Origin of the sequence: Mesorhizobium sp. Z1-4, assembly GCF_004000235.1 — a bacterium.
Taxonomy (GTDB): Bacteria; Pseudomonadota; Alphaproteobacteria; order Rhizobiales; family Rhizobiaceae; genus RCIO01.
The window spans coordinates 220,179-322,500 of the sequence record NZ_RCIO01000002.1; the positions used below are offsets into that span (position 1 = coordinate 220,179).

Genomic DNA, 102,322 nt, shown 5'->3' on the forward strand with positions numbered 1-102,322 from the left:
ATCGTCGGCCTGTTGAAGACCGGCTCCGCCTATTACGCGCCGGCCGCCTCGGCCATCGCGATGGCGGAGAGCTACCTCAAGGACAAGAAGCGGGTGCTGCCCTGCGCGGCGCATCTCACCGGCCAGTACGGCGTTTCCGACATGTATGTCGGCGTGCCGACCGTGATCGGCGCGGGTGGCGTAGAGCGCATCATCGAACTCGACTTCTCCAAGGCCGAACAGAAGATGTTCGACAAGTCGGTGGCGGCAGTGCAGGGCCTTTGCGAAGCCTGCATGGGCATCGCGCCGAACCTGAAGAAAAAGTAGGGCGGACGCTTTATGAACATCCACGAATACCAGGCGAAGCAACTCCTCAAGGGTTTCGGTGCGCCGGTAGCCGACGGCGTCGCGATCATGAACGCGGCGGAGGCGGAAAAGGCAGCGAAGTCGCTGCCCGGCCCGCTTTATGTCGTCAAAAGCCAGATCCATGCCGGCGGACGCGGCAAGGGCAAGTTCAAGGAGCTTGGTGCGGACTCCAAAGGCGGTGTGCGGCTGGCGAGATCGGTCGAGGAGGTCGTGGCCAACGCCAGGGAGATGCTTGGCAACACGCTGGAGACCAAGCAGACGGGTCCGGCCGGCAAGCAGGTCAACCGCCTTTATATCGAGGACGGTGCAGACATTGCGCGCGAGCTCTACCTCTCCATTCTGGTCGACCGCACCGTCGGGCGCGTCGCCTTTGTGGTCTCGACCGAAGGCGGCATGGACATCGAGGCCGTCGCGGAAGAAACGCCGGAGAAGATCGTCACCGTTGCGATCGACCCCGAAGCCGGGGTGACGGCGGCTGACGTTGCCACTCTGAACAAGGCGCTGAAGCTTGACGGCGATGCGGCCAAGGACGGCGCCGGGCTCTTCCCGCTGCTTTACAAGGCGTTCGTGGAAAAGGACATGAGCCTGCTCGAGGTCAACCCGCTGATCGTTATGGAAAACGGCCGGCTCAGGGTGCTCGACGCGAAGGTCTCCTTCGACAACAACGCGCTGTTCCGCCACCCCGACGTGATGGAACTTCGCGACACGACCGAGGAAGACGAGAAGGAAATCGAGGCTTCGAAATACGACCTCGCCTATATCGCGCTCGACGGCGATATCGGCTGCATGGTCAACGGGGCCGGGCTGGCGATGGCCACGATGGACATCATCAAGCTCTACGGTGCTTCGCCGGCTAACTTTCTCGATGTCGGCGGCGGCGCTTCGAAAGAGAAGGTGACAGCGGCGTTCAAGATCATCACCGCCGACCCGAATGTTAAGGGCATCCTGATCAACATCTTCGGCGGCATCATGAAGTGCGATGTCATTGCCGAGGGCGTGGTGGCGGCCGTGAAGGAAGTGGGCCTGAAAGTGCCGCTGGTCGTGCGGCTCGAAGGCACCAATGTCGAGAAGGGCAAGAAGATCATCGACGAGAGCGGTCTCAACGTGATTTCGGCCGACGACCTCGACGATGCCGCACAGAAGATCGTCAAGGCGGTGAAGGGGTAGTGATCAAGTTTGCTACATTCCTGATTTGTTTTACCTTTGTTGGGGCGGCTGCAGCTTGGGTGATCGATCGGATTTTCTCTGTTCGCTGGTCGGTGCCACTAACATTTCTGGGGATTATTGCGCTCGCCATAACGCCGTTCGTTCTGATGTTTTTGCAGCCAGCGGACCCACTTGACGCTGACGTGTTCGGGAACGAGGCGTTTGGAGTACTGCTTATGATTCTGTGCTGGCCTGCAGCCTTGGGGATGCTTCTTTCGTTATTGTTTCTCGCGCCGAACGTGGCGCTGCGGGAGAACTGACTTCATGCCTCCGCGCAAAATCAGCCTTGTCGAGGCGGCGCAAAGCAAGATCGACAGGGTTTTCGATCCCCACATCGCCGGGGACGTGAATGAATCCCAGGTGAAGGTGGCCAAGTTTGGCGAAACCTTCGAATGGCATTCTCATGACAATGAGGACGAAGCCTTTCTGGTGCTTCAGGGGCGCATCGCGATCGACTTTCGCGATGGGCCTGTGGAGCTTGGCGAGGGCGAGTTCATCGTCGTGCCGAAGACGGTGGAGCACCGGCCGCGCTCTCTGACAGCGGAGCCGATCGTGCTGATGTTCGAACCGGCGACGACCGTCAACACAGGCAACAACCCGGGCGAACTGACCCGGACCGAACTTAAGCGATTGTAGGAAGCCGTATGTCCATACTCGTCAACAAAGACACCAGGGTTCTCGTGCAGGGCCTGACCGGCAACACCGGCACGTTCCACACCGAACAGGCGCTGGCCTACCACGGAACCAAGATGGTGGGCGGCATTCACCCCAAGAAGGGCGGTACGAGCTGGACCGGCGCGGGCGGCCAGGAACTGCCGATCTTCGCCTCCGTGGCCGAGGGCAAGGAAGCGACCGGTGCCACGGCTTCGGTGGTGTATGTTCCCCCCGCAGGGGCTGCCGGCGCCATCATCGAAGCGATCGAGGCCGAAATTCCACTGATCGTGTGCATCACCGAGGGCATTCCGGTTTCGGACATGGTGAAGGTGAAGGCGCGGCTCGACAGGTCGAGCTCCAGGCTGATCGGCCCCAACTGCCCCGGCGTTCTGACGCCCGACGAATGCAAGATCGGCATCATGCCCGGCAACATCTTCAAGAAGGGCTCGGTGGGCGTGGTCTCGCGTTCCGGAACGCTTACATATGAGGCCGTGTATCAGACGACGGTGGAAGGCCTTGGCCAGACGACGGCGGTCGGCATTGGCGGCGACCCGGTGAAGGGCACTGAGTTCATCGACGTGCTGGAGATGTTCCTGGCCGACGACGAAACGACCTCGATCATCATGATCGGCGAAATCGGCGGTTCGGCAGAGGAAGATGCGGCACAGTTCATCAAAGATGAGGCGAAGAAGGGTCGCGCCAAACCAATGGCCGGCTTCATCGCCGGGCGCACAGCGCCTCCCGGACGCACCATGGGCCATGCCGGCGCGGTGATTTCGGGCGGCAAGGGCGGCGCGGAAGACAAGATTGCGGCAATGGAAGCCGCCGGCATCAAGGTTTCGCCTTCACCGGCCCGGCTGGGCAAGACGCTGGTGGAAGCGATCAAGGGTTAAGGCAATAGGGGAGTAGGGCAGTAAGGCAGTAGGGGCAAAAAGCTGACAACCTACCTATTGCACTTCTGCCATATTCACCCACTGCCTTCATAAAAGGAGACGGCGCGCAAGGACGCCGAACACAAGATGGCACGCCAGGACCAGGCTAACGACCAATTTTCGCTGACCTCGTTTTTGTACGGCGGCAACGCCGCCTATATCGAGCAGCTCTATGCCGACTACCAGGACGACCCGAACAAGGTGGACGCCGCCTGGCGCGACTTTTTCAGCGCGCTGAAGGACGATGCCGGCGATGTGAGGAAGAATGCCCGGGGCGCTTCGTGGAAGGCCAAGGGCTGGCCGCTCGCCGCCAATGGCGAGCTGGTGTCGGCGCTCGACGGCGACTGGGGCCAGGTCGAGAAGCACATCTCGACCAAACTGAAGTCGAAAGCCGCGGCGAATGGCGCGGCGCCGACCGATGCCGATGTTATGCGGGCAACACGCGATTCGGTGCGCGCGATCATGATGATCCGCGCCTACCGCATGCGCGGTCACCTGCACGCCGATCTCGACCCGCTCGGCATCGCCAAGCCGCTCGAAGACTATAACGAGCTTTCGCCCGAGGCCTACGGTTTCGAAGCGGACGACTTCGACAGACCGATTTTCATCGACCATGTTCTGGGGCTCGAATTCGCGACCATCCGCGAGATGCTCGACATCCTGAAGCGGACCTATTGCTCGACCATCGGCGTGGAGTTCATGCACATCTCGAATCCGGCCGAGAAGGCATGGATTCAGGAGCGTATCGAAGGGCCGGACAAGGGCGTCGAATTCACCAAGAACGGCAAGCTGGCGATTCTGCACAAGCTGATCGAGTCGGAAGGCTTCGAGCAGTTTATCGACGTCAAATACAAGGGCACCAAGCGCTTCGGCCTGGATGGCGGCGAGTCGCTGATCCCCGCACTCGAGCAGATCATCAAGCGCGGCGGCGCGATGGGGCTGAAGGAGGTGGTGCTCGGCATGGCCCACCGCGGCCGTCTCAACGTGCTCAGCCAGGTGATGGCCAAGCCGCACCGCGCCATCTTCCACGAATTCAAGGGCGGTTCCTTTGCGCCCGACGACGTGGAGGGCTCGGGCGATGTGAAGTACCACCTTGGCGCCTCGTCGGACCGCGAGTTCGACGGCAACAAGGTGCATCTGTCGCTGACTGCAAACCCATCGCATCTGGAAATCGTGAACCCGGTGGTGATGGGCAAGGCGCGCGCCAAGCAGGACCAGATCAGCGGCCGCAAGCGCGAGGAAATCGTGCCGCTGGAAGAACGCGTGAAGGTTCTGCCGCTGCTTCTGCACGGCGATGCGGCCTTTGCCGGACAGGGCGTCGTGGCCGAATGCCTCGGGCTTTCGGGCCTGCGCGGCCACCGCGTGGCCGGCACGGTGCATTTCATCATCAACAACCAGATCGGTTTCACCACCAATCCGCGTTTCTCGCGCTCTTCGCCTTATCCCTCGGACGTGGCGAAGATGATCGAGGCGCCGATTTTCCATGTGAATGGCGACGACCCGGAAGCCGTGGTCTATGCCGCGAAGGTTGCGACCGAGTTCCGCATGACGTTCCACAAGCCGGTCGTCATCGACATGTTCTGCTACCGCCGCTTCGGGCACAATGAGGGCGACGAGCCGGCGTTCACGCAGCCGATCATGTACAAGGAGATCCGCAAGCATCCGACCGTGGTGGAGCTCTACGGCAAACGCCTGGTCGAGGAAGGGCTGATCGGCCAGGACGAACTCGACAAGATGCGTGCCGACTGGCGCGCCAATCTGGAAGCCGAATTCGAGGCGGGCCAGGCCTACAAGCCCAACAAGGCCGACTGGCTCGACGGCGCCTGGAGCGGCCTGCGCACGGCCGACAATGAGGACGAACAGCGCCGCGGCAAGACCGCGGTACCGCTGAAGACGCTGAAAGAAGTCGGCAAGAAGCTCTCCGACGTGCCGGACGATTTCGAGGTCCACCGCACGATCAAGCGGTTCATGGACAACCGCCGCAAGATGATCGAAAGCGGCGAGGGCATCGACTGGTCGATGGCCGAGGCGCTGGCCTTCGGCTCAATCCTGCTCGACGGCAATCCGATCCGGCTTTCCGGCCAGGATTCGGAGCGCGGCACCTTTTCGCAGCGGCACTCGGTGCTTTACGACCAGCGGGACGAGAACCGCTATATCCCGCTCAACCATCTCGGTCCGCAGCAGGCGCATTACGAGGTCATCAACTCGATGCTGTCGGAAGAGGCCGTGCTCGGTTTCGAATATGGCTACTCGCTCGCCGAGCCCAACGCACTGACCCTTTGGGAAGCGCAGTTCGGTGACTTCGTGAACGGCGCGCAGGTGGTGATCGACCAGTTCATCTCGTCGGGCGAGCGCAAATGGCTCCGAATGTCGGGCCTGGTGATGCTTCTGCCGCATGGCTACGAAGGCCAGGGACCGGAGCATTCCTCGGCGCGGCTTGAGCGCTTCCTGCAGCAATGCGCGGAAGACAATATGCAGGTGGCGAACATCACGACGCCGGCAAACTACTTCCATGCATTGAGGCGCCAGCTGAAGCGCGACTTCCGCAAGCCGCTGATCCTGATGTCGCCGAAATCGCTGCTGAGGCACAAGCGGGCGGTCTCGCAGCTTTCGGAAATGGCGGGCGAAAGCACGTTCCACCGGCTGTTGTGGGACGATGCCCAGATGCTGCCGGACCAGCCGATCAAGCTGGTCAAGGACTCAAAGATCAGGCGCGTGGTGCTGTGCTCGGGCAAGGTCTATTTCGACCTCTATGAGGAGCGGGAAAAGCGCGGCGTCAACGATGTCTATCTGCTGCGCGTCGAGCAGCTCTACCCGTTCCCCGCCAAGGCGCTGATCAATGAGTTGTCGCGTTTCCGCAACGCGGAGATGGTGTGGTGCCAGGAAGAGCCGAAGAATATGGGCGCCTGGGCCTTCATCGACCCCTATCTGGAATGGGTGCTGGCGCATATCGACGCCAAACATCAGCGGGTGCGTTATGCCGGACGGCCGGCAGCGGCTTCGCCGGCAACCGGACTGATGTCGAAACATCTGTCGCAGCTTGAATCATTCCTGGAAGACGCGCTCGGCTGAGCCGGGCAAACTAGAAAAGGCAACGGACCAGAACCATGGCTACCGAAATCCGCGTACCCGCACTGGGCGAATCCGTCACCGAAGCCACGATCGGCCAGTGGTTCAAGAAGGCAGGCGATGCTGTCGCCGCCGACGAGACACTGGTGGAACTCGAAACCGACAAGGTGACGCTTGAAGTTCCCGCGCCCGCCGCTGGAACGCTTTCCGAAATCACTGTCAAGGAAGGCGAGACCGTCGAGGTCGGCGCGCTGCTTGGCATGATCGCCGAAGGAGCAGGCGCACCTGCCGCCAAGGCCGAGGAAAAGCCCGCGGAGAAAAAGACCGAACCGGCACCGAAGGCCGAAGCGGCCGAGAAAGGCGACATGCCCGCCTCGCCCGCCGCGTCGAAGATGATGGCAGAGAAGGGTCTGTCGGACGGTCAGGTTGAAGGCAGCGGCAAGCGCGGCCAGGTGCTGAAGGAAGATGTACTCTCGGCGATCTCGAAGGGCGCTGCCTCTTCTCCGGCCGAGGCACCAGCAGCGGCGCGCGCGCCGTCGCCGGCCAGCGACGAAACGCGTGAGGAGCGGGTGAAGATGACCCGCCTGCGCCAGACCATCGCGCGACGCCTCAAGGATGCCCAGAACACCGCCGCGATGCTGACCACCTTCAACGAGGTGGACATGGGCGCAGTGATGGATCTGCGGTCCAAATACAAGGAGCTGTTCGAGAAGAAGCACGGCGTGAAGCTCGGCTTCATGGGCTTCTTCACCAAGGCGGTGTGTCACGCGCTGAAAGAGGTCCCGGCGGTGAATGCCGAGATCGACGGCACCGACATCATCTACAAGAACTTCTGCCACATCGGCGTGGCAGTGGGCACCGACAAGGGCCTTGTGGTGCCGGTGGTACGCGATGCCGACCAGATGGGAATAGCCGAGGTCGAGAAGGAAATCGGCCGGCTCGGCGTGGCCGCGCGCGACGGCAAGCTCTCCATGGCAGACATGCAGGGCGGCACCTTTACCATCTCCAATGGCGGCGTTTACGGCTCGCTGATGTCGACGCCGATCCTGAACGCACCGCAGTCCGGCATCCTGGGCATGCACAAGATCCAGGAACGGCCGATGGTGGTCGGTGGTCAGGTGGCGGTGCGGCCGATGATGTATCTGGCGCTCAGCTACGATCATCGTATCGTGGACGGCAAGGAGGCCGTGACTTTCCTCGTCCGCGTCAAGGAAAGCCTGGAAGACCCCGAGCGGCTGGTGCTGGATCTGTAGGCAAGGTAGGCTTCGCAACGCCAGCTCTTCGACGAGGTGCAAAATGCGTCAGCTGTTTCGAACACTATTGTGCGCCGCGTTGATCGCCGGCGGCTACCTTGTCCCTCTTGCCACGGGACCGGCGATTGCGCAGGTGCAGACCTCTGTCGGGATTGCCGACGTTACAGGCGTCTATGACGTTTTCGGGCGCAACACCGACGGTTCGGGCTATCGCGGCGTTCTGTCTATCGAGCAAGAGGGCGGGCAAGCGGTGCTCAGCTGGACAGTTGGCGCACAAAGCTATCAGGGACGCGGCGCATTCGCGGGCAATGTGCTTGTGGTGGAATGGGGCGCAAAGCACCCGGTCATCTATGTCGTTGGTTCAGATGGCACGCTGATGGGAACCTGGGACGACGGACTGGCGCTTGAACGCGCGGTGCGGCGTTGATCCGATGAGCATCGAATATCTGATCACCTCACTGATCATCGTCCTTATACCGGGTACCGGTGTGGTCTACACCGTGATGACTGGCCTTTCGGCCGGACGGCAGGCGAGCATCGCCGCGGCCTTCGGCTGCACGCTCGGCATCATACCCGCACTGCTTGCATCGGTGGCCGGGCTGGCGGCGATCCTGCACACCAGTGCGGTGCTTTTCCAGGTGCTCAAATATGCGGGCGCGGCCTATCTCATCTATCTGGCATGGAGGACGTTGCGGGAAACCGGCGCTGCAGATACCGGGCAGACGCAGCCGACCGGGCGGCGGCTGCTGCCGACGGTGCGGACCGCGTTCCTGATCAACATCCTCAATCCGAAACTTTCGGTGTTTTTTCTGGCCTTCCTGCCGCAGTTCATCGACCCTGCCGCCGGTTCGGCGGTGCCGCAGCTGCTGGTGCTTGGCAGCGTATTCATGGCGATGACCTTCGCTGTCTTCGTCGTCTATGGCAGCTTCGCGGCCATGATCGGGGCAAGGCTGATCAACAGCGAAGCCTTCATGCGCTGGATGCGGCGCGGCGTGGCGGCCGCCTTTGCCGCATTCGGCCTGCGACTGGCTCTCGGCGAGCGGTAGCTTTCGTGTTGAAGGGCGGGAACAGGCGCATGTCGAAGGCTCTCGCCGGCTTCCTGGGCGGAACCTGCCTGCTTGTCGCATCGCCTGCCGTTGCCGCCTGCCCGGTCGAACTTGCGACCTATGCAGGGCAGGGCGGAACGATGGCAATCGAGTTCCGGCCCACAAGTGCCTCGGTTACCGTGACCAACAGTTTCCGGTTTCTTGCCGGCGAGCGGGCGCTCGACGGTATCGTGATGTGGACGGCGGGGGCCGCGCGTTCCTGGGGCATCGTCATGGACGGCTGCCCCGAAGGCGACCTCACCGGCGCCGAGATATCCGAATGCACGCTTTGGGAAGGCGTCGTCTACGCCATCGATGCCGATGGCAAGGTCGGGCTTCTGCCCGCCGAGGGTCAGCCTGCGCCGCAGACGCTGATCCTCGCCGATCTCGGGCCCTGGCTCAGCCAGTCGGAGGCCTGGCGCGCAGCCGGCTCGCTCGCAGAGCCGTGGGATGTGTTCACGCTTTCGGGGTGCCAGGAATGAACAGCCAAGCGAAATCGCTGCTGGTAACGGGCGGTAGCCGCGGCATCGGCGCGGCCATATCGCGGCTGGCGGCACGCAAGGGCTGGCGCGTGGCGGTGAACTTCGTGCGTGACGAGGACGCAGCCGGCCGGATCGTGGCTGACATCGAACAGGCGGGCGGCGAGGCATTTGCCGTTCAGGGCGATGTGGGCAGCGAGGCAGACGTGCTTGCGATGTTCGACGCGGTCGACAGGCGCTTCGGCCGTCTCGACGGACTGGTGAACAATGCCGGCGTGGTGGATGTCGCGAGCCGCGTCGACGAGATGAGCCTGGAGAGGATCGAGCGCATGCTGCGCATCAACGTCACCGGCTCGATCCTGTGCGCTCGCGAGGCGGTGAAACGCATGTCGACGCGGTATGGCGGCAAAGGCGGTGCCATCGTCAACCTCTCCTCGGCGGCGGCAACGCTGGGGTCGCCAGGTATCTATGTCGATTATGCCGCCAGCAAGGGTGCGATCGACGTGTTCACTCTCGGTCTGGCGCGCGAGGTTGCTGCCGAGGGCATACGGGTGAACGCAGTCAGGCCTGGTATCATCGATACCGAAATCCATGCTTCCGGCGGCGACCCCGACCGGGTGGCGAAGATGCGCGACATGCTGCCGATGAAGCGCGAAGGCACGGCGGACGAGGTGGCCGAGGCGATCTGGTGGCTGTTGTCCGATGCGGCGTCCTATACGACAGGCGCCGTTGTCGATGTGACGGGCGGACGCTGAGAAATGGCCGTTCACGCAGCCAAATGGACCATTATGCACGCGGCATCAAAAGGAGTTGGCGGATGACTGCGCATCCGACGAATTTCGCCGGCCTTGCGGCGCAAGTTTCTTCGCTTCCCTTCGTGGCAGCACACGGCATCGAGATCATAGCCATGGAGCCGGGCCGTTCCACCGCCGCGATGGATTTCGACGAGCGTTTCGCGACGCCGCCCGATCTCTTTCCCGCGTCCATGGTCGGAATGCTGGGAGACGTCGCGGCAATTTCGGCCTGCATGGCGGCGGTCGCACCTGCCAGCTGTGCGACACTGGACTTTACAGTGAAGATGACGGCGCAGGCGCGAGGCTCGCGCCTTGAAGCCGAGGGCGTCGCGTTGCAGGCTGGCTCGACCATCGCGGTCGGCCGCGCCGACGTATTCGCAATTGCACCGAGCGGCGAGCGCGTGCTGTGCGCAACTGTTCTGGCCACCGGCCGTGTTATTCGCGGCAAAAGCTGAAAGCATCAAACCGAAAGGAACTTCCTTATGTCCACCACCTACGACGTTGTCGTGATCGGCGCCGGCCCTGGCGGCTATGTCTGCGCCATCAAGGCGGCTCAGCTCGGCCTGAAAACCGCATTGGTGGAAAAGCGCCCGACGCTTGGCGGAACCTGCGTGAATGTCGGCTGTATTCCTTCAAAGGCGATGCTGCATGCTTCCGAAATGCTGGTCGAGGCGCAGCACTCGTTCGAGGCGCTGGGCGTGGATGTCGGCAAGCCGAAGCTCAATCTGAAGCAGATGCTCGCCCACAAGACGACGACCGTGGAGCAGAACACCAAGGGTCTCGACTTCCTGATGAAGAAGAACAAGATCGACGTGCTGCGCGGCGCAGGCAAGATCGCGGGCAAAGGCAAAGTGTCGGTGACCGGCGAGGACGGCAAGGCGAACGAGTTCGAGGCCAAGAACATCGTGCTCGCCACCGGCTCGGACGTTGCCGGCATTCCCGGCGTGGATGTTAAGTTCGACGAGAAGGTGATCGTATCGTCCACCGGCGCGCTGGAATTTACCAAGGTGCCGAAGAAGCTCATCGTGGTCGGCGGCGGCGTGATCGGGCTCGAACTCGGCTCGGTCTGGGCGCGGCTCGGCGCCGAAGTCACCGTGGTCGAGTTCCTCGACACCATTCTGGGCGGCATGGACGGCGACGTCGCCAAGCAGTTCCAGCGCATGCTGGCCAAGCAGGGAATGACGTTCAAGCTCGGCGCCAAGGTGACCGCAGTCGAAAAGGCCGGTTCGGGCGCGAAAGTGACCTTCGAGCCGGTGAAGGGCGGCGACGCCGAGACGCTCGAGGCCGATGCCGTGCTGGTAGCGACGGGACGCAAGCCGTTCACCGAGGGGCTCGGGCTGGAAGAGGCCGGCGTAAAGCTGGACGATCGCGGCCGGGTGGCGACCGACGCGCATTACGCCACCAATGTCGAGGGCATTTACGCGATCGGCGACGTGATTGCCGGGCCGATGCTAGCCCACAAGGCCGAGGATGAAGGTGTGGCCGTGGCCGAAATTCTGGCCGGCCAGGCCGGCCATGTGAATTACGGCGTCATTCCTGGCGTGGTCTACACCAGCCCCGAAGTGGCCTCGGTTGGCAAGACCGAGGAAGAGCTGAAGAAGGACGGCGTTGCCTACAATGTCGGCAAATTCCCGTTCTCGGCCAATGGGCGCGCGCGTTCCATGCAGCAGACAGAAGGGTTCGTGAAGGTGCTGGCCGACAAGGAGACCGACCGGGTGCTCGGCGTGCACATTCTGGGCTTCGGAGCCGGCGAGATGATCCACGAGGCAGCGGTGCTGATGGAATTCGGCGGTTCAGCCGAAGACCTGGCGCGCACCTGTCACGCGCACCCGACCATGTCGGAATCGGTGAAGGAAGCCGCGCTTGGGGCGTGGCAGAAGTCGATCCATATGTGAGTGGAGAGCTGCTGCCACCAAACAAAAAAAGCCCCGCCGAAGCGGGGCTTTTTCGTAATGCTCTTCCAGCCGGATTAGATGCCGAGATTGGAGAACTTGCTCTTGAACTTCGACACGCGACCGCCGCGGTCGACCAGGTTCTGCTGGCCACCGGTCCATGCCGGGTGCGAGTTGGGGTCGATATCGAGGTTGAGGGTGTCGCCCTCGCTGCCCCAGGTCGACTTGGTCTCGTATTCGGTGCCGTCGGTCATCACGACCTTGATGGTGTGGTAGTCCGGATGAATTTCGCTTTTCATGTCTTTTGTCCCGGCTGGGGCGGCAGCGCGGCATGCAAGCCTGCGTCGATGTCGCCCGGTCTCAAAACTTGAAGCCGCGGCCAAGGATGGCTACGGCTTCCGAAACGGTCGGCGTGGCTCATACACGAGCTACGCCACATGCACAAGACCAACGTGCCCGCGGGCCGAAGGAAGGAACAGGAATGGCCGAAATTTTCGCCGAAGAGCCAAAGCGGCGTTCGCTTGGACCCTTGCGGCGCATCTTTCCCTATCTCGCCAACTACAAGGGCATGGTGGCGGCGGCGGTTGTCGCACTTATGCTGGCGGCGGCGATGACGCTGACCTTGCCGCTTGCGGTTCGCAGAATGATCGACCACGGCTTCGGCGGCGGCGATTCCGATTTCATCTCGCAATATTTCGGCATGCTGGTGGTAATCGGCGTCGTGCTCGCACTGGCCTCGGCGGCGCGGTATTTTTTCGTCATTACCGTTGGCGAACGCGTTGTGTCCGACCTCAGGCGCGACGTCTTTGCGCATGTGGCGGAGCTGTCGCCCGCATTCTTCGACCGTTCTCAGTCGGGCGAGATCGTGTCGCGGCTCGCGGCCGACGCAACGCAGATCAAATCCGCGGTCGGAGCGACCGCCTCAGTGGCGCTGCGCAACTCGATCATGGGCATCGGCGCGGTGATCATGATGGTGATCACCAGCCCGAAACTTTCCAGCCTCGTGCTCCTGGCGATCCCGGCGATCGTGTTGCCGCTCGTGGCGTTCGGACGCTCGGTGCGGCGGCGCTCGCGCATGGCGCAGGATACACTTGCCGCCGCGACCGCCTATGCAAGCGAGCAGATTGGGGCCGTGCGCACCATGCAGGCCAACACCGGCGAGGCGATGGTGACGGGCCGGTTTGCAAGCGCGGTGGAATCGGCTTTTCAGGCGGCGCGCGCGTCGATCCTGGCACGCTCCTTCCTGACCTTCTTCGCCATCTCGGCGGTGTTTGCCTCGGTGATCGGGGTTTTGTGGATCGGCTCGCGCGACGTTCTGGCCGGTACGCTCTCGGCGGGCACGCTAGGTCAGTTCCTGCTTTATTCGGTGCTTGCGGCCAGCGCGCTGGGCTCGCTGTCGGAGGTGTGGGGCGAACTCAACCAGGCGGCGGGTGCGGCCGAACGGCTTTCCGAACTGCTTGACGAGGAACCGGCCGTCAGGGCGCCGGCGAATCCTGCACTATTGCCGGAGCCGGAAGGCGCCGTCGCTTTCAAGGACGTGCATTTCGCCTACCCGACGCGGCGCGACGCTGCGGCGCTCGAAGGGCTGGACCTTGCGGTGAAGCCGGGCGAGACGGTGGCAATCGTCGGGCCATCGGGCGCGGGTAAAAGCACGATCATCTCGCTGCTGCTGCGGTTCTACGATCCCGACAGCGGCACGATCGAAATCGACGGCGTGGATATCGCCAAGGCGGATCCCAAGCAGGTGCGCTCGCGCATCGCGCTGGTGCCGCAGGATGTGACTGTGTTCGCGGCGACCGTGCGTGACAACATCGCCTTCGGCAAACCGCATGCAAGCACGGACGAGATCGAGGCCGCGGCGCGCGACGCGCTGGCCGAAGAGTTCATCAACGCCCTGCCGGAAGGCTACGACACCGAGCTCGGCGAGCGTGGGGTCACGCTTTCGGGCGGGCAGCGACAGCGCATCGCGATTGCGCGTGCGATCTTGCGCGATGCGCCGATCCTTTTGCTCGACGAGGCGACCTCGGCGCTCGATGCGCAAAGCGAGACGCTGGTGCAGACAGCGCTCGAGCGGCTGATGAAGGGGCGCACCACGATTGTGGTGGCACACCGGCTTGCAACCATTCTCAAGGCCGACCGCATCATCGTGATGGACAAGGGCCGGATCGTCGAACAAGGCACGCATAAGAGCCTTGTGGCAAAGGGCGGGGTCTATGCGCGGCTCGCCAAGCTGCAGTTCGAGACGGGGGCCGATGCGTTCCGCGGCGCGGCGGAGTAGGGTTTACCCCAGCAAATTCCGCACCGTGCGCATGAAGATGCGGGCGCCGATCGGGATCAGGTCGTCCGGGAAGTCGTAGTCGGGGTTATGGAGCTGCGGGTGGTTTTCGCCCGAGCCCAGAAAGAACATCGCCGATTTCGCGCCATGGCCGAAGCGACCGAAATCCTCCGACGCGCGCATAGGAAGCTCTGCCTCGTCATGCGCGACGCCTTCGGCATCGAGTGCATCACGCAGATGCGCTACCGCCTCCGCCTCGTTAAGGCTGGCAACGAAGACCTCGTGATAGTCGATCTCGCAGCCAAGGGCGTTGGCTGACGCGGTATCGCGCGCGAGTTTTTCCGCAGTAGCAACCAGCGCGTCCATGCGTTCGTCGAGCCGGGTGCGCAGTGTGACCCAAACCTCGGCGCGGCCGGGCGCGACGCCGAAGACGGCCTCGCCCATTTCGGCATGGGTGACGGTGGCGAGGCGGAAATTGTCGCTGTCGAATCCGGCCCGGGAGAGGCCTGTGAGGGCCGGCATCAATTGAGACACCGCCAGCATCGGCGACGCGCCGGTTTCCGGCATCGAGGAATGTGCGGTCTTGCCAGTGAGAGCGATGCGCATGCCGCGCGAGGCGCAATTGACGACACCCTCTTTCAGCCGGACATGGCCGAGCGGGCTGCCCGGCAGATTGTGCAGCGAAAAGGCGAAGTCGGGTGCGATATCGGCATAGCGCGGGTCTGCGGTAACGCCAGCCGCGCCGTCGCCAGTCTCTTCCGCCGGCTGGAACATGAGTACGACGCGTCCGCGCGCAGGGCGCTGGCGGCCGAGTTGGCGGCCGACGGCTGCGAGGATCGCCATATGACCGTCATGCCCGCACATGTGGCCCTTGCCGGGAATCGCGGAGCGGTGCGGCAGGTCTGAAATTTCGGCGATGGGCAGCGCATCGAGCTCGGCGCGCAGGAGGATCGTCGGGCCGGGCTGACCACTGTCGTAGATCGCCGCGAGGCCGGGACCGCCAAAGCCAGTTAGAATCTCGTCGGGCCCGGTCTGAGCAAGGAAGACTTCTACCGCATTCGCGGTTTCATATTCCTCGTTGGAGATTTCCGGCGCCTGATGCAGCTGGCGGCGGAAGGCGACCAGATCGACCAGGTCCTGGTTGGTGAGTGACATGTGAGATCCGTGTGCTAGCGGGCGGCGTGGCGGCCGGCATTGCGGCCGGAGAAGATGCAGCCGCCGAGAAATGTGCCTTCCAGCGCGTTGTGGCCGTGATAACCGCCGCCGCCGAAGCCCGAGGCCTCACCCGCTGCATATAGCCCGGGCACCGGCTCGCCCTTCGCGTTCAGCACCTGCCCGTCGAGATTGGTGTGGATGCCGCCCAGCGTCTTGCGGGTGAGAATGTTGAGCCGCACGGCGATCAGCGGACCGTTGGCCGGATCGAGTATCTTGTGCGGGGCAGCGGTGCGGATGAGCTTGTCGCCGAGATAATTGCGCGCGCCGCGAATGGCGGTCACTTGCGCGTCCTTGGAGAACGGATTGTCGATCTCGCGGTCGCGGGCGACGATCTGCGCCTCCAGCCGGTCATGGTCGATCAGGCTGCCGCCGGCAAGCTGGTTCATGCCGGCAACGAGATCACGGAGATCGCCGCGGACGACGAAGTCTTCGCCCTTTTCCTTAAAGGCCTCCACCGGCGGCGGCGCGCCGGAGCCGCGTCGGCTCTTCAGCACTTCAGCCCATTTCTTCGATGTGAAGTCGGGGTTCTGCTCCGAACCCGAAAGCGCAAATTCCTTCTTGATGATCTTCTGGGTGAGCACGAACCAGGAATATTCGTGGCCGGTTGAAAGAATGCGCTTCAGCGTCGACATGGTGTCGAAACCCGGCATGCATGGCGCTTCCAGCCGCTCGCCCAGCGCGTCGAACCACATGGAGGAAGGGCCGGGCAGGATGCGGATGCCGTGTTCGGGCCAGATCGGATCCCAGTTCTTCACGCCCTCGGTGTAGTGCCACATGCGGTCGGTGTTGATGAGCGCAGCGCCGGCTTTCTTGGTGATGTCGATCATGCGGCCGTCGACATGGTGCGGCACGCCGGCGACCATATTCTTCGGTGCGGGACCGAGACGGTCCGCCGGCCAGTTCTTGCGTACGAGATCGAAATTGCCGCCTATGCCGCCTGAGGCGACGATGACGGCGCCGGCCCTGAATTCGAAATCGCCGACGACATCGCGCCCGGATTTCTGGCCGCGCTGAACCTTGGAGGGTTCCAGGACTTCGCCGGCGACCCCGGCTGCCGCTCCCTTCGATTTCACTATGCGGCTGACGCGGTGGCGGAATTTGAGCGTGATGCGGCCGGCCTTCTCGTATTCCAGCACACGCTTCTCGAAGGGTTCGATGACGCCCGGGCCCGTGCCCCAGGTGATGTGAAAGCGCGGTACGGAGTTGCCGTGGCCATGCGCCATGGCGCCGCCGCGCTCCGCCCAACCGACGACGGGAAACCAGCGCATGCCAAGCGAGTGAAGCCAGGGGCGCATCTCGCCGGCGGCGAAGTCGATATAGGCTTCCGCGACCTTGCGCGGCCACGCGTCCTGCGGGCCGTCAAACTGCGCGGAGCCCAACCAGTCCTGCAGGGCGAGTTCACGGCTGTCCTTGATGCGTAGACGCCGCTGCTCGGGGCTGTCGACAAAAAAGAGGCCGCCCAGCGACCAGAAGGCCTGGCCGCCGAGCGAGTTGGCGCCCTCCTGCTCGACGATGATGACGCGCTTGCCCGCATCGGCCAGTTCGCAGGCTGCAACGAGCCCTGCGAGGCCCGCTCCGACTATGATGGCGTCCGCCTGTTCGGCCATTTCGTTCCTCCCGGTTGAAGGCACTGTCGGATGGAACGAAATGGAGAGCAAGGGCATCCCTGCTCGACGTCATCCTCGGGCTTGTCCCGAGGATCTACCGCCGCTGCAACGAAGAAAAGTGGTGCTTCCTCGTGTTAGGACAGCTTCCCGCTCAAGTTGGCAGGTCCTCGGGACAAGCCCGAGGATGACGGGCAACATACGGCTAGCCATACCTCTCTTCCAGATGCTTGCGGAAATGCTCGGCGTTGAGCGGTTCGCCGGTGGCGCGTTCGATCAGCTCCGGCGTCGAGAAGCGCGAGGCCTGCGTCCAGACATGTTCACGACGCCAGTCGTTCAGCGCATCGAAATGGCCCTTTTCCATCTGCGCCTCGGCGTCCGGGATCTTGCGTATGATCGCCGCCCATTGCTGCGCCGCGATCATGGCGCCGAGCGTATAGGACGGGAAGTAGCCGATGGCGCCGGAAGGCCAGTGCACGTCCTGCATCGGGCCATTTGCGGGGTCATCGATGGTGGAAAGGCCGAGATATTCGGTCATCTTCGCATCCCAGGCCTCCGGCAGGTCCGAGACTTCCAGCTTGCCTGCAATCAGGTCCTGCTCCAGTTCGAAGCGCAGGATGATGTGCAGCGGGTAAGTGACCTCGTCGGCGTCGACCCGGATCAGCCCGCGTTCGACATGATGGACATGCGGCAGGATATCCTCGATCGACCAGTCTTCTTCGAGATGCCGCTCGACGACGGGCAGAGCCCAACGCCAGAAAGCCGGGTTGCGGCCGATCTGCTTTTCCACGAACAGGCTCTGGCTTTCATGCATGGACATGCCGCGGGCTTTGCCCAGCGGCCAGTGCGCCCAGTCGCGGGGCAAGCCCTGCTCGTAAAGCGCGTGGCCGGTTTCGTGCAGCGTGCCCATTAGCGAGGACAGAAACTCGGACGTGCGATAGCGCGTGGTGATGCGCACGTCTGTGGGCACGCCGCCGCAGAAGGGATGATGCGAGACGGACAGGCTGCCATGGGTCAAGTCGAAGCCGACCGCCGCCATCATGGCGAGGCCCAGTTCGCGTTGCCGCTCGATCGGGTAGCTGCCCGACAGCGGCCTTTTCGGCCGCCTGGCCAGACGCTCCTCCTGAACGGCCAGCGCCTTCGGCACAAAATCAACCAGGAAGGTTTTGAGCTCGGCGAAAACCGGCGCAATGTCGGCTGAGCGGTTGCCGGGATCATACTGCTCCATCAGCGCATCATAGGGATCGAGACCGAAGGCCTCGGCGCGCATCGCGGCTTCCTCGCGGGTCAATTCCAGGACGCTCTCCAGCGCCGGTGCGAAGCCCGCCCAATCGTTCTTGGCGCGCAGGTCACGCCAGAGCTGTTCGCAGCGCATGCGGGTTTTCGTCTGCCGCTCCACGAATTCGGGCGGCAGGCAGGTCATGCCCGTCCACATGCGGCGGAACTCGGCGACCGCCTTGTGCTGGTCGGCGGAAAGATCTTCGGCCTCGGCGGCGGCGATCCAGTCACCGACTTCGGGTGCCGTTACCTGGCGGTGATACATGCCGGCGAGCACCGACATGGAATCGGCGCGGGCATCGCCGCCGCCGACCGGCATTACGGTTGCTTCATCGACGCCCAGAATGGCGGTGGCGTGTTCCAGCGCGTTCAGCCGGCGGCAGAGCGCATCGAGTTTTTCAAACGACATGAGGGTCCTCGGGCAATGATTGCCGGCAAGGGACACCATGTCGCGAACGCGCGCAAGTCATATGCTTTGAGCCAGCGCAGCTTGCGGGGCCGGCGAAAGCGGTGCTCTATGCGGCGGCTGCATTTTGCGAGGGAGGCACTCTTGATCGGCAATATTCTGACCGGCGTCGTCGCGGCGATCCATGTCTATATCGTGATCCTGGAGATGGTGCTTTGGGATACGCCACGCGGGCGCAAGGCGTTCGGCATGACGCCCGAGTTTTCCGCCTCGACCAAGGTGCTCGCCGCCAATCAGGGGCTCTATAACGGCTTCCTCGTTGCCGGGCTTGTCTGGGGGCTGTGGCTCGGCGACGCCGGCTTCGCGATCAAGGTGTTCTTCCTCGGCTGCGTCGCGGTGGCCGGCTTCTACGGAGCAGCGACAGTCAGCCGCCGCATCCTCTACATCCAGACCGTGCCGGCAGGTCTGGCGCTGCTGGCGCTGTGGGCGGGGATGTAGATGGACAACTCTACAAGATGTCACTATTTTGAGAAGTGGCAACGATAGTGGAGATGCCACATGAATGCACCGGTGGAACTAGACGGTAATGGACTGAGCGAAAAGGTGAAAATCGCCGCCAACGGACGGATGGTTCTACCGAAGTCCATGCGCAACGCAGTTGGTATCGAAGGAGAAACCGAACTCGTCCTGACGATAAAGGATGGTCAGATCCAGATATCGACGATTGCCGACCGGGTAAGAGAAGCGCGCGAGATATTCCGCAAGTCGGTCAAACGACCGTTCAGCTCGGACGATTTCCTCGCGACGCGTGAGCGCGACTGACCGGTGGTCGTGCTGGACAGCTCGGCTTTGATTGCCTTCTTCAGGGAAGAACCGGGTTCGGACCTGATAGAAAGCCATATCGCGGAGGCTTCAGTTTCGGCCGTCAACGTTCAGGAAGTGGCCAAGAAGATGATGGATGCTGGCGCTTCGGAAGGCGATATCCGTGCCTCTATCGACAAGCTTCAGCTGATGATTTGCCCACATGAAGCCGAGGATGCATTTCTGGCAGCTTCACTTTCGGCTGCCACACGACAACATGGAAGTGGCCTCGGCGATCGGTCATGCATGGCGCTTGCGATGCGGCTTGGCGTGCCGGCGCTGACGACTGACCGTGCGTGGGCCAAGCTCGATATCAAGGGACTGGAGGTAATTGTGGCCCGGTAAGCCGGGCTGCAACTACTTCTCCGTAAGCTTGAGCTCGATGCGGCGGTTCTTGGAACGCGCCTCGGCGGTGTCGGCATTGTCGAGCGGCTGGAACTCGCCGAAGCCGGCGGCGACAAGCCGCTCGGCCGGAACGCCTTCCTCGATCAGATATTTCACCACGGAAGTGGAACGGGCCGTCGAGAGTTCCCAGTTGTCGCGGTAACGCCCGGCGCCCGAGAGCGGGATGTTGTCGGTGTGGCCGTCGACGCGCAGCACCCAGTTGATCTCGGGCGGTATCTCGCGCTGGAGTTCGAGGATCGCTCCGGCGAGCTTGGCCATTTCCTCGCGGCCGGCATCGTTGATGATCTCGGAGCCCGACGGGAACAGCACTTCCGACTGGAAGACAAAACGGTCGCCGACGATGCGGATGTTTTCGCGGTCGGACAGGATTTCGCGCAAGCGGCCGAAGAAGTCTGACCGGTAGCGGTTGAGCTCCTGCACACGCTGGGCAAGCGCTACGTTCAACCGACGACCGAGGTCGGCAATCTTGGTGTTGGATTCGCGATCGCGCTGTTCCGAAACCTCAAGCGCTGCCTCCAGCGCGCCGATCTGTTTGCGCAGTGCGGCGATCTGCTGGTTGAGGAGCTCGACCTGGCTCAGCGCGCGCTGGCTTATCTGCTTTTCATCGTCGAGTTGTTCCGACAGCGCACCGACGCGCGCTTCGGCCTGCGCGCCGGCACCTGCGCCGGCCGAAAGGAGTTGCTGCAAACGGCTGCGCTCGGCCTCCGCGTCGGAAAGCGAGGCGGAGAGGGCGGCGAGCTGATCTTCTGCGTCCTGTGTGTTGGAGCGTTCCAGCGCCAGCAGCTGAGTGAGTTCGTTGATTTGCGCATTGAGGCGGGTCAGCACCTCGTCGCGTTCGGTGACCTCCTGGCTGAGCAGAAACTGCGCCAGCACGAACACCGACAGCAGGAACATGATTGCCAGAAGCAGCGTCGACAGGGCGTCGACGAAACCCGGCCAATAATCGACCCCGCGATTGCCGCGCCTTGCCCGCGCGAGCGCCATGCTATTTTTTCTCCTGCCGCGCCAGCGCCGCGGCTATCTTGTCGAGCGTCTCGCGCAGCGCGCGCTGATCTTTCGACTGCGCCTCCACCCAGTCACGCATCATCTGCTGCTCGGTGCGCATGTTTTTCACCAGCCCGGAAATGCCGTCGGCAAGGCTCGCCATCGAGGCGGCAATGCGCGGATTGGAGGCGCCGCCTTCCTGCATTGAGCGCAGCCGTTCGGCCAAGGCCTTCATCTCCTCGGAGGTTTCGGCCTTGGAGGAATCGATCACCGGAATGTCGGAATTGAGGTCGGTGACGCTGGAGAGCCAGTTTTCGAGCTCGGTGTAGAAGCGGTTCTGCGCGCGCCCGGCCTGCAGGTCGAGAAAGCCCAACACAAGCGAACCGGACAGGCCGAACAGTGACGACGAAAACGCCGTACCCATGCCGGCAAGCGGCGCGCTGAGGCCGGATTTCAGCGCCGCAAGCACGTCATTCGTGCTTCCGGAACCGGGATCGAGCGTGGCGATCGTGTCGCCGATCGACCCGATCGTCTGCAGCAAACCCCAGAACGTGCCCAGCAGCCCGAGGAAAACGAGAAGGCCGATGAGATAGCGCGAGATGTCGCGGCTTTCGTCGAGGCGGGTGGCGATGGAATCCAGTATCGAGCGCATGGAACTCGTCGACAGCGCCATTTTCGATGAGCGGCTGAGCAGCGCACGCATCGGTGCGAGGAGCACCGGGTCGCGGCCTTCGGAGCCGGCGCGAAACGAATTCACCCAGCGCACTTCGCGGAACAGTCGGCCGACCTGCAGGAACGCAAGCAGCACGCCAACGCCGAGAACGCCGAGGATGAGGCCGTTGAGGCCGGGATTGGTGTAGAAGGCGGAAGCGATCTGCCGGTAAAGAATGGCGGCGACAAAACCCGATATCGCCAGAAATATCAGCATGGAAAGCAGGAAGACCTGCGGGCTGGACAGATTGCGCGGATCGTAATCCGCATCCTCGGCGCCAACGGCGTCCATTCCCAGCGATCTAAACAATGCCATAGGCCAGCCCCGGTTGATTCCGCCACGGAAGATGGGGAGGACTCTAAACGGAATTGTGACGAAATTGAAAGAAGCGCTGCGATAGCCGTATCGCGCGCTGAAGCGCGCGCGATACTTTTGCGGTCACGCGGTGTTTGCAGGCTTCTTCAGCGCTTCGATCATGGCGCGGTGGATCGCTTCGTTGCCGGCGACGATCGAACCGTTGTCGAACATGTCCCGGCCACCCTCGCGGTCGGTCGCGAAGCCGCCCGACTCGCGCACCATAAGGATGCCGGCGGCAAGGTCCCATGGCGCCAATGCGTCTTCCCAGAAGCCGTCCATGCGGCCCGCCGCGACATAGGCGAGGTCGAGTGCCGCCGAGCCAAGGCGGCGAATGCCGGCGGTCTCGGTCATCATAGTGCGCAGGTCGAGAAGCGCGCGGCCGTGGTTGCCGCGGCCGAGATGCGGGATACCGGTACCAACGACGCTGTCGACCAGCTTGGTGCGTGCTGCGACCCGCATGCGGCGATCGTTCAGGAAGGCGCCATTGCCGCGCTCGGCGGTGTAAAGCTCGTCCATTACCGGGTTGAAGATGACACCGGCGACGAGCTCGCCCTGACGCTCAAGTGCGATCGAGATCGAAAAGACCGGAATGCCGTGCAGGAAATTCGTCGTGCCGTCGAGCGGGTCGACGATCCAGCGATGCTGATCGTCGTCGCCTTCAACCGCGCCGCGTTCTTCCATCAGGAAGGAGTAGCCAGGGCGGGCGCGAGACAGCTCGTTGTAGATGATATCCTCGGCCTTGCGGTCGGCCTGGCTAACATAGTCGCCAGGGCCTTTGAGCGAGACCTGCAGGTTCTGAACTTCGCCGAAATCGCGCGCCAGCGACCGACCCGCCTTGAGGGCGGCCTGCGTCATTACATTAAGGAGCGCGGAACGGGCCATGTTGGTTTCCTGGGCATTAGGCAATGGGCGCCGGGCAGCCGGAACCGACTGCCAAGTGCCGTGATCCGCCTGCAGTTAGTCGGCGCGGCGGATATAGGTAAGTTCGTTCGTATCGACGATGATGCGCTCGCCTGTGGAGATGAATGGCGGCACCATAACCCGCACGCCGTTTTCAAGCACTGCGGGCTTGTAGGAGGAGGCGGCCGTCTGGCCCTTCACCACCGGGTCAGCCTCGCTGACTTCCAGCGTTACCTGATCGGGCAGAGAAATGCCGATCGGCTTTTCCTCATAGAGTTCGACCGTGACGGTCATGCCGTCCTGCAGAAAGGCTGCGCGGTCACCGACGAAATCCTTCTGCAGCTCAAGCTGCTCGTAGGACTCGGTGTCCATGAAGATGAGCATCTCGCCCTGTTCGTAGAGGAAGGAGAAGTCCTTCTGTTCGAGACGGACGCGCTCCACCGTTTCGGAGGCGCGGAAGCGCTCGTTGAGCTTGGTGCCGTCGATGAGGTTCTTCAGTTCGACCTGATTGAAGGCGCCGCCCTTGCCGGGCTTAACCGCGTTGGTCTTCACCGCCGCCCACAGGCCGCCATTGTGCTCGATGACATTGCCGGGACGGATTTCGTTGCCGTTGATCTTGGCCATTTGTGATCTCGATGAGGGATTTGCGGCCGATTGGCCAAATTCGGCGCCTCCATGATCACAAATCGCCCTTTGAAGCAAGGGGAGGCGATTTTCAGCGCAGCCGGTTGGCCTGAGCGATGGCGTCGCGCCGCTCCTCGTCAGTGAGGCCTTCGAGGAAGACATCCATCTCGGGATCCACCAGCCCGGCACGGCGGGCAAGAACATACCAGGCTGCCCCTGCAATGACGTCAGGTTCGGTGCCGATGCCGGCGCGATAGAGTTTGGCAAGGCGGTTGGCCGCGGCGATGTTGCCGCCTTGCGCCGCACGCTTCAGCCAGCCGAACCCTGCAACGGCATCGGCGTCGCCACCGCGGCCAAGCACCAGCCAGGTGCCAAGTTCAAGCTGGGCAGTGTCGTAGTTCTGATGCGCGGCCCGCGCCAGCCAGAGGCGTGCCGCTGCATCGTCCTTCTGCCGGCTGCCGGCTCCGTCGGCATAGACCTGCGCCATTGCATATTGGGCATCGGCTAGGCCGGCCTGCGCGGCTTCCTCGTAAAAGCCGATGGCCCGCTCGAGACCGTCGGCGCCCTGATGGCGGTCGAGCAGCATCTGCGCGAAATTGAACTGCGCGAAGGTGTTTCCGGCATTCGCCGCGTCTTCCATCAGCGCATATGCCTGATCCTCGTCCTTCTCGACATAGGTTCCGTCGATCAAGAGCAGCGCATACTGGAACTGCGCTTCCGGGTTGCCCTGCTCGGCGGCGCGGCGATACCAGTTCGCCGCCTGCTCCGGATCGCGGCGTATGCCCAGACCGCGGGCATAAATCTCCGCAATCAGCGTCTGTGCCGCGTCGTCGCCTTCTTCGGCGCGCGGTTTGGCAAGGTTGAAGGCGGTGACGTAAAGCCCGCGCTGATAGGCGCCGAAAGCGGCATCCGGTGCGTTGCCGAAGCGCTGCGGGTCAATGCGCGCCGACGGCGTTATCTGGGTGGGCGCCGGCAGCAGACGCTGCCCGTCGTCCTCAGCCTTGTCCGTCTGCGCCCATGCCCAGCCGGTGGAAGCGGCGAGAAGCATGATCGTCAAGGCGGAACGACACGATCGCTGCATCAGGCAGCCTCGAAGCGCGGTGCGGATGTGTCGAGAAGCGCGTTGGCGCGCGCCACCTCGGTGCAGGGGTCGCGGCCTTCGCCGAAGACGGCTTCACCCAGAGCGGCGAATTCGACACCGGTCGCCGCGACGGCCTCAATCGAGGAGACGTCGTTGCCGCCAAGCACGATGCAGGGGATCGAGACCATTTCGGCCCACCATGCGCCGAGCTGAAGATTGCGCGGATGAGGCTCGGATTTGTTGTCGTAGCCGAAGCGGCCGAAAAAGATGTAGTCCGGCTGGCATTCGCCGAGACCGAGCGCGTCGTCGCGCGATTTCGCACCACCGGCGCCAATCGCCATCTTGGAGCCGAAGCGCTCGATGATGTCGGAAAGATCGGCCGCTTTGCCCTCGAAGTGAATGCCATCGGCTTTCACCCGGCCTGCGACGCGCGTGTCGCCTGCGATTATCACCGCGGCGCCAGCCTGTTGCGCGACAGGTACCAACGCTTCGCACAGCTCCTGAAACTCGTCGTCTGAGCGATCATGCTGCGGAATGATCAGCGATGCGACGTCGCCACCCGCGCAAGCGGCCTGCAGCCGGCTCGCGGCATCGGCGCGCTTTTCTTCCTGCGGCCAGATCAGCACCAGTCTGCAGCGATTGAGTTCGGCTTTGCCCGTCATCCGTTTCCAGCTCCGCCCGGTTCCTGCGTGGCGATCATGGTCGGATTTGGGCAATAAACCAGCGGCGGCGGCACGAACAGGGCAAAGGCCGGGTATTTTAGTGCCAGCATATGCTTTGGGCTCGCAATTCACCACGGAAGCCGCTAGTCGGTGTGTGCAATCGATTTCGACAGCATGTCTGACCTTCTTTACGATCCCTGGTTCTACGCAGCCTCCATTCCCGCCGTAATGCTCGTTGGTTTTTCCAAGGGCGGCTTCGGTGGCGCGATGGCGCTGATAGGGGTGCCGCTGATGGCGCTGGTCATGTCGCCGGTGCAGGCCGCGGCGATCATGCTGCCAATCCTGCTGGTAATGGACGCAGTGTCGCTGTGGACCTGGCGTGGGACCTACGACCGCAAGATGCTGGGGCTGATGCTCCCTGGCGCGCTTATCGGTATCGCGATCGGCTGGGCGACCGCGGCTTTTGTCACCGTCGCCGCGGTGCGGCTGATTATCGGCATTGTCTCACTGACGTTTTTCCTGCGCTGGCTGGTGCAGTTCCTGCAAAAAGCCGACCAGGTGGCGCGCCCGCACAATGCGGTGCGGGCGTCGTTCTGGGCGACCATTTCGGGGTTCACGAGTTTCGTCGGCCATGCGGGCGGACCGCCCTATCAGATTTATGCGCTGCAGCTGGGTCACTCGCCGGCGCTTTATGCCGGTACGTCGGTGATCTTCTTTGCCATCGTCAACGCGGTGAAGGTGGTGCCCTATTTCGCGCTGGGCCAGTTCGATACGACCAACCTGTCCGCCTCGGCGATCCTGATGCCGGTGGCGCCGATCGCCACCCTTGCCGGCGCCTGGCTGGTGCGGCGCCTGCGAGCGAGCATTTTCTACGGCTTCACCTATTCGATGATGTTCCTCGTCGCGATCAAGCTGATCTATGATGGCCTGATCGACATTTTCGGCTAGCGGCCAGACGAAATCTCGTCATCATGGGCGCAAGGCCCAAAGACGCCGCAAGAGCGTCGGCAATGATGGGAGGGATAATGGCCAACGCATATGAGCGGGACCTCGACCGCCGCGAAGCAAACCACCAGCCGCTGACGCCGCTGACCTATCTGGAGCGGGCGGCAAGGACCTTTCCCAAGCAAACCGCGATCGTCCATGGCACGATGCGGATGAACTATCGCGACTTCTGGGCCCGCTCGCTGAAGCTTGGCTCGGCGCTCGCCAAGCGCGGTATCGGCAAAGGCGACACCGTGTCGGTCATGCTGTCGAATACGCCGGCGATGCTCGAAGCGCATTTCGGCGTGCCGATGGTGAAAGCGGTGCTGCATTCGATGAATACGCGGCTCGACGCCGCGATCATCGCCTTCCAGCTCGACCACGCCGAAGCGAAGCTCCTGATCGTCGATCGCGAGTTTTCCGGCATCGTGGCCGAGGCGCTTGAGATAGCCAAGGTGAAGCCGCTGGTGGTGGACTATGACGATCCGGAGTTTCCCGACGACGCGCCTTACGCCAAGGGCGAGTGCATCGGCAGTCTCGACTATGAGGCCCTCGTGGCGGAAGGCGACGAGAGCTTCGACTGGTCGATGCCTGATGACGAATGGGATGCGATCTCGCTCAACTACACCTCTGGCACGACGGGCAATCCGAAAGGCGTGGTCTATCACCATCGCGGCGCGGCGCTGATGGCCTACACCAACACCATCCATGCCGGCATGGGCCGGCACCCGGTCTATCTCTGGACTTTGCCGATGTTCCACTGCAACGGCTGGTGTTTTCCGTGGACGCTCTCCGTGCAGGCCGGCACACATGTGTGCCTGCGCTGGGTGAGGGCCAAGGCAATGTATGACGCGATCGCCGACCATGGTGTGACGCATCTTTGCGGCGCGCCGATCGTGATGTCGACGCTGCTCAACGCGCCCGACGACGAGAAGCGGGCGTTTGGGCAAACGGTGACATTCAATACCGCCGCTGCGCCGCCGCCCGAAGCGGTGCTCGCCGGCATGGCCGATGCAGGCTTCGCCGTCACCCATCTCTACGGGCTCACCGAGACTTATGGTCCGGCGGTGGTGAATGAGTGGCACGCGGAGTGGGACGAGCTCGAGCCTGGCCCGCGCACGGCCAAGAAAGCGCGGCAGGGCGTGCGCTACGCGGCGCTCGAAGGGCTTTCGGTAATCGACCCCGAGACGATGCAACCGACGCCGGCCGATGGCGAGACCATCGGCGAGGTGATGTTCCGCGGCAATATCGTGATGAAAGGCTATTTGAAGAACCGGGACGCCACCGAGGAAGCCTTTGCCGGCGGCTGGTTCCATTCGGGCGATCTGGGCGTCATGCACCCCGACGGCTACATCCAGCTCAAGGACCGCTCAAAGGACATCATCATCTCGGGCGGCGAGAACATCTCTTCGATCGAGGTGGAGGACGCGCTTTACAAACACGCCGCTGTCGCCGCCTGCGGGGTGGTGGCGCGGCAGGACGACAAGTGGGGCGAGGTGCCGGTCGCCTATGTGGAGCTGAAACCCGGCAGGTCGGCGAGCGAGGCGGAGATCATCGAACACTGCCGTTCGCTGCTTGCGCGCTTCAAATGCCCGAAGGCGGTGATCTTTGCCGAGATACCGAAAACCAGCACCGGCAAGATCCAGAAGTTCAGGCTGAGGGATATGGCGCGGGGCCAAGACGGGCAGATTGCGCCATCATGACGGTCGACGCCCCAACGGGTGAAGATGGTCAACGGAATTTCCGGCATTCGAACCGTATTTTTTCGGACCCGTTAACCCAGCGTTAAGCTTTACGGGCGTTTACTGTGTGCATCCAGTGATCTGGATTCCGACGAAGCGGTTTCTCCCTTCGTTTGACGCCTCCCTGTTTAACTTCTGAGAGCCGCCTATGCGGCTCTTTTTTTTGACGAACTCGGCGCGTTAACCCTCTGTTAAACATGACCTTGCGCGCGCGCCCAACTGGCGGCATGTTTTCGTGCGCTCGAGGGGGCGCGGACAGCATTGACGACAAAGCGCGTTTGTTGCGACAAGCGCGGCGCATCAAAAACAGGTGGGACATGGCGGCGACGAACGGTACGACTTCAAACGACGATACCAATCTGGTCAGCCTGGCCGAGCGGCGCGTTTTTTCGAGCTCGTTCCGCCCGCTCTATGATGAAGGCATGCAGCTTGTGGAGTGCGCTGCGGAGTATTTGGACGGCGAGGGACGCACCGAAGCCAAGCGCCTGTCGCGCATTGCCGCAACGCTTTATGCCGCAGAATCCATGCGTCTCACCACCCGGCTGATGCAGGTTGCCTCGTGGCTGTTGCTGCAGCGCGCCGCCAATTCCGGCGAGATGACGCGAGACCAGGTGGCTTCGGAAAAGACGAAGGTTCACCTCGACACCGCCTCGGCGCAAGAGGGCATCGACGGCTGGAATGAGCTTCCCGAAGCGTTCCGCGATATCGTTGCTCGATCGCTTTCGCTCCAGTCGCTGGTGCGGCGCATGGACGAAGAGATCTATGGGCAGAAGCAGGACGCTCCAGCCAAGATGCGCTTCGGCAGCAATCCTGTCTCGGAGCAGATCACACTGCTCAGCACGGCGTTTGGCGGCCGCTGACGCGGCGTACATTCAGTCGAATCTTTCCCCAAGCAACGCAAACACACCGTCCCAAAGCGGCAGGGCAAGCGCTGCCGCAAGGACGATCAGCCAGTATGTGACAAGGCGATAGGTGCGTTCGCTGGCCAAGCCGAAGAGGCGCCCGCCGACGAGCAGCCCGGCGAAGTAGACCGGTGTCGCGGCCAACGCGACCATCACCGGACCGCGCTCGAACATGCCCGCCAGCGCCAGATTGCCGACCGAAACGAATTCGGCCAGGAAAAACAGCACCAGCAGGTTGGCGCGGATGATGGCGGCCGGGTATGCGGATGCCAGCCAGTAGACCAGCACCGGCGGTCCGGGGATGGAGGCAATTCCGGACAGGACGCCGGCCACGCTGCCCGTCGCCAGCGACAGCGGGTTGGTGCGGCGGCCGCTGTAACGCCAGCCCGACCACAGCATGATTACGCACGCGAAAATGGCCGCGCTGATGCCCCAGCGCAGCAGCACCGGATCGCTGTTGCGCAGGATGTAGAGGCCGACCGGAAAGAACAGGAACAGGCCGGCGAAGATGGGCAGCACCTCGCGCCATCTGGCGATGCGCAACGCCGGTATCGTGATCGGGATTATCGGTAGCAGATCGATGACGACCAGAATGACAATCGCCCAGCGCGGTGAATAGAGCGCGGCAGCGACCGGCGCCACGATCATGCCGGTGCCGAAGCCCGACATGCCCCGCGCCACGCCGGCCACCGCGACAACGGCGAGCAAGGCGATCAGGCGGGGGTCGGAAAGAAATTCTAACAAGGCAGCTTCCCGCATAAGCCGCGAGTTACGCTGTTCGAGCAGCATCGGGAAGACCATTTCGGTTGGACCAGCGGTCGCGAAACCTGTGTTTCGTTTCCGGTTTGTTCACATTTCGATGGCATTTGCGATGCGAATGTCTACGGTCGGCCTCATGAACAATACGATTCGCATTATCGGCATCGACCCCGGTCTCAGGGCTACGGGCTGGGGGGTTGTGGAGAGCGCCGGCAGCGCACTGCGTTTCGTGGCCGCCGGCACGCTGAAGTCGGACGCCAAGGCCGATCTGGCGACGCGGCTTTGCCAGCTTCACGACGGGCTGGAAGCAGTGGTTGGCGAATATGCGCCGGCCGAGGCAGCCGTCGAGGCGACATTCGTGAACAAGGACGCGGCGGCGACGCTCAAGCTCGGCCAGGCGCGCGGCATCGCCATGCTGGTGCCGGCGCGCGCCGGACTGCGGGTCGCCGAATATGCGCCGAACGCGGTGAAGAAGACGGTGATCGGCGTCGGCCACGGCGACAAGAAGCAGATCCAGCTGATGGTTCGGGTGTTGCTGCCCAAAGCGCTGATCGACAGCGAGCATGCCGCGGACGCGCTGGCGATCGCGATCTGCCACACGCACCACAGGCAAAGTGTGGTGAGCCGGCTGGCGATGGCCGGCTAGTTTTGTTCTTGACTTGTTCCGTTTGCATGGGTAGGTATTACCTCGAAAGGTAATACCATGCGCGTGACCACCAAAGGCCAGGTAACCATTCCCAAGGGCATTCGCGACCGGCTCGGCATCAAGCCGGGCTCGGAGGTCGAGTTTGTGCCCCGCTCCGACGGGAAGGTCGAACTGCTGCGGAAAGGCGACGGCGGTGATGCGGCGCATAAGCGCTCCAAATCTATTCGCAGTTGGGCCGAACGGGTGCGCGGCACGGTTGATTCCGACGGGATGACACCTGACGAGTATTATGACTGGATACGTGGGCCGCGCGATGACCTCGGTCCTGGTTGATTCCAACATCTTCTTTGACGTGATGTTTGGCGGCGCGGCTTGGGGGTGGTCGACCAACAGGCTGGCCGAACTGGGTGCTACCCGAAAGCTGGCGGTCAATCCGGTTATCTGGGCAGAAGTCGGCGCAAGCTTCGAAACACTAGCCGATCTTGATCGTTCGCTGGATGGCCTCATGCTGGAAAAGCTGTCTATTTCATTCGATGTCGCGTTTCGGGCTGGCCAGGCGCATCGCGCCTATCGCCATGCCGGAGGGCAACGCGAGAGGACCTTGCCGGACTTTTTGGTCGGCGCGCATGGGGAAGTGGATCGACACGCGGTACTGACGCGCGATCCGAAGCGCTATCGAAGCTATTTCCCCGACCTAGAAATCATCTCACCGGACACGCATCCATGATCGGCAAGCTGAAGGGGATCGTCGACGAGATCGGCGAGGATCATTGCGTCATCGATGTGCAGGGGGTCGGCTATGTCGCCTATTGCCCTGTGCGCACGCTTGCCGCGCTGCCCTCGCCCGGCGAGGCGACGACGCTGTTCATCGAAACCTATGTGCGCGAAGACATGATCCGGCTTTACGGGTTCGGCTCGGCGCTGGAGCGCGAGTGGTTTCGCCTTTTGCAGAACAACGTGCAGGGCGTTGGGGCCAAGGTTGCGCTTGCCGTCCTTTCCACATTGTCGCCGCCCGAACTCGCCAACGCGATTGCGCTGCGCGATTTCGCCATGGTGGCGCGGGCGCCCGGCGTCGGCCGCAAGGTGGCGGAGCGCATCGTGACCGAATTGAAGAGCAAGGCGCCGGCATTCGCAGGTGAGGCGTCGGAAACGATCGGGCTCAAACAGGAACTGGGCGAGGGAGCCGCACCCGCTCCCGTAGCGGACGCGGTGTCGGCGCTCGCCAATCTCGGATATTCGCGGGACATCGCGGCCAACGCCATCGCCGCCGCGCTGAAAAGTGCCGGCGAAGATGCGGATTCGGCCAAGCTGATCCGGCTGGGGCTCAAGGAGCTGGCGCGTTAGCCCTTGCTCGGAGGGCAAATCCTTACTATTTTATAAAAGTAAGGAAATGCGATTGAAAGTAGCGAAATGGGTATCGAGTCCAAACTTACGGCAAAAGGCCAGACAACGGTCCCGATTGAGGTTCGCGAATATCTCGGCCTCGGCCCGGGCGACCATGTTCGCTATGTGTTGATCGGAGACCGGGTTGAATTGGTGCCCCGGAACCGGCCGGTTTCTTCGATTTTCGGGCTTCTGGCCGATTTTGGGGTTCAGGGCACCTCAATCGAGGATTACAAGGAAGCCGTGGCTGACGCCGTTGCCGACCGGGAAGCGCAGCGCGCCGGCAAACCTGGCAAGGACGCGGCATGAGCCTTGTCGGAATAGACTCCAATATCCTGCTCAGGGCCTTGCTCAACGACAGCCCGCAACAATCGGCGCTATCGCAGGCTTTTCTTGAGACCCTGAATGCGGACAAACGCGGATATGTCGGCGTAACAGTGCTGCTTGAAGTTTTCTGGGTCCTGAACCGGCGCAACAAGGTGCCGCGCGATCGCGTTGCCGCAACGTTCGATGCACTCCTGACGCTGGAGCATGTCGAGTTCGAGGATTTCGACAGCGTCCGCAGGTCGATCGCGGCCTACCTGAATGACGGTGTCGATTTTCCCGATATATTGTTGAGCGAACGCAACCGCGACACGGGTTGCACGGCAACCATGACGTTCGACGGCATGGCAGCCAAACGGATACCCTCCATGGAACTTCTTTCATGACCACCGCTCCCCGCCTTGTAGCCGCCGAGGAACGCGGCGAAGACGCCGAGGTTTCGCTCAGGCCGCAAACGCTGGACGAATTCATCGGCCAGGCGGCGGCGCGGGCGAACCTGAAAGTTTTCGTGGAAGCGGCGCGCGGGCGCGGCGAGGCGCTGGACCATGTTCTGTTTGTCGGGCCGCCCGGTCTCGGCAAGACGACGCTGGCGCAGATCATGGCGCGCGAGCTCGGCGTGAACTTCCGCTCGACGTCGGGCCCGGTGATCGCCAAGGCGGGCGATCTCGCAGCTCTTCTCACAAATCTGGAAGACCGAGACGTTCTCTTCATCGACGAAATTCACCGGCTGTCGCCGGCGGTGGAGGAAATCCTCTACCCCGCGATGGAGGACTTCCAGCTCGATCTCATTATCGGCGAAGGGCCGGCGGCGCGTTCAGTGAAGATCGACCTCGCGCGCTTCACGCTGGTGGCGGCGACGACGCGGCTTGGGCTGATCACCAACCCGCTGCGCGACCGCTTCGGCATTCCCGTCAGGCTCGATTTCTATTCGGCCGCCGAGCTGGAGACGATCGTGCGGCGCGGGGCGCGCATACTCTCGCTCAACATGAGTGACGACGGTGCGCGCGAGATCGCCATGCGGGCGCGGGGCACGCCGCGCATCGCGGGGCGGCTTCTGCGGCGGGTGCGCGACTTCGCCAATGTGGCAGGCGCGGACGTCGTGAACCGCACGGTGGCGGACGAGGCGCTTTCGCGGCTCGAAGTGGACGCGCTCGGCCTCGACAATCTCGACCGGCGCTATTTGAACATCATCGCCAGGAATTTCGGTGGCGGGCCGGTGGGGATCGAGACGATCGCTGCAAGTCTTTCGGAGCCGCGCGACGCGATCGAGGATATCATCGAGCCCTATCTGATCCAGCAGGGTTTCCTGCAGCGTACCCCGCGCGGGCGCGTGCTGGCGGCCAATGCCTGGCGGCACCTCGGCCTCGAAGCACCGAAGGATATCGCGCAGCGCCAGATCGGCCTGTTCGAGGACGAGTGAGACCAGCCGGATCGACTAACTAGCCGACGGCGACCATGACCGCGCCGGCGGCAATGAGTGCAACGCCGCCCCAGCCCAGCAACGACATCTGCTCGCCGAGAAGCAGCGCGCCGAACACGGCGACGAAGACAACGCTCAGCTTGTCGACCGGTGCAACCTGTGAGGCATTGCCCAGCTGCAGGGCGCGGAAATAGCAGAGCCACGAGGCGCCGGTGGCGAGGCCCGACAGCACCAGAAATGTAAGTGTCTTTGAGGACAGGGCGGCAATGCTCTGCGTTTCGCCGGTACTCCAGACGAGAAGGCCGAGCGCTGCAACCACGACGATGGTACGCAGGAAGGTCGCGAAGTTGGAATTGATATCGCTGACACCGATCTTGGCAAAGATCGCGGTCAAAGCGGCGAAGACGGCGGCGAGCAAGGCCCAGAACTGCCAGCTTTCGGTCATTGCGGTTCTCCCGAATTCGAGCCGCATCTTGCGTCAGCGCTCCGGCGGGGTCCACTCCGAAGGCGGCACCTTGCGGTCGCGCATCCTGATCGCGAGGCCTAAGGCAACGCCGACGCCAATCGCGACGGTGAGGTCGACAAGCACCGTCAGCGCCAGCGTTACGACAAGCAGAACACGATCCCGCGTGCGCGCGCTTGCGTAAGCGGGCCAGCGATGCGGCTCGCTCATGTTCCAGGCAGTGAGGATGAGCAGTCCTGCAAGCGCCGGCATCGCCAAATAGCCGGCGAGTGGCGCCATCGTCATCATCACAACCAAGATGACAAGCGCATGCACGATACCGGCAACCGGCGTCTTGCCGCCGGCGCGGACATTCGTGGCGGTGCGGGCGATGGCGCCGGTGGCCGGTAGACCACCGAAGAGCGACGAGCCGATATTGGCGAAACCCTGTGCGAGAAGCTCTGCATTGGGCCGGTGGCTGCCGGCGATCATGCGGTCGGCGACCATTGCCGATAGCAGCGATTCCACCCCGGCCAGAAATGCGATGATGAGGGCCGACGGCAGCAGCTCGATCATCCGGTCCAGCGAAATCTGCGGCAAGGCAGGCAGCGGCAGCGTGTCCGGAAGAGCGCCGAAACGGGAGGCCAGCGTGTCGACCGGCCAGCCCATCTGCACAGCAAGGGCGGAACACAGCGTCACCGCGATAATGCTGCCCGGAATGCGCGGGCTGAGTTTTCTGAGGCCGACGATGATCGCGATGGTGAGCGCGGCAACCAGCAGGGCCTGCCAGTTGAACGAGGCTCGCGCGTCCCACAAGATCGGCAGCTTTTCGAGGAAATCGGCCGGGGCGTGGGTAAGCGACAGGCCGAGCGCGTCAGCCAGCTGGCTGGTGGCGATCACAATGGCAATGCCGATGGTGAAGCCGTTGACCACGGCTTCCGGAACGAAGGCGATCAAGCGGCCGAGGCGGAAATAGCCGGCGACGAGCAGGATGACACCCGCCATGAGCGTTGCCAGCACCAGGCCGTCATAGCCATGAGTGGCGATGACACCGAAGACGACGACGATGAAGGCGCCAGTCGGACCGCCGATCTGGACGCGGCTGCCGCCAAGCGCCGAAATCAGGAAGCCGCCGATGATTGCCGTGACGAGACCGGTTGCGGGACCTGCGCCGGAAGCGATGGCAATTGCCAGGCTCAGCGGCATTGCCACCATCGCAACGGTGATGCCGGCGACCAGATCGTCGGAAAAAAGCCGCCAGGAGTAGGTTTTGAGCGTGGTTATGATCTTGGGCTGGCGCACGGCGAAAACCGGTTGCGGAAGGGCTGCGGACAAGATGGCATCTCACGGTGGGCGGGCGGCTGCAAGGCATATGGGCCCGCTATGCGTTGGCACAGCCTTGCACCCGGCGGCGGAGCATGGCACCCAGAACGCATGGACAGCCAGAACGCAGCCCTCAATCCCGTCGAACCTATTGCGGGTGAATTGACCGCCTCCGGCCACCGGCTGGCGGCGCGGGTCTATTTCGCCGACACCGATTTCACCGGCGTTGTCTACCATGCCCGCTATCTGGAGTTCTTCGAACGCGGGCGGTCGGACTTCCTGCGCCTAGCAGGCGTTCACCACACTGAACTCGCCGACGGCAAACATGGCGAAACGCTCGCCTGGGTGGTGAAACGCATGGAGATCGATTTTCGCCAACCGGCTCGCATCGACGACATTCTGACCGTCGATACCGTGACGGAGGACGTGTCCGGAGCGCGCATCACCATGGCGCAGAAGATCAGCCGCGGCGACGACGTTCTTGTGACGGCAAAGGTGGAGGCCGCGATCATCGGCGGCAACGGACGACCGCGGCGTTTTCCCAAGGAATGGATACCGGCATTCATGCCGCAGGCGTAAATCCCGAACGCGCCTTAAGCATTACTAACCGATCCTTAACCATAACAATGCATGAAGATCGTGGTGAAAATCGCGGTCGAGCGGCGCGCCTTCCTTTCACCAAGATTACGCCGGAGAACGCCGCTCGGGCGCGTCGAGGGCGAACCGATCCGAACCCAATGGGGCAGGGACCGACGGGACGATGCGCATGAACCGGACACATGACAGGTCCGGCTTCCTAGGGACCGAATTCATATGGAAACACTGACACTTGCCGCCCCCGGCGGCGAACTCTCCCTCTGGGCTCTGTTCTGGCAGGCCGGCTGGGTGGTGAAACTGGTCATGATCGGGCTGCTCGCAGCTTCGATCTGGACCTGGGCAATCATCATCGACAAGGCGCTGGCTTATGCCCGCGCGCGCCGCGCGCTCGACAGGTTCGAGGAGACCTTCTGGTCGGGGCAGTCGCTCGAGGAGCTCTACCGCACGCTGGCAGACCGCAAGACGAGCGGCATGGGCGCAATCTTCGTGTCCGCCATGCGCGAATGGAAGAAGAGCTTCGAAAAGGGCGCGCGCTCGCCGATCCAGCTGCAGACGCGCATCGACAAGGCGATGGATCTGGCGCTGACCCGCGAAATGGAAAAGCTGGAAGGCCGGCTCGGCTTCCTGGCGTCCATCGGTTCCTCGGCTCCCTTCATCGGTCTGTTCGGCACGGTTGTCGGCATCATGACCTCGTTCCAGGCGATTGCCGGTTCGAAATCGACCAATCTTGCCGTGGTGGCGCCGGGCATTGCCGAAGCGCTGCTGGCGACGGCAATGGGTCTTCTGGCCGCCATCCCCGCGGTGATCGCCTACAACAAGCTTTCGTCGGATGCGGCCAAGCTCGGCAACCGGATGGAAGGCTTTGCGGACGAGTTCTCCGCCATACTGTCGCGGCAAATCGATGAGAAGGTGCTGCACAAGGCAGCCTAGCGGTTACCAGCAGGAGCGTATTCGATGGCAATGTCTGTCTCTCAGCCGGGCAGCCGCGGCGGCCACCGCCGCCGGGGACGGCGGAACCAGCTGATGTCGGAGATCAACGTGACGCCGTTCGTCGACGTCATGCTGGTGCTTCTGATCATCTTCATGGTGGCAGCGCCGCTTTTGACGGTTGGCGTGCCGATCGACCTGCCGGAAACGCAGGCCAAGGCGCTGAATTCGGAGACGCAGCCGATCACCGTGTCGGTCAATCAGGAAGGCCAGATCTTTCTGCAGGAAACCGAGATACCGCTCGACGAGGTGGTGCCGAAGCTGCAGGCGATCGCCCAGACCGGCTATGACGAACGCATCTATGTGCGCGGCGACCGGTCGGCCGACTATGGAACGGTGATGCAGGTGATGGCGCGCATTTCGTCGGCCGGCTACCGCAATCTCGGCCTGGTCACGCTCCAGGAACAGGACCAGTAGGTCGCCGCTCCCATGAAGACCGGGCTTACAGTCTCGACGGTCGCACACGTAGCGCTGCTTGGCTTCGGCCTTGTGGCGCTTTCGGCGCCGCAGGCGTTGGAAGTGGCCGATGTCGAGGCGTTTCCGGTCGATATCGTACCGATCGAAACGATCACGCAAATCCAGCAAGGCGAGCGCAAGGCACCTGTGGCGGAGCGCGCAGCGCCGACGCCGACCGTGCGGCCGGAGCCGGTGCCGATGGCCAAGAATGTCGGCGACAACGATACCGACCTCAAGACGGCGGCCGACGCGGAAGCCAGCAAGCGCGAAGTGCAGACGGCAGCGCTGCCGAAGCCCGAGCCTGTGCCGACGCCGGCAAAGCCGGCCGAAGTGCCCGTCGAGAAACCGAAGAGCGACCCGACACCGGTGCCGGCTACTGAAGTCACTCCGGAACCGCAGCCGCGCCAGGAAGTGACGCCGGATCCCGCGCCCGAAACAGCGGTGTCGGAAAGCCCGGACGCCGAGGCGGTCAAGCTGCCCGAGCAGGCACCGTCGCCGCAGTCGCGGCCGCAACCGCCGCAGGCACAAACGGCCAAAGCGCCGCAGCGCCGCGACGCGGAGAAGCCGGCCGAACAGCAGGCAGCCCGTCCGCAGAACCAGGAACGGTCGTTCGATGCCGACCAGATCGCGGCGCTGCTCAACCAGGAAAAGACCAAGGGCGGCGGCGCATTGCGTTCAACCGAACAGGCGGCACTGGGCGGCGAGCGCACGACAACCGGCCAGAAACTCACCCAGAGCGAGATGGATGCGCTGCGCGGCCAGATCCAGCGCTGCTGGAACGTGCCGGCAGGAGCGCTCGAGGCGGAGAACCTGAAAGTTTCGGTGCAGTTCAAGCTTGACCGCAGCGGGGCGCTGGAAAGCAGTCCCGAGATCGTGGCGGGCGGCAATGGCGGCAGTGTTGAGCGGGCGGCAGCGGAATCGGCGCGGCGCGCCATCCTGCAATGCGCGCCCTACAATCTGCCGGGCGACAAATACGAAGCGTGGGCGGATGTGATCGTCCATTTCGATCCCAGCGATATGTTCTAGGCTGGAGCCTGCGGACAATTGAAAGGTGTTTTGCGAATGAGACGTTTTCTGCGCAAGCTGACCGTGATCTTGATGACCGTGGCAGCGGCAGGGATAGGCGGCATGCTTCCGGCCCATGCGGTGCTGGAGATCGACGTCAACAAGGGCGTCGTGGAACCGCTGCCGATCGCGATCGCCGAGTTCCTGTCAGCCGACAATGCCGGCGCCGATATCGCGGCGGTGGTGACGGCCGATCTCAGGCGCTCGGGTCTCTTCGCTCCGATCGACAAGGCTGCCTTCATCGAAAAGACGTCCAACCCGGATGCCGCACCCCGCTTTTCCGACTGGACGGTGATCAATGCGCAGGCGCTTGTCATCGGCCGGGTGACGCAGGAGACCGACGGACGGCTGAAGGTGGTCTACCGTCTCTGGGATACCTATGCCGGCCAGCAGCTGGTGGGCGAGCAGTTCTTCACCGACCGCGCCAAGTGGCGCCGCGTGGCGCACATCATCGCCGATTCCATCTATGAGCGGCTGACCGGCGAGAAGGGCTATTTCGACACCCGCATCGTTTATGTCGATGAGACGGGACCGAAAAACGAGCGCGTGAAACGGCTGGCGATCATGGACCAGGACGGCGCCAACCAGCGGCACCTGACCGACGGACGTGCGATCGTGCTGACGCCGCGCTTTTCGCCCAACCGGCAGGAAATCACCTACATGTCCTACGAGAACGGGCGGCCGCAGGTCTATCTGCTGCAGCTTGAGACCGGGCAGCGCGAGCTGGTGGCGAACTTTCCGAACATGACGTTTGCGCCGCGTTTCTCGCCCGACGGACAGAAGGTCATCATGTCGCTGCTGCGCGACGACGGCAATTCCAACATCTTCACGCTCGACCTGAGAAGCCGCAACACGACGCGGCTGACCAACACCAATTCGATCGACACCTCGCCTTCCTATTCGCCGGACGGGTCACGCATCGTGTTCACCTCCGACCGCGGCGGACGAGCACAGCTTTACGCGATGGGCGCGGATGGCAGCAACCAGCAGCGCATCTCGTTCGGCGACGGAACCTATTCGACGCCTGTATGGTCGCCGCGCGGCGACCTGATCGCTTTCACCAAGCAGACCGGCGGCGAGTTCCAGATCGGTGTGATGCGGCCGGACGGTTCCGGCGAGCGCATCCTTTCCAACGGCTTCCTTCAGGAAGGTCCGACCTGGGCGCCGAACGGCCGGGTGATCATGTTCTTTTCCGAGAATGCGGGTGCGGGCGGGCCGCGCCTGCATACGATCGACCTGACCGGGCGCAACAAACAGACGATCGAAACGCCAAGCTTTGCGTCGGACCCGGCCTGGTCGCCGCTTCTCGAGTAGCGGCTCTCAGCTTTTCGCCGGCCAGGCGCGGTGGATGTCGTCGATGATGAGCTCGTGGCGATGCGTCCCAACACCGTCATGACGGTCCAGGTGCGGATGGTCTGGCGGCAGATCGGGATGCGCATGCGTAGCCTCGCGCGGATCGCCCGCCGGCCACACGATGGCGGCGGCGGCGACGCCTAGAAGAGCCAGAATGCCGAGCACCAGCATCGCAACGGGCAGGCCGAACGCGACGCCGACCCAGCCGGCGAGCGGATAGGTCACCAGCCAGCAGGCGTGTGACAAAGCGAACTGCGCGGCAAAGACCGCCGGCCGGTCTTCGGCGTGGGCGGAGCGACGCAGCAGCCGGCCGGACGGCGTGAGCAGCGCCGAATAGAAGACGCCGCTGATTGCCCAGATGGCGAGGAAGGCCGGCCAGCCGGTGCGGCCGACACCGAGCAACCAGAACGCGTGCGCCAGGGTGATCACGCTCAGCGCGAGCGCCGAAGCGATCATGACCGGCCGGTCGGACAGGTGCTCCAGCAATCGGGGAAGCGAGAGCGCGCCGATCATCGAACCGACGCCGAAGGCGCCGAAGGCGATTGCCACGTCGGTTTGGGTGCCGCCAAAGCCGGCTTTGACCACGACCACTGTATTGACGATGACGAAGGCGCTGGCGGCAGCGGCCGCCATGTTGAGTGCCAGCAGGCCGCGCAGGCGCGGCGTCGCGAGATAGATGCGCAGGCCGCGTGTCAGCCGCTCAACGAAACTCTGGCCTGCTACGGCTTTTCTCGCCGGCAACGGCGCCAGCCAGACCAGCAAGGCGGAGCCCAGAAAACCGGCGAAAGTGCCGCCGAAAAGCCAGTGGTAGCTGGTGACGAGCAACAGGAGGCCGGCCAGTGCCGGGCTGAAAAGGTTTTCGAGCTCATAAGCCAGCCGTGAAAGCGAAAGCGCCTTGGTGTAGTCGGCCTCGTCTTCCAGTATGTCGGGGATGGTTGCCTGAAAGGCGGGCGTGAAGGTCGCGGACGCCGCCTGCAGCACGAATATCAGCACATACACCTGCCAGATCGACCCGATGAAGGGCAGGCACAGCGCGACGGCGGCGCGGATCAGGTCGGCGCCGATCAACAGGGCCTTGCGCGGCAGCCGGACGGCGATCGCGTTGGCGACCGGAGCGAGCGCCACATATGCGACCATCTTGATGGTGAGCGCCGTGCCCAGGACCGCGCCTGCGCGGTCGCCAGCAAGATCGTATGCCAGAAGGCCTAGCGCGATCGTCAAAAGCCCGGTGCCCGCAAGGGCGATGACCTGCGCGCCGAACAACCTTGCATAGGCGGTATTTGAAAGAATGCCGATCATGGCGCGATTGTTATGACGCGGAAAAACCTTTGAAAAGGGCGCCGGCCGGGGCGTGAGGGTTGTGCCTGGCTTGTGCCGGCATGGTTTGGCCCATTTTATGCCGCATTATCCGCTCAATTGGCCCGTTCGGTGCCATTTCGCGGATTCGGGAAAAAACTTTTCGTTAACCCATTCCCTTGAGTAGCGGTTAACCGACCCATGGTTACTGAATGCTCAAGGCAGACATTCAAATTCGAAGGAGAGGCGGCCATGAGCCGTAGCATGTCTTCAACGCGCCTGCCGGTCATGATCGCCCTAGCGGCGGTGCTGGCCGTTGCGGGCTGTGCATCGCGGAACCAGGTTCCGAACAACGCGGCGGAGCTTGGCCTCGGCGGCGCAAACACTCCGGGCTCGTCGCAGGACTTTACGGTCAATGTCGGCGACCGGATTTTCTTCGACACCGATTCCTCGGCGATCCGCGCCGACGCGCAGGCCACGCTGGCGCGTCAGGCACAGTGGCTCAACCAGTACCCGAACTACTCGATCACGGTTGAGGGCCACGCGGACGAACGCGGAACGCGTGAATACAACCTGGCGCTGGGAGCGCGGCGCGCTGCCGCCGCACGCGATTTTCTGGTCAGCCGGGGCGTGACCGCTGCCCGCATCAAGACGATTACCTACGGCAAGGAGAGGCCGGTTGCGGTGTGCGACGACATTTCCTGCTGGTCGCAGAATCGCCGCGCGGTGACTTTGCTTGGCGGTCAGTCGAGCTAAGGGCGGCACATTGTTCGCATTCAAAGGGCGGCCGGGTGGCCGCCCTTTGTGCATTGGCAGGCAACAAAATTTGGCCGAAGTTGCACGGCTTGATAAGAGCTTCTTTTCGACGGGCCGAATTGGGCTTGGGTCCGGAATCTGAACGGGATTGCGATGTATAAGGCCATGATTTTCAGCGGCGTATTTGCCGCGCTCGCCGTATGCGGCGGCGGCGCGAATGCTGCACCTTCACATGAACAACAGGTCGACCGTCTGGTCACATTGGGAGGCGCGCTGCTCGGCCAGCGTCAGCCGGTGCCGAAGATCCGTGCGCCGGGTCCGCGCATGCCGGAGCAGGGCTATGTGCAGCTGGCGCAGGCAGGCGATCCGCGGGTCATCCAGCTCGAAGAGCAGGTGCGCCAGCTCAACGGGCTGGTCGAGGAGCTGAACTTCCAGGTGCTGCAGATGCAGGATCAGCTGCGGCGCATGCAGGAAGACAACGAGTTCCGGTTTCAGGAGCTCGAAAAGGGTGGCGCGCAGCCGGCGATGCAGAAATCCGACAACAGCAATGTTGAGGAAATCATCGAGAACACCGACGGCACGACCGAGACAGCCTCGGCGCCGGCTACACCGCCGCGTACGCTGGGCAGCGTCACTTTCGACAAGGACGGCAATGTGGTTGGCGCGCAGGTCGACGACAACGGTCTGCCGGGCGTAGAAAATGGCGTACCAAGCACGGACGGAACACAAGTGGCTGCGCTGCCCGAAACATCCGATCCGGATGAACTCTACCGGTCCGCATATGAGTTTGTGCTGGCGGGCGATTACGATGCGGCGGAAGCCGGGTTCCGGCGTCATGTCGAAGCGTTTCCGAACGACACACGCGCGGCCGACGCCCGGTTCTGGCTTGGCGAGGCGTTGCTCGGTCAGGAGAAATATCGCGAAGCGGCGCAGGTTTTCCTCGGTGCCAACCGGGACTATCCCGACGCACGCAAGGCGCCGGAAATGATGCTGAAGCTCGGCGTTTCACTGGTCGCGATGGACCAACGCGATGTGGCGTGCGCAACGCTTTCGGAAGTGAAAAACCGTTACCCGCAAGCCTCCACCGCCGTGCTGGAGCGCGTGAAGGTCGAGCAGGCGCGAGCTTCCTGCTGAGGTTGGCGGTCGGGTGGACAGTATTTCACCGATGACCGGTATGGCGCGATCGACGCGCCCGAATGGCGGATTGCCGCCGATTCCAGAATTCGACGAAGATTTCGACAGGCTGGCGCTCGCCGGCCGCGATTGTGTTGTGCTTGCCGTTTCCGGCGGCAGCGATTCCATGGCGCTGATGCAACTTTTCGCCAGCTATGCGCGGCGCCAGTTTCCGTCGCTGAGGCTGGTTGCCGCAACCGTGGATCACCGCCTGCGCGCGGAGGCTGCTGCCGAGGCGCGGTTCGTCGCCGAAGCTGCGGCGCGCCTTGACATGGAGCATCGGACACTCGCCTGGGATGCCGCAAAGCCAGCGACCGGACTGATGGAAGCGGCGCGCGAGGCCCGCCACAGGCTCTTGTCCCAGGCCGCCCAAGAGGCGGGTACAGACCTCGTTCTTGTGGCGCATACGATGGACGACCAGGCCGAGACGGTTGCCATGCGCGCGGCGCGCGGCGAGGGCGGGCGGGGTGGCGCAGGTATCGCCGAGGCAACGCTATACGACGGTGCGACATGGTTTGCTCGACCGCTGCTTGGCGTGCGGCGAACGGCATTGCGCGATGCGCTAAAGCGTGCCGGCGGCGGGTGGATCGACGACCCGAGCAACGAAGATGTTCGCTATGAGCGCGTGCGCATGCGGGCAATGCTGAACAATGAAGAGATCGACTTATCTGGCGAAGCGGCATGCGCTGCGGCCGAGCTGCGGCGCGCGCTGGGCGACAACGCAGGCGCGTTGATCGACCGGTATTCAACTATGCCGATGCCGGGGCTGATCAGGATCGACCCGGCGATGTTGGATGCTCCCGAAAGGAGCGCTGCGATCTACGCGTTGCGTATTCTGCTTTCGACGGCAGGCGGGCAGACATTTCTGCCTGACGAAGGGCGAAGCGCGCAGGCTCTTGCCGCGCTCGCAGAAGGGCCGGCGCGGCTGACGCTGGCAGGCGCGGTGGCGGAACGCAGCAGCGGCGGGGTTTTCCTTTATCGCGAAAACCGGAACCTGCCGGCGCGTGGCGCCATATCGCCGTTCTGGGATGGACGCTATCGTATCGGGCTCCCGGACGGTGCCGGGATGGCGGTTGGAGAAACGGACGCAAGCGCGGTAGAGGCGCATGTGAAAGAAGCGCCGGGCGATGTGCCGCCCCGGCTTGCGCGAGCGGCGGTTGCGCGGCAGCCGGCTGTCTGGCGCGGCGGTGAGTGTATCGGTCTTGCCGGAGACGTTGAAGGTACTACATGCGAGCCGGTCGCAGCGCCCTGGGCGCGATATCTGCCGTCGTTCGATCTTGCTCCGGCGCGGGCGGTTTTTTCATTGATCGGTGCGCGCGCCGTGTCCGAACCTCCGCTCAACGGGCGAAGCATGCGCGGAACTTAACCGAGACTAGCGGTCGCGCTTGGCAATCCACCGGGCGCTCCCTATGTTTAGAAGAGAACGGGATCAACAGATTTGGCCGTTCCCCCAACCTAACCGGGACACCTCATGAATCCGAACTATCGCAACCTTGCGCTGTGGGCCATCATCGCGGTCCTGCTGATCGCGCTTTTCAACCTGTTCCAGCAGCCGCAACAGCGCGGCGCTTCGCGCGAAATCGCGTATTCGGAATTCCTGCAGCAGCTCGACAATGGCCGCATCCAGTCGGTGACGATCACCGGCGACAGGATCTCGGGCACCTATTCGGATTCCAGTTCCGGGTTCCAGACCTATTCGCCAGGCGACCAGACGCTGGTGCAGCGGCTTGAAGACCGCGGCGTGACCATCAACGTTCGCCCCGAAAGCGACGGCTCGAATTCGATCTTCGGTTATCTGATTTCATGGCTGCCGATGCTGCTCATCCTTGGCGTATGGATATTCTTCATGCGCCAGATGCAGTCGGGCTCCGGCCGGGCGATGGGCTTCGGCAAGTCGAAAGCCAAGCTTTTGACCGAGGCGCATGGGCGCGTCACCTTCCAGGACGTCGCCGGCGTCGACGAGGCCAAGCAGGACCTCGAGGAGATTGTCGAATTCCTGCGCGACCCGCAGAAGTTCCAGCGGCTCGGTGGCAAGATCCCGCGCGGCGTGCTGCTCGTCGGTCCTCCCGGCACCGGCAAGACGCTTCTGGCGCGCTCGGTGGCAGGCGAAGCCAATGTGCCCTTCTTCACCATCTCGGGCTCGGACTTCGTGGAGATGTTTGTCGGTGTGGGTGCCAGCCGCGTGCGCGACATGTTCGAGCAAGCCAAAAAGAACGCGCCCTGCATCATCTTCATCGACGAGATCGACGCCGTGGGCCGGCATCGCGGTGCCGGCCTCGGCGGCGGCAATGACGAGCGCGAGCAGACGCTGAACCAGCTGCTGGTCGAGATGGACGGCTTCGAGGCCAATGAAGGCATTATCCTGATCGCGGCCACCAACCGGCCGGACGTGCTGGACCCGGCGCTGCTGCGCCCGGGCCGCTTCGACCGCCAGGTGGTGGTGCCGAACCCGGACATTATCGGCCGCGAGAAGATACTCAAGGTTCACGTGCGCAACGTGCCGCTGGCGCCGAATGTCGACCTCAAGGTGATTGCGCGCGGCACGCCGGGCTTCTCCGGTGCGGACCTTGCCAACCTCGTCAACGAAGCCGCCCTCATGGCTGCAAGGCGCAACAAGCGCCTTGTGACGATGGCCGAGTTCGAGGACGCCAAGGACAAGATCATGATGGGCGCCGAGCGGCGTTCGTCGGCGATGACGCAGGCCGAGAAGGAACTCACCGCCTATCATGAAGCGGGCCATGCGATCGTGGCGCTGGAAGTGCCTTCGTCCGACCCGCTGCACAAGGCGACGATCATCCCGCGCGGGCGCGCGCTTGGCATGGTGATGCAGCTGCCCGAGGGCGACCGCTACTCCATGAGCTACAAGTACATGGTGTCGCGGCTGGCGATCATGATGGGTGGGCGCGTTGCCGAGGAGATCAAGTTCGGCAAGGAGAACATCACCTCGGGTGCTGCCTCCGACATCGACCAGGCGACCAAGCTCGCCCGTGCGATGGTGACGCGCTGGGGCTTCTCCGACAAACTCGGGCGGGTTGCCTATGGTGACAACCAGGAAGAAGTGTTCCTGGGCCATTCGGTGGCGCGCCAGCAGAACATGTCGGAAGAAACACAGCAGATCATCGATGCCGAAGTACGGCGGCTTATCGATGAGGCCTATGACACCGCGCGTTCGATCCTGACCAAGAAAAAGAAGGGCTGGATGGCTATCGCTGAGGGCCTGCTCGAATACGAGACGCTGTCTGGCGATGAGATCAAGCAGCTGCTGAAGGGCGAAAAGCCCAAACGCGATCTCGGCGACGATACTCCCGCGCCGCGCGGTCCCGCCGTACCGAAGGCCGGTCCGCGCGCCGAGGGCCGCAAGAAGGATGGCGGTGAGCCGGAAGGCGGCATGGAGCCGCAGCCGAGTTAAGGTTTCGCTCAAGAAATGATGCGACTGAAAGGCCGGAGCGTCAAAGCTCCGGCCTTTTTTGCTTGGGCGGCGGGCGGTTGCCCTGCGGTCAGAGATGCGGGGAGACAATCATGCAAAACACCTTTTCGAAACTTGCGGCGGCACTTGTCGTATCTGCCTGGCTTTCAGGACCTTCCGGCGCCCAGGACGAAGTTCCGGCAGAGTTTGCCGGCCTCAGCGAGGAACAGGCCGAAGAAGTTTGGGAGTTCGTGTTCGGCAACGCGCTTTTTGTGCTGATGCATGAGGCAGGCCACATGCTGATTTCCGAGTTCGAGCTGCCGGTGCTTGGACGCGAGGAGGATGCAGTGGATGCCCTGTCCACGATCGTCATTCTGGAAAGCGACAATACGGTCTACGACAACGCGCTGATAGATGCGTCCGACAGCTGGTTTCTGACCGGTGCCGCGGCCGGAGCGGCCGGCGCCGATTTCGAGTTCTGGGACGAACACAGTGTGGAGGAGCAGCGCGCCTACGCGATCGTGTGCATGATGATCGGCCACGATGCGGAGACATTCGGCGGCCTTGAAGCTGTGGAGGAGATGCCGGAAGAACGCCGCGAAAGCTGCGTGTGGGAATATCAGCAGACCGCCTCGAGCTGGTTTCGGCTGCTGGAACCGCATCTGCGCGAAAGCGGCGAGACACCCGTCACAATCACATATGAAGAGGTTTCGCAGCCCGACCTCGCCGTCTATGCGGCGGCATTCCGCGAGGCAGGAATGCTTGAGATGGCGAAGGAACTGATTGCCGACGCTTTCCTGCTCGACAGCGGTATCGACTTCCAGATGGCGAGCTGTGGCGAACCAAACGCGTTCTGGGATCCCGCCGAGCGCACGATCACCTATTGCTACGAGCTGGGACAGGCACACGCGGAGCTGCTGGCGGACTACATGCGCAACGAGGCGCGGTAGGCGCCACCTGCCACCGCTAAGCGCCAACGATGATCTGGATGTAGTCCGGTTCGGTCGCGTGGTTTGTCCAGACCCTGACACGGGTGTCGCGCCGTTCGACAGGCCAGCGTGCTAGCTCCGGGTGGTTGGCATCGAACAGCACAATCTCGCTGTGCGGCGTGGCGATCATCACGTCGAGCCGCGGCTTGCCCACCGGGACCACATCGTTCGCGCCGCCGATCTCGATGCGGATTTCGCCGTCGTGCCACATCCTGCAGCCCACATTGATGCAATCATTGCTTGCAATGTGGTGCTGGCCGGCCCGCGGGGCCGGCACATCTACATTGCGCGAGCCGGCAACGTAGAAGCTGTTGTATTCCAGCCTGACCTGCCGCGAAATCACGCGCATTTGAAACGCCGGTGCACAGATATGGTGACGTGGGCGCCCGCGATCCGGCTGCAGCTGAGGCAACTGGGAATCACCACAGAGGTGGTTCCGAATATCCGGGGCGGGTGGTATTCCGGCACAAAGTTGCCCGATGCGGTTCCCGGTTCTCCGGCGCCACAGCGATGACAGCCCCGCTCCCTGCCTGCCGAATTTACCCGCTCCATCTCATCAACTGTCAACAAGGGCCTCGACATCGAGCCTCCCTCCCATGTCTAAAGTGATTTTCAGCAACGAAACTGACGATTCGAGTCTACTCGACTCAGAGTTGCAGTTATTCTCACATCATTGAGTTTCAGTACAGTAGTTGCGAGATTGAATTGCTCAGTTAATTACATCTTTTTCGACGCGAAATTATTTACTTGAGAGATGCATTCGCGACGACGGTGTCATGGAAGTGTATCTCTGGTTGTGTCTCGTAAAACGAGGGGCAGCTATTCGGACGCGTGAGTCGTGCCTTCCAGCCGTGCTACCACGAACGCCAAATAGGCCTCGGTCTCCTTGCGCAGCCAGTCGCGGTCGGTGCGGTCCTCGGTCACGAGGTAGAGATCGACGAGGGTGCCTATTGTGGCATTGATCATCAGGACTGCGGCCTGCGGCACGTCCACGTCCGGGAGGAACCGGGCGAGAAATGGGGCGAGGATACCGCGTATGATTTCATTCCGGTTGGCGGAAAGGTCCTTGTCCACCGGCCTTGCGGAGCGCATCGCACGCAGCAGCCCGGAATGGGCGGGTATGGCCTCGGCCGCGTCAAGGTAGCTGCGCAGCAGGATGCCGGCGGCCCGGGGCGCGCCGGTGGTCTTCGGCAGTGCGGAAAGGGCGCCGTTGCAGACCGCGACGATACGGCCGACCGTTTCATCGTAAGCCGCCAGCAGCAGGGCATCCCGGTCGGCGAAATAACGGTAGATTGTGCCCACGGCGACGCCTGTCTCGGCAGCCACCCGTGTGGTGGTGACTGCTTCGGGCCCCTCGGCCGCGACGAGCTCTCCAACCGCGTGCAGCAATGCAGCGCGGGTGCGAAGGCTGCGCCTTTGCCGCGGCACTGCGCTGCGGTCAGCACCCTGATTCATAAGTGAAACTCTTTCAGTTTTCTTGACAGCCGTCCAGCCCGGGCGCATCGTGACCGCACTGGCAAAGGGAGGAGTGCCATGCCGTCACCTTCGTGCGTTCCAAAGCCGCTTCCGGCAGCCGCCGCGCTGGCCTTCTCGACATTGGTGTTTTCGGCCACCGCGGTGTTTGCGGCGGATCACCGCGTCGAGCCAGGCGAAGGAGCGAATGAACGCCTCATCGAGGCGCTGATACTGGCCGAGCCAGGCGACACGGTGACGATTGCAGCCGGACGCTACGATCTCACCGACGGTCTCTCGCTCGACGTCGACAATGTGACCGTGCGTGGCGAGGGCGCTGAGCGCACCGTGCTCTCCTTCAAGGGACAAACCGGCGCGGGCGAGGGGCTGCTCATTACTTCCGACAAGGTGATCCTGCGCGATTTCGCAGTGGAGGACACCAAGGGCGACGGCATCAAATCCAAGGGCTCGAACGAGATTACCTTTCGCGACCTGAGAGTCGAGTGGACCAACGGGCCGCATGAGGACAATGGCGCCTATGGCGTCTACCCCGTTTCGTCAAAGAACGTGCTGATCGACAACGTTCTGGTGCGCGGCGCTTCGGATGCCGGCATCTATGTCGGTCAGAGCGAGGACATCATCGTTCGCAATTCGACTGCCGAGTACAATGTCGCCGGCATCGAGATCGAGAATTCTTTCCGCGCCGATGTCTACGGCAACACCGCGACCCACAATACCGGCGGTATTCTGATCTTCGATCTGCCCAACCTGCCGGTGCAGGGCGGTCACGACATTCGCGTTTTCGACAACGACGTGATGGACAACGACACGCCGAACTTTGCGCCGGAGGGTAACATTGTCGGAATCGTGCCGAAGGGCATGGGCATCATGGTAATGGCCAACCGCAATGTGCACGTGTTCGGCAACCGGCTTTCCGGCAACGGCACAACGCATGTTCTGATCGCCGCCTATCCGAACGACTATGACGACGACAGCTACATGTTCGTGCCGCGCGGCGTGTATGTCCACGACAATGACTATGGCGATGGCGGCTTTGCGCCCGACGGCGAGGTCGGCAAGATCATCACCGATGTGATCGGCGAACCGGTGCCCGACATCGTCTGGGACGGCGTGACGCGTATCCCGGAGTATTTCTCCTGGGTCTCGGCCGAGAACCGCATCTACATTTCGGAACCCGAGGGCACGAGCTTTGCCAACCTCAAGATGATTTCGCAGATGCTCCTGCCTTGGGGCTGGTGGCCCGACACCGACATCGCCGACTATGCGGGCAGCCTGCCTGAACCGGAGCCGGTGAAGCTGCCGCAGGACGGCGGGGCGTGATCCCGCCATAAGGCCCGACAAGAATGCGCAGAATGATGCTGAGCCGATTTGCAAAGGCCGCGTGGCTGGCGACAGCACTTCTGCTGCCCGTCTCGCAGTCGCAGGCAATTTCGGACAACGCGGTGTCGGCAAAGAAGCCGCCGAGGCTTCTGTCGGAGTTCGGCTTCTTCGCCGACATGACCGCGCAGGAGCCGGCGGTGGGCGTTGTGCCCTTCGCGATCAACACGCCGCTGTTTTCGGACAAGGCGCTGAAATTCCGCTTTGTCTATCTGCCCGAGGGCACCGCAGCGGAGTTCGCGGCGGATGAAGCCTTCGAGTTTCCGGCAGGCACCGCGCTGATCAAGACCTTCGCTTTTCCCGCTGATTTCCGGCAGCCGGACAAGGATATCCGTCTCATCGAGACGCGAGTGCTGCTGCACCAGGAAGGCGGCTGGCAGGCCTGGGCGTATCTGTGGAACGACGAGCAGAGCGATGCGGAGTTGAAAATCGCCGGCGCCAAGGTGCCGGTCGACACAATTGCGGAGGACGGCACGCCGCTCGCGGTCGCCTATTCGGTGCCAAACAAGAACCAATGCAAGGGCTGCCATGCGCTGAACGGCGAGATCGTGCCGATCGGTCCCAAGGCGCGCAATCTCAACGGTGATTTCGCCTATAGGGATGGGGCCCAAAACCAGCTTGAATACTGGATCGCGCTAGGCATGCTTGAGGGCGCGCCGGAGCCAGCGGACGTCGAGGCCGTACCGGGTGCTTTCGATGTCGATGCGCCGCTCGAAACGCGCGCCCGCGCCTGGCTCGACGTGAATTGCGCGCATTGCCACCGGCGCGAAGGACCGGCGAGCAATTCGGGGCTTTTCCTCACCTGGGGTGAGAAAGACCGCACCGCCCTCGGTATTTTGAAGCGGCCGGTTGCAGCCGGCAGGGGCGCCGGCGACCGGGAATTCGACATCAAACCGGGCGACCCCGACGGGTCGATCCTCATCTACCGCGTCGACAGCACGGAGCCGGGCGTGATGATGCCCGAGCTCGGCCGATCTCTGCACGATCGGGACGCAGTGGAACTGCTCAGGGCATGGATTGCCGAAATGGACGGCTAGATTTCCGCGCCTCCGCCCGGATAGTGCCCCAACCTGTTGTTAAGCATCAGCCAAGTTTCCGCCTTGCCAGCACGGAAATCGTAACAGGGCATCACATATTGTGATCTCCGGTACTGGGGCGTATGTGGCAAAAGTCTTGCGAGGGACATGTGGGGAAAGCCGGTAAAAACATGACGAAGAAATATTTCGGCACGGATGGCATTCGCGGCAAAGCGAACAGCTTTCCGATGACGGCCGAGATCGCGATGAAAGTCGGCATGGCCGCCGGGGTGGTTTTCCAGCGCGGCGATCACCGCCACCGGGTCGTTCTCGGCAAGGATACGCGCCTCTCAGGCTATATGATCGAAAACGCTCTGGTTGCGGGCTTCTGCGCCGCCGGCATGGATGTCTTCCTGCTCGGTCCAGTGCCGACCCCGGCCGTCTCGATGCTTGCCCGCTCGCTGCGCGCCGATATCGGCGTGATGATTTCGGCCTCGCATAACCCATTCCACGACAACGGCATCAAGCTGTTTGGCCCCGACGGCTACAAGCTCTCCGACGAGATCGAAAACCGCATTGAATCGCTGCTGAGCCAGGACCTGTCGAGCTCGCTGGCCGCGCCGACCGCGCTTGGCCGCGCGAAACGCGTCGACGGCGTGCATGACCGCTATATCGAGTTCGCCAAGCGCACCCTGCCGCGTTCCATGTCGCTGTCGGGCCTGCGCATTGTGGTCGATTGCGCCAACGGCGCAGCCTACAAGGTTGCGCCCGCTGCACTTTGGGAGCTGGGCGCCGAGGTTGTGACCATGGGGGTCGACCCCAATGGCTTCAACATCAATGAAGAATGCGGCTCGACCCATCCCTACGGTCTTTCCAAGAAAGTGCATGAAGTGCGGGCCGATATCGGCATTGCGCTCGATGGCGACGCCGACCGTGTGGTGATTGTCGACGAAAACGGCACCGTGATCGATGGCGACCAGATCATGGCGCTGATCGCGCAGAGCTGGCAGGAGGCCGAACGCCTCTCGGGCGGGGGCGTGGTTGCGACCATCATGTCCAATCTCGGGCTTGAGCGGTTTCTGACCGGACGCAAGCTCGGGCTGCACCGCACCAAGGTGGGCGACCGCTACGTGGTCGAGCACATGCGGGCGCATGGCTACAATGTCGGCGGCGAACAGTCGGGCCACATTGTGCTTTCGGATTTCTCGACCACCGGCGACGGGCTGCTGGCCGCGCTGCAGGTGCTGGCCTGCATCAAACGCGAGGACAAGCCGGCGAGCGAAGTGTGCAGCAAATTCGAGCCGGTGCCGCAGCTCTTAAAGAATGTGCGCTTTGCCGGCGGCAAGCCGCTGGAGAGCGCGCCCGTGAAGGCGATGATCGACGATGCGCGGGCCAGGCTCGGGGAAAACGGCCGGCTGGTCATCCGGCCTTCAGGCACGGAACCGCTGATCCGCGTGATGGCGGAGGCAGACGACCGGGCGCTGATAGAGAGTGTGGTCGACGACATTGTCGGCGCCATTTCGGAAACGCGCTCGGCAGCATAGCTGTTATCCAAAGTACAACGAAAAAGCCCGCCTCCCGAGGCGGGCTTTTTGTTTGTGCGGGCGCGGCTGAACACCAGTTATTAAGGTAAAAAGTTAGGGTTAAGCGCCGCTTAACTTTTAGCTGGCATGCTGGGTGGGATTTCAATCGATCCGGCATCCGCGCCGGGAAAAACCAAGGGTCGCTCCACATGTTGAGACTTGCGAAACCGGTGATGCTGGGCGCTGTGTTGATCGCCGGTATGGCTGCCCCGGCAATGGCCGCAGATATCTACGAGCCGCCGATCATCGAAGCTCCGCCGCCGATCTACAACGAACCGATCCCGGTCGAGCATTCCTACGGCGGCTGGTACCTGCGCGGCGACATCGACTATCATCTGTCGACCTTCCGCGGTGCAAACTACATTACCTACGGCACTCCGGGTGGTCTCGGCCGCTTCGATTTCGGGAACCTGCGCGGCGCATTCTCCGGCGGTCTCGGTGTCGGTTACAAGATCAACAAGTGGTTCCGTGCCGACCTGACGGCCGACTACTTCTTCCGGTCGACCTTCACCGGCCAGACGTCCGGTGTCTGCGGCGGCGGGGGCGCCTGTACCTCGGCAGATTCTTCTGCCTACAGCGCGATCGTTGCCATGGCGAACGCCTATGTCGATCTCGGGACCTGGCACAAGGTCACGCCTTATGTCGGCGCCGGTATCGGCGGCGCGCGGATCAAGTGGGACGATCTGCGCAACACAGTAGGCGGCACCACCACGGTTCATACCGGCGCTACCAACTGGCGCTTCGCCTGGGCCCTCATGGCCGGCGCATCCTACTGCATCAACCCGAACTGGGCCGTCGATGTCGGCTACCGCTTCATGCGGATTTCGGGCGGTCGCATGTTTGAATACGCACCGCAGGCCGGCCCCGGCTTCGATAGCGGCATCGACGTGCACGAAGGCCGTGCAGGTGTACGCTACCAGTTCGGCGGCGGAAACGCGGGCTGCGGCAAAAAGCAGGAATTCATCCCGTACGAACCCGAGCCCCTGCCTCCGGTCGTCTATAAATAAGACAGGCCAGCTCACCGGAAGCCGCCCCGCCGCAAGGCCGGGCGGCTTCGCTGCGTTTGGACCCGCGAATGGGCGTGAAAAGGATTTGTTAGCCTTAACCGGCACTTAACCATCATAGTTAACAATGCTCCGAGATAAGCAGCGCGCGGGCCCAGGCAGCTTGCGCCATCGGAGTTTGCACCATGCGCCATACCGTCCGTTTGTTGGCTTCAGCAGCAACCATCGCGCTCCTGCCGGTTCTTCCGCTCTACGCGGCCGACTACGACCCGCCGATGGTGATCGAAGACAGCGTGGGGCCGCTGCAGGAAATCGTGCCGGTCGAGGTGGGCAGCGGGTGGTATCTGCGCGGCAGCGTCGGATATGCCTTTGCGACTTCAGCCGACGGAGCCTTCAACTACCGTGTCTTCAATGTGGGCACGGGAACTTACGGCTCGGCGGCCTTTACCACCGCTTCGGTAGCGGGCGGTATCTCCTACGGCATCGGTTTCGGCTACGCCTTCACGGACCTGATACGTGCCGACCTGACGGCCGAACGCTTCAACATACGCTTCAACGGTACGCGCACCTTCGCGACGCCCTGCGCCGGTTTTGCCGCCGGCACGACCTGTGTCTCGAATGACAGCGCGACATTGAACGGCACCACCGTGATGGCCAATGGTTACGTCGATCTTGGAACGTTTGCCGGCTTCACGCCCTATGTCGGCGCCGGCGCCGGTGTGACGCATGTCTCCTGGACAAACCTTTCCAGCACCTATGCCTGCGTGTCAGGCGGCGTTGCCTGTCCTGCGACGGCTACAACGCCGACGACGGCGAACGGTCAGAGCAGCTGGCGCTTTTCCTATGCCGCAATGGCCGGCATGGCCTACGACATCAATGACAAGCTGAAAGTGCGGCTCGGATACAAGTACAAGAAGATCTCCGGCGGCCCGATGTCAGAGTTTACCGCCGCCGACCGGGCACTCGGCGCCTCCGGCACACAAACCACCGACCCGGGCTTCACCCAGCACGAGGTGAAGCTGGGACTGCGCTACGAAATCTGGTGAGTTCATTCGGACTGGGACCCGAACGACGACTGGCGGGCCTCGAGCCCGCCTATTTTTTTGCGCACCGATTGTGTGGTGCTTTGGTAGAATGTGCTTGACCGAAGAAGGCGAAAAGCAGTAACGCCGTCCGTGGGCCACCCCTCCCCAACGAGGGGCGAGCTATCTGAGAGGATAGAACCACGATGACGAACCTACCCAAGCCCGGACTCCGTCCGGCGAACCCCAATTTTTCTTCAGGTCCCTGCACCAAACGTCCCGGTTGGTCGCTAGCAGCGCTCCAGGACGCGGCACTCGGCCGCTCGCACCGGGCCAAAATCGGCAAATCCAAACTGCTCGCCGCGATCGAACTGACGCGCGAAGTGCTGCAGGTGCCCGACAGCCACCTGATCGGCATCGTACCGGCGTCCGACACGGGCGCGGTGGAGATGGCGCTCTGGTCGCTGCTGGGCGAGCGCGGCGTCGACATGGTTGCATGGGAGAGCTTCGGCTCCGGCTGGGTGACCGACGTCGTCAAGCAGCTGAAGCTGAAGGACACGCGCAGCTTCGACGCGCCTTACGGCGAGCTGCCCGATCTTGCCAAGCTCGATTTCGACCGCGATGTGGTGTTCACCTGGAACGGCACGACGTCGGGCGTTCGCGTGCCCGATGGCGACTTCATTCCCGCAGACCGCAAGGGCCTGACGATCTGCGACGCGACCTCGGCGGCCTTTGCGCAGCGGCTCGATTTCGAAAAGCTCGATGTGGTGACCTTCTCCTGGCAGAAAGTGCTGGGCGGCGAGGCCGCGCATGGAATGCTGATCCTGAGCCCGCGCGCGGTTGCCCGCCTGGAAAGCTATTCGCCTGCCTGGCCGCTGCCGAAGATCTTCCGCCTCACCAAGGGCGGCAAGCTGATCGACGGCATCTTCCGCGGCGAGACCATCAATACGCCCTCGATGCTGGCGGTCGAGGACTATCTCGATGCCCTCAACTGGGCGAAGGAAATCGGCGGGCTGGACGCGCTGATTGCAAGGGCGGACGCCAACAAGGCGGTCATCGACCGCTTCGTTGCCTCGGCGGGCTGGCTCGGCAACCTGGCGGTGGTTCCGCAGACGAGCTCGAACACCTCCGTCTGTCTGTCGATCACAGATCCGGAAGTCGCCTCGCTCGACAAGGACGCACAGGCGGCTTTCGCCAAGGCACTTGCATCGATGCTCGACAAGGAAGGTGTCGCCTACGACATCGGCGCCTATCGCGACGCTCCGCCCGGATTGCGGATCTGGTGCGGCGCGACGGTCGAGACCTCCGATCTGGAGGCGCTGATGCCGTGGCTCGACTGGGCGTTCGCTACCCAGAAAGCGGCGCTTAAGGCTGCAGCCTGATTCAATTCGGCCGCCCGCGCGGCGGCCGCTTCCCACATGACGACAACTACCCAAGGAGGCCGATATGGCGCCCCGCGTACTCGTTTCCGACAAGCTTTCGCCCACCGCCGTGCAGATTTTCAAGGATCGCGGCGTCGAGGTCGACTACCTGCCGGACCTCGGCAAGGACAAGGACAAGCTGCTCGAAGCCATTCCCCAATATGACGGTCTGGCGATCAGGTCGGCCACGAAGGTCACCGAAAAGCTGATCAACGCCGCGACCAATCTCAAGGTTGTCGGCCGCGCCGGCATCGGCGTCGACAATGTCGATATCCCGGCGGCCAGCCGGCGCGGCATCATCGTGATGAACACGCCATTCGGAAACTCGATCACGACCGCCGAACATGCCGTTGCGATGCTGTTTTCGGTGGCGCGTCAAATTCCCGAGGCCAACAGCTCGACGCATGCCGGCAAGTGGGAGAAGAACCGCTTCATGGGCGTGGAGATCACGGGCAAGACACTGGGTGTGATCGGCTGCGGCAACATCGGTTCGATCGTGGCGATGCGGGGCGTAGGCCTCAAAATGCATGTGATCGCGTTCGATCCGTTCCTGCGCGAGCAGCGCGCCTCGGAACTGGGGGTGGAAAAGGTGGAGCTCGACGAGCTTTTTGCCCGCGCCGACTTCATCACGCTGCATACGCCGCTCACCGACAAAACGCGCAACATCATCGACAAGGCCGCCATCGCAAAGATGAAAGACGGCGTGCGCATCATCAATTGCGCGCGCGGCGGCCTGATCAACGAGGCTGATCTGGTGGAAGCTCTGAAATCCGGCAAAGTGGCCGGCGCGGGCATCGACGTGTTTGAAACTGAGCCAGCTACAGAAAGCCCGTTCTTTGCATTCGAAAACGTGGTCTGCACGCCGCATCTGGGTGCCGCGACGTCGGAAGCGCAGGAGAATGTGGCGCTTCAGGTGGCCGAGCAGATGGCCGACTATCTGGTCAAGGGCGCGGTTTCCAACGCCATCAACATGCCATCGATTACCGCGGAGGAAGCGCCGCGATTGAAGCCTTTCGTCAAGCTTGCCGAGGTGCTGGGCGCGTTTGTCGGCCAGGTGACCGACGAGCCGATCCAGGAGGTCGAGATCCTGTTCGACGGCTCCACTGCAACGATGAATACGCAGGCGCTTAAAAGTGCCGCTCTTGCCGGCCTGATCCGGCCGCAGGTTGCAGACGTCAACATGGTTTCGGCGCCCATCATGGTGAAGGAACGTGGCGTCGTCGTTTCGGAAGTCCGGCGCGACAAGTCGGGTGTGTTCGACGGCTACATAAAGCTGACGGTGAAGACCAAAGAGCGCACACGGGCGATTGCCGGCACCTGTTTCTCGGACGGCAAGCCGCGCTTCATCCAGATCAAGGGCATCAACATCGATGCGGAGGTGGGGGAGCACATGCTCTACACCACGAACTCCGATGCGCCGGGCATTATCGGCCTGCTGGGGACGGTGTGCGGCAAAAACGGCGTAAACATCGCCAACTTCCAGCTCGGACGAAACCGGCCGGGCGGCGATGCGATCGCGCTGCTCTATCTCGACGCGCCGTTCCCGCCGGATGTGCTGGAGGAAGTGCGCGCGCATGAGTCGATCATTTCGGCGAAGCCGCTCAGGTTCGACGTCGGGGCTTAAGGATTGCGAAACGCTTCGGCCGCGGCCTTGCGGCCGGAGTTTTCCGCGATCCAGATGCCGCCCATCACCAGCAGCAGCGCTACCGCGTGATAGAGCTGGAAGAACTCGCCGAGCACGAGCACGGACAGAAGCGTGCCCCAGATCGGCACCAGATTTATGAACAGCGAAGCGCGGTTCGAGCCGATGATTTCAACGCCGCGTATATAGAAGACCTGGCTCAGAATGGACGGAAAAATACCGGCGTAGATGGCGATCGCCCAGCCCCGGAGGTCGGGTAGGATCATCGTGTCACGCTGCCATTCGAACAGTGAAAACGGTATCGAGGCGATGAAGGCCGAGGTGACCAATACGATCATCAGGCTTTGCCAGTGCAGCTGCGGCTTGAAGCGCAGCGCGACCGTGTAACCGCCGTAAAAGACTATCGCCAGGATCATCAGCGCGTCGCCGAGATTGACCTGCAACCCGGCGAGCCTGGCAAGGTCGCCATTGCTGGCGGTGAGCGCAACGCCGACAATCGTCAGCGCGAAACCGCCGATCTGTATCCAGGTCACTCCGGTGCGAAAGAGCAGGAAGTTGGCGAGGAAGATGAACATCGGCACCGCCGCCTGCTCGATCGAAACGTTGATCGCCGAGGTGTAGTGCAGAGCGGAGTACATGGTGGCGTTGAACAGCGTGAAGCCGGTTGCGCCCAGCGCGAACAGCAGAGGCAGATGCCTGCGCGCCGTTGGCCAGTCGGCACGCAGCCGGCGATGGCCGATCAGGATCAGCACCACCATCGCAAACCCCCAGCGGAAACTGGTGAGCAGAAAAGGCGAGATATGGCCGACGGCGAGTTTGCCCGCGACAGCGTTGCCGCCCCAGAACAGGGTGGTCAGCATCAGCAGAAGATAAGCGGTGCGTTGCATATGCGGGGCGCTTCCTTGGGCGGGAAGCCGAGCTCTACACGCCGGCCGAACGCCGGTAAATGCGCCAGGGGAGCAGAAATTGCCGCTTAAGCGGGGTGAAACGCACCCGAGGCCTCAATGAGGGGTCGCAAGCGGGCCAAGGTGCCGGTATAGAGCCCTGTCATTTTCCGGCGGTTTCCGCCTCTGATTTCAAGGAAATATCCATGGCCAACGTGGTGGTTGTCGGCTCGCAGTGGGGCGACGAAGGCAAAGGCAAGATTGTCGACTGGCTGTCGGAGCGCGCCGACGTGGTGGTTCGCTTCCAGGGCGGTCACAATGCCGGCCACACGCTGGTGGTGGACGGCAAGGTCTACAAGCTCTCGCTGCTGCCGTCCGGTGTCGTGCGTACCGGGAAACTGTCGGTGATCGGCAATGGCGTGGTGTTCGACCCGCATGCCTTTATCGCCGAAGTGGACCGGCTGAAGGAGCAGGGCGTGGAAATCACGCCGGACTGCCTGAAAATCGCCGAAAACACCGCGCTTATCCTGTCACTACACAGGGAACTCGACGGTTACCGCGAGGACGCGGCCTCCAACTCGGGAACCAAAATCGGCACCACCCGGCGCGGTATCGGACCCGCTTATGAAGACAAGGTCGGGCGGCGGGCAATTCGGGTGATGGATCTGGACGACATGGATACGCTGCCTGCGAAGGTGGATGCGCTGCTGACGCATCACAATGCCTTGCGGCGCGGCCTCGGGCATGTGGAAGCCAAGCATGAGGCGATCATGGAAGAGCTGAAAGCGGTTTCGGACCGCGTTCTGCCCTATGTCGACCGGGTGTGGAAAATTCTGGACGATGCACGGCGCGCGGGCCGGCGCATCCTGTTCGAGGGTGCCCAGGGTACTTTGCTCGACATCGACCACGGCACATATCCGTTCGTGACCTCGTCGAACACGGTTTCAGGGCAGGCGGCCGGCGGTTCCGGTGTCGGGCCGGGGACGATCGGTTTCGTTCTCGGCATCACCAAGGCCTACACGACGCGCGTCGGCGAAGGGCCGTTTCCCACCGAGCTCACCGATGAGGTCGGCGAATATCTGGGCACGACCGGCAAGGAGTTTGGCGTCGTTACCGGGCGCAAGCGCCGCTGCGGCTGGTTCGATGCCGTGCTTGTGCGCCAGTCGGTGGCGGTCAACGGAATCGACGGTATCGCTCTGACCAAACTCGACGTGCTCGACGGGCTGGACGAAATCAGGGTTTGCACCGGCTACCGCCTCGACGGCGAGGAGATCGACTACCTGCCGGCGAGCCAGGGCGCGCAGGCGCGGGTCGAACCCATCTACGAAACGCTGGAAGGATGGAAATCCACAACGGCGGGCGCGCGAAGCTGGAGCCAGCTGCCGGCGCAGGCGATCAAATATGTGCGCAGGGTCGAGGAGCTGATCGGTGCTCCGGTCGCGCTGCTCTCGACGAGCCCCGAGCGGGATGACACGATACTTGTGACCGATCCATTTCAAGACTAGGGTCGCGCGTCCGATGCGCGGCCAGACGAAGAACAGGTGAATTGCAGAATGGCCGATTTCGTAGCCGTACTGAAAAAGACCATCGGTGGACTGAGCAACAATACGCCGGAAGCACGCGAACGCGTTTACCAGAAAGCGCGGGACACGATTGCCGGCAAACTTGCGGCTATGCAGCCGCAGCCTTCCAAGATCGTAATCGACCGCCAGAAAAAGGCGCTCGAGGATGCGATTTCGGCGGTCGAGGCAAGTTTTGCCGCGCCGGTGGAAACCGATGACGAGTTCGACGCCATCTTCGCCGGCACCGACACAAAGGCAAAGTCCGGCGAGGCGGTCCCGGAACCCGTAAAGCCCGAGGTTGCGCCCGAGCCGAAAGGCGACAAGGCGGCAGACCTGAAGGCAGAGGCGCACGAGCCGGAAATGGGTGCCGCTGGAGGCAAGGCTGCCCCCGATGCCGTCAAGGAGGCGGAGGCCACACTCGCCGCGGCAAAGGCGACACCCGGCACCGTCTCCAGCAAGGGTGCAGATGACAAGCTGACGCCCGTAACACCTGTTGCAAAGCCCGATCCTGTGCTTGCGGGAGCGCCATCTCCTGTTGCCGCCGGAGCCCAGAACAAGCGCGCTGCCGCCAAAGACAGGCGCCGGATCAGTGGCGGGCTTGTCGCAGCTGTTGTCTCGGCGATCGTGCTTGTCGCGGCAGGATACGGTATCTGGCTCAACCGCGACGCATTTGTCGCCATGATTTCGCCGGCCGATGAGGTCGCACTCGCGCCAACGGAAGACGCGGAAGAGGCGCAGCCCGAAACCGAATCTCCAGCAGAGGAGGTTGCGGCTGGGAACGAGGCCGAGCCGGCCGAAGAAAGCGGTACCCCCGTCGCCGAGGAGGACAAGCCGAAATTCACCCAGCGGCTGACTGCAGAGGGCGGCGAGGTGGATGCCGGGCCGGCCGGCGGCGAAGCGACGATCGGCGAAGGCACCTCGGTTGCCGCGGCAACCCAGCAAAGCGGTGAAGCCGCAACGGGCGGCGAAACCAGTGCGCCGGCAACGTCCAACAATGCCACGCTGCCAGTCGGCCAGCGCGCCATCTTCTATGAAGAACGGACGACGGGCGCCGACAGCACTGCCGAGGCAGGGGCGACCGTGTGGTCGATCGTGCAGGAATCGCCCGGCGGCGACCTGCCGGCCGAACCGGCGATCCGTGCCGAGGTGACGGTTCCCTCCAAGGGCATCCGCATGCGTATGACATTGCGGCGCAATGCCGATGCTTCACTGCCAGCCAGCCATATCATCGAGATGATCTTCCTGACGTCGGAAGGCTTCGAGGGCGGCGGGATCGACAATGTGTTGCGGGTTGCGATGAAGCCGACCGAGGCTGCCGCCGGCAACCCGCTGATCGGCATTCCGGCGAAGATCGCAGACGGATATTTCCTGATTGCACTCTCCAACGTGCCGGAAGAAAAACAACTCAATCTGCAGCTCATGCGCCAGCAGAGCTGGATAGACATCCCCATCGTCTACAAGTCGGGCCGGCGCGCGCTGGTGACGATGGAGCGCGGGTTCCCCGGAGACCGGGCATTTGTCGATGTGCTTTCGACCTGGAACAGCATCGAGAACCCGGCAACCGAACAGTCTGACGAACAATCGTCGGCTGCTGCGGGCAACAACTAAGCAACGAAAAAGCCGCGCACCCAAGGGTGCGCGGCTTTCATCCACGTTGGCTTGTCGCGGCGATCAGGCCGGGTGAGCGTCTATAACCTGCTGCGCCTGCTGGCGCGCGGCGGCCTTCACCGCGTCCTGGACCTTTTCAAAAGCGCGAACCTCGATCTGGCGGACACGCTCGCGGCTGATATCGAACTCGCCGGAAAGTTCTTCCAGCGTAATCGGGTCCTCGGATAGCCGTCGAGCCTCGAAGATACGCCGCTCGCGCTCGTTGAGGACTTCAAGAGCACCGGCCAGCATGCCGCGGCGGTTCTCAAGCTCGTCCTGCTCGACCAGCATGTCTTCCTGGCTTTCCTGGTCGTCCACCAGCCAATCCTGCCATTCGCCGGACTCACCTTCCGAAGCGCGGATTGGCGCGTTCAGCGATGCGTCGCCCGACAAGCGGCGGTTCATGGAGACGACCTCGGCTTCCGAGACGTTGAGCCGCGTTGCGATCTCCTTCACCTGGTGGGGCTTCAGATCGCCTTCATCCAGCGCCTGGATGCGACCCTTGAGCTTGCGCAGGTTGAAGAACAGACGTTTCTGGTTCGCGGTGGTGCCCATCTTCACCAGGCTCCACGAGCGCAGGATGTACTCCTGGATCGATGCCTTGATCCACCACATGGCGTAAGTCGCCAGCCGGAAACCGCGCTCCGGCTCGAATTTCTTGACGGCCTGCATCAGCCCGACATTGCCTTCGGAAATGACCTCGCCGATTGGCAGGCCATATCCGCGGTAGCCCATCGCTATTTTAGCGACAAGGCGCAGATGGCTGGTGACAAGCTTGTGGGCGGCGTCCGTGTCCTCGTGCTCGTGATACCGCTTGGCGAGCATATACTCTTCCTGCGGCTGCAGCATCGGAAACCGGCGGATCTCCTCGAGATACCGGCTAAGACCACCTTCGCCCGAGACGATGCTCGGTAAAGTCTGGGCCATAAAGCACCCTCCTCTTTGTTCGTACCACCCCCGTTACGGCGGGTTTCAAGTACGCAGCCGCCAATGAACGGCGCACTGCGCCTTTTCTCATATAGGTACCGATTCTGTTTTTGCACTAGTCGGGAAGACAGGTAGCCGCCAATCACGCCGATTTGTTGACAAAGCGCCCCAAACGGCGTCAGAGCGCGCGAAAACCGTTGATCAGAGCCGAAAAATCGGCCGGAAGCGGGGTCTCGAAGCGCATTCGCTCGCCGGTAACCGGGTGGTCGAAGGCCAGCAGCCATGCATGCAGGGCCTGGCGCGGAAATGCCGAGACAGTTTCACACAGCGGAGCGGGTAAGCGGTTTGCCTTGGTGAAAAAGGCAGCGCCATAGTCGCGGTCGCCGATCAGGGGATGGCCGATATGGGCCATGTGGACACGAATCTGATGTGTTCGGCCGGTTTCGAGGCGGCACTCCACCAGCGCGGCATCCGATTTTCCATCTTCGGCGAAATCGTAGCGCTCCAGCACCGAATAGGCGGTCACGGCATGGCGTGCGTCCGGCCTGCCCTGCGGGACCACCGCGCGGCGGGTACGATCTGACCCGGCGCGGCCGAGGGCTGCTTCTATGGTTCCGGCCGGGCGCAGCGGGATGCCCCAAACCAGCGCCTTGTAAGCGCGTTCCAGGCCGCCGGAGCGGCCATGGTCGGCGAATGCGTCGGCAAGCGCGCGGTGGGCAATGTCGTTCTTGGCCGCCACCATGACACCGCTGGTGTCCTTGTCGAGACGATGGACAATGCCCGGCCGCCGCACACCGCCAATGCCGGAAAGCGACGCGCCGCAGTGATGAATGAGAGCGTTAACCAGCGTGCCGGCGGGATTTCCCGCGCCGGGATGGACCACCAGCCCGGCCGGCTTGTCGATGACGATAATGTCGTCATCCTCGTAGAGAACGGCCAGAGGTATCGCTTCGCCCCGCGGCTCGGCGGGTTCGGGTTCGGGCGGCGTCAGGCGGACGCGGTCGCCTACCAGGAGCTTGCGTTTCGGCTCGGTCACAGCCGCGCCCCCCACCGTCACATGGCCGTCGCGGATCAGAGCCTGAAGGCGCGAGCGGGAATAGAGGCCCTCAAGTGCGGTCGCCAGCCACTGGTCAAGACGTGCACCGGCCGCGTCGTCGCCTGCAACGATCTCTTCCAATGCGGTTCCGGCTTCGTTATCAGGGGCGCTCATTTCTCACCAACCGCGCCGGGAACGACCATGACGCAAAGCTTCAACGATGAAGACGAGAAGCCGCTCGATCCGGCGGTAGAGCGCGTGCGGCGCAGGGTTATGCGCTTCATTGCGATCAATCTCGGCATTCTGTTCCTGGCGCTTATGGCTGTGGCCGTTGCCATTGTCTACCGGGTGGGATCGCGCGGCGGCGAGACAGCGGCAGAAACCGAAGGCGGCGCTGCCTCGACCAAAATTGTGGAGCAGGGCACGATTACCGTGCCGGACGGGTCGCGCATTGTCTCGCAATCTCTTTCGGGAACGCTTCTGTCGATCGAGGTTTCCAGCGCCGATGGCGGGCGCGAGTTTGTCATCTACGACCTTTCGACGGGGGCGGTGTCCGGCAGGGTGACGATCGAACCGCCGCGCTAAGAGCATCAGAGCGCGGCTGATGCTGCGCATTGCGCACAAGCTGTTGCATTCGCGGTTCAAGACGACTATATCGCGCCGTCTGCGCAGGCTCCCATCGTCTAGCGGTCCAGGACGCCGCCCTCTCACGGCGGAAACAGGGGTTCGATTCCCCTTGGGAGTGCCAGTTTTCCGGCTTTGCCCCCGGGCATCCATGCCACGCGCACAGCACCCGTCGGCGCACTCTACCCGTTATAGTTAGTCATCCGTTAAGCCTTGGACACCATACTCAGGATTCTAGGCCGGCTGGTGGGCTTATTGCGGGTAAATCGGCTGAATTCGAGGGTGAAAAAAGTGAAATCCGGGGGTGCAGAAGGCGGCGAGGCGACTAGCCCGGCCGTCGAATGGCTCGGACGCTCGCTTAGTCCGCGCGAGGCGGCAGAACTCGCGGAATTGACCTGCGACTGGCTTTGGGAAACCGACGAGCACCACAGGTATAGCTGGCTTTCCGACAGTTTCGATGTTCATTCCCATGGCTACCGGGACAAGATGATCGGGCGTTCGCGGCTTGAGTTCATCGCCGAGACGCTGCACTCGAGCCAGACCGCCGAAGAGCACCGCGAAATACTTGCGGCCCGCAAACCGTTTCGAGGCCTGACATTCAAGGTACGCAGCGAGCGCGAGCACACACGCTGGGTGACGGTAAGCGGCGTGCCGCGCTTCGACAGCGAGGGGCGGTTTATCGGCTATCGCGGCATCGGCCGCGACGTTTCCCGGCCTCTCGAGATCATCGACGAGCTTGTCGAAACCCGGAAGAGCTTTCGCACAAAAGCAGCCTGGCAAGGCTGGCCGACGACATGAAGGCCGGCGAGGACCACGCGGCCAAGCTGATGGCCGCCCTCGACGCCATGCAGGATGCCTTCTGCTACTACGACAGCGATGACCGGCTGGTGCTCTACAACCGTGCGCTCGTCGATATGTATCCGGCACTAGCCGACATCATCAAACCCGGAACGAAGTTCGAGGAGTTCATTCATCGCGGCCTCGAACGAGGCGTGTTCAAGGAAGGCAAGCCGGCCAGCTGGGCCGCGGCGGCGATAAGCGAACACCAGCGGTCGGCTACATCGGAAGCGATACTGGAACTCAGCAATGATCGCGTGATCCTGCGCCGCAACCTGCGTGCGGAAGACGGCGGCATGCTTTGCATCAGCACGGACATTACCGATATCAAGGCAAACGAACGCGATCTGACCGCGATGAAGCGCGAGGCCGAAGCGGCACAGAAGCGGCTGCGCTCGGCAATCGATGCGCTGGATTCGGGCTTCGTGCTCTGGGATGCCGAAGACCGGCTTGTTGTCTGCAACGAGGCGTTCCGGCGCCAGTTCTCCTTCCTTCCGAACCTCAAGGAAGGCCGGCGGTTCGACGAGATGTTCCTGGAGTTCGCGCGTTCCGGCGCGGTCAATGAAGCGATCGGGCGCGAAGAGGAGTGGGTGGCGGAAAATGCCGCCAAGCGCAGGGAGGAGCTGGGGCAGGAGATCGTCTTCCAGACACATGACAATCGCTGGATGGCGAGGCGCGACACTCTGACGGAGGACGGCGACCGGGTCGGGATCAGAACCGACATCACCGAGCACAAACGGCACGCCACGGCGCTGGCAACGGCCAATGACCGCAACGAGCAATTGCTGACCGACTTCGACCTGGCGCTCGGCCAGATGAGCATGGGTGTTGTGCTGCTGAACGCCGACCTGACGGCCGCACTTATCAATCGTGCGTTCTACGGTATCTGGAAACTCGAGCCTGGCGCTGTCGAGGTGGGCGACCATTTCCGCAAGCTGATGGATATCAACCGGCACAGCGGCATCTACGATGTTCCCGACGAAGGCTGGGAAGATTATGCCGAAAGCCGGTTGGCCGAAATCAGCGCGGGCAACATCGAACCGCGCGAACTCAAGCGGGCAGACGGTTGCACGCTGCTTTATTCGGTAGCCGCGCTGACCGGCGGCAAGCGGCTTGTTTGCTACTACGACATCACCGAAATGAAGGATCGCGAAGCGGAGCTCGCGCGCACGGTGCATATGGCGCGGTTGGCCGAGGGCGTGATCAACAGTGTCAGCGACCCGATCTTCGTCAAGGACCACAATCTCGATTTCGTGCTCGTGAACGAGGCGTTCGCCAACGTGTTCAATACCGAACCGGCCGACATGATCGGCCGCAAGGGCGGCGATTACGTAACCGACGTTGAAGTTTCCGAATTCGAGGACAGCGAACGGCTCGTGCTGCAAACGGGCAAGCAGTACGAAAAGGAAGAAGATTACGAAGAAAACGGCGAGCAGCTTTCGCGTATCGTGCGCAAGAACATCGTCCGGTTGCCGGGCGAGAAGGATTATGTTGCCTGCCGTATCTTCGACGTTACCGAGCTTAAGCGTCGCGAACGCGAGGCCGAGATCGCCCGCGCCCAGCTTGAGATGGTGGTGGAATCGCTGCCCGCGGGCGTTCTCATCTACGACCGCCAGAACCGGCTTGTGGTGGCGAACCGGCAGGTGCGGGACCTGCTGCCGGAAATCGAGCAGACGCTTCAACCCGGCCAGTACCTTCACGACTATCTGCGGGCTGCGCATACCGCCGGCAGGCTGCGCAGATCGGGCGATGCCGAACTCGATGCGCTCTACGAAAGCGACGCAGAGGAATGGATCAGGCGCTATGAAGCGCTCTACGAACTGCCGCACGCAGTTTACGAGCGGTGCTACGCCAACGGCCGCTGGTACAAGGTCATCGACATGCGGACGCCTGAGGGGATCTTCATTGGCGTCCGTGTCGATATTACCGAACAGAAGGAACGCGAGGCCGCGCTCCAGAAAAGCACGCACGAGAACGAAATCTATCGCAGCATCATCGACAACGTACCTGTCGCCATCTATGCGAAATGGCCGGACCTGAAGATGATGTATGTGAACAAGGTCTGGTCGCAAATGACCGGCCTCAGCGAAGAGGAAGCGATCGGGCATACGGACGGAGAATTGTTCGGCCCCGAAGGCGACCAGTTCATGGACGATGACCGCAGAGTGCTGCGGGATCGCGAAACGATCGAATTTGCCGAGGCAGCGACCAATCCCGACGGCACCGCGCGGCATCAGATCGCGCGCAAGAGCGTGATGACGGCGAATGACGGGTCGCTTTACCTGATCGGATCGACAACCGACATCACCGAACTCAAGAACCGCGAATCCGAACTTCAGGAAGCCCGGCAGAAAGCGGAACTGGCGGACCGCGCGAAATCCGAATTCCTGGCCAATATGAGCCACGAGATCCGGACGCCCATGAACGGCGTGCTCGGCATGGCCGAGCTGATGGCGAAGACCGACCTCGATTCCAAACAGCGTACCTTCGTGGATATCATCACCAAGTCGGGCAACGCGCTGCTGACGATCATCAACGACATTCTCGACTTCTCAAAGATCGATGCCGGGCAGCTGGTACTCGACCCGGTGCCTTTCGCTCTGACCGAGGCAATCGAGGATGTCGCCACGCTGATGTCGACCAGGGCAAAGGAAAAGGATCTGGAACTGGTCGTTCGGGTGGCGCCGGCATTGCACGACACTTATGTCGGCGATGTCGGCCGGATACGGCAGATCGTCACCAATCTGGTCGGCAACGCCGTCAAGTTCACCGAGGCAGGGCACGTGCTGGTGGATGTGAACGGCGAGGATCTGGGTGATGGTCGCAACCGGCTGAAGATCAGCGTCACGGACACCGGCATCGGCATACCCAGGGAGAAGCTGGCGCTGATCTTCGACAAGTTCAGCCAGGTCGACGCGTCATCGACGCGGCGGCACGAAGGCACGGGCCTTGGTCTTGCAATCACGCAGCGCCTGCTCGGCCTGATGGATGGCGAAATCAGCGTCGAAAGCGAAGAAGGTCGGGGTTCGACTTTCCGCATATCTATCGAACTCGAGCGCGCAGAACAGCTGGAGCCGGAGCGCGTCGTGCCGGTGGATGTCAGCGGCGCGCGTGTGCTGATTGTCGACGACAATCAGATCAACCGGTCGATCTACAGCGAGCAAATGGAGGCATGGGGTTTCGATGCCTGCGCCGCGAGCGGCGCTGTGGAAGGGTTCAAGGTTCTGAAGGCTGCGGCGGATTTCAACGTCGGGGTCGATTGCATCATTCTCGACTACCAGATGCCGGGCATGAACGGTGTCGAGATGGCGCGTGCAATGACACAGAAACCCGAACTAGCGGATATTCCGATCATTATCCTGACTTCCGTGGATCATTCGCTGAGCGGCATTGCGATCAAGCATACCAATATCGTGACGCAGCTGGTTAAGCCGGTGCGGTCTTCGCAGCTGCTGGAAACGGTTGTGGCGGCGATCCAGAAACGCCGCGCGGGATCGCTGCCGCATGCCGATCATGACCTTACCGGGTTCAAGACAATGCGTGCCGATGCGCCTCCGGCAGCGCCCGAGCCGGAACAGGTTCCGGTGGAGGGCGAGCGGCAGGCAAACGCGGCAGCCGCAGAGCAGAACCGCCCGCCCGCGCGGGGCTCCTCCAGCGGACTGGATGTGCTGGTTGCCGAAGACAATGAAGTCAATCAGCTGGTCTTCTCGCAGATTCTCGGCGAGACGGACCTTGCGTTCGAACTCGTCGGCAATGGCCGGCTGGCGGTAGAAGCCTACAAAAAGCATCGGCCGCGGATGATCCTGATGGATGTCTCGATGCCGGAGATGAACGGGCACGAGGCCACCAGCGCCATCCGCGAACTGGAAGCCGGCGAGAGTACGCGCGTGCCCATTATCGGCGTGACCGCGCATGCGCTGAAGGGCGACCGGGAGCGCTGCATCGAGGCAGGCATGGACGACTACCTGTCGAAGCCGATCAGCCCGAAAGCACTGCTCGACAAGGTGAAGGTCTGGCTCTACGACGAAGCCGGTTCGGCGACCCAAACCGGATGACCGCTGCTTGTGTGCGGAGACGTTCCTAACGTCCGAGGAGGCTGCGTATGCGGCCGCGAATGATGCGTGCGAGGTTGCGCGTCTCACGGTACATATGAAGCTGCGATGCCGCCTGGCGCGTTGACCTGTCGGCCTCAGGTGTCAGGCCGATGACCATCGTGCCGACCTTGCGGCGTTCCATCCACAGCCGGCTCATGACCGGGTGATCGGGAACGGCGCAGGAATCCGTAGCGACGATATTCGGATCGTCCAGATGGGTGCGGGTCACGTCAAGCATCAGAAGAGTGCCCGGCGAATAGGCCGCATAGGCTTCGTCATATGCGGTTTTCCAAGTGTATGCGACGCCGTTTTCGATGAAGACGATCAGGCAGGCGATCGGCTGGCCGGCGAGTGTCAGCGTGTGGACGCGGCACAGGTCGCGCTCGGCCAGACGGAAGACCGCCTCGCGCGCAAACGCGGCGCGGAAACGGTCGACGGCCATTGCCGTGCGTTCCCGCCCCTTCCAGCCGCGTGCCTCCAGCGTGAGAAATGTCTCGACGCCGAGGCGAATGTCGTCGGCGCTGCGCGCAACATTGTATACGACGGGGCCGTGTTCCTGCAGCCGGCGCCGCAGGCGGCGGAATTCTCGCAGGTGATGCGAACGCAGGGCCTGATGCAGATAGTCGTCCGGTTCAAGGCTGCTTTCCAGGAACGGGCGATCGACCTCATTGGTGGTGACCAGGGTAAGGTCGCGATCGGCTGCAAAACCACGCAGGATAGTGGCAAATGGTCCGTCGAGCCGGACTTCCGGCATAACAAACACGCGCGGCAGCTGGAGGTGCTTGCGGCCGAGCATGGTGAAAAAGTCTTCGATCACGCCAACCGGATCGTCGCGGTCGACGAGCGGCGTTCCGAGCGGACCGAACGGGTTCGACCAGGTGCGCATTATCGGCACGCCGAGCGGCATCGGGGCCTTTTCGACCGACAGCGGCACCAGCAGGCGCAACCGGCTCTTTTCCTCGTCGCCGTCGCGGATCACGGCCAGGCGGACCTCCCGGTCCTCGAGACGCGGCATCGCGGGCGCCAGAAAGCGCGGATTGAAAAAGACGTTCGGCTCGATGGACCGGGCGCACAGGTGCTCAAGCTCTTCGACCAGGTCAAAACCCGCCGACGCCGGGTATATGGCCAGCCGCCGGTTCGACCTTGGGCCGCCCAGGCTTTCCAGATGCGCGGGGTCGGGGCTGAGGCTGGGCACGCCGGCCAGATTGGTGAGCATCGCTCCAGACGGCCCGGCGCTGGTTTCCTCGAGCATCGGTACGGCAGCCATTATCGTGTCTCCCGCGCGCCTGCGGCCGGCAAAAATACGGCCATGACAATGCCCAGCCTGTACCAAACGATGAAAGAAAGCGTTGCCGCTTCGAAAGTCATTGCGATCGTTGTCGCGATCGCGGCGCCCCAAAGCCCGTAATCAGGAATGAGAAGCACGTTGAGGCCGACGTTCAATGCGAGCGTGGCGGCATAGGCCATGGCGCAGATGTTCTGGTGCCCCGTCATTGTGAGAAGGCTTTCGGCCGGGCCGACCGCAGCGCGCGCGACCACACCCAGCACAAGCAGGAACAGCAACGGATAACCGGCATCGAAGCCGGGTCCGAAGAGGATCAGCATGGGTTTGCCGACGATCAGGATCACGACGGCGAGCAGGAGCGTCGGGAAGAAGGTCCAGTTGACCGTTACGCGGGCAAATTCGCCGAGGCGGCCAGGCACGTTCTCCTGCGCCAGATGCGCATAGCGCTGCGCGACGCCGGCCTTGACGGCGAAGTAGACGAAATGAGCGATCGCCAGCGTCTTGACCGTGGCGTAGTAGATCGCGACGTCGTGCGGTGTCATGTAGGCGCCGACCATCAGTACATCGGCATTGGTAAGCAGGAAGAAGAAGCTCTCGACGAGGAAGATCGGCAACGACACCGAAATCCAGAAACGCAACGAAACGGTGCGCGGCCCTTCTTCGATCCTGCGGTCGATGCGTGTCGTGACGTTGATCAGCTGGTAGATCGTGGTGGCGTAGGTTGCCGTGATTGCTGCCAGGATCGCGGTTGTCGCGTTGGGCGCGTAGCCGGCGATCATCGCGCCGGCCATGAACAGAAGGATCAGTATGGGGCGGATGAGGTAGGTCGGCGCGAGTGCGGCACCTGCCCAGGCGTTGGCACGCGCGATGCCCTGCAACACGTCGGAGAGTGCGATCATGGGCAGGCAGACGATGCCGAGATAGAACGGCACGACGTAATAGCTTTCGATACTGCCGGCGAACAGCCAGAGTCCGGCAGCTCCGGCAGCCGCGATTGCAGACGAGGCCAACAGCACGAAGAGCCTGCTGGTCAGCAGAATGCCGCGCAGCTCGGCGAGTTTGCCGGCCTCGCGGTACTGCGGGACAAACCGGATGACCGTGGTGTGGAAGCCGAGGCATGACAGGTTGCCGATGATCACCATCGTGACCCAGACAAGAACGAAAATGCCGTATTCGAATGCGCCCATCCAGCGGGCCAGCAGCACCTGGCTCGCGAAGGCGATAACGGCATTGGCGATTCGAACCATAAATGCGATCAGCGAAACGCGGCCGGCAGCGCCGGAGTCGCCCGAGATCAGACCGTCTATGCGTGAGACAACGGGCTCGGCACGATGTGCCAGCCACTTTGGCAGAAGCCGCTCAGCCGTCATTGCCGCGGAAAACCGCACGCGCTACTCTCCGATCCTCCGGAATTTCCGGCGCCATTATGGCGAAAACTCTTTAAGAAACAGTTCGGTCGCGGTGCCGGGCCTTTTGGAAACAGACAATTCGGGGAGGCGCACCAGATGACCGTAACAGAGACCTGGAGACCGATGTCGAAGGCGCCGCGCGACGGGAGCCGGATTCTGGTGACCGTGCGTTCCGTGGAGCAGGGGCCCGCCGAGGTGGACATGGCCTATTGGGCGCGCGCCGACCGGTTTGGCGCCGAAGGCTGGCGTGCGGCAGACTCCAGCCCCGGCTGTGTCATCTCCTATGCCGAGCCGGAGCTGAAATGCTGGATGCCGCTTCCGAACCATGGCGGGGCGGGCGGGCGCGGCTTTCCCGCACCGCATGAAGGCGACGAGGTTCTGGAAGATGGTGCGGGGATCTAGGGCAATGCGCGTATGCCGTGAGAGGCTGTGCGGCGATCGGCGATGACGAGCGGGCAAAGGTGCTGCGGGCGCAAGCACATGGACAGTCTCGGTGTCGGCGCTTTGCGTAATCCCATCGAACTGGCAGAGCGCGGCGACTAGGCTGACGCTTCCACGCCGCAACGGCCGGAGGTCTCGAGGCATTTGGAACACGGCTGGACCGACCCGGAAGTCATTCTGCTGATCGTGCTGGCGGCGTTCATCGCCTATTCGCTGCTCACCCGGGCAATCGCGCGGACAATCGTCACCCTGCCCATGGTATTTGCCGCGATCGGCTTCGCCATGTCCGGCCCAATCAGTGCGACCATACCGGACGAACTGTTGGATGACGGGGTGCGGTTCGTCGCCGAAATCACGCTTGTGCTGGTTCTGTTTTCCGATGCCAGCCACGTGCGGCTTGAACATCTGCGCACGGATTACAAGCTGCCGCTGCGCATGCTGGTGCTGGGCATGCCCATGTCGGTGGCGCTCGGTACGGCCGTCGTTTTCGCGCTCAATCCCGGCGCGGGGGTCGCCATGGCGCTGCTTACCGCGGCAGTACTGACGCCAACCGACGCTGCGCTCGGGCAGCCGGTGGTGGCAAGCCCCGAAGTGCCGAAACATCTCAGCGAAACGATCAATGTCGAAAGCGGACTGAATGACGGACTGGCGCTGCCATTCGTGCTTTTCGGTGCCATAACCGCCTCAGTGGGCGCGGCCAGCGGGGCAACCGAGGGTCTGGCTGTCACCGCGGTATTGCAAGTGGTTCTGGGGCCGCTTGCCGGCGCCGCGGTGGGATGGGCAACGGCAAAACTGATGGACGCTGCCGAGAACCGGAATCTGATGGCAGAATCCGCCGGCGGCGTGGTGTTTCTGTCGGCGGCCTTCGTGGCCTATTTCGGTTCCGAACTGATCGGCGGCAACGGCTTCATTGCCGCCTTCGTGGCCGGCATGGTGTTCGGCAACAGCTACCGCCACGATATCCGTTTCATCGGCGAATTCATGGAAGGGGCGGGACAGCTGCTCACCATGTCGGCGTTCCTGATATTCGGGGCGATACTGATGCCGCGCGGCCTAGCGCACGCCTCCATTCCGACGGTGCTGATCGCGGTGCTGTTTCTCACCGTTGTGCGGATGCTGCCGATTTTCGTGTCGCTGGCAGGCACCGGGTTGCCGGTGCGGGAGAAGCTGTTTCTGGGGTGGTTCGGTCCGCGCGGTCTGGCCTCGATCCTCTTCACGCTGATCATGATCGACGTTTACGACATCCCGTATCAGGAAGAGTTTCTCGCCTGCGTGTCGATGACGGTGTGCCTGTCGATACTGGCTCACGGCATGACCGCTACGCCGCTGGCGCGGCGTATCGGAAAGCGCGAAAAAGCAGTGTGACGAACGCGCTGCCTAGGCGAACGCGCCATGGCAGTGCTTGTACTTCTTGCCTGAGCCGCAAGGGCAGGCTTCGTTGCGGCCAACCTTGCCCCATGTCGACGGATCGTCGGGGTTGCGGTCTTCGGCGGCGACCTGGCGCGGCGGAGCAAGGGTCATCGTGTCACCGTCTCCCTCGCCGAAGTCGTTCTCGCCCGTCGTGGCGTCGACATGGACGCCTTCGCCGTCGGGCGCCTGCGGCGGCGGCGCATCGGCTGCCTCGCGCACCAGTTCGACACGCATCAGCTGTGCAGTGACCGCCTGGCGCAGATTGGCCAGCATGGCCTGGAACAGTTCGAACGCCTCGGATTTGTATTCGTTAAGCGGGTCGCGCTGCGCGTAGCCGCGGAAGCCGATGACCGAGCGAAGATGGTCGAGATTGACGAGGTGCTCGCGCCACAGATGGTCGAGTGTCTGCAACAGCACCGTCTTTTCGACATAGGTCATGATGTCGGGGCCGAAACGTTCGGCGCGCTCGGCGGCGGCCTTGTCGGCAGCCTCGGTCAGGCGCTCGCGGATGTGCTCCTCGTCGATGCCCTCTTCCTTGGCCCATTCCTCGACAGGCAAGTCGAGATTGAGGTGGGTGCGGACATCTTCCTTGAGTTTCTCGGTATCCCACTGCTCGGCATAGGCCTTCTCGGGGATACTGCGCGCCACCATGTCGTCGATGACGTCCTGGCGCATCTCGGCGACGGTTTCGGTAAGCGATTCGCCGTCCATCAGTTCGAGACGCTGCTCGAAGACCACCTTGCGCTGGTCGTTCATCACGTCATCGTATTTGAGCAGGTTCTTGCGGATGTCGAAGTTGCGCGCTTCCACCTTCTTCTGCGCCTTTTCAAGCGCCTTGTTGATCCAGGGGTGGATGATCGCCTCGCCTTCCTGAAGGCCGAGCTTCTGCAGCATGCCATCCATGCGCTCCGACCCGAATATGCGCATCAGGTCGTCCTGCAGGGACAGGTAGAACTTCGAGCGGCCGGGATCGCCCTGACGGCCCGAACGGCCGCGCAACTGGTTGTCGATGCGGCGCGACTCATGGCGCTCGGTTGCGAGCACGTAGAGGCCGCCGGCAGCCAGCGCCTTCTCCTTCAGCGCCTTGATGTCGGCGCGGATGGCCTCTTCCTTTTTCTTGCGCTCCGGCCCGTCTTCCATGTCGCCAAGTTCGTTGGCGATGCGCATATCCGCGTTGCCGCCGAGCTGAATGTCGGTGCCGCGGCCGGCCATGTTGGTGGCGATGGTAACGGCGCCGGGCACACCGGCCTGGGCAACGATCAGAGCTTCTTGTTCGTGGTGGCGGGCGTTGAGAACCTGGAAGCTGGTGATGCCTTCGGCGCGCAGCCGCTCGGCCAGATACTCCGATTTCTCGATCGACGTGGTGCCGACGAGCATAGGCTGGCCTTTGGAGCTGGCGGCGCGGATCTCGTCGACGATCGCCTTGTATTTCTCTTCCGTCGTCCGGTAGACCTCGTCGTCTTCGTCGGCACGGCTAATCGGCAGGTTGGTGGGGATCTCGGCCACGTCGAGGCCGTAGATATTGCCGAACTCTTCAGCCTCCGTCGCCGCCGTGCCGGTCATGCCCGCGAGCTTGGAATACATGCGGAAATAGTTCTGGAACGTCACCGAGGCCAGCGTCTGGTTTTCCGGCTGAATGGCGACATGTTCCTTGGCTTCCAGTGCCTGGTGCAGGCCTTCCGAATAGCGGCGGCCCGGCATCATGCGGCCGGTGAATTCGTCGATGATGACGATCTCGCCATTGCGCACGATATAGTCTTTGTCCTTCTGGAACAGCCGGTGGGCGCGCAATGCATTGTTGGCGTGGTGGACGATGGCGACATTTTCGATGTCGTAGAGGGACTCCCCCTTCATGAGGCCGGCTTCGCGCAGAAGATTCTCCATCTTCTCGGTGCCTTCCTCGGTGAAGGTGGCCGTACGCTGCTTTTCGTCGATCTCGTAGTCGCTCTCGACCAGATTGGGGATGAGTGCGTCGACGGCGTTGTACATGTCCGACTTGTCGTCGAGCGGACCGGAGATGATGAGCGGCGTGCGCGCCTCGTCGATCAGGATGGAGTCCACCTCGTCGACAATCGCGAAATTGTGACCGCGCTGCACCATCTGGCCGCGCTCATATTTCATGTTGTCGCGCAGATAATCGAAGCCGAGCTCGTTGTTGGTGGCGTAGGTGACGTCGCAGGCATAGGCCTCGCGGCGCTGGTCGTCATTCATGCCATGCACGATGACGCCGACGGAGAGGCCGAGGAATTTGTAAAGCCTGCCCATCCATTCCGCATCGCGGGTGGCGAGGTAATCGTTCACGGTGACGACGTGCACGCCCTTGCCCTCGAGCGCGTTGAGGTAGACCGGCAGCGTAGCGACGAGGGTCTTGCCTTCGCCGGTCTTCATCTCGGAGATCGACCCCTCATGCAGAACCATGCCGCCGATGAGCTGCACGTCGAAGGGCCGCATGCCGAGCGCCCGGCGCGAAGCTTCGCGGACCGTCGCAAATGCGGGCACCAGAAGGTCTTCGAGCTTGGCGCCATTGGCGAGGTCCTCGCGGAACTTGACCGTGCGCGCAGCCAGTTCGGCGTCGCTCAGAGCCTCAAGCTCGTTTTCCATGGCGTTGATGGCCTCGATACGCGGGCGCATCGCCTTCAGCCGCCGGTCGTTCGAAGAGCCGAATACCTTGCGGGCCAGGGCACCAAAACTGACCATTATGGTCCTTTCAAAGCAAAGTCGCAGGGCCGGCGGCAATCTCGTCTGCTCGCGCGGACGCCCCGGATGTGAACGGACTTCCGGAAAAAACGGAAGTGGACGCGGAGTCGAAGGACAGATAAGAGGGGGCACTATCGATGTCAACGCCGCCACAAGGCGGTTGCGGCCTGCACAAAAGAGCCAGATTTCGGCTGAAATGTGCCCTTCACAACCAACCGGAGAAGTCCGAATGCATCACCTAATTGGTCGGGCAGCCGCCGCCGTCATCCTCGCCGGTGCCGCCGCAATTTCAGTAACCGGAGCAGTGAGGGCGCAGGACACGACAGTCATCGCGACCGTAAACGGCCACACCATCACCGAGGCCGACGTGGTGCTCGCCGAGAGCGATCTCGACCCGCAGTTCGAGCAGCTGCCGCAGGACCAGCGGCGCGCCGCGGCGGTGTCGGCGATTATCGAGATCAAGCTGGCGGCAGCGGCCGCGGAGCAGGCCGGTGTTGCCGACAATCCCGAGTTTCAGCGGCGCATGAACTTTTTGCGTGACCGGGCCCTGCACAGCGAATTCGTGAAGGACCGTGTTGCGAACGCAGTGACCGACGAGGCCGTGCGTGCGCGGTACGACACCGAAATCGCGTCGGCGCCCGTGACCAACGAGGTTCGTGCATCGCACATTCTGGTAGAGACCGAAGAAGAAGCGCGCGACATCATTCGCCAGCTTGGCGAAGGTGCCGATTTCGGCGAACTGGCGAAAGAGCATTCCAGCGACGGCTCGGCGCAGAGTGGCGGCGATCTGGGCTTTTTCGGCCCCGGCCGCATGGTGCCTGAGTTCGAGAGCGCGGCATTTGCCCTGGATGTCGGAGGACATTCACAGGAGCCGGTAAAGTCGCAGTTCGGATTTCACGTCATCAAACTGACCGACAAGCGGCCGCAGCAGCCGCCGGCATTCGAGCAGGTGGAGCGGCAGATACGGTCGCTGCTGCTGCGCGAGAAATATTTCGCCGAGATCGCCGATCTCAGAAAGGCTGCCGAGGTTGAAATCTCCGACCCTGCGCTCAAGGCGGCCGTAGAGGCCGTCGACGGCCAGTAGCGACAGCGGGAAGGCAGCCATGTCGACAAGCATTTCGCCGCTCGCTCCGAAAAAGCACCCGAAAATGCCAGCGATCGCCGGAGTGCGTATTGCGACCGCCGAAGCCGGGATCAAATACAGCGGGCGCACCGACCTTATGGTCATGGTGTTCGACGCCGGAACTTCAGCGGCGGGTGTTTTCACGCGCTCGAAATGCCCATCGGCGGCAGTCGATTTCTGCCGCGAAAACCTGCCGGGCGGTACAGCGCGTATCCTGGTGGTCAACTCCGGCAATGCCAACGCCTTCACCGGAAAGCGCGGGCGCGAGACGACACGCATGACCGCAGAGGCGGCGGCCCGAGCCGTCGGCGGCAGCGAGCGTGACGTCTTCCTAGCCTCCACCGGCGTGATCGGCGAGCCGCTGGACGCCGGGCGGTTCACGCATCTGCTTGCAAAACTTGCCAAGGACGCCGAGCCCGATGGATGGGCGGGTGCCGGCAAGGCCATCATGACGACGGATACGTTTCCGAAATATGCGTCTGCCGTTGCCAGGCTGGGCGACGCGGATGTCACCATCAACGGCATCGCCAAGGGCGCCGGCATGATCGCGCCGGATATGGCGACCATGCTGGCATTCGTCGCGACCGACGCGCCGATTGCCGCGCCTGTGTTGCAGGCATTGCTTTCCAAGGGCGTGGGCAAAACGTTCAATTCCGTCACCGTCGACGGCGACACCTCCACAAGCGATACGCTGATGATGTTCGCGACCGGTGCTGCGAGGGCGCATGGCGCGCCCGAAATCACCGATGCCGGCGATCCGCGGCTGGCTGGCTTCGAGCGCGCACTCAATCGGCTGATGAAATCGCTGGCCGTGCAGATTGCGCGCGACGGCGAAGGCGCGCGCAAGCTGATCGAGGTCAATGTCAGCGGCGCAAAATCCTCTCGTTCGGCGAAGAAGATCGCGATGGCGATCGCCAACTCGCCGCTGGTGAAAACGGCGGTGGCGGGCGAGGATGCGAACTGGGGGCGTGTGGTCATGGCTGTCGGCAAGGCCGGGGAGCCTGCCGACCGCGATCTTTTGAGCATCAGCTTCGGCAAGCTGCGCGTCGCCCACCACGGCGAACGCGACCCCGGTTATTCGGAGGCAGCGGCGTCGGACTATATGCGGGGCGACGAGATCAGCATCGGGGTCGATATCGGTCTCGGCCGCGGCAAGGCAACCGTCTGGACGTGCGATCTCACCAAAGAATATGTCGCCATCAATGGCGACTACCGCTCCTAAGGACGATCATGAGCGAGCTGCTGAACACATCGCCGCTCGGCGTGGCGAGGCGCTTCGAAGCCGCAGGCTTCAGGGCCTGGCCGGCTGCCTCCGTGCACTACGATCATACATGGATCATCCGGCTCACGGCCGGGCATCCGGCCAAGCGGCTCAATTCCGTCAATCCGCTTGATCCGGGCGATGTCCGCGATCTGGACGGTCGTATAGAACGGGCGGCGCGGCGCTTCGAGGCTTATGGGCGGCCGCTGGTGTTCCGGATGTCGCCGCTGGCGGGCGAACAGCTGACAAAGCGGCTTGATGCGGACGATTGGGAACGGTTCTCGGAGTCACTCGTGATGATGATGCCGCTGAGAGCGGCACCGCTTGACGACGTCATGCCGCTCATTCCCCTCAAAGACCTTGGCCGCTACATCAGCGCGACGATCCGTACGCATCAACATGACGCCTCGGTGCGGCCGGGACTGACCGAGCTCGTCGGTTCTATCGAACCGGAGGCGGGGCTTTTTGCCATCGATGCCGAAGACAAGGCGGTGGCCAGCGCGCTTTGCGTTCATGACGGCGAACTGGCCGGCCTTTTCGAGGTTGCAACGCATGAGGCGGCGCGCGGCAATGGCCATGGCCGTCGCATCGTTCTTTCGGCCATGAAATGGGCGCGCACGCGCGGCGCACGTATTGCCTGGCTCCAGGTCGAAGCCGACAATGAAGCCGCAATTGCGCTTTACCGTTCGCTCGGGTTCAGTGAAGCGTACCGCTATCACTACCGCCGCCCGCAGGAGGACGGAAAGTGAGCGGGCAGGGGCCCCGCAAACTGCTTATCGTTGTTGCCTGCGCGCTGGTCGATGCCGACTCGCGGGTGCTGATAGCGCAACGGCCGCAAGGCAAGTCGCTGGCCGGATTGTGGGAGTTTCCCGGGGGCAAGCTGGAAGCCGGCGAAACGCCGGAAGAGGCGATCGTGCGCGAGCTCCGGGAAGAGCTCGAGATCGAGACCAAGGTCGCCTGCCTGGCGCCGCTGACCTTTGCCAGCCACACCTATGAGGATTTCCATCTGCTGATGCCGCTTTTCGTGTGCCGCAGGTTCTGGGGAACGCCGGTTGCGGTGGAACATCAGGCGCTCAAATGGGTGCGGCCGCAGAAGCTGCGCGACTATCCCATGCCGCCGGCCGATGAGCCGCTGATCGCACATCTGATCGATCTGCTTTGAAGCAATTCCAAGTCAATCATGATTAACGGATCCTTCACGCGGCAATGAAATAGTACAACTTGTCCGTTTCGGCGATTGGCACCGGGGCGCGTGGGCAAGGAGCCGGTTTCATGTGGCCTGAGCAGAACGGGAACACCCGACCCAAAGAAGACGAACCCCAGGACTTTCTTGGCGTTGCGGGCTCTCTGCGGTTTGCGCTTCTGTTCGGCGCCGCGGCAATCGCACTGGCACTGTTCGTTACTCCCTTTGCGCAGAGGCAGGCCGAGTCTCTTATGGCGCGCGCGCCGATGGGCCTCGACACGATGTCCACCGGTTCTATCGGCCCTTCTGGTGGCAGCAGCGGCGGCAGCTACACGATCCGCCGCAGCGTGCTTCAATCAAGCCCGAACTCAGTCTGCATTATCAAACAGAACGGTGCGCGCACCGGCGATTGCTGAAGTGGTGCCAGGCTCCAACGCGTTAACCATTCGTAACGGCCTGCGGGATTATGGTTCCGCGGGTAAACAGGGGTGCCCGCATGATCAAGCGCTTTTTCCATGACCGGAATGGTGCCACCGCAATCGAGTACGGGCTAATCGTCACCGTGCTGTCACTGGCGATCGTCGCCGGTGTCGCGACGGCCACCAATTCGATCGAATATCTGTTCGCAAACAACACCAGCAGGCTGCAGCAGTCGTTGAACTAGCTGCTAGCTCGGCTTGAGTTTTTCCAGAGCTTCGGCCAGCGAAGCTTTTGCACTGCCGGGTCTAAGCGGCTTTTGCTGCGACTGGTGCGGCGCCCAGCCTGACATCCACACGGTCGAAAAAGTTGCCCTGATACGGCCATCCGGGTCGGAATAGCGCTCGGCATAGATTTGCGCGGCCCGCAGAAAAAGCTGCCGCGATGCAGGCTTGCGGCTGCGGTCCGCCAGCGCGCTGGTTGCGCCCATAGCGCGCAGATCGCGCATCAAATCGAACATCGTGTCATATCGAATGGTGAGGGTTTCGGTATCGGCAACCGGAAGCGCGAAACCCGCGCGTTGCAGTAGTCCGCCGGCCGCGCGTACATCCATGAAAGGCGCAACGCGTGGACTGGCCCCTCCCGTCAGTTCAGTTTCCGCTGCGAGGAGTGCGGCCCGCAGCTCTGTCAGCGTGTCCTGTCCCGGCAAAGCAGCGAGGAAAAGCCCGTCGGGTCTGAGCGCCTTTCTGATCTGAGCCAGAAGGCCGGGCGTGTCGTTGGTTTCGTGCAATGACAGCATGGAAATGGCGAGGTCGACGCTTTCGGGTGCCAGTGGCAGGGCTTCGACAGGCGAAACGAGGCCCGGGGCGCCGGCAAGGAATGCCGCGTCCGGCTCGATTCGCAACACGCTTTCGACTTTGCCCGAGGCCGCGAGTGCCGCCGCCGGGGCCGCCGACAAAGCATGCAGCGTGACCGCGCATTGAAAGCGGCGTTCGACCGAAGCAAGCCGTATCGAGAGATCGGCAACGTGGTGCGCCAGCAGGAAATCAGCGCCAGTTGTCGCTGCGCGGAAAGCCCGCAGCCGGCGCCGCGTGATCAGATCGCTGTCGAAAATCCGGTCCATTCCATCCTGCGCTTTGAGAACTGCACGAAACGCCGTAGCGTGCCGGCGCGTTCCACTTTCGCCGCGGTTCTGGTCGCCGATATGATTGCAGATATCAAGACCCATAGCGTATCTGCCGCCGCAAGCCTCGCGCGGGTGCTGTTTCCGCCGGTCTGTCCCGGCTGCCGGCGGCATGTGCGCGAGCCAGGCACATTGTGCGCCTCGTGCTGGCCGGAGGTCCGGTTCATCGAACCGCCCTATTGCAGCGTTCTGGGCACGCCATTCGCCTTCGAAGTGGGGAAGGCGCTGTGTCGCCTGCGGCGATTGCCGAACCTCCGCCATTTGCGCGGGCGCGGGCTGCCGTGGCCTATTCCGGCATCGCGCGCGAGCTGGTGCAGAACCTGAAATACCGAGACCGTACAGATCTCGCGCCATGGATGGCGCGCTGGATGATCAGGGCAGGTTCAGAGCTCACCGGGGATGCCAATCTCGTTGTGCCGGTCCCGCTGCACGCCAGGCGGTTCTTTTCGCGCCGGTTCAACCAGTCGGCAGAGCTGGCGCGCCATGTCGCGCGGCTGGCGGGTCTGCGCTTCGAACCGGCGGTGATCAAACGCATCAGGCCAACGCGCCAGCAGGTAGGGCTTGCCGCCAATGAACGCGCGGCCAACATGCGCGGCGCATTCGGCGTGCCGGGTGCCGCCAAGCCGGAACTCGCTGGACAGCGCGTTCTGCTCGTCGATGACGTGTTCACGACCGGGGCGACAGTGTCGGCAGTGACACGTGTGCTGAAGCGGGCGGGTGCGCGCGAGGTCGACGTTCTCACATTTGCGATGGCGCTGCCGGGGGACTTCCTGCCCGAAGACGCAGACACTATATAGGGCGTCTGGAGTGCATGATGACCGAAGTTACGATCTATACCCGCATGATGTGCGGTTATTGCGCCGCAGCCAAGAGGCTGCTGGAACGCAAGGGCGTGAAATACACCGAGCACGATGCGAGCTTCTCGCAGGAATTGCGGCGCGAGATGATCCAGAGAGCCAACGGGCGCTCGACATTTCCGCAGATTTTCATCGGCGATCTCCATGTCGGCGGGTCTGACGAACTCCATGCGCTGGAGCATGCCGGGCGGCTTGACCCGATGCTGGAAGGCGTTGACCGGCAAGGTGCGGCCTGATGAGTGTGTTGCGGGTTGCGGCGCTGCAGATGCGCTCGACGACTGAAATCGCGCGCAACGCGGCCGATTTTGAGAAACTGGTGCGAGAGGCAGCGGGCCAGGGTGCCCGCTATGTACAGTCTCCCGAAATGACCGGCGCACTGGTCCGCGACCGCGAAGCGCTGAAAGATCAAATCACCTCGGCGCAGAAGGATATTGTCGTCGGCAAAGCATCGGAGCTGGCCGCCGAACTCGGAATTCATCTTCACGTCGGCTCGACCGCGATCGCACGTGAAGACGGCAAGGTTGCCAACCGCGCATTTCTCTTCGCCCCCGACGGATCGCTGATTACCACCTACGACAAGGTGCATATGTTTGACGTCGATCTCGACAATGGCGAGAGCTGGCGCGAATCCGCGACCTATGAGCCCGGACGCGAGACCGTGGTTGCAGGTATCGGTGCTGCGCGGCTCGGCCTGTCGGTTTGCTACGATCTGCGGTTCCCGCAGCTGTTCAGGGCGCAGGCGCTTGCGGGAGCACAAGTGCTGACGCTGCCGGCGGCATTCACCCGGCAGACGGGCGAAGCGCACTGGCACGTGCTGTTGCGTGCGCGGGCAATCGAAAACGGTGCATTTCTCGTGGCAGCCGCCCAGGGCGGAAAACATGAAGACGGCCGCGAGACTTTTGGCCACTCGATGATTGTCGACCCCTGGGGTGCAATCGTCGCCGAAGCCGATCATGACGAGCCCGCAGTGGTGGTAGCCGACATTGACGTATTGGCGTCGGCCGCGGCGCGGGCCAAGGTGCCGAACCTTGCCAATGCGCGGCCGTTCGAGGTCAGGACTGTGGCTGCATCGGGCGCGGCAGAGCGGCGCGCATCATGATCCGCTTTTCGCTGTGCTGCGATCGCGAGCATGATTTCGACGGCTGGTTTCGCGACAATGCGGATTTCGACAAGCAGAAAAAGCGCGGGCTCGTGACTTGCCCCGTCTGCAATTCCGCGAAGGTCGAAAAGGCGCTGATGGCGCCTTCCGTGCAGACGGCACGCAAGCGCGAGAAGGTGGCGCTGGGCATGAATGCCGAACAGAAGCAGCTTATGGGCAAGCTGAAGGAGCTTACCGACAAGGTGAAGCAGAATGCCGACTATGTCGGCGACAAGTTTCCCGAGGAGGCACGCAAGATCCATTTCGGCGAAACGGACGCGCGCGGCATCTACGGCGAGGCGTCACCAACAGAGGTGAAGGAACTGCTGGACGACGGCGTTGGGATCATGCCGCTGCCGAACATCCCTGACGATACGAACTAGCCGAAGCTAGGTTTCGTTGGCGGCCAGCTTTTCGGCCAGGACCATGTAATTCACGTCCATATCGCGGGAGCGCGCCCAGCGGTCCGCGATCGGATTGTAGGTTACGCCCGTGCGGTCGGTGATGGTGAGGCCGGCGCTGCCGAGCGCGCGTTCCAGTTCGTCGGGACGCACAAGCTTGTCGAATTGATGCGTTCCGCGGGGAAGCCAGCGCAGCACGTATTCGGCGCCGAATATGGCCAGCCCCAAGGCTTTGAGGGTGCGGTTGATGGTGGCGACGAACATGATGCCGCCCGGTTTCAGCATCGCACCGCAGCGGGCAATGAAGAAATCCACGTCCGCGACGTGCTCGACCACTTCCATGTTGAGAATGATGTCGAACTTTTCGCCGTCGTCGGCGAGTTTTTCGGCGGTTTCGGCGCGGTAGTCGATCTTCACGCCGGATTCCGCCGCATGAAGCTTCGCCACCTCGATGTTCGTTTCCGAGGCGTCGGCGCCCACCACCTCGGCGCCAAGCCGCGCCATGGGTTCGCACAGAAGTCCGCCGCCACAGCCGATGTCGAGAATACGCAGGCCTTCGAGCGGTTTGACGGCCCGCGGGTCGCGGCCGAAATGCTCCGCCGCCTTGTCGCGGATATAGGCCAGCCGGGTCGGATTGAATTTGTGCAGCGGGCGGAATTTGCCGTTAGGGTTCCACCATTCGGCGGCAAGCGCGGAGAAGCGCTCGATTTCGGCATTGTCGACCGTGGTTCGCTTTGCCTGTGCCATTGGGGCCTCCTCAACGCGCAACAAGTCGTGGCGGCCCGGCGAAAAGTCAAGCCTCGGCAAGGACGCAGCGCGGGCGCAGTTTGCTTGCGCTGGGCGTGGGCATTGGATATGGAAACCGCGCGCCGGCATACGGCGCATGCAAGGCCGGCCGTTCAGTGGCGTTCCGGCATAGGTATATCGTCCGGTTTCTCCGGCCCCGGCTTGAAGGCATCTGTTAACGATGGCGCGCATCGTGATGAAATTCGGCGGAACGTCGGTCGCCGATCTGGACCGAATCCGCAATGTCGCGCGCCACGTCAAACGCGAGGTGGACGCCGGCAACGAAGTCGCCGTCGTGGTCTCGGCGATGTCCGGCAAAACAAATGAACTGGTCGGCTGGGCACAGCAGATGCCCAAGGTCAGCGGCGGCAATCTGCCATTCTATGACGCGCGCGAATACGATGCGATCGTGGCTTCGGGCGAACAGGTGTCGGCCGGGCTCCTGGCAATTGCGCTTCAGTCGATGGGTGTCGATGCGCGATCCTGGCAGGGCTGGCAGATACCGATCAAGACCGACAACGCGCACGGTGCGGCCCGTATCGTTGATATCGACGCAACGACGCTGATAGAGCGTATCGCGCGCGGCCAGGTGGCCGTGGTGACCGGGTTTCAGGGAATCGGACCTGACAACAGGATCGCCACACTCGGCCGTGGCGGCTCCGACACCAGCGCCGTTGCCGTTGCCGCCGCGGTTAAGGCAGACCGTTGCGATATCTATACGGATGTCGATGGCGTCTATACGACCGACCCTCGTATCGAACCCAAGGCGCGGCGTCTGTCGAAAATTTCGTTCGAGGAAATGCTCGAGATGGCATCGCTCGGCGCCAAGGTGCTGCAGGTGCGCTCGGTCGAGCTGGCAATGGTTCACAAGGTGCGCACTTTCGTGCGTTCCTCTTTTGACGACCCGGACGCGCCGGGCATGGGCGACCCCGACAACCCGCCGGGAACGCTTATTTGCGACGAGGATGAAATCGTGGAACAGCAAGTCGTCACCGGTATCGCCTACGCCAAGGACGAAGCCCAGATATCGCTGCGGCGCGTTGCGGACAGGCCGGGTGTCGCGGCGGGCATTTTCGGACCGCTTGCCGAGGCCGGCATCAATGTCGACATGATCGTCCAGAACATTTCCGAGGACGGTTCGCGCACCGACATGACCTTTACGGTGCCGTCTGGCGACGTGGTCAAGGCGCTCGCCGTGCTCGAGGAGAACCGCGAGGAACTGGGGTTCGACGTCATCCAGCACGAAACCGGAATGGTGAAAGTGTCGGTGATCGGCATCGGTATGCGCAGCCATGCCGGTGTGGCCGCGACGGCCTTCAACGCGTTATCGGAGCGCGGCATCAATATCCGCGCCATCACCACCTCTGAAATCAAGATCTCGATCCTGATCGACGGCGCCTATGCGGAGCTCGCGGTGCGCGCTTTGCATTCCGTCTACGGTCTGGATAAGCAATAGATTCAGCTAACGGGAATCGCCGCGCCCCGGAAATGGGTCAGGGCGCTGCGGGCAGGCGTTCTATGACGCAGATACGTGACATCGGCGGCGGTCCGCGCGTGCTTTTGAAGCGCCTGCGCGAATTCACTGCGGCTGCGCTGGAGCCGCAGGAGCGGCTCGACCGGATCGTGCGCGAAATCGCCCGTAACATGGTGGCCGAGGTTTGCTCGCTCTACGTTCTGCGCGCCGACTCCATGCTCGAACTGTATGCCACCGAAGGCCTGAACCCCGGATCGGTTCACCTGGCACAGCTGCGGCTTGGCCAGGGTCTTGTGGGTACAATCGCGGCGAGCGCGCGGCCGCTCAACCTGACCGACGCGCAGCATCATCCGGCATTCGCCTACCTGCCGGAGACGGGCGAGGAGATCTATCATTCCTTTCTAGGCGTGCCGGTGCTGCGGGCAGGGCGCACGCTTGGTGTTCTGGTCGTTCAGAACAAAACCATGCGGACCTACCAGGACGACGAGATCGAGGCGCTCGAAACCACCGCGATGGTGATCGCCGAGATGATCGCGACGGGCGACCTTGCCCGGCTTTCCCGGCCGGGCATCGAACTCGACCTCGGGCGGCCGGTCAGCTTCGACGGGCTGGCGCTGAGCGATGGCGTCGGGCTCGGCCACGTTGTGCTGCACGAACCGCGCGTTGTGGTCAAAGACCTTTTTGCGGAAGACGGCGAGGCTGAAAGCGCGCGCCTCAACGAAGCGCTTGGATCGCTGCGGCTATCGATCGACGATATGCTTTCGCGCCGCGACGTCGCCTTCGAGGGCGAGCACCGCGCGGTACTCGAAGCCTACCGTATGTTCGCCAATGACCGCGGCTGGGTTCGGCGCATCGAGGAAGCGATCTCCAACGGCCTGACGGCGGAAGCTGCGGTCGAAAAGGTGCAGAGCGACATGCGCGCGCGCATGATGCACATGACAGACCCGTATCTGCGCGAACGGATGAGCGATTTCGACGATCTCGGCAACCGGCTGCTGCGCCAGCTCATGGGACGCGGACCCGAAACGCTGGCTGAAACCCTGCCGAAGGACTCCATCATCGTCGCGCGCTCCATGGGCGCGGCGGAACTGCTCGACTATCCACGCAACCGCCTGCGCGGGCTGGTGCTGGAAGACGGTGCGCCGACCAGCCATGTGGTGATCGTCGCGCGCGCGATCGGCATTGCCGTCGCCGGTCAGGCCAAGGGCGCCGTCTCCATGTCGGAGAATGGCGACGCGATCATCATCGATGGCGATGACGGGCAGGTGCATCTGCGCCCGGCACCCGATGTCGAAGCGGCCTACGCAGAGAAGGCACGGTTCCGAGCGCGCAAGCAGCAGCTCTACCGGGAGCTGCGCGAAAAGCCCTCGGTGTCCGCGGACGGTGTCAAAGTCGATCTCATGATGAATGCCGGGCTGGCGGTCGACCTGCCGCAGCTCGCGGATTCAGGAGCGGCCGGTATCGGGCTCTTCCGGACCGAACTGCAGTTCATGGTCGCTGCGCGGTTTCCGCGGGCCGAGGAACAGGAGCAGCTCTACCGCGAAGTGCTGCAGGCGGCGGGAGACAGGCCGGTCACCTTCCGCACCATCGATATTGGCGGCGACAAGGTGCTTCCCTACTTCAAGGAAGCGGTGCACGAGGAAAACCCAGCGCTTGGCTGGCGTGCGATCCGGTTGACGCTCGACAAACCGACGCTGCTCAGAACTCAGATACGGGCGTTGCTGAGAGCCGCGGGCGGGCGAGAGCTGCGCATCATGCTGCCAATGGTGACCGAGATTTCAGAGATCCGTAAAACCCGGGCGATCATCGACCGCGAGGTGCAGCATCTGTCACGCTTTGCGCATCTGCTGCCGACGCGCATCAAGCTCGGCGCGATGATCGAGGTGCCGTCGTTGCTGTGGCAGCTCAACGAACTGATGCGGGCGGTGGACTTCGTGTCTGTCGGCTCCAACGATCTGTTCCAGTTCGTGACCGCGAGCGATCGCGGCAACACGCGGCTTTCGTCCCGGTTCAATCCGCTTTCGGTGCCCTTCTTGCGGGTTTTGAAACAGATCGCGGATGCGGGCTTCGCCAACGACACGCCAGTGACGCTGTGCGGCGAGCTTGCCGGCAGGCCGCTCTCGGCTATGGCGCTGTTCGGCGTCGGCTACCGTTCGATCTCCATGGCGCCGGCAGCGATCGGGCCGGTGAAAGCGATGTTGCGCGAACTGCCCGTGGGCGCACTTGTCGACCATATGAAAAAGGCCATGAACGGTATGGGTGCCGAAGACGACATGGCTGCAATGTTGATAAAATTTGCCGCTGACCACGGCATCGAGCTTGATCAGTAAGGGGCTCCGCCGTGATTGAACTGCCTGCCGAGCGCATGGACCAGGTGCTGAAGCGTTTCGAGATGCTCGAGGCGCGCATGGCGGCCGGGCCCGAACCGGAAGAGTATGTGAAGCTGGCGTCCGAATATGCCGACCTGCAGGAAATGGCGGGCAAGATCAGAGAGCTGCGCGACGCCGAAAAGGAACTGGCCGACCTTGAGGGGCTGATCAGCGAGGCTGGCACCGACGCAGAAATGCGCGATCTGGCCGAGGCGGACCTGGAAGCGGTGAGCGAGAAACTGGAAGCGCTGCGCCAGGAGATCCAGATACTGCTTCTGCCGCGCGACGCGGCCGACGAAAAAAGCGCGATATTGGAAATCCGCGCCGGCACGGGCGGCGACGAGGCAGCACTCTTCGCCGGCGACCTGTTTCGTATGTATGAGCGCTACGCGTCCTCGCAGGGCTGGAAGATCGAGGTCGTTTCGGCCAGCGAAGGCGAGGTGGGCGGCTACAAGGAGATCATCGCCAGCGTGTCGGGCAAGGGCGTGTTCGCCAAGCTCAAGTTCGAATCCGGCGTGCACCGTGTGCAGCGCGTTCCGGAGACGGAGGCTGGCGGGCGTATCCATACGTCGGCTGCGACGGTCGCCGTGCTGCCGGAAGCAGAAGATGTCGACATCGAAATCCGCAACGAGGATATCCGCATCGATACGATGCGCGCCTCGGGTGCCGGCGGCCAGCATGTGAACACGACGGACTCCGCCGTTCGCATCACGCACCTGCCAACCGGCATCATGGTGGTATCGGCGGAAAAGTCACAGCATCAGAATCGGGCGCGGGCGATGCAGATCCTGCGGGCGCGGCTGTTCGATATGGAGCGCACAAAGGCGGACGACGAGCGCTCGGAGGCGCGGCGGCTGCAGGTCGGGTCCGGCGATCGCTCGGAGCGCATCCGCACCTACAACTTTCCGCAGGGGCGGCTCACCGACCATCGCATCAATCTGACGCTCTACAAGCTCGACCGCGTGATGCTGGGTGAGCTGGACGAGGTGATCGACGCTCTGATTGCAGATCATCAGACCAAACTTCTGGCGACGATGGATGGGTAAGACCGTGATTGGCCCGGCGGCGGGTGTGCTCGCCCGGCGGATCGCGGAGCAATTACGGGCGGCCGGCATCGAAAACGCGGCGCAGGATGCGCGCGTCCTGGTCGCGCATTTTGCCGGCGTCACACTGACGGAGCTTGTCGCGGGCGCAGACCGCTCAATCGACGCCGTGACCGCCGAGCACGTGCTGGCGGCAGCGGAGCGGGCGGCGGCGGGCGAACCGCTGTTTCGTATTCTGGGCCGGCGGGCGTTCTACCGCGTAGAGCTTGAACTCACCCCTGAAACGCTCGACCCGCGCCCCGATACGGAAATCCTTGTCGACCGAATCATACCGCATGCGCGGCGAATCACGGCCAGCTGTGGCAGCTGCAACCTTCTCGATCTCGGCACCGGAACGGGCGCGATCGCGCTGGCGGTACTGAAAGAGGTCGACGGCGCGACAGCCCTGGGTGTGGATATCTCGGCCGGGGCAGTTGAAGCAGCGAACGCCAATGCCTGTTCAAACGGGCTGGAAAAGCGGTTTCGGGCCGTGGTTTCAGACTGGTTTTCCGACGTAAACGAAATATTTCATATCATCGTCTCAAATCCTCCCTACATAAGTGCTTCGGAATATGCGTCGCTGCCGGAGAATGTCCGGCATTTCGACCCGAAATCAGCGCTTTTGGGCGGGGTTGACGGGTTGGCGGCCTACCGCTCGATTGCGGCCTCCGCAGCCGGCTATCTGCATGCCGAGGGTCTGGTCGGGGTCGAGATCGGATACAGCCAGCACGAGGCCGTGTGCGATGTGTTCGAGCAGCATGGCTTCAGGCATTTCGAAAGCGCGTCGGATCTCGCAGGACACGACAGAGTGCTGCTGTTCAGGCGCTAGGGCGGCGGATTGACGCGGCGCAAAAAAAACTTGGCAATCAGGAGGATTGTGGTTAGGTTCCGGCTACCGGATGAGACGAAGCAGGCAGTGCTGTTTTCAATTCCGTGCTCCGAAAAACAAGCTGCCTTGAGCGTGAACAGCGCCACGGGCTCCGTGCGGGGTTTCCGGGAATGTGATTGAACCTAGCAAGGTTTATTTGGGCGGTCGCGCGACGCGCGCTTGATCGCCGTGGGTGGAAAGCGGGCAAGCCGGATCGGTGACCGCAAGGAATTATCGCAACTTACCTCAGATGGAATACGAATGAGGCCACAACAGCAGAACCGGCGCATGCGCGGCCGCGGCAATAACAACAACAACAACCGCAAAGGCCCGAATCCACTGACCCGCAGCTATGAAAGCAACGGGCCGGACGTGAAGATCAGGGGTACCGCACAGCAGGTCGCAGAGAAATACGCCGCTCTGGCGCGTGATGCGCAGAGTTCGGGCGACCGGGTGATGGCTGAGAACTATCTTCAGCACGCCGAACATTACAATCGCATCATCGCTACGGCTCAGGCCGCGCAGGCTGCAGCGCAGCAGCAGCGCGAGTCGCAGGATGGCGACGACGATGACGACAACAATGAGCGCGATGACCGCGGCGGCCGCCGCAACGACCGCGACCGCGACCGCGACAGCGCCCAGGCCAGCGAACAGCGAAACGAGCAGCCGAATGGCTCAGGTCCGCAGCCGGTGATCGAAGGCGTGCCCGCCGAAGTCGCCCATTCGCAGGGTGAACTGAGCGGAACGCAGAGCAAGCAGTCCGACCAGGACGACAGCCAGCACATGAATGGCAAGAACGGCTCGGCTGAGGCGAATGCGGAAGACGAGCAACCGCGCAAGCGTACAAGACGGCCGCGCAAGCCGCGCGTGGAGGCTGCTCCGACGGCAGACGATGGCGGCAGCGAAGGCGCCGAAGCCGGTCAGTCGGAGGCCGTCAACTAAGCGGCAAGAAACCGGGTTCAGAATAAAGGCGAGGCTTCGGCCTCGCCTTTTTCGTTTGGCAGGTCGGCGCCTTGAGCAAATCGCCCGCGATACCCATATCCATCGCAAGTTGGGCCTGCCACGCGCTGGGGGTCCGTCATCACAAACTGATCCGGTGCCTGTTGCAGGGCCGGTGAGGCAAGGAAGACGCTTATGAATATCGAGAAGTACTCCGAGCGGGTCCGGGGTTTCATCCAGTCCGCGCAGACGATGGCGTTGTCGAAGGGTCATCAGCAGTTCACGCCCGAACATTTGCTGAAAGTGCTGGTGGATGACGAGGAAGGCCTGGCTGCCTCGCTGATCGAACGCACAGGCGGGCGAGCGAAAGATGTCCGGCTCGCTGTCGAGGCCGCGCTTGAAGCCATGCCCAAGGTCGAAGGCGGCAACGGCCAGCTCTACCTCGCGCAGCCGCTGGCCAAGGTGTTTTCCACCGCAGAAGAAGTGGCGAAGAAGGCCGGCGACAGCTTTGTCACCGTCGAACGCCTGCTGCAGGCGCTGTCGATGGAAAAATCGGCAAAGACGTCCGACATTCTCTCCAGGGGCGGCGTGACGCCGACAGCTCTTAACCAGGCGATCAACGACATTCGCAAGGGCCGCACGGCAGATTCGGCTTCGGCGGAGCAGGGCTATGACGCACTGAAGAAATACGCCCGCGATCTGACAGCAGATGCACGGGCGGGAAAACTCGATCCGGTGATCGGACGCGACGACGAAATCCGGCGTACGATCCAGGTGCTTTCCCGGCGCACCAAGAACAACCCGGTGCTGATCGGCGAGCCCGGCGTCGGCAAAACCGCGATCGCAGAAGGCCTGGCGCTGAGGATCGTCAATGGCGACGTACCGGAGACGCTCAAGGACAAGCAGCTGATGGCGCTCGACATGGGCGCGTTGATTGCCGGTGCGAAATACCGTGGCGAGTTCGAAGAGCGGCTGAAAGCCGTGCTGTCCGAAATCCAGTCGGCTGACGGCGGCGTGATCCTGTTCATCGACGAGATGCATACGCTTGTTGGTGCGGGCAAGGCCGATGGCGCCATGGACGCGTCGAACCTTTTGAAGCCGGCGCTGGCGCGTGGCGAGCTGCACTGCGTTGGTGCAACAACCCTCGACGAATACCGCAAGCATGTTGAGAAGGACGCCGCACTCGCGCGCCGTTTCCAGCCCGTATTCGTGAACGAGCCGACCGTGGAAGACACGGTTTCGATCCTGCGCGGACTGAAAGAGAAATACGAGCAGCACCACAAGGTGCGGATTTCGGACTCCGCGCTCGTATCGGCGGCAACGCTTTCCAACCGCTACATCACCGACCGCTTCCTGCCCGACAAGGCAATCGACCTCGTGGACGAGGCGTCGTCGCGGCTGAGGATGCAGGTCGATTCCAAACCCGAAGCGCTGGACGAAATCGACCGCCGCATCATGCAGCTGAAGATCGAGCGCGAGGCGCTGAAGGTGGAAAAGGACGCGGCTTCGAAGGACCGGCTGGAAAAGCTGGAGAAGGAACTCGCGGGTTTTGAGGAAGAGTCCGCGGCGCTCACGGCTGCCTGGGCTTCGGAAAAGGAAAAGCTCGGCCTTGCCGCCGAACTGAAGCGGCAGCTGGACGAGGCGCGCAACGAACTTGCCATCGCACAGCGCAAGGGTGAGTTTCAGAAAGCGGGCGAACTTGCTTATGGCCGCATCCCCGAGCTTGAGAAGAAGCTCGGCGAGGCCGAGGCGCAGGAAGAAGGCGGCAAGGGCTCCATGGTCGAAGAGACCGTGACGCCCGACCATGTGGCGCACATCGTTTCGCGCTGGACCGGCATTCCGGTCGACAAGATGCTGGAAGGCGAGCGCGACAAGCTGCTGCGTATGGAAGATGAGCTTGCCAAGCGTGTCGTTGGCCAGGGTGAGGCGGTTCAGGCCGTGTCCAAAGCGGTGCGCCGCGCGCGCGCCGGCTTGCAGGACCCGAACCGGCCGATCGGCTCGTTCATGTTTCTCGGCCCGACCGGCGTCGGCAAAACCGAGCTTACGAAGGCACTGGCGAACTTCCTGTTCGACGACGAAACCGCGATGGTTCGCGTCGACATGTCGGAGTTCATGGAAAAGCACTCGGTGGCCCGTCTGATCGGGGCGCCTCCCGGTTATGTCGGCTACGAGGAAGGCGGTGCGCTGACTGAAGCGGTGCGACGCCGGCCTTATCAGGTCGTGCTGTTCGACGAGGTCGAAAAAGCGCATCACGATGTGTTCAACGTGCTCTTGCAGGTGCTGGACGACGGGCGCCTGACCGACGGCCAGGGCCGCACGGTCGATTTCCGCAACACGCTGATCATCATGACGTCGAACCTCGGCGCCGAGTACCTCGTCTCGCTGGGCGAGGGCGAGGATGTCGACAAGGTTCGCGACGAGGTGATGGGCGTGGTGCGGGCGTCATTCCGGCCCGAGTTCCTGAACCGTATCGACGAGGTGATCCTGTTCCACAGGCTGCGCCAGCAGGATATGGGCCAGATCGTTTCGATACAGCTTGAACGGTTGGGCAAGCTGCTCGCCGACCGCAAGATCGAGCTGGTGCTCGATGAGGCGGCGATCAAATGGCTGGGCGAAAAAGGTTACGACCCGGCCTATGGAGCGCGGCCGCTGAAGCGCGTCATGCAGAAGGAGCTGCAGGACCCTCTGGCGGAGAAAATCCTGCAGGGCGACATTCTCGATGGCTCGACCGTGCAGGTGTCGTCCGGCTCCGACAGGCTTGTCTTCAAGGCGAAACGGTCTGTGCGGACAGAAGAGCCCAAGGCAGCTTAAGGCGAACCGGCCGCTCTCAATGAGCGGCCGGACATACCCTGAAATATTGAAATGCCGCCGCGACTCACGGCTAGAAGGGACATGTCCGCTTCTTCCGAGCGCTTCGCCAGGGCGCAAGTCAGAATCGCGCAGGCTTGTGCCACCATCGAGCGCGACATCACGGCGAACCACCGTATCCGCGATCTCGCCCGGGCGGCCGGAATGGCGCCGCATCATTTCCAGAGACGCTTTGCAGCGATGACAGGCGAAACCGTTGCCGGCTACCTGCGCAGCAGGCGGCTCGAACGGGCAGCCATACTGCTTTGCCAATCCGATTCGCGCATAATCGATATTGCGCTCGATTGCGGTTTTGAAACCCACGCGGCGCTGACACGTGCATTCAAGGCGCATTTCGGCATCAGCCCAGCAGTGCTGCGGCGCGACGGACTTGATGCACAAAAGCAAGGCGCGCAGCCGCGCTCATTTCTGAAACCGGTCGAATCGAACTCGCTGGAAGTGGCCTGCGATGTCGTCGATATGCCAGCGCAATGGCTTTGCTGGCGCCGCGCCACCGGAATGGTGGATGGCCGCTATTTTCCGGACATGGACACAACGCAGGCGGCATTTGCAGCGCTTGAAGACGAGCTCGGCGATCTGGCTGCCACATTTGCGTCAGGCTACCCGCAGGGGCCCTCGGGGTTCGATGACCAGGGGGCCGTCGCATATTTCGGGGCGCTGATGGATGAGAAACGGAAACTCGACTGGGCCGAAGGCTGGACCCCGATCGAAGCCGGTTCCTATGCCGTTTTCGGGCATCACGGACCGCTGACAACCCTGCATCTGACCTGGCACAGGGCGGCGCGGGTCGGGCTCGGCCGCCTCGGACTGGCATTGCGGCCGGGCTGGATGGTGGAAACCTATCTGACCTCGCTGGCAGAACCGGCGGAGGGGCGGCTCAGCGCTCTCATTCATCTGCCAGTCGAGAAAAAGCACGTTCGGGAAAGCGCGGCATCTTCCCGATGACTATGCCTTCGGCGACAAACAACGCCGGAGAAAGCCGTGACCGCCAATCAGCCTGAAATCCTGTCGAGACCGCTTCGCGATCTCGCAGCCAGCCTCGCCGATGCCGATGAGCGCACGGCGCTTTTCCAAGCACTGCGCACACGGCGCGACACGCTGGAGCCCAAGATCAACGCGTTCGAACTGCGCAATGAAGACGTACCCGATCATGTGTCCGGCCCGCTCAACGGACTGCCGATAACGGTCAAGGACCAGATCGCGGTGGCCGGGCTGGTTTGCACATCCGGCCTCGACCGGCCGGGCAACAAACCCGACCTCACCAGTGCAAAGATCGTTACCCGCTTTCAGGAAAGGGGAGCGGCGGTGACGGGCAAGACCGCGCTTCCGCCGCATGCGATGGACTTTCAAACCTACAACCGGCGGCGGGGCCGAACGAACAACCCGCATGACCTGAGCTTCACTGCCGGCGGGAGTTCGGGCGGCGGTGCGGCAGCCGTTGCGTCGGGCATGTCGGTACTCGACCTGGGTGCTGACCTCTCAGGTTCGCTGCGGGTGCCTGCCGCGTGGTGTGGGGTGGCATCGCTCACGCCGGGCGAGGGGGCGTGGCCGGCGGAGGGGATGCTTTCGGGCGGCCGCCATCTTGAACATTTCGCCCGCGTGGGGCCGATTGCCAGAAACGCGGCAGACCTCGCCTTCGCCTGGGATTGCGTCAGCGGCGCTTCGCGTGGCGCCCGGGATGGCGGCGGGCGGGATCGTGTCCGCATCTGGATGCCCGATGCGGCGTCGCCATGCGACGCGCCAACGGTTGCCGCCTGGCTGGCGCTGCCGGACCGGATCGCGGATGCCGGGGTTGCCTGTTCACGCGATCCGCTTGGGAGCCTGTTCGAACCGGAACGCTACCGCCTGTTCGGCGAGATCATGGGGTATGAAACCGGGGCGTTCATTCCGCCGCCGGTGCGGTGGCTGATGCGCCGCGACAAGGGGCCGGCGCGAAAGTCTCCCGGGTTTCTTGCGCATGTTCACGCCGGGTATCGCCGAGACAAGCGCCGCCACGCCGACAATCTAGCCGCCATGGCGGCGGTTCGGAACGATGCGCTGTCGCTGCTGGATGGCGTCGACGCGCTGGTGCTGCCGGTTACCGGCATTTGCGCTTTCCGCCACATCGAACCGAGCTCGGACCGGACCGGGGTACGCGACTACGACACCTGGTTCGACACCGGTGCGGGAAGGCTCGGGTATTTCGATGCGCTGACACGGTTCACGGTGCCGACAGGCCTGCTTGGCTGGCCGGTTGTCACCCTGCCGGTCGCGCGTGACCCAAACGGGCTTCCGATCGGCGCGCAGTTTGTCGGAAGACCCGGCGGAGAGCAGGCATTGCTGGAGCTGTGTGCCAAGCTCGAAAGCCGGCTCAGCTGGTGTGCCGCTCGCTGAAACGGCTGCCGGCATTCGCGCGATGCGGAGGGGCTTGTGCCGGGCCCTGCCCGTGGCGATAGTCCGCCGGAACGGAGGTTCCGGTGATACTCGAGGAATATAACAGCTTCTGTGCCTCGCTTCCGCACACATCTCACGTCGTGCAGTGGGGCGGGGCTCATGTCTGGAAAGTCGGCGGCAAGGTGTTTGCCATCGGCGGCTGGAACGATGGCGCGTGGCTGAATGTCACTTTCAAGGTGTCCGATCTCGGCTACGACATCCTGAAGGAGCAACCGGGACTGCGGCCGGCGCCATACCTCGCCTCACGCGGTATGAAGTGGATCCAGCGCACCGGTCCGGAGAGCATGAATGACGATGCGCTGAAGGACTATCTGCGCGAAAGCCACCGTATCGTCGGCTCGGGCCTGCCGAAAAAGAAACGTGCCGAGCTCGGGCTGGATTGACCTGGCGCAAAGCCGCCGCTTTTTCCGCCTGGTGCCATCTTCATGTCCCGTTCATGCGCGATGCGGATGATGAAAAGCAGCGAATCGTGCGGGACTTGACCCGCGAGCTGCACCGAAAGAGGACGCGCATGATCCGGCTTCTGGTCATTTCCGTTATGTGTTCTTTGATTGCAGGCACGAGCGTAGCCTCAGCTCAAAGCCTTTTCGGGTCCGGCGACGGCCGCTACCGCGATGCCGACAGCTATATCGACCAGTATGGCCGCGAAGTCATTTTCGACGTGCAGACCGGACAGGTCATTGCCGTGGTGCCGCCGGGCGAACGTCGCTACATTTCGCCGGCCGAGAGGCGCGCAGAACGGCGGCGCGAACTCGGCCGCGAGGAGCGGAGCGAGAGGCGCATTCCGCTCGGCGAGCGCCTGCAGCGCGAACTTGAAGTACACCTGGGCATTCGAGAGCCCGAGGCCGGCAGGTTCGACGGGCGCGAACGCGCTCCAGATTATGCAAGGCCGGAATATCCGGAACGGCCGCAGCTGCCGCGCGAGGCGCCGCGCAACCGCGTCGATCGCATGCCTCTGGGCGAGCCTGAAGAGCGGTCTGTGGAACGCAGCACGGACGAGCAGATCGCGGCGGTGCCGGAACAGGAGCGGGGGGCTGTGACCGTGTTGCCCGCGGAACCCGGCGTCGATGCCTCGCTGCTTGGCAAGGGCGCAAGCGAGGACGTTGCGAAAATCCAGATCCTGCTCGACCGCGCCGGCCTGTCGCCGGGCGTGATCGACGGGCGCATGGGCGACAATGTCAACAAGGCGATCAAAGCCTACAAGGAAAAGACCGGCCAGGCGCTGAGGACCTACGATCCGGCGTCGGTGGACGAGGCGCTTGCCGCATCGGGCGGCGATCCGTTCACGACCTATACCATCACCGCGCAGGACGCGGCCGGCCCGTATGTGGCTTCCGTACCGGCGGACTATGGCGAGAAGGCACAGCTTGATCGTCTTCCCTACACGTCAGTCGTTGAGATGCTGGCCGAGCGCTTTCACATGGACGAGCGCTACCTTCAGGCGATCAATCCGGGCGTGAATTTCGACCGGCCCGGGACGATCGTCAAAGTGGCCAAAGTCGGTAAGCCGGTGTCCGGCGAGGTTGCGCGGATCGTTGCCGACAAGGCGCAGAAGCAGGTGCGTGTCTATGCAGATGGCGGCAGGCTGCTTGCCGCCTACCCGGCGACGATCGGCTCGGAGGGCACGCCCTCGCCGAGCGGCACGGTGAGCGTGGAGCGGATCGCGTTCGATCCCGAATACACCTACAATCCGAAGATCAATTTCAAACAGGGCCAGAATGACAAGGTTCTGACCATTCCGCCCGGCCCGAACGGCCCGGTGGGGTCGATCTGGATCGCACTGTCGAAACCGACTTACGGAATTCACGGTACGCCGGAGCCGTCGAAGATCGGCAAGACATTCAGCCATGGCTGCGTGCGGCTGACGAACTGGGACGCCACCGAACTTGCCAAGATGGTGAGCGAGGGTGTGACGGTCGAGTTTCTGGAGTAAGCGCGGTCCCACGCTGTTCGATTGCAGGAGCGGTGCGTGGCCGATAGGCTGCGCCAATGCAGTCCCCGCACGAGACCGCGCTTCCACCGATCGCGCATGAACCGCCTCCGGCACACGACACATTCTGCCCGGAGCGGCGCCGCCGCTATGTGCTGATCGCAGCAATTCTGGCGTCTTCGCTGGGGTTCATCGACGGGTCTGTGGTTTCAATCGCGATGCCGGCGATCCGAGCGGATATCGGCGCCACGCTTTCCCAGGCGCAGTGGATATCGAACGGCTACGCGCTGATGCTGTCGGCACTCATTCTGGTCGGCGGTGCGCTCGGCGACCGCGCCGGCCTGCGCCGCAGCTTCGCGGCGGGCATTGCCCTTTTCATTGTTGCTTCGCTGTTGTGCGCAGCCGCTCCCACGCCGACGCTGCTGATCGCGGCCCGGACCCTTCAGGGCGTTGGCGCGGCGATAATGGTACCTGGCAGCCTGGCGATAATCGCCAAGGCATATCCGAAAGCAGAACGCGGCCGGGCGATTGGCATCTGGGCCGCGTCGTCCGCGCTGACCACGGCTCTTGGGCCGGTTCTGGGGGGTATCGTGCTGTCGGCATTCGACGATGCGGTGTGGCGCTGGATATTCGCTATCAACCTGCCGCTGGGCGGCATTGCCCTCTACCTACTCATCGCCAGGGTCCCGCCGGACGCAGCGGCGCCGCGCCGCGAGCTGGACATCGGCGGCGGACTGCTCGCGATGGCCTCGCTCGGCAGCATCGCGCTGGGGCTCACACTGCTGTCCGGCGAAGCAAAGATCGCAGGGCTGGACGTTCCGACACTGCTAATCGCGGGCGGATCCATTCTGATCGTGCTGTTTCTGTTGTGGGAAGCGCGGCACCCGGCACCGATGATTGAGCTCGCACTGTTTCGTGCGCGCAGCTTTTCGGGTGCGAATCTCGCTACCTTCTTTCTCTACTTCGCGCTTTCGGCGATCCTGTTCTATCTGCCCATGATGCTGATTGCGGGGTGGGGCATCGAGGAATCGACCGTCGGTTTCCTGTTCCTGCCGCTTTCCGCTTCAATCGCGCTTTTGTCGGGCCCGGTCGGGAAAGTGTCCGACCGGATCGGGCCGCGCGTGCCGATGGCGGCCGGCAGCCTGCTGGTCGGCGTTTCCTTCGCTGCGCTTGGCTGGCTGGCAAATGCCGGCATTCATCAGTTCTGGGGTGGCGTGTTTCCCATGATGCTGCTGATGGGGCTCGGCATGTCGCTGGTTGTCTCGCCGCTCTCGATTGCCGTCATGACGTCGATCGATGACAAGGACACCGGTGCGGCATCCGGCATCAACAATGCCGTTTCGCGCATTGCCGGCCTCGTTGCGGTGGCGGCCCTGGGTTCGGTTGCAGCGATCCGCTTCGCGTCGGTTGCCGCCGGGGCGGAGGTGCCGGAGTTCGGCGAAACTCCCGCCGCCGGGCTGGCTGCGGATCTGGAGCGTTTGCGCGTGGAGGCGGGAGACCGTGCATTTGCGGCCGTTGCCTGGGTTGCAGCGTCGGGCAGTTTCCTTGCCGCAATAATCTCGTGGCTGACGGCACCGGGAAAGAGCGGTAGCGAGCCGGGCTCCGAACCGGCGGAAACACCGGCCGGCTAATTTGCCCTAACCTGCGGCGGCCACCTTCAGCGGCGGCGAGCTGTCTTCCATCAGCAATTCGTCGATGCGCTCGCGCTCGCGCGTGAAGGCTTCCAGCTCGCGGTCCTTAAGGACGCGGCCGACCGGCAGGCGCACGCGCATCGGGTCCACCTTGGTGCCGTTGACGACCAGCTCGTAATGCAGGTGGTTGCCGGTCGAAAGCCCGCTAGAGCCTACATAACCAATGATTTGTCCCTGGCGCACGCGCGCGCCCTCCGAAACGCCTTTGGCGATGGCGCTCTGGTGGCTGTAGGAGGTTTTGTAGCCATTGGCGTGTCGAATCACTGTGTGGCGGCCGTAACCGCCGGACCAGCCGGCTTCCTCCACCGTGCCGTTGCCGGCGGCGATGATCGGAGTGCCGCTGGCGATCGCCCAGTCAACGCCGGTATGCATCTTGGAATAACCGAGAATCGGGTGCCGCATCATGCCAAAACCGCGGCTGAGACGGGCGCCGGGGACGGGGCTGCGAAGCAGGAACTGCCGCGCACTGCGGCCGTCCTGATCGAAATAGTCGATCGTGCCGTCTTCCATCTGGAAGCGGTAGAAGCCGCGGGCCGTGCCGTTGAAGGTTGCGGCCAGATACAGCATCTCGGATTCATCCGAGGCGCTGCCATCTTCGTGCGGATTGGAGAAAAAGACTTCAATTCGGTCTGAAGGATTGAGGCGCGACTTGTAATCAACGTCCGACGCAAGCAGCTTGATCATCTGCCGGGTCATGTCCTTGGTGAGGCCGTAGGCATAAGCGGCACGGTAGATGCCATCATATACGGACGGCAGGTCGCCTCTCACGTGAACGGGCGGCGAATCGTCGAAAGCGGTCAAAATCTCGGGGTTCAGTTCCGGTTCGTCGCCGGGAACGAACTGTCCGCGGTCGTCCACGGCGATGGACAGAAGGTGCTTGTCGCCATTGTAGATGCTGGAGCGGACGATGCGGCTTTCGTCGCCACGGGTCTCGATACCCACACGCAACACGGCGCCGGCCCTGAGGCGCGATCCGCCGAGCAAGGTGGCCAGAGCCTGCGCCATGCCCTTCACGTCTTCTTCCTCGTAGCCCGAATCGAGGAAAGCGCTGAGGATTTCACGATCGGCGCGGAACGGGATGATGTCTTCGGCGAATTCGGTCGTGGCGCCGTCGGAATCGAGCCTCGGTGCAACGGTCACATTCTCCGGAACAATCCTGACGCCATAGCTGGCGCCGAGTGTCTGGACGGCGAGGGAAGTCTGGCCGAAGCGCTGCGGGTCGACATAATGAAGCGCAGCGACCTGAACGGCCCCGTCCGTCAGCACCGAGCCGGTGGTGCGGACAACCTGCTCAACCTCGTCGGCGGTCAGCTCATTGGATTCGTCAAACGCTGCAGTTTCGACAGGAAAGTCGACATTGCGCAGGCTGACTTCGCTTTCCACCTTTGCACCGTAGATCAGCCCGGTTGTCGCGGTTCGGGCGGCGCCGTCCTCCGCGAATACGGCCAGCGGGTCAAAGGATGGATAATCGTGCGAAGTGGTGTGGCCCGCAGCCAGCGCCATCTTCACATGCTGGAAGGGCAGGGTGCGTATCAGGTTGCGGTCGCCGGCGGTGATGATCGTGGAGACTTCCATGCGCCGCCTGTCGCGGGCGCGGCTGACGGTGCGAGCAGGCACTACCCGCGCCATCTTCGCTTCCGCGTCGGATGTTCCGTCATCGTCGAGGCTGGCGATTTCCGGCGGGGTTGCAAGCTGCTCGTGGCCGTCAAGCGCGGCGAGCAGGGCTGCGCCCATCAGAACACTGGATGTGATGCCGGTCAGGAAGGTGCCCGACAACCAGCGCGCGGAAACCTCACGGCGGTCAGGCGGGCCGCTGCGGCCGTCGCCGGAAACCGGAGGCTCGTTGCCCAAG

The 102,322-nt window shown here is 62.9% G+C and carries 96 protein-coding genes, 1 tRNA gene and 1 pseudogene (2 of these 98 only partly in view); 73 read left to right on the plus strand and 25 right to left on the minus strand.

Annotated elements, in window-relative coordinates; all coding sequences use genetic code 11:
• The 13 genes from mdh to lpdA all read left to right on the plus strand — a co-directional run.
• Positions 1–306 carry the final stretch of a malate dehydrogenase gene (mdh, locus tag EP165_RS08075; protein WP_127521295.1) on the plus strand. Its footprint begins 663 nt before the window's first position, so the window shows 306 of its 969 coding nt (coding positions 664–969); its start codon lies beyond the left edge, outside the window; the stop codon is at positions 304–306.
• Positions 307–318: 12 nt separating this feature from the next.
• Positions 319–1,512, plus strand: coding sequence for an ADP-forming succinate--CoA ligase subunit beta (sucC, locus tag EP165_RS08080; protein ID WP_127521297.1), 1,194 nt, complete (start codon positions 319–321; stop codon positions 1,510–1,512).
• Positions 1,512–1,811, plus strand: a complete 300-nt coding sequence (locus tag EP165_RS08085) for a hypothetical protein (protein WP_127521299.1) — start codon at positions 1,512–1,514, stop codon at positions 1,809–1,811. The genes sucC and EP165_RS08085 overlap by 1 nt, the downstream gene beginning before the upstream one ends.
• Before the next feature lie 4 nt (positions 1,812–1,815).
• Positions 1,816–2,187, plus strand: coding sequence for a cupin domain-containing protein (locus EP165_RS08090; RefSeq protein WP_127521301.1), 372 nt, complete (start codon positions 1,816–1,818; stop codon positions 2,185–2,187).
• A gap of 8 nt (positions 2,188–2,195) precedes the next feature.
• Positions 2,196–3,098 carry a succinate--CoA ligase subunit alpha gene (gene sucD / locus EP165_RS08095; RefSeq protein WP_127521303.1) on the plus strand — a complete coding sequence of 301 codons (903 nt, stop codon included), beginning with the start codon at positions 2,196–2,198 and terminating at the stop codon, positions 3,096–3,098.
• A gap of 126 nt (positions 3,099–3,224) precedes the next feature.
• Complete coding sequence (locus EP165_RS08100) at positions 3,225–6,209, plus strand: 2-oxoglutarate dehydrogenase E1 component (protein ID WP_127521305.1); 2,985 nt, start codon at positions 3,225–3,227, stop codon at positions 6,207–6,209.
• Between the two features lie 35 nt (positions 6,210–6,244).
• Positions 6,245–7,459, plus strand: a complete 1,215-nt coding sequence (gene odhB, locus EP165_RS08105) for a 2-oxoglutarate dehydrogenase complex dihydrolipoyllysine-residue succinyltransferase (protein ID WP_127521307.1) — start codon at positions 6,245–6,247, stop codon at positions 7,457–7,459.
• A gap of 43 nt (positions 7,460–7,502) precedes the next feature.
• Positions 7,503–7,886 carry a hypothetical protein gene (locus EP165_RS08110; protein WP_127521309.1) on the plus strand — a complete coding sequence of 128 codons (384 nt, stop codon included), beginning with the start codon at positions 7,503–7,505 and terminating at the stop codon, positions 7,884–7,886.
• Between the two features lie 4 nt (positions 7,887–7,890).
• Positions 7,891–8,505 (plus strand): LysE family translocator, encoded by a 615-nt coding sequence (locus EP165_RS08115; RefSeq protein WP_127521311.1) that lies wholly within the window; start codon positions 7,891–7,893, stop codon positions 8,503–8,505.
• Between the two features lie 29 nt (positions 8,506–8,534).
• Positions 8,535–9,026 (plus strand): hypothetical protein, encoded by a 492-nt coding sequence (locus EP165_RS08120; RefSeq protein ID WP_127521313.1) that lies wholly within the window; start codon positions 8,535–8,537, stop codon positions 9,024–9,026.
• The gene (locus EP165_RS08125; RefSeq protein WP_127521315.1) at positions 9,023–9,778 is read left to right on the plus strand and encodes an SDR family oxidoreductase; all 756 of its coding nucleotides are present in this window, start codon (positions 9,023–9,025) and stop codon (positions 9,776–9,778) included. Before EP165_RS08120 ends, EP165_RS08125 begins: the two co-directional genes overlap by 4 nt.
• Positions 9,779–9,840: 62 nt before the next feature.
• Positions 9,841–10,272: a PaaI family thioesterase gene (locus EP165_RS08130; RefSeq protein WP_127521317.1), complete on the plus strand. Its 432-nt coding sequence runs from the start codon at positions 9,841–9,843 to the stop codon at positions 10,270–10,272.
• 27 nt (positions 10,273–10,299) lie between these two features.
• Positions 10,300–11,712: a dihydrolipoyl dehydrogenase gene (gene lpdA / locus EP165_RS08135; RefSeq protein WP_127521319.1), complete on the plus strand. Its 1,413-nt coding sequence runs from the start codon at positions 10,300–10,302 to the stop codon at positions 11,710–11,712.
• 74 nt (positions 11,713–11,786) lie between these two features.
• On the opposite strand, the gene rpmE is transcribed toward lpdA, so the two are convergent.
• Positions 11,787–12,008, minus strand: coding sequence for a 50S ribosomal protein L31 (gene rpmE, locus EP165_RS08140; protein ID WP_127521321.1), 222 nt, complete (start codon positions 12,006–12,008; stop codon positions 11,787–11,789).
• Positions 12,009–12,190: 182 nt separating this feature from the next.
• On the opposite strand from rpmE, the gene EP165_RS08145 reads away from it, so the two are divergent.
• On the plus strand, positions 12,191–13,987 hold the full coding sequence (locus EP165_RS08145) for an ABC transporter transmembrane domain-containing protein (RefSeq protein ID WP_127521323.1): 1,797 nt from the start codon (positions 12,191–12,193) through the stop codon (positions 13,985–13,987).
• Between the two features lie 3 nt (positions 13,988–13,990).
• Here the strand turns inward: EP165_RS08145 and EP165_RS08150 are convergent, their stop codons facing one another.
• From EP165_RS08150 to EP165_RS08160, 3 genes are all read right to left on the minus strand, one after another.
• Positions 13,991–15,139: an amidohydrolase gene (locus tag EP165_RS08150; protein WP_127521325.1), complete on the minus strand. Its 1,149-nt coding sequence runs from the start codon at positions 15,137–15,139 to the stop codon at positions 13,991–13,993.
• Between the two features lie 14 nt (positions 15,140–15,153).
• Entirely contained in the window at positions 15,154–16,806 is a 1,653-nt protein-coding gene (locus EP165_RS08155; protein WP_127521327.1) for an FAD-binding dehydrogenase, read from the minus strand.
• A 202-nt stretch (positions 16,807–17,008) separates the two neighbouring features.
• Positions 17,009–18,490 carry a carboxypeptidase M32 gene (locus tag EP165_RS08160; protein ID WP_127521329.1) on the minus strand — a complete coding sequence of 494 codons (1,482 nt, stop codon included), beginning with the start codon at positions 18,488–18,490 and terminating at the stop codon, positions 17,009–17,011.
• A 141-nt stretch (positions 18,491–18,631) separates the two neighbouring features.
• Here EP165_RS08160 and EP165_RS08165 point away from each other — a divergent pair, with 141 nt between their 5' ends.
• From EP165_RS08165 to EP165_RS08175, 3 genes are read left to right on the plus strand one after another with little or no spacing between them, the layout of a single operon-like run.
• Positions 18,632–18,985, plus strand: a complete 354-nt coding sequence (locus EP165_RS08165) for a DUF1304 domain-containing protein (protein ID WP_127521331.1) — start codon at positions 18,632–18,634, stop codon at positions 18,983–18,985.
• Between the two features lie 60 nt (positions 18,986–19,045).
• Entirely contained in the window at positions 19,046–19,309 is a 264-nt protein-coding gene (locus EP165_RS08170; RefSeq protein ID WP_127521333.1) for an AbrB/MazE/SpoVT family DNA-binding domain-containing protein, read from the plus strand.
• Between the two features lie 9 nt (positions 19,310–19,318).
• A complete protein-coding gene (locus tag EP165_RS08175) occupies positions 19,319–19,693 on the plus strand; it encodes a type II toxin-antitoxin system VapC family toxin (RefSeq protein ID WP_206075883.1) in 375 nt (124 codons plus the stop codon).
• Between the two features lie 12 nt (positions 19,694–19,705).
• Here EP165_RS08175 and EP165_RS08180 read toward each other — a convergent pair whose 3' ends face one another.
• The 6 genes from EP165_RS08180 to EP165_RS08205 form a co-directional block, all read right to left on the minus strand.
• On the minus strand, positions 19,706–20,737 hold the full coding sequence (locus EP165_RS08180) for a peptidoglycan -binding protein (protein ID WP_127521337.1): 1,032 nt from the start codon (positions 20,735–20,737) through the stop codon (positions 19,706–19,708).
• 1 nt (position 20,738) lies between these two features.
• Positions 20,739–21,764: a MotA/TolQ/ExbB proton channel family protein gene (locus tag EP165_RS08185; protein ID WP_127521339.1), complete on the minus strand. Its 1,026-nt coding sequence runs from the start codon at positions 21,762–21,764 to the stop codon at positions 20,739–20,741.
• Between the two features lie 123 nt (positions 21,765–21,887).
• The gene (locus EP165_RS08190; RefSeq protein WP_127521341.1) at positions 21,888–22,688 is read right to left on the minus strand and encodes an inositol monophosphatase family protein; all 801 of its coding nucleotides are present in this window, start codon (positions 22,686–22,688) and stop codon (positions 21,888–21,890) included.
• A gap of 75 nt (positions 22,689–22,763) precedes the next feature.
• A complete protein-coding gene (gene efp / locus EP165_RS08195) occupies positions 22,764–23,330 on the minus strand; it encodes an elongation factor P (RefSeq protein WP_127521343.1) in 567 nt (188 codons plus the stop codon).
• A 91-nt stretch (positions 23,331–23,421) separates the two neighbouring features.
• Positions 23,422–24,411 (minus strand): tetratricopeptide repeat protein, encoded by a 990-nt coding sequence (locus tag EP165_RS08200; RefSeq protein WP_127521345.1) that lies wholly within the window; start codon positions 24,409–24,411, stop codon positions 23,422–23,424.
• A complete protein-coding gene (locus EP165_RS08205) occupies positions 24,411–25,073 on the minus strand; it encodes a thiamine phosphate synthase (RefSeq protein WP_127521347.1) in 663 nt (220 codons plus the stop codon). Before EP165_RS08205 ends, EP165_RS08200 begins: the two co-directional genes overlap by 1 nt.
• 174 nt (positions 25,074–25,247) lie before the next feature.
• On the opposite strand from EP165_RS08205, the gene EP165_RS08210 reads away from it, so the two are divergent.
• The 3 genes from EP165_RS08210 (at position 25,248) to rcdA (ending at position 28,659) form a co-directional block, all read left to right on the plus strand.
• On the plus strand, positions 25,248–26,021 hold the full coding sequence (locus tag EP165_RS08210; protein WP_127521349.1) for a sulfite exporter TauE/SafE family protein: 774 nt from the start codon (positions 25,248–25,250) through the stop codon (positions 26,019–26,021).
• Between the two features lie 77 nt (positions 26,022–26,098).
• Entirely contained in the window at positions 26,099–27,760 is a 1,662-nt protein-coding gene (locus tag EP165_RS08215; RefSeq protein WP_127521351.1) for an acyl-CoA synthetase, read from the plus strand.
• A 356-nt stretch (positions 27,761–28,116) separates the two neighbouring features.
• Positions 28,117–28,659: a protease adaptor protein RcdA gene (gene rcdA, locus EP165_RS08220; protein WP_127521353.1), complete on the plus strand. Its 543-nt coding sequence runs from the start codon at positions 28,117–28,119 to the stop codon at positions 28,657–28,659.
• A gap of 12 nt (positions 28,660–28,671) precedes the next feature.
• Here rcdA and EP165_RS08225 read toward each other — a convergent pair whose 3' ends face one another.
• On the minus strand, positions 28,672–29,445 hold the full coding sequence (locus EP165_RS08225) for a sulfite exporter TauE/SafE family protein (protein WP_245440081.1): 774 nt from the start codon (positions 29,443–29,445) through the stop codon (positions 28,672–28,674).
• 151 nt (positions 29,446–29,596) lie between these two features.
• Between EP165_RS08225 and ruvC the strand changes: the two genes are divergently transcribed.
• The 7 genes from ruvC (at position 29,597) to ruvB (ending at position 33,233) form a co-directional block, all read left to right on the plus strand.
• Positions 29,597–30,106, plus strand: coding sequence for a crossover junction endodeoxyribonuclease RuvC (ruvC, locus tag EP165_RS08230; RefSeq protein ID WP_127521355.1), 510 nt, complete (start codon positions 29,597–29,599; stop codon positions 30,104–30,106).
• A 57-nt stretch (positions 30,107–30,163) separates the two neighbouring features.
• Positions 30,164–30,439, plus strand: coding sequence for an AbrB/MazE/SpoVT family DNA-binding domain-containing protein (locus EP165_RS08235; protein WP_127521358.1), 276 nt, complete (start codon positions 30,164–30,166; stop codon positions 30,437–30,439).
• Positions 30,420–30,833: a type II toxin-antitoxin system VapC family toxin gene (locus tag EP165_RS08240; protein ID WP_127522554.1), complete on the plus strand. Its 414-nt coding sequence runs from the start codon at positions 30,420–30,422 to the stop codon at positions 30,831–30,833. Before EP165_RS08235 ends, EP165_RS08240 begins: the two co-directional genes overlap by 20 nt.
• A complete protein-coding gene (gene ruvA, locus EP165_RS08245) occupies positions 30,830–31,450 on the plus strand; it encodes a Holliday junction branch migration protein RuvA (RefSeq protein ID WP_127521359.1) in 621 nt (206 codons plus the stop codon). The genes EP165_RS08240 and ruvA overlap by 4 nt, the downstream gene beginning before the upstream one ends.
• A gap of 66 nt (positions 31,451–31,516) precedes the next feature.
• A complete protein-coding gene (locus EP165_RS08250) occupies positions 31,517–31,798 on the plus strand; it encodes an AbrB/MazE/SpoVT family DNA-binding domain-containing protein (RefSeq protein ID WP_127521361.1) in 282 nt (93 codons plus the stop codon).
• Positions 31,795–32,199 (plus strand): type II toxin-antitoxin system VapC family toxin, encoded by a 405-nt coding sequence (locus tag EP165_RS08255; protein ID WP_127521363.1) that lies wholly within the window; start codon positions 31,795–31,797, stop codon positions 32,197–32,199. The genes EP165_RS08250 and EP165_RS08255 overlap by 4 nt, the downstream gene beginning before the upstream one ends.
• Positions 32,196–33,233, plus strand: coding sequence for a Holliday junction branch migration DNA helicase RuvB (gene ruvB, locus EP165_RS08260; RefSeq protein WP_127521365.1), 1,038 nt, complete (start codon positions 32,196–32,198; stop codon positions 33,231–33,233). Before EP165_RS08255 ends, ruvB begins: the two co-directional genes overlap by 4 nt.
• 19 nt (positions 33,234–33,252) lie before the next feature.
• On the opposite strand, the gene EP165_RS08265 is transcribed toward ruvB, so the two are convergent.
• Positions 33,253–33,678: an EamA family transporter gene (locus EP165_RS08265; RefSeq protein ID WP_127521367.1), complete on the minus strand. Its 426-nt coding sequence runs from the start codon at positions 33,676–33,678 to the stop codon at positions 33,253–33,255.
• Positions 33,679–33,711: 33 nt separating this feature from the next.
• Positions 33,712–35,010 carry a SulP family inorganic anion transporter gene (locus tag EP165_RS08270; protein ID WP_206075884.1) on the minus strand — a complete coding sequence of 433 codons (1,299 nt, stop codon included), beginning with the start codon at positions 35,008–35,010 and terminating at the stop codon, positions 33,712–33,714.
• A gap of 99 nt (positions 35,011–35,109) precedes the next feature.
• On the opposite strand from EP165_RS08270, the gene ybgC reads away from it, so the two are divergent.
• The 5 genes from ybgC (at position 35,110) to tolB (ending at position 39,417) form a co-directional block, all read left to right on the plus strand.
• On the plus strand, positions 35,110–35,577 hold the full coding sequence (gene ybgC / locus EP165_RS08275; RefSeq protein ID WP_127521369.1) for a tol-pal system-associated acyl-CoA thioesterase: 468 nt from the start codon (positions 35,110–35,112) through the stop codon (positions 35,575–35,577).
• A 234-nt stretch (positions 35,578–35,811) separates the two neighbouring features.
• Positions 35,812–36,525 (plus strand): protein TolQ, encoded by a 714-nt coding sequence (gene tolQ / locus EP165_RS08280; RefSeq protein ID WP_127521371.1) that lies wholly within the window; start codon positions 35,812–35,814, stop codon positions 36,523–36,525.
• A gap of 24 nt (positions 36,526–36,549) precedes the next feature.
• Positions 36,550–36,999, plus strand: a complete 450-nt coding sequence (gene tolR / locus EP165_RS08285; RefSeq protein WP_127521373.1) for a protein TolR — start codon at positions 36,550–36,552, stop codon at positions 36,997–36,999.
• 12 nt (positions 37,000–37,011) lie between these two features.
• Positions 37,012–38,064: a cell envelope integrity protein TolA gene (gene tolA, locus EP165_RS08290; RefSeq protein WP_127521375.1), complete on the plus strand. Its 1,053-nt coding sequence runs from the start codon at positions 37,012–37,014 to the stop codon at positions 38,062–38,064.
• A gap of 72 nt (positions 38,065–38,136) precedes the next feature.
• Positions 38,137–39,417 carry a Tol-Pal system beta propeller repeat protein TolB gene (gene tolB / locus EP165_RS08295; RefSeq protein ID WP_245440106.1) on the plus strand — a complete coding sequence of 427 codons (1,281 nt, stop codon included), beginning with the start codon at positions 38,137–38,139 and terminating at the stop codon, positions 39,415–39,417.
• A 6-nt stretch (positions 39,418–39,423) separates the two neighbouring features.
• Here the strand turns inward: tolB and EP165_RS08300 are convergent, their stop codons facing one another.
• Positions 39,424–40,755, minus strand: coding sequence for an MFS transporter (locus EP165_RS08300; protein ID WP_127521379.1), 1,332 nt, complete (start codon positions 40,753–40,755; stop codon positions 39,424–39,426).
• A 249-nt stretch (positions 40,756–41,004) separates the two neighbouring features.
• Here EP165_RS08300 and pal point away from each other — a divergent pair, with 249 nt between their 5' ends.
• The 5 genes from pal to EP165_RS08325 all read left to right on the plus strand — a co-directional run bounded on the left by pal (position 41,005) and on the right by EP165_RS08325 (position 47,037).
• On the plus strand, positions 41,005–41,508 hold the full coding sequence (gene pal, locus EP165_RS08305) for a peptidoglycan-associated lipoprotein Pal (RefSeq protein WP_127521381.1): 504 nt from the start codon (positions 41,005–41,007) through the stop codon (positions 41,506–41,508).
• A 153-nt stretch (positions 41,509–41,661) separates the two neighbouring features.
• The gene (ybgF, locus tag EP165_RS08310; protein WP_127521383.1) at positions 41,662–42,642 is read left to right on the plus strand and encodes a tol-pal system protein YbgF; all 981 of its coding nucleotides are present in this window, start codon (positions 41,662–41,664) and stop codon (positions 42,640–42,642) included.
• A 13-nt stretch (positions 42,643–42,655) separates the two neighbouring features.
• Positions 42,656–44,047, plus strand: a complete 1,392-nt coding sequence (tilS, locus tag EP165_RS08315; RefSeq protein ID WP_127521385.1) for a tRNA lysidine(34) synthetase TilS — start codon at positions 42,656–42,658, stop codon at positions 44,045–44,047.
• Between the two features lie 105 nt (positions 44,048–44,152).
• Complete coding sequence (ftsH, locus tag EP165_RS08320) at positions 44,153–46,090, plus strand: ATP-dependent zinc metalloprotease FtsH (RefSeq protein WP_127521387.1); 1,938 nt, start codon at positions 44,153–44,155, stop codon at positions 46,088–46,090.
• Between the two features lie 110 nt (positions 46,091–46,200).
• Complete coding sequence (locus EP165_RS08325) at positions 46,201–47,037, plus strand: DUF4344 domain-containing metallopeptidase (RefSeq protein ID WP_127521389.1); 837 nt, start codon at positions 46,201–46,203, stop codon at positions 47,035–47,037.
• Between the two features lie 16 nt (positions 47,038–47,053).
• On the opposite strand, the gene EP165_RS08330 is transcribed toward EP165_RS08325, so the two are convergent.
• Positions 47,054–47,425 carry a hypothetical protein gene (locus EP165_RS08330; protein ID WP_127521391.1) on the minus strand — a complete coding sequence of 124 codons (372 nt, stop codon included), beginning with the start codon at positions 47,423–47,425 and terminating at the stop codon, positions 47,054–47,056.
• 470 nt (positions 47,426–47,895) lie between these two features.
• Positions 47,896–48,531 (minus strand): TetR/AcrR family transcriptional regulator, encoded by a 636-nt coding sequence (locus EP165_RS08335; RefSeq protein ID WP_164742984.1) that lies wholly within the window; start codon positions 48,529–48,531, stop codon positions 47,896–47,898.
• 78 nt (positions 48,532–48,609) lie between these two features.
• Here EP165_RS08335 and EP165_RS08340 point away from each other — a divergent pair, with 78 nt between their 5' ends.
• From EP165_RS08340 to serA, 7 genes are all read left to right on the plus strand, one after another.
• Complete coding sequence (locus EP165_RS08340) at positions 48,610–49,869, plus strand: parallel beta-helix domain-containing protein (protein WP_127521395.1); 1,260 nt, start codon at positions 48,610–48,612, stop codon at positions 49,867–49,869.
• A 32-nt stretch (positions 49,870–49,901) separates the two neighbouring features.
• Entirely contained in the window at positions 49,902–50,963 is a 1,062-nt protein-coding gene (locus EP165_RS08345) for an SO2930 family diheme c-type cytochrome (protein WP_206075885.1), read from the plus strand.
• Positions 50,964–51,133: 170 nt separating this feature from the next.
• Positions 51,134–52,486: a phosphoglucosamine mutase gene (gene glmM, locus EP165_RS08350; RefSeq protein WP_127521397.1), complete on the plus strand. Its 1,353-nt coding sequence runs from the start codon at positions 51,134–51,136 to the stop codon at positions 52,484–52,486.
• Between the two features lie 188 nt (positions 52,487–52,674).
• Positions 52,675–53,532: an outer membrane protein gene (locus EP165_RS08355; protein WP_127521399.1), complete on the plus strand. Its 858-nt coding sequence runs from the start codon at positions 52,675–52,677 to the stop codon at positions 53,530–53,532.
• Positions 53,533–53,714: 182 nt separating this feature from the next.
• Positions 53,715–54,575 carry an outer membrane protein gene (locus tag EP165_RS08360; protein WP_127521401.1) on the plus strand — a complete coding sequence of 287 codons (861 nt, stop codon included), beginning with the start codon at positions 53,715–53,717 and terminating at the stop codon, positions 54,573–54,575.
• Positions 54,576–54,757: 182 nt separating this feature from the next.
• Positions 54,758–55,933 (plus strand): phosphoserine transaminase, encoded by a 1,176-nt coding sequence (locus EP165_RS08365; RefSeq protein ID WP_127521403.1) that lies wholly within the window; start codon positions 54,758–54,760, stop codon positions 55,931–55,933.
• A 64-nt stretch (positions 55,934–55,997) separates the two neighbouring features.
• Positions 55,998–57,596 carry a phosphoglycerate dehydrogenase gene (serA, locus tag EP165_RS08370; protein WP_127521405.1) on the plus strand — a complete coding sequence of 533 codons (1,599 nt, stop codon included), beginning with the start codon at positions 55,998–56,000 and terminating at the stop codon, positions 57,594–57,596.
• On the opposite strand, the gene EP165_RS08375 is transcribed toward serA, so the two are convergent.
• Positions 57,593–58,501, minus strand: coding sequence for a DMT family transporter (locus tag EP165_RS08375; RefSeq protein WP_127521407.1), 909 nt, complete (start codon positions 58,499–58,501; stop codon positions 57,593–57,595). The two genes, serA and EP165_RS08375, sit on opposite strands and share 4 nt — an antisense overlap.
• A 203-nt stretch (positions 58,502–58,704) precedes the next feature.
• Between EP165_RS08375 and EP165_RS08380 the strand changes: the two genes are divergently transcribed.
• Both EP165_RS08380 and EP165_RS08385 read left to right on the plus strand, forming a co-directional pair.
• The gene (locus tag EP165_RS08380; protein WP_127521409.1) at positions 58,705–60,003 is read left to right on the plus strand and encodes an adenylosuccinate synthase; all 1,299 of its coding nucleotides are present in this window, start codon (positions 58,705–58,707) and stop codon (positions 60,001–60,003) included.
• 48 nt (positions 60,004–60,051) lie between these two features.
• Positions 60,052–61,668: a hypothetical protein gene (locus EP165_RS08385; RefSeq protein WP_245440082.1), complete on the plus strand. Its 1,617-nt coding sequence runs from the start codon at positions 60,052–60,054 to the stop codon at positions 61,666–61,668.
• Positions 61,669–61,731: 63 nt separating this feature from the next.
• On the opposite strand, the gene rpoH is transcribed toward EP165_RS08385, so the two are convergent.
• Positions 61,732–62,634 (minus strand): RNA polymerase sigma factor RpoH, encoded by a 903-nt coding sequence (rpoH, locus tag EP165_RS08390; RefSeq protein ID WP_127521411.1) that lies wholly within the window; start codon positions 62,632–62,634, stop codon positions 61,732–61,734.
• Positions 62,635–62,812: 178 nt separating this feature from the next.
• Complete coding sequence (locus tag EP165_RS08395) at positions 62,813–63,844, minus strand: RluA family pseudouridine synthase (protein ID WP_127521413.1); 1,032 nt, start codon at positions 63,842–63,844, stop codon at positions 62,813–62,815.
• A 27-nt stretch (positions 63,845–63,871) separates the two neighbouring features.
• On the opposite strand from EP165_RS08395, the gene EP165_RS08400 reads away from it, so the two are divergent.
• The 4 genes from EP165_RS08400 (at position 63,872) to EP165_RS08415 (ending at position 69,186) form a co-directional block, all read left to right on the plus strand.
• Positions 63,872–64,255: a fimbrial protein gene (locus tag EP165_RS08400; protein WP_127521415.1), complete on the plus strand. Its 384-nt coding sequence runs from the start codon at positions 63,872–63,874 to the stop codon at positions 64,253–64,255.
• Positions 64,256–64,342: 87 nt separating this feature from the next.
• Positions 64,343–64,418: transfer RNA gene (locus EP165_RS08405), tRNA-Glu, on the plus strand.
• Between the two features lie 167 nt (positions 64,419–64,585).
• Positions 64,586–65,092: a PAS domain-containing protein gene (locus tag EP165_RS08410; protein WP_164742985.1), complete on the plus strand. Its 507-nt coding sequence runs from the start codon at positions 64,586–64,588 to the stop codon at positions 65,090–65,092.
• Positions 65,089–69,186 carry a PAS-domain containing protein gene (locus EP165_RS08415; protein ID WP_127521419.1) on the plus strand — a complete coding sequence of 1,366 codons (4,098 nt, stop codon included), beginning with the start codon at positions 65,089–65,091 and terminating at the stop codon, positions 69,184–69,186. Before EP165_RS08410 ends, EP165_RS08415 begins: the two co-directional genes overlap by 4 nt.
• A gap of 25 nt (positions 69,187–69,211) precedes the next feature.
• Here the strand turns inward: EP165_RS08415 and EP165_RS08420 are convergent, their stop codons facing one another.
• Both EP165_RS08420 and EP165_RS08425 read right to left on the minus strand, forming a co-directional pair.
• Positions 69,212–70,492, minus strand: coding sequence for a GNAT family N-acetyltransferase (locus tag EP165_RS08420; RefSeq protein WP_127521421.1), 1,281 nt, complete (start codon positions 70,490–70,492; stop codon positions 69,212–69,214).
• Positions 70,492–71,898: a lipopolysaccharide biosynthesis protein gene (locus EP165_RS08425; RefSeq protein WP_164742986.1), complete on the minus strand. Its 1,407-nt coding sequence runs from the start codon at positions 71,896–71,898 to the stop codon at positions 70,492–70,494. The genes EP165_RS08420 and EP165_RS08425 overlap by 1 nt, the downstream gene beginning before the upstream one ends.
• 117 nt (positions 71,899–72,015) lie before the next feature.
• On the opposite strand from EP165_RS08425, the gene EP165_RS08430 reads away from it, so the two are divergent.
• Positions 72,016–72,321 carry a hypothetical protein gene (locus EP165_RS08430; RefSeq protein WP_127521423.1) on the plus strand — a complete coding sequence of 102 codons (306 nt, stop codon included), beginning with the start codon at positions 72,016–72,018 and terminating at the stop codon, positions 72,319–72,321.
• A gap of 183 nt (positions 72,322–72,504) precedes the next feature.
• Complete coding sequence (locus EP165_RS08435; RefSeq protein ID WP_206075886.1) at positions 72,505–73,725, plus strand: cation:proton antiporter; 1,221 nt, start codon at positions 72,505–72,507, stop codon at positions 73,723–73,725.
• A gap of 12 nt (positions 73,726–73,737) precedes the next feature.
• Here EP165_RS08435 and secA read toward each other — a convergent pair whose 3' ends face one another.
• A complete protein-coding gene (gene secA / locus EP165_RS08440) occupies positions 73,738–76,467 on the minus strand; it encodes a preprotein translocase subunit SecA (RefSeq protein ID WP_127521425.1) in 2,730 nt (909 codons plus the stop codon).
• 229 nt (positions 76,468–76,696) lie between these two features.
• On the opposite strand from secA, the gene EP165_RS08445 reads away from it, so the two are divergent.
• From EP165_RS08445 to EP165_RS08470, 6 genes are all read left to right on the plus strand, one after another.
• Complete coding sequence (locus tag EP165_RS08445) at positions 76,697–77,551, plus strand: peptidylprolyl isomerase (RefSeq protein ID WP_127521427.1); 855 nt, start codon at positions 76,697–76,699, stop codon at positions 77,549–77,551.
• 19 nt (positions 77,552–77,570) lie between these two features.
• Positions 77,571–78,812, plus strand: a complete 1,242-nt coding sequence (gene argJ / locus EP165_RS08450; RefSeq protein ID WP_127521429.1) for a bifunctional glutamate N-acetyltransferase/amino-acid acetyltransferase ArgJ — start codon at positions 77,571–77,573, stop codon at positions 78,810–78,812.
• Between the two features lie 8 nt (positions 78,813–78,820).
• A complete protein-coding gene (locus EP165_RS08455) occupies positions 78,821–79,600 on the plus strand; it encodes a GNAT family N-acetyltransferase (protein ID WP_127521431.1) in 780 nt (259 codons plus the stop codon).
• Complete coding sequence (locus tag EP165_RS08460; RefSeq protein WP_127521433.1) at positions 79,597–80,013, plus strand: (deoxy)nucleoside triphosphate pyrophosphohydrolase; 417 nt, start codon at positions 79,597–79,599, stop codon at positions 80,011–80,013. The genes EP165_RS08455 and EP165_RS08460 overlap by 4 nt, the downstream gene beginning before the upstream one ends.
• Before the next feature lie 59 nt (positions 80,014–80,072).
• Positions 80,073–80,450 carry a hypothetical protein gene (locus tag EP165_RS08465; RefSeq protein WP_245440083.1) on the plus strand — a complete coding sequence of 126 codons (378 nt, stop codon included), beginning with the start codon at positions 80,073–80,075 and terminating at the stop codon, positions 80,448–80,450.
• A gap of 80 nt (positions 80,451–80,530) precedes the next feature.
• Positions 80,531–80,698 carry a Flp family type IVb pilin gene (locus tag EP165_RS08470; RefSeq protein WP_127521437.1) on the plus strand — a complete coding sequence of 56 codons (168 nt, stop codon included), beginning with the start codon at positions 80,531–80,533 and terminating at the stop codon, positions 80,696–80,698.
• Between the two features lie 3 nt (positions 80,699–80,701).
• Here the strand turns inward: EP165_RS08470 and EP165_RS08475 are convergent, their stop codons facing one another.
• Positions 80,702–81,574: a methyltransferase domain-containing protein gene (locus tag EP165_RS08475; protein WP_127521439.1), complete on the minus strand. Its 873-nt coding sequence runs from the start codon at positions 81,572–81,574 to the stop codon at positions 80,702–80,704.
• Positions 81,575–81,655: 81 nt separating this feature from the next.
• Between EP165_RS08475 and EP165_RS08480 the strand changes: the two are divergent.
• The 4 genes and pseudogenes from EP165_RS08480 (at position 81,656) to EP165_RS08495 (ending at position 84,012) form a co-directional block, all read left to right on the plus strand.
• A pseudogene (locus EP165_RS08480) lies at positions 81,656–82,431 on the plus strand (ComF family protein).
• 17 nt (positions 82,432–82,448) lie between these two features.
• Positions 82,449–82,727 carry a glutaredoxin 3 gene (gene grxC / locus EP165_RS08485; RefSeq protein WP_127521441.1) on the plus strand — a complete coding sequence of 93 codons (279 nt, stop codon included), beginning with the start codon at positions 82,449–82,451 and terminating at the stop codon, positions 82,725–82,727.
• Positions 82,727–83,590: a carbon-nitrogen hydrolase family protein gene (locus tag EP165_RS08490; RefSeq protein ID WP_127521443.1), complete on the plus strand. Its 864-nt coding sequence runs from the start codon at positions 82,727–82,729 to the stop codon at positions 83,588–83,590. Before grxC ends, EP165_RS08490 begins: the two co-directional genes overlap by 1 nt.
• Positions 83,587–84,012 carry a DUF1178 family protein gene (locus EP165_RS08495; protein WP_127521445.1) on the plus strand — a complete coding sequence of 142 codons (426 nt, stop codon included), beginning with the start codon at positions 83,587–83,589 and terminating at the stop codon, positions 84,010–84,012. The genes EP165_RS08490 and EP165_RS08495 overlap by 4 nt, the downstream gene beginning before the upstream one ends.
• A gap of 6 nt (positions 84,013–84,018) precedes the next feature.
• Here EP165_RS08495 and ubiG read toward each other — a convergent pair whose 3' ends face one another.
• Positions 84,019–84,777, minus strand: coding sequence for a bifunctional 2-polyprenyl-6-hydroxyphenol methylase/3-demethylubiquinol 3-O-methyltransferase UbiG (ubiG, locus tag EP165_RS08500; protein WP_127521447.1), 759 nt, complete (start codon positions 84,775–84,777; stop codon positions 84,019–84,021).
• Positions 84,778–84,997: 220 nt separating this feature from the next.
• Here ubiG and EP165_RS08505 point away from each other — a divergent pair, with 220 nt between their 5' ends.
• The 11 genes from EP165_RS08505 (at position 84,998) to EP165_RS08555 (ending at position 100,410) form a co-directional block, all read left to right on the plus strand.
• On the plus strand, positions 84,998–86,272 hold the full coding sequence (locus tag EP165_RS08505; protein WP_127521448.1) for an aspartate kinase: 1,275 nt from the start codon (positions 84,998–85,000) through the stop codon (positions 86,270–86,272).
• Between the two features lie 62 nt (positions 86,273–86,334).
• Positions 86,335–88,620, plus strand: coding sequence for a phosphoenolpyruvate--protein phosphotransferase (gene ptsP, locus EP165_RS08510; RefSeq protein ID WP_501981665.1), 2,286 nt, complete (start codon positions 86,335–86,337; stop codon positions 88,618–88,620).
• 11 nt (positions 88,621–88,631) lie between these two features.
• On the plus strand, positions 88,632–89,705 hold the full coding sequence (prfA, locus tag EP165_RS08515) for a peptide chain release factor 1 (RefSeq protein WP_127521449.1): 1,074 nt from the start codon (positions 88,632–88,634) through the stop codon (positions 89,703–89,705).
• Entirely contained in the window at positions 89,698–90,570 is an 873-nt protein-coding gene (gene prmC, locus EP165_RS08520) for a peptide chain release factor N(5)-glutamine methyltransferase (protein ID WP_127521450.1), read from the plus strand. The genes prfA and prmC overlap by 8 nt, the downstream gene beginning before the upstream one ends.
• Positions 90,571–90,870: 300 nt before the next feature.
• Positions 90,871–91,551 (plus strand): DUF4167 domain-containing protein, encoded by a 681-nt coding sequence (locus tag EP165_RS08525; RefSeq protein WP_127521451.1) that lies wholly within the window; start codon positions 90,871–90,873, stop codon positions 91,549–91,551.
• A 192-nt stretch (positions 91,552–91,743) separates the two neighbouring features.
• Entirely contained in the window at positions 91,744–94,359 is a 2,616-nt protein-coding gene (gene clpB, locus EP165_RS08530; RefSeq protein WP_127521452.1) for an ATP-dependent chaperone ClpB, read from the plus strand.
• Positions 94,360–94,440: 81 nt separating this feature from the next.
• A complete protein-coding gene (locus tag EP165_RS08535; RefSeq protein WP_164742987.1) occupies positions 94,441–95,361 on the plus strand; it encodes a helix-turn-helix domain-containing protein in 921 nt (306 codons plus the stop codon).
• Positions 95,362–95,397: 36 nt separating this feature from the next.
• Positions 95,398–96,789 (plus strand): amidase, encoded by a 1,392-nt coding sequence (locus tag EP165_RS08540; RefSeq protein ID WP_127521454.1) that lies wholly within the window; start codon positions 95,398–95,400, stop codon positions 96,787–96,789.
• Between the two features lie 83 nt (positions 96,790–96,872).
• Positions 96,873–97,232 carry an MmcQ/YjbR family DNA-binding protein gene (locus tag EP165_RS08545; protein WP_127521455.1) on the plus strand — a complete coding sequence of 120 codons (360 nt, stop codon included), beginning with the start codon at positions 96,873–96,875 and terminating at the stop codon, positions 97,230–97,232.
• Between the two features lie 128 nt (positions 97,233–97,360).
• Positions 97,361–98,782, plus strand: a complete 1,422-nt coding sequence (locus tag EP165_RS08550; protein ID WP_127521457.1) for a L,D-transpeptidase family protein — start codon at positions 97,361–97,363, stop codon at positions 98,780–98,782.
• 56 nt (positions 98,783–98,838) lie between these two features.
• The gene (locus tag EP165_RS08555; RefSeq protein WP_127521460.1) at positions 98,839–100,410 is read left to right on the plus strand and encodes an MFS transporter; all 1,572 of its coding nucleotides are present in this window, start codon (positions 98,839–98,841) and stop codon (positions 100,408–100,410) included.
• A gap of 6 nt (positions 100,411–100,416) precedes the next feature.
• Here EP165_RS08555 and EP165_RS08560 read toward each other — a convergent pair whose 3' ends face one another.
• Positions 100,417–102,322: the 3' portion of a M23 family metallopeptidase gene (locus EP165_RS08560; protein WP_127521462.1), read on the minus strand. It continues 29 nt past the right edge of the window; 1,906 of the gene's 1,935 nt are visible here — the last part of the coding sequence; its start codon lies beyond the right edge, outside the window; it ends in the stop codon at positions 100,417–100,419.

Bases quoted from the DNA above. Each gene is read 5' to 3' on its own strand.
- ftsH (WP_127521387.1), top strand. From the start codon at position 44,153: ATGAATCCGAACTATCGCAACCTTGCGCTGTGGGCCATCATCGCGGTC.
- EP165_RS08125 (WP_127521315.1), top strand. From the start codon at position 9,023: ATGAACAGCCAAGCGAAATCGCTGCTGGTAACGGGCGGTAGCCGCGGC.
- EP165_RS08090 (WP_127521301.1), top strand. From the start codon at position 1,816: ATGCCTCCGCGCAAAATCAGCCTTGTCGAGGCGGCGCAAAGCAAGATC.
- EP165_RS08250 (WP_127521361.1), top strand. From the start codon at position 31,517: ATGGGTATCGAGTCCAAACTTACGGCAAAAGGCCAGACAACGGTCCCG.
- argJ (WP_127521429.1), top strand. From the start codon at position 77,571: ATGTCGACAAGCATTTCGCCGCTCGCTCCGAAAAAGCACCCGAAAATG.
- EP165_RS08420 (WP_127521421.1), bottom strand. From the start codon at position 70,492: ATGGCTGCCGTACCGATGCTCGAGGAAACCAGCGCCGGGCCGTCTGGA.
- secA (WP_127521425.1), bottom strand. From the start codon at position 76,467: ATGGTCAGTTTTGGTGCCCTGGCCCGCAAGGTATTCGGCTCTTCGAAC.
- ruvB (WP_127521365.1), top strand. From the start codon at position 32,196: ATGACCACCGCTCCCCGCCTTGTAGCCGCCGAGGAACGCGGCGAAGAC.
- EP165_RS08330 (WP_127521391.1), bottom strand. From the start codon at position 47,425: ATGCGCGTGATTTCGCGGCAGGTCAGGCTGGAATACAACAGCTTCTAC.
- EP165_RS08100 (WP_127521305.1), top strand. From the start codon at position 3,225: ATGGCACGCCAGGACCAGGCTAACGACCAATTTTCGCTGACCTCGTTT.
- sucD (WP_127521303.1), top strand. From the start codon at position 2,196: ATGTCCATACTCGTCAACAAAGACACCAGGGTTCTCGTGCAGGGCCTG.
- EP165_RS08255 (WP_127521363.1), top strand. From the start codon at position 31,795: ATGAGCCTTGTCGGAATAGACTCCAATATCCTGCTCAGGGCCTTGCTC.
- EP165_RS08150 (WP_127521325.1), bottom strand. From the start codon at position 15,139: ATGTCACTCACCAACCAGGACCTGGTCGATCTGGTCGCCTTCCGCCGC.
- EP165_RS08335 (WP_164742984.1), bottom strand. From the start codon at position 48,531: ATGAATCAGGGTGCTGACCGCAGCGCAGTGCCGCGGCAAAGGCGCAGC.
- sucC (WP_127521297.1), top strand. From the start codon at position 319: ATGAACATCCACGAATACCAGGCGAAGCAACTCCTCAAGGGTTTCGGT.
- EP165_RS08445 (WP_127521427.1), top strand. From the start codon at position 76,697: ATGCATCACCTAATTGGTCGGGCAGCCGCCGCCGTCATCCTCGCCGGT.
- lpdA (WP_127521319.1), top strand. From the start codon at position 10,300: ATGTCCACCACCTACGACGTTGTCGTGATCGGCGCCGGCCCTGGCGGC.
- EP165_RS08490 (WP_127521443.1), top strand. From the start codon at position 82,727: ATGAGTGTGTTGCGGGTTGCGGCGCTGCAGATGCGCTCGACGACTGAA.
- EP165_RS08475 (WP_127521439.1), bottom strand. From the start codon at position 81,574: ATGGACCGGATTTTCGACAGCGATCTGATCACGCGGCGCCGGCTGCGG.
- serA (WP_127521405.1), top strand. From the start codon at position 55,998: ATGGCGCCCCGCGTACTCGTTTCCGACAAGCTTTCGCCCACCGCCGTG.
- tolR (WP_127521373.1), top strand. From the start codon at position 36,550: ATGGCAATGTCTGTCTCTCAGCCGGGCAGCCGCGGCGGCCACCGCCGC.
- clpB (WP_127521452.1), top strand. From the start codon at position 91,744: ATGAATATCGAGAAGTACTCCGAGCGGGTCCGGGGTTTCATCCAGTCC.
- EP165_RS08160 (WP_127521329.1), bottom strand. From the start codon at position 18,490: ATGTCGTTTGAAAAACTCGATGCGCTCTGCCGCCGGCTGAACGCGCTG.
- ruvC (WP_127521355.1), top strand. From the start codon at position 29,597: ATGAACAATACGATTCGCATTATCGGCATCGACCCCGGTCTCAGGGCT.
- EP165_RS08400 (WP_127521415.1), top strand. From the start codon at position 63,872: ATGACGCAAAGCTTCAACGATGAAGACGAGAAGCCGCTCGATCCGGCG.
- EP165_RS08380 (WP_127521409.1), top strand. From the start codon at position 58,705: ATGGCCAACGTGGTGGTTGTCGGCTCGCAGTGGGGCGACGAAGGCAAA.
- EP165_RS08505 (WP_127521448.1), top strand. From the start codon at position 84,998: ATGGCGCGCATCGTGATGAAATTCGGCGGAACGTCGGTCGCCGATCTG.
- EP165_RS08535 (WP_164742987.1), top strand. From the start codon at position 94,441: ATGTCCGCTTCTTCCGAGCGCTTCGCCAGGGCGCAAGTCAGAATCGCG.
- EP165_RS08470 (WP_127521437.1), top strand. From the start codon at position 80,531: ATGATCAAGCGCTTTTTCCATGACCGGAATGGTGCCACCGCAATCGAG.
- EP165_RS08360 (WP_127521401.1), top strand. From the start codon at position 53,715: ATGCGCCATACCGTCCGTTTGTTGGCTTCAGCAGCAACCATCGCGCTC.
- EP165_RS08180 (WP_127521337.1), bottom strand. From the start codon at position 20,737: ATGGCGCTCGCGCGGGCAAGGCGCGGCAATCGCGGGGTCGATTATTGG.
- EP165_RS08365 (WP_127521403.1), top strand. From the start codon at position 54,758: ATGACGAACCTACCCAAGCCCGGACTCCGTCCGGCGAACCCCAATTTT.
- EP165_RS08215 (WP_127521351.1), top strand. From the start codon at position 26,099: ATGGCCAACGCATATGAGCGGGACCTCGACCGCCGCGAAGCAAACCAC.
- rcdA (WP_127521353.1), top strand. From the start codon at position 28,117: ATGGCGGCGACGAACGGTACGACTTCAAACGACGATACCAATCTGGTC.
- EP165_RS08455 (WP_127521431.1), top strand. From the start codon at position 78,821: ATGAGCGAGCTGCTGAACACATCGCCGCTCGGCGTGGCGAGGCGCTTC.
- EP165_RS08385 (WP_245440082.1), top strand. From the start codon at position 60,052: ATGGCCGATTTCGTAGCCGTACTGAAAAAGACCATCGGTGGACTGAGC.
- EP165_RS08345 (WP_206075885.1), top strand. From the start codon at position 49,902: ATGATGCTGAGCCGATTTGCAAAGGCCGCGTGGCTGGCGACAGCACTT.
- EP165_RS08430 (WP_127521423.1), top strand. From the start codon at position 72,016: ATGACCGTAACAGAGACCTGGAGACCGATGTCGAAGGCGCCGCGCGAC.
- EP165_RS08265 (WP_127521367.1), bottom strand. From the start codon at position 33,678: ATGACCGAAAGCTGGCAGTTCTGGGCCTTGCTCGCCGCCGTCTTCGCC.
- tolA (WP_127521375.1), top strand. From the start codon at position 37,012: ATGAAGACCGGGCTTACAGTCTCGACGGTCGCACACGTAGCGCTGCTT.
- efp (WP_127521343.1), bottom strand. From the start codon at position 23,330: ATGGCCAAGATCAACGGCAACGAAATCCGTCCCGGCAATGTCATCGAG.
- tolB (WP_245440106.1), top strand. From the start codon at position 38,137: ATGACCGTGGCAGCGGCAGGGATAGGCGGCATGCTTCCGGCCCATGCG.
- EP165_RS08340 (WP_127521395.1), top strand. From the start codon at position 48,610: ATGCCGTCACCTTCGTGCGTTCCAAAGCCGCTTCCGGCAGCCGCCGCG.
- EP165_RS08155 (WP_127521327.1), bottom strand. From the start codon at position 16,806: ATGGCCGAACAGGCGGACGCCATCATAGTCGGAGCGGGCCTCGCAGGG.
- EP165_RS08375 (WP_127521407.1), bottom strand. From the start codon at position 58,501: ATGCAACGCACCGCTTATCTTCTGCTGATGCTGACCACCCTGTTCTGG.
- prmC (WP_127521450.1), top strand. From the start codon at position 89,698: ATGGGTAAGACCGTGATTGGCCCGGCGGCGGGTGTGCTCGCCCGGCGG.
- EP165_RS08555 (WP_127521460.1), top strand. From the start codon at position 98,839: ATGCAGTCCCCGCACGAGACCGCGCTTCCACCGATCGCGCATGAACCG.
- EP165_RS08300 (WP_127521379.1), bottom strand. From the start codon at position 40,755: ATGATCGGCATTCTTTCAAATACCGCCTATGCAAGGTTGTTCGGCGCG.
- EP165_RS08395 (WP_127521413.1), bottom strand. From the start codon at position 63,844: ATGAGCGCCCCTGATAACGAAGCCGGAACCGCATTGGAAGAGATCGTT.
- grxC (WP_127521441.1), top strand. From the start codon at position 82,449: ATGACCGAAGTTACGATCTATACCCGCATGATGTGCGGTTATTGCGCC.
- EP165_RS08205 (WP_127521347.1), bottom strand. From the start codon at position 25,073: ATGACGGGCAAAGCCGAACTCAATCGCTGCAGACTGGTGCTGATCTGG.
- rpoH (WP_127521411.1), bottom strand. From the start codon at position 62,634: ATGGCCCAGACTTTACCGAGCATCGTCTCGGGCGAAGGTGGTCTTAGC.
- EP165_RS08355 (WP_127521399.1), top strand. From the start codon at position 52,675: ATGTTGAGACTTGCGAAACCGGTGATGCTGGGCGCTGTGTTGATCGCC.
- glmM (WP_127521397.1), top strand. From the start codon at position 51,134: ATGACGAAGAAATATTTCGGCACGGATGGCATTCGCGGCAAAGCGAAC.
- ruvA (WP_127521359.1), top strand. From the start codon at position 30,830: ATGATCGGCAAGCTGAAGGGGATCGTCGACGAGATCGGCGAGGATCAT.
- EP165_RS08235 (WP_127521358.1), top strand. From the start codon at position 30,164: ATGCGCGTGACCACCAAAGGCCAGGTAACCATTCCCAAGGGCATTCGC.
- EP165_RS08120 (WP_127521313.1), top strand. From the start codon at position 8,535: ATGTCGAAGGCTCTCGCCGGCTTCCTGGGCGGAACCTGCCTGCTTGTC.
- EP165_RS08415 (WP_127521419.1), top strand. From the start codon at position 65,089: ATGAAGGCCGGCGAGGACCACGCGGCCAAGCTGATGGCCGCCCTCGAC.
- tolQ (WP_127521371.1), top strand. From the start codon at position 35,812: ATGGAAACACTGACACTTGCCGCCCCCGGCGGCGAACTCTCCCTCTGG.
- EP165_RS08190 (WP_127521341.1), bottom strand. From the start codon at position 22,688: ATGGCCCGTTCCGCGCTCCTTAATGTAATGACGCAGGCCGCCCTCAAG.
- EP165_RS08145 (WP_127521323.1), top strand. From the start codon at position 12,191: ATGGCCGAAATTTTCGCCGAAGAGCCAAAGCGGCGTTCGCTTGGACCC.
- EP165_RS08110 (WP_127521309.1), top strand. From the start codon at position 7,503: ATGCGTCAGCTGTTTCGAACACTATTGTGCGCCGCGTTGATCGCCGGC.
- EP165_RS08495 (WP_127521445.1), top strand. From the start codon at position 83,587: ATGATCCGCTTTTCGCTGTGCTGCGATCGCGAGCATGATTTCGACGGC.
- rpmE (WP_127521321.1), bottom strand. From the start codon at position 12,008: ATGAAAAGCGAAATTCATCCGGACTACCACACCATCAAGGTCGTGATG.
- EP165_RS08200 (WP_127521345.1), bottom strand. From the start codon at position 24,411: ATGCAGCGATCGTGTCGTTCCGCCTTGACGATCATGCTTCTCGCCGCT.
- EP165_RS08240 (WP_127522554.1), top strand. From the start codon at position 30,420: ATGACCTCGGTCCTGGTTGATTCCAACATCTTCTTTGACGTGATGTTT.
- EP165_RS08210 (WP_127521349.1), top strand. From the start codon at position 25,248: ATGTCTGACCTTCTTTACGATCCCTGGTTCTACGCAGCCTCCATTCCC.
- EP165_RS08130 (WP_127521317.1), top strand. From the start codon at position 9,841: ATGACTGCGCATCCGACGAATTTCGCCGGCCTTGCGGCGCAAGTTTCT.
- EP165_RS08185 (WP_127521339.1), bottom strand. From the start codon at position 21,764: ATGGCATTGTTTAGATCGCTGGGAATGGACGCCGTTGGCGCCGAGGAT.
- ybgC (WP_127521369.1), top strand. From the start codon at position 35,110: ATGGACAGCCAGAACGCAGCCCTCAATCCCGTCGAACCTATTGCGGGT.
- EP165_RS08550 (WP_127521457.1), top strand. From the start codon at position 97,361: ATGATCCGGCTTCTGGTCATTTCCGTTATGTGTTCTTTGATTGCAGGC.
- EP165_RS08170 (WP_127521333.1), top strand. From the start codon at position 19,046: ATGAATGCACCGGTGGAACTAGACGGTAATGGACTGAGCGAAAAGGTG.
- EP165_RS08115 (WP_127521311.1), top strand. From the start codon at position 7,891: ATGAGCATCGAATATCTGATCACCTCACTGATCATCGTCCTTATACCG.
- pal (WP_127521381.1), top strand. From the start codon at position 41,005: ATGAGCCGTAGCATGTCTTCAACGCGCCTGCCGGTCATGATCGCCCTA.
- EP165_RS08525 (WP_127521451.1), top strand. From the start codon at position 90,871: ATGAGGCCACAACAGCAGAACCGGCGCATGCGCGGCCGCGGCAATAAC.
- odhB (WP_127521307.1), top strand. From the start codon at position 6,245: ATGGCTACCGAAATCCGCGTACCCGCACTGGGCGAATCCGTCACCGAA.
- ybgF (WP_127521383.1), top strand. From the start codon at position 41,662: ATGTATAAGGCCATGATTTTCAGCGGCGTATTTGCCGCGCTCGCCGTA.
- ptsP (WP_501981665.1), top strand. From the start codon at position 86,335: ATGACGCAGATACGTGACATCGGCGGCGGTCCGCGCGTGCTTTTGAAG.
- ubiG (WP_127521447.1), bottom strand. From the start codon at position 84,777: ATGGCACAGGCAAAGCGAACCACGGTCGACAATGCCGAAATCGAGCGC.
- EP165_RS08325 (WP_127521389.1), top strand. From the start codon at position 46,201: ATGCAAAACACCTTTTCGAAACTTGCGGCGGCACTTGTCGTATCTGCC.